The sequence below is a fragment of the Sciscionella marina DSM 45152 genome, assembly GCF_000379465.1.
In the GTDB taxonomy this organism is placed as follows: domain Bacteria; phylum Actinomycetota; class Actinomycetes; order Mycobacteriales; family Pseudonocardiaceae; genus Sciscionella; species Sciscionella marina.
Genome location: NZ_KB905383.1, coordinates 57145 through 168421 on the forward strand (window position 1 = coordinate 57145; position 111277 = coordinate 168421).

General features: G+C 66.9%; 117 protein-coding genes, 4 tRNA genes and 4 pseudogenes. 62 read left to right on the forward strand and 63 right to left on the reverse strand.

Annotated elements, in window-relative coordinates; translation table 11 throughout:
* Nucleotides 1-24: 24 nt before the first annotated feature.
* A complete protein-coding gene (locus A37U_RS0111400) occupies nucleotides 25-975 on the forward strand; it encodes a prephenate dehydrogenase (protein WP_020496774.1) in 951 nt (316 codons plus the stop codon).
* On the opposite strand, the gene dcd is transcribed toward A37U_RS0111400, so the two are convergent.
* From dcd to A37U_RS0111420, 4 genes are all read right to left on the reverse strand, one after another.
* Nucleotides 972-1553, reverse strand: a complete 582-nt coding sequence (gene dcd / locus A37U_RS0111405) for a dCTP deaminase (protein ID WP_020496775.1) — start codon at nucleotides 1551-1553, stop codon at nucleotides 972-974. The genes A37U_RS0111400 and dcd overlap by 4 nt on opposite strands.
* 65 nt (nucleotides 1554-1618) lie before the next feature.
* Nucleotides 1619-2545, reverse strand: a complete 927-nt coding sequence (locus A37U_RS0111410) for a glycine betaine ABC transporter substrate-binding protein (RefSeq protein WP_020496776.1) — start codon at nucleotides 2543-2545, stop codon at nucleotides 1619-1621.
* 45 nt (nucleotides 2546-2590) lie between these two features.
* Nucleotides 2591-3280, reverse strand: a complete 690-nt coding sequence (locus tag A37U_RS0111415) for an ABC transporter permease (protein ID WP_240437548.1) — start codon at nucleotides 3278-3280, stop codon at nucleotides 2591-2593.
* A 196-nt stretch (nucleotides 3281-3476) separates the two neighbouring features.
* Nucleotides 3477-4691: a quaternary amine ABC transporter ATP-binding protein gene (locus A37U_RS0111420; RefSeq protein WP_157182757.1), complete on the reverse strand. Its 1215-nt coding sequence runs from the start codon at nucleotides 4689-4691 to the stop codon at nucleotides 3477-3479.
* Between the two features lie 331 nt (nucleotides 4692-5022).
* On the opposite strand from A37U_RS0111420, the gene A37U_RS0111425 reads away from it, so the two are divergent.
* Nucleotides 5023-5096: transfer RNA gene (locus tag A37U_RS0111425), tRNA-Gly, on the forward strand.
* A gap of 403 nt (nucleotides 5097-5499) precedes the next feature.
* On the opposite strand, the gene A37U_RS52860 is transcribed toward A37U_RS0111425, so the two are convergent.
* Complete coding sequence (locus tag A37U_RS52860; RefSeq protein WP_020496780.1) at nucleotides 5500-5688, reverse strand: hypothetical protein; 189 nt, start codon at nucleotides 5686-5688, stop codon at nucleotides 5500-5502.
* A gap of 221 nt (nucleotides 5689-5909) precedes the next feature.
* Complete coding sequence (locus A37U_RS0111440) at nucleotides 5910-6479, reverse strand: DUF1707 SHOCT-like domain-containing protein (protein WP_020496781.1); 570 nt, start codon at nucleotides 6477-6479, stop codon at nucleotides 5910-5912.
* 68 nt (nucleotides 6480-6547) lie between these two features.
* Between A37U_RS0111440 and A37U_RS0111445 the strand changes: the two genes are divergently transcribed.
* Nucleotides 6548-7579 carry an MBL fold metallo-hydrolase gene (locus A37U_RS0111445; protein ID WP_020496782.1) on the forward strand — a complete coding sequence of 344 codons (1032 nt, stop codon included), beginning with the start codon at nucleotides 6548-6550 and terminating at the stop codon, nucleotides 7577-7579.
* Nucleotides 7580-7632: 53 nt separating this feature from the next.
* Nucleotides 7633-9279: a phosphoenolpyruvate--protein phosphotransferase gene (locus A37U_RS0111450; RefSeq protein WP_020496783.1), complete on the forward strand. Its 1647-nt coding sequence runs from the start codon at nucleotides 7633-7635 to the stop codon at nucleotides 9277-9279.
* Between the two features lie 3 nt (nucleotides 9280-9282).
* Here the strand turns inward: A37U_RS0111450 and A37U_RS0111455 are convergent, their stop codons facing one another.
* From A37U_RS0111455 to rpmH, 9 genes are all read right to left on the reverse strand, one after another.
* Complete coding sequence (locus A37U_RS0111455) at nucleotides 9283-9837, reverse strand: DUF1707 SHOCT-like domain-containing protein (RefSeq protein ID WP_020496784.1); 555 nt, start codon at nucleotides 9835-9837, stop codon at nucleotides 9283-9285.
* A gap of 146 nt (nucleotides 9838-9983) precedes the next feature.
* The gene (locus tag A37U_RS0111460; protein WP_020496785.1) at nucleotides 9984-10970 is read right to left on the reverse strand and encodes a ParB/RepB/Spo0J family partition protein; all 987 of its coding nucleotides are present in this window, start codon (nucleotides 10968-10970) and stop codon (nucleotides 9984-9986) included.
* On the reverse strand, nucleotides 10967-11890 hold the full coding sequence (locus A37U_RS0111465; protein ID WP_026197108.1) for a ParA family protein: 924 nt from the start codon (nucleotides 11888-11890) through the stop codon (nucleotides 10967-10969). Before A37U_RS0111465 ends, A37U_RS0111460 begins: the two co-directional genes overlap by 4 nt.
* 116 nt (nucleotides 11891-12006) lie before the next feature.
* On the reverse strand, nucleotides 12007-12702 hold the full coding sequence (gene rsmG, locus A37U_RS0111470) for a 16S rRNA (guanine(527)-N(7))-methyltransferase RsmG (RefSeq protein ID WP_020496787.1): 696 nt from the start codon (nucleotides 12700-12702) through the stop codon (nucleotides 12007-12009).
* Between the two features lie 147 nt (nucleotides 12703-12849).
* Entirely contained in the window at nucleotides 12850-13431 is a 582-nt protein-coding gene (locus A37U_RS0111475; protein WP_240437549.1) for a Jag family protein, read from the reverse strand.
* A gap of 31 nt (nucleotides 13432-13462) precedes the next feature.
* Entirely contained in the window at nucleotides 13463-14617 is a 1155-nt protein-coding gene (yidC, locus tag A37U_RS0111480; protein ID WP_026197110.1) for a membrane protein insertase YidC, read from the reverse strand.
* Nucleotides 14618-14621: 4 nt separating this feature from the next.
* A complete protein-coding gene (gene yidD / locus A37U_RS49510; RefSeq protein WP_420806231.1) occupies nucleotides 14622-14909 on the reverse strand; it encodes a membrane protein insertion efficiency factor YidD in 288 nt (95 codons plus the stop codon).
* 23 nt (nucleotides 14910-14932) lie between these two features.
* Nucleotides 14933-15298, reverse strand: a complete 366-nt coding sequence (gene rnpA, locus A37U_RS0111485; RefSeq protein WP_026197111.1) for a ribonuclease P protein component — start codon at nucleotides 15296-15298, stop codon at nucleotides 14933-14935.
* 15 nt (nucleotides 15299-15313) lie between these two features.
* A complete protein-coding gene (gene rpmH, locus A37U_RS49515; protein WP_082468910.1) occupies nucleotides 15314-15451 on the reverse strand; it encodes a 50S ribosomal protein L34 in 138 nt (45 codons plus the stop codon).
* Nucleotides 15452-15999: 548 nt separating this feature from the next.
* On the opposite strand from rpmH, the gene dnaA reads away from it, so the two are divergent.
* The 11 genes from dnaA to A37U_RS0111545 all read left to right on the forward strand — a co-directional run bounded on the left by dnaA (nucleotide 16000) and on the right by A37U_RS0111545 (nucleotide 29718).
* Nucleotides 16000-17589 carry a chromosomal replication initiator protein DnaA gene (gene dnaA, locus A37U_RS0111490; protein WP_026197112.1) on the forward strand — a complete coding sequence of 530 codons (1590 nt, stop codon included), beginning with the start codon at nucleotides 16000-16002 and terminating at the stop codon, nucleotides 17587-17589.
* A 757-nt stretch (nucleotides 17590-18346) separates the two neighbouring features.
* Complete coding sequence (gene dnaN / locus A37U_RS0111495) at nucleotides 18347-19474, forward strand: DNA polymerase III subunit beta (protein WP_020496792.1); 1128 nt, start codon at nucleotides 18347-18349, stop codon at nucleotides 19472-19474.
* Nucleotides 19475-19520: 46 nt separating this feature from the next.
* On the forward strand, nucleotides 19521-20414 hold the full coding sequence (gnd, locus tag A37U_RS0111500; RefSeq protein WP_020496793.1) for a phosphogluconate dehydrogenase (NAD(+)-dependent, decarboxylating): 894 nt from the start codon (nucleotides 19521-19523) through the stop codon (nucleotides 20412-20414).
* A gap of 3 nt (nucleotides 20415-20417) precedes the next feature.
* The gene (gene recF / locus A37U_RS0111505; RefSeq protein WP_020496794.1) at nucleotides 20418-21539 is read left to right on the forward strand and encodes a DNA replication/repair protein RecF; all 1122 of its coding nucleotides are present in this window, start codon (nucleotides 20418-20420) and stop codon (nucleotides 21537-21539) included.
* Nucleotides 21540-21642: 103 nt separating this feature from the next.
* A complete protein-coding gene (locus tag A37U_RS0111510) occupies nucleotides 21643-22188 on the forward strand; it encodes a DciA family protein (RefSeq protein WP_020496795.1) in 546 nt (181 codons plus the stop codon).
* A 290-nt stretch (nucleotides 22189-22478) separates the two neighbouring features.
* Nucleotides 22479-24446, forward strand: coding sequence for a DNA topoisomerase (ATP-hydrolyzing) subunit B (gene gyrB, locus A37U_RS0111515; protein ID WP_020496796.1), 1968 nt, complete (start codon nucleotides 22479-22481; stop codon nucleotides 24444-24446).
* Between the two features lie 58 nt (nucleotides 24447-24504).
* Nucleotides 24505-27024: a DNA gyrase subunit A gene (gene gyrA / locus A37U_RS0111520; RefSeq protein WP_020496797.1), complete on the forward strand. Its 2520-nt coding sequence runs from the start codon at nucleotides 24505-24507 to the stop codon at nucleotides 27022-27024.
* 53 nt (nucleotides 27025-27077) lie between these two features.
* Complete coding sequence (locus A37U_RS49070; protein ID WP_020496798.1) at nucleotides 27078-27785, forward strand: DUF3566 domain-containing protein; 708 nt, start codon at nucleotides 27078-27080, stop codon at nucleotides 27783-27785.
* A 31-nt stretch (nucleotides 27786-27816) separates the two neighbouring features.
* Nucleotides 27817-27890, forward strand: a tRNA-Ile gene (locus A37U_RS0111530).
* A 968-nt stretch (nucleotides 27891-28858) separates the two neighbouring features.
* Nucleotides 28859-29353, forward strand: a complete 495-nt coding sequence (locus A37U_RS0111540; RefSeq protein ID WP_020496800.1) for a hypothetical protein — start codon at nucleotides 28859-28861, stop codon at nucleotides 29351-29353.
* Between the two features lie 98 nt (nucleotides 29354-29451).
* Complete coding sequence (locus A37U_RS0111545) at nucleotides 29452-29718, forward strand: YdeI/OmpD-associated family protein (RefSeq protein WP_026197113.1); 267 nt, start codon at nucleotides 29452-29454, stop codon at nucleotides 29716-29718.
* Nucleotides 29719-29889: 171 nt separating this feature from the next.
* Here the strand turns inward: A37U_RS0111545 and A37U_RS51385 are convergent, their stop codons facing one another.
* A complete protein-coding gene (locus A37U_RS51385; protein ID WP_157182758.1) occupies nucleotides 29890-30126 on the reverse strand; it encodes a hypothetical protein in 237 nt (78 codons plus the stop codon).
* A gap of 701 nt (nucleotides 30127-30827) precedes the next feature.
* Here A37U_RS51385 and A37U_RS53540 point away from each other — a divergent pair.
* Together A37U_RS53540 and A37U_RS0111560 are read left to right on the forward strand one after the other, a co-directional pair.
* On the forward strand, nucleotides 30828-30950 hold the full coding sequence (locus tag A37U_RS53540; protein ID WP_020496803.1) for a DLW-39 family protein: 123 nt from the start codon (nucleotides 30828-30830) through the stop codon (nucleotides 30948-30950).
* Nucleotides 30951-30966: 16 nt separating this feature from the next.
* A tRNA-Ala gene (locus A37U_RS0111560) sits at nucleotides 30967-31039 on the forward strand.
* Between the two features lie 241 nt (nucleotides 31040-31280).
* On the opposite strand, the pseudogene A37U_RS54840 reads toward A37U_RS0111560, so the two are convergent.
* The 3 genes and pseudogenes from A37U_RS54840 to A37U_RS0111565 form a co-directional block, all read right to left on the reverse strand.
* Nucleotides 31281-31973, reverse strand: a pseudogene (locus A37U_RS54840) (FAD-dependent monooxygenase); the annotation flags it as partial.
* A gap of 37 nt (nucleotides 31974-32010) precedes the next feature.
* A pseudogene (locus tag A37U_RS54845) lies at nucleotides 32011-32199 on the reverse strand (FAD-dependent oxidoreductase); the annotation flags it as partial.
* A gap of 47 nt (nucleotides 32200-32246) precedes the next feature.
* On the reverse strand, nucleotides 32247-32993 hold the full coding sequence (locus tag A37U_RS0111565) for an SAM-dependent methyltransferase (protein WP_020496804.1): 747 nt from the start codon (nucleotides 32991-32993) through the stop codon (nucleotides 32247-32249).
* A gap of 273 nt (nucleotides 32994-33266) precedes the next feature.
* Between A37U_RS0111565 and A37U_RS0111570 the strand changes: the two genes are divergently transcribed.
* Nucleotides 33267-33797 carry a DUF2020 domain-containing protein gene (locus A37U_RS0111570; protein ID WP_026197114.1) on the forward strand — a complete coding sequence of 177 codons (531 nt, stop codon included), beginning with the start codon at nucleotides 33267-33269 and terminating at the stop codon, nucleotides 33795-33797.
* 31 nt (nucleotides 33798-33828) lie between these two features.
* Here the strand turns inward: A37U_RS0111570 and A37U_RS43215 are convergent, their stop codons facing one another.
* Complete coding sequence (locus A37U_RS43215; RefSeq protein ID WP_157182760.1) at nucleotides 33829-34617, reverse strand: hypothetical protein; 789 nt, start codon at nucleotides 34615-34617, stop codon at nucleotides 33829-33831.
* 170 nt (nucleotides 34618-34787) lie between these two features.
* Between A37U_RS43215 and A37U_RS0111580 the strand changes: the two genes are divergently transcribed.
* Nucleotides 34788-35342 carry a peptidylprolyl isomerase gene (locus A37U_RS0111580; RefSeq protein ID WP_020496807.1) on the forward strand — a complete coding sequence of 185 codons (555 nt, stop codon included), beginning with the start codon at nucleotides 34788-34790 and terminating at the stop codon, nucleotides 35340-35342.
* 178 nt (nucleotides 35343-35520) lie between these two features.
* Entirely contained in the window at nucleotides 35521-36258 is a 738-nt protein-coding gene (locus tag A37U_RS43220) for a rhomboid family intramembrane serine protease (RefSeq protein WP_020496808.1), read from the forward strand.
* 81 nt (nucleotides 36259-36339) lie between these two features.
* Here A37U_RS43220 and A37U_RS43225 read toward each other — a convergent pair whose 3' ends face one another.
* Together A37U_RS43225 and crgA are read right to left on the reverse strand one after the other, a co-directional pair.
* Nucleotides 36340-36699 (reverse strand): PH domain-containing protein, encoded by a 360-nt coding sequence (locus A37U_RS43225; RefSeq protein WP_020496809.1) that lies wholly within the window; start codon nucleotides 36697-36699, stop codon nucleotides 36340-36342.
* A gap of 133 nt (nucleotides 36700-36832) precedes the next feature.
* Nucleotides 36833-37099 (reverse strand): cell division protein CrgA, encoded by a 267-nt coding sequence (gene crgA / locus A37U_RS0111595; RefSeq protein ID WP_020496810.1) that lies wholly within the window; start codon nucleotides 37097-37099, stop codon nucleotides 36833-36835.
* A 161-nt stretch (nucleotides 37100-37260) separates the two neighbouring features.
* Between crgA and A37U_RS0111600 the strand changes: the two genes are divergently transcribed.
* The 3 genes from A37U_RS0111600 to A37U_RS0111610 are packed head-to-tail and all read left to right on the forward strand — an operon-like array spanning nucleotide 37261 to nucleotide 38946.
* Nucleotides 37261-38127 (forward strand): class E sortase, encoded by an 867-nt coding sequence (locus tag A37U_RS0111600; protein ID WP_240437551.1) that lies wholly within the window; start codon nucleotides 37261-37263, stop codon nucleotides 38125-38127.
* Nucleotides 38127-38282 carry a hypothetical protein gene (locus A37U_RS52565; RefSeq protein WP_020496812.1) on the forward strand — a complete coding sequence of 52 codons (156 nt, stop codon included), beginning with the start codon at nucleotides 38127-38129 and terminating at the stop codon, nucleotides 38280-38282. The genes A37U_RS0111600 and A37U_RS52565 overlap by 1 nt, the downstream gene beginning before the upstream one ends.
* Nucleotides 38283-38307: 25 nt before the next feature.
* Nucleotides 38308-38946, forward strand: a complete 639-nt coding sequence (locus A37U_RS0111610) for an aminodeoxychorismate/anthranilate synthase component II (protein WP_020496813.1) — start codon at nucleotides 38308-38310, stop codon at nucleotides 38944-38946.
* A 37-nt stretch (nucleotides 38947-38983) separates the two neighbouring features.
* Here the strand turns inward: A37U_RS0111610 and A37U_RS0111615 are convergent, their stop codons facing one another.
* The 9 genes from A37U_RS0111615 to A37U_RS0111655 form a co-directional block, all read right to left on the reverse strand.
* Nucleotides 38984-39637, reverse strand: a complete 654-nt coding sequence (locus A37U_RS0111615) for a TrmH family RNA methyltransferase (RefSeq protein ID WP_020496814.1) — start codon at nucleotides 39635-39637, stop codon at nucleotides 38984-38986.
* Nucleotides 39638-39647: 10 nt separating this feature from the next.
* Nucleotides 39648-40490 carry a LemA family protein gene (locus A37U_RS49075; RefSeq protein WP_020496815.1) on the reverse strand — a complete coding sequence of 281 codons (843 nt, stop codon included), beginning with the start codon at nucleotides 40488-40490 and terminating at the stop codon, nucleotides 39648-39650.
* Between the two features lie 53 nt (nucleotides 40491-40543).
* Nucleotides 40544-41113: an orotate phosphoribosyltransferase gene (gene pyrE / locus A37U_RS0111625; protein WP_020496816.1), complete on the reverse strand. Its 570-nt coding sequence runs from the start codon at nucleotides 41111-41113 to the stop codon at nucleotides 40544-40546.
* Nucleotides 41114-41165: 52 nt separating this feature from the next.
* On the reverse strand, nucleotides 41166-41843 hold the full coding sequence (locus tag A37U_RS48240; RefSeq protein ID WP_020496817.1) for a hypothetical protein: 678 nt from the start codon (nucleotides 41841-41843) through the stop codon (nucleotides 41166-41168).
* Nucleotides 41844-41861: 18 nt separating this feature from the next.
* Nucleotides 41862-42641: an SDR family NAD(P)-dependent oxidoreductase gene (locus A37U_RS0111635; RefSeq protein ID WP_020496818.1), complete on the reverse strand. Its 780-nt coding sequence runs from the start codon at nucleotides 42639-42641 to the stop codon at nucleotides 41862-41864.
* Nucleotides 42642-42691: 50 nt separating this feature from the next.
* Nucleotides 42692-43531, reverse strand: coding sequence for a type III secretion system chaperone family protein (locus A37U_RS43240; RefSeq protein WP_240437552.1), 840 nt, complete (start codon nucleotides 43529-43531; stop codon nucleotides 42692-42694).
* Nucleotides 43532-43690: 159 nt separating this feature from the next.
* Nucleotides 43691-44497, reverse strand: coding sequence for an ATP-binding cassette domain-containing protein (locus tag A37U_RS0111645; RefSeq protein ID WP_020496820.1), 807 nt, complete (start codon nucleotides 44495-44497; stop codon nucleotides 43691-43693).
* On the reverse strand, nucleotides 44494-45477 hold the full coding sequence (locus tag A37U_RS0111650; protein WP_020496821.1) for an ABC transporter permease: 984 nt from the start codon (nucleotides 45475-45477) through the stop codon (nucleotides 44494-44496). The genes A37U_RS0111645 and A37U_RS0111650 overlap by 4 nt, the downstream gene beginning before the upstream one ends.
* A gap of 88 nt (nucleotides 45478-45565) precedes the next feature.
* Complete coding sequence (locus A37U_RS0111655) at nucleotides 45566-46591, reverse strand: substrate-binding domain-containing protein (protein WP_020496822.1); 1026 nt, start codon at nucleotides 46589-46591, stop codon at nucleotides 45566-45568.
* Between the two features lie 113 nt (nucleotides 46592-46704).
* On the opposite strand from A37U_RS0111655, the gene A37U_RS0111660 reads away from it, so the two are divergent.
* Complete coding sequence (locus A37U_RS0111660) at nucleotides 46705-47703, forward strand: LacI family DNA-binding transcriptional regulator (protein WP_020496823.1); 999 nt, start codon at nucleotides 46705-46707, stop codon at nucleotides 47701-47703.
* Nucleotides 47704-47706: 3 nt separating this feature from the next.
* Here A37U_RS0111660 and A37U_RS0111665 read toward each other — a convergent pair whose 3' ends face one another.
* Nucleotides 47707-49302 carry a TM0106 family RecB-like putative nuclease gene (locus A37U_RS0111665; RefSeq protein ID WP_240437553.1) on the reverse strand — a complete coding sequence of 532 codons (1596 nt, stop codon included), beginning with the start codon at nucleotides 49300-49302 and terminating at the stop codon, nucleotides 47707-47709.
* A 54-nt stretch (nucleotides 49303-49356) separates the two neighbouring features.
* On the opposite strand from A37U_RS0111665, the gene A37U_RS0111670 reads away from it, so the two are divergent.
* Nucleotides 49357-49833, forward strand: a complete 477-nt coding sequence (locus A37U_RS0111670; protein WP_020496825.1) for a DUF6474 family protein — start codon at nucleotides 49357-49359, stop codon at nucleotides 49831-49833.
* A 117-nt stretch (nucleotides 49834-49950) separates the two neighbouring features.
* On the opposite strand, the gene A37U_RS0111675 is transcribed toward A37U_RS0111670, so the two are convergent.
* Genes A37U_RS0111675 through A37U_RS0111685 form a run of 3 tightly spaced genes read right to left on the reverse strand, consistent with a single transcriptional unit; the run spans nucleotide 49951 to nucleotide 52631 of the window.
* Entirely contained in the window at nucleotides 49951-50814 is an 864-nt protein-coding gene (locus A37U_RS0111675; RefSeq protein WP_020496826.1) for an HpcH/HpaI aldolase/citrate lyase family protein, read from the reverse strand.
* A complete protein-coding gene (locus A37U_RS0111680; RefSeq protein ID WP_020496827.1) occupies nucleotides 50807-51859 on the reverse strand; it encodes an HpcH/HpaI aldolase/citrate lyase family protein in 1053 nt (350 codons plus the stop codon). Before A37U_RS0111680 ends, A37U_RS0111675 begins: the two co-directional genes overlap by 8 nt.
* Before the next feature lie 40 nt (nucleotides 51860-51899).
* Nucleotides 51900-52631 (reverse strand): SDR family oxidoreductase, encoded by a 732-nt coding sequence (locus A37U_RS0111685; protein ID WP_020496828.1) that lies wholly within the window; start codon nucleotides 52629-52631, stop codon nucleotides 51900-51902.
* 231 nt (nucleotides 52632-52862) lie between these two features.
* Here A37U_RS0111685 and A37U_RS0111690 point away from each other — a divergent pair, with 231 nt between their 5' ends.
* The 3 genes from A37U_RS0111690 (at nucleotide 52863) to A37U_RS0111700 (ending at nucleotide 54861) form a co-directional block, all read left to right on the forward strand.
* A complete protein-coding gene (locus A37U_RS0111690) occupies nucleotides 52863-53483 on the forward strand; it encodes a hypothetical protein (RefSeq protein WP_020496829.1) in 621 nt (206 codons plus the stop codon).
* Nucleotides 53471-54136 (forward strand): NAD(P)H-binding protein, encoded by a 666-nt coding sequence (locus A37U_RS0111695; protein WP_026197117.1) that lies wholly within the window; start codon nucleotides 53471-53473, stop codon nucleotides 54134-54136. The genes A37U_RS0111690 and A37U_RS0111695 overlap by 13 nt, the downstream gene beginning before the upstream one ends.
* A 71-nt stretch (nucleotides 54137-54207) precedes the next feature.
* Nucleotides 54208-54861 carry an alpha-ketoglutarate-dependent dioxygenase AlkB family protein gene (locus A37U_RS0111700; protein WP_020496831.1) on the forward strand — a complete coding sequence of 218 codons (654 nt, stop codon included), beginning with the start codon at nucleotides 54208-54210 and terminating at the stop codon, nucleotides 54859-54861.
* Nucleotides 54862-55040: 179 nt separating this feature from the next.
* Here A37U_RS0111700 and A37U_RS0111705 read toward each other — a convergent pair whose 3' ends face one another.
* Nucleotides 55041-56348, reverse strand: coding sequence for a helix-turn-helix domain-containing protein (locus tag A37U_RS0111705; protein ID WP_040587408.1), 1308 nt, complete (start codon nucleotides 56346-56348; stop codon nucleotides 55041-55043).
* A gap of 449 nt (nucleotides 56349-56797) precedes the next feature.
* Between A37U_RS0111705 and A37U_RS0111710 the strand changes: the two genes are divergently transcribed.
* The 7 genes from A37U_RS0111710 to A37U_RS0111740 all read left to right on the forward strand — a co-directional run bounded on the left by A37U_RS0111710 (nucleotide 56798) and on the right by A37U_RS0111740 (nucleotide 63612).
* Complete coding sequence (locus A37U_RS0111710; protein WP_020496833.1) at nucleotides 56798-57181, forward strand: hypothetical protein; 384 nt, start codon at nucleotides 56798-56800, stop codon at nucleotides 57179-57181.
* A 284-nt stretch (nucleotides 57182-57465) separates the two neighbouring features.
* Nucleotides 57466-58122 (forward strand): ABC transporter permease, encoded by a 657-nt coding sequence (locus tag A37U_RS0111715; RefSeq protein WP_020496834.1) that lies wholly within the window; start codon nucleotides 57466-57468, stop codon nucleotides 58120-58122.
* Nucleotides 58119-59750, forward strand: coding sequence for a BCCT family transporter (locus A37U_RS43245; protein WP_040587365.1), 1632 nt, complete (start codon nucleotides 58119-58121; stop codon nucleotides 59748-59750). Before A37U_RS0111715 ends, A37U_RS43245 begins: the two co-directional genes overlap by 4 nt.
* Nucleotides 59747-60904, forward strand: a complete 1158-nt coding sequence (locus tag A37U_RS0111725; protein ID WP_020496836.1) for an ABC transporter ATP-binding protein — start codon at nucleotides 59747-59749, stop codon at nucleotides 60902-60904. The genes A37U_RS43245 and A37U_RS0111725 overlap by 4 nt, the downstream gene beginning before the upstream one ends.
* Entirely contained in the window at nucleotides 60901-61665 is a 765-nt protein-coding gene (locus A37U_RS0111730) for an ABC transporter permease (RefSeq protein ID WP_020496837.1), read from the forward strand. The genes A37U_RS0111725 and A37U_RS0111730 overlap by 4 nt, the downstream gene beginning before the upstream one ends.
* Nucleotides 61662-62645 (forward strand): glycine betaine ABC transporter substrate-binding protein, encoded by a 984-nt coding sequence (locus tag A37U_RS0111735; protein ID WP_020496838.1) that lies wholly within the window; start codon nucleotides 61662-61664, stop codon nucleotides 62643-62645. The genes A37U_RS0111730 and A37U_RS0111735 overlap by 4 nt, the downstream gene beginning before the upstream one ends.
* 7 nt (nucleotides 62646-62652) lie before the next feature.
* Nucleotides 62653-63612: a glycine betaine ABC transporter substrate-binding protein gene (locus tag A37U_RS0111740; protein ID WP_020496839.1), complete on the forward strand. Its 960-nt coding sequence runs from the start codon at nucleotides 62653-62655 to the stop codon at nucleotides 63610-63612.
* Nucleotides 63613-63618: 6 nt separating this feature from the next.
* Here A37U_RS0111740 and A37U_RS51395 read toward each other — a convergent pair whose 3' ends face one another.
* The 3 genes and pseudogenes from A37U_RS51395 to A37U_RS0111765 all read right to left on the reverse strand — a co-directional run bounded on the left by A37U_RS51395 (nucleotide 63619) and on the right by A37U_RS0111765 (nucleotide 66754).
* Nucleotides 63619-63795: a hypothetical protein gene (locus A37U_RS51395; RefSeq protein ID WP_020496840.1), complete on the reverse strand. Its 177-nt coding sequence runs from the start codon at nucleotides 63793-63795 to the stop codon at nucleotides 63619-63621.
* Nucleotides 63796-63983: 188 nt separating this feature from the next.
* Nucleotides 63984-65416 (reverse strand): annotated as a pseudogene (locus tag A37U_RS49525) (gamma-glutamyltransferase).
* Nucleotides 65417-65461: 45 nt separating this feature from the next.
* Nucleotides 65462-66754 carry a UDP-glucose dehydrogenase family protein gene (locus tag A37U_RS0111765; RefSeq protein ID WP_020496844.1) on the reverse strand — a complete coding sequence of 431 codons (1293 nt, stop codon included), beginning with the start codon at nucleotides 66752-66754 and terminating at the stop codon, nucleotides 65462-65464.
* A gap of 199 nt (nucleotides 66755-66953) precedes the next feature.
* Here A37U_RS0111765 and A37U_RS0111770 point away from each other — a divergent pair, with 199 nt between their 5' ends.
* Together A37U_RS0111770 and A37U_RS0111775 are read left to right on the forward strand one after the other, a co-directional pair.
* Entirely contained in the window at nucleotides 66954-67901 is a 948-nt protein-coding gene (locus A37U_RS0111770; protein ID WP_026197119.1) for an aldo/keto reductase, read from the forward strand.
* A 100-nt stretch (nucleotides 67902-68001) separates the two neighbouring features.
* Nucleotides 68002-68625, forward strand: a complete 624-nt coding sequence (locus A37U_RS0111775; protein ID WP_020496846.1) for a pyridoxamine 5'-phosphate oxidase family protein — start codon at nucleotides 68002-68004, stop codon at nucleotides 68623-68625.
* A 25-nt stretch (nucleotides 68626-68650) separates the two neighbouring features.
* Here A37U_RS0111775 and A37U_RS0111780 read toward each other — a convergent pair whose 3' ends face one another.
* From A37U_RS0111780 to A37U_RS48245, 4 genes are all read right to left on the reverse strand, one after another.
* Entirely contained in the window at nucleotides 68651-69904 is a 1254-nt protein-coding gene (locus A37U_RS0111780) for a GAF domain-containing sensor histidine kinase (RefSeq protein WP_020496847.1), read from the reverse strand.
* 28 nt (nucleotides 69905-69932) lie between these two features.
* The gene (locus tag A37U_RS0111785; RefSeq protein ID WP_020496848.1) at nucleotides 69933-70796 is read right to left on the reverse strand and encodes an Fpg/Nei family DNA glycosylase; all 864 of its coding nucleotides are present in this window, start codon (nucleotides 70794-70796) and stop codon (nucleotides 69933-69935) included.
* A 67-nt stretch (nucleotides 70797-70863) separates the two neighbouring features.
* Entirely contained in the window at nucleotides 70864-71304 is a 441-nt protein-coding gene (locus A37U_RS0111790) for a hypothetical protein (protein WP_020496849.1), read from the reverse strand.
* A gap of 139 nt (nucleotides 71305-71443) precedes the next feature.
* Nucleotides 71444-73108 carry a sigma-70 family RNA polymerase sigma factor gene (locus tag A37U_RS48245; protein ID WP_051111615.1) on the reverse strand — a complete coding sequence of 555 codons (1665 nt, stop codon included), beginning with the start codon at nucleotides 73106-73108 and terminating at the stop codon, nucleotides 71444-71446.
* Between the two features lie 208 nt (nucleotides 73109-73316).
* Between A37U_RS48245 and A37U_RS0111800 the strand changes: the two genes are divergently transcribed.
* The 3 genes from A37U_RS0111800 to A37U_RS0111810 all read left to right on the forward strand — a co-directional run bounded on the left by A37U_RS0111800 (nucleotide 73317) and on the right by A37U_RS0111810 (nucleotide 74366).
* Nucleotides 73317-73721, forward strand: a complete 405-nt coding sequence (locus A37U_RS0111800; RefSeq protein WP_020496850.1) for a DUF7674 family protein — start codon at nucleotides 73317-73319, stop codon at nucleotides 73719-73721.
* A 50-nt stretch (nucleotides 73722-73771) separates the two neighbouring features.
* Nucleotides 73772-73847 (forward strand) — tRNA-Gly (locus tag A37U_RS0111805).
* A gap of 180 nt (nucleotides 73848-74027) precedes the next feature.
* Nucleotides 74028-74366 carry an MmcQ/YjbR family DNA-binding protein gene (locus tag A37U_RS0111810; RefSeq protein WP_026197120.1) on the forward strand — a complete coding sequence of 113 codons (339 nt, stop codon included), beginning with the start codon at nucleotides 74028-74030 and terminating at the stop codon, nucleotides 74364-74366.
* Here the strand turns inward: A37U_RS0111810 and A37U_RS0111815 are convergent, their stop codons facing one another.
* Together A37U_RS0111815 and A37U_RS0111820 are read right to left on the reverse strand one after the other, a co-directional pair.
* Nucleotides 74367-76145: a S9 family peptidase gene (locus A37U_RS0111815; RefSeq protein ID WP_020496852.1), complete on the reverse strand. Its 1779-nt coding sequence runs from the start codon at nucleotides 76143-76145 to the stop codon at nucleotides 74367-74369.
* Nucleotides 76146-76985, reverse strand: coding sequence for an N-acetylmuramoyl-L-alanine amidase (locus A37U_RS0111820; protein ID WP_020496853.1), 840 nt, complete (start codon nucleotides 76983-76985; stop codon nucleotides 76146-76148).
* A gap of 84 nt (nucleotides 76986-77069) precedes the next feature.
* On the opposite strand from A37U_RS0111820, the gene A37U_RS0111825 reads away from it, so the two are divergent.
* The 8 genes from A37U_RS0111825 (at nucleotide 77070) to A37U_RS0111860 (ending at nucleotide 84471) form a co-directional block, all read left to right on the forward strand.
* The gene (locus A37U_RS0111825; RefSeq protein WP_020496854.1) at nucleotides 77070-77414 is read left to right on the forward strand and encodes a YbaB/EbfC family nucleoid-associated protein; all 345 of its coding nucleotides are present in this window, start codon (nucleotides 77070-77072) and stop codon (nucleotides 77412-77414) included.
* Between the two features lie 2 nt (nucleotides 77415-77416).
* On the forward strand, nucleotides 77417-78013 hold the full coding sequence (gene recR, locus A37U_RS0111830; RefSeq protein ID WP_020496855.1) for a recombination mediator RecR: 597 nt from the start codon (nucleotides 77417-77419) through the stop codon (nucleotides 78011-78013).
* Nucleotides 78010-78600 (forward strand): uridine kinase family protein, encoded by a 591-nt coding sequence (locus A37U_RS0111835; protein WP_020496856.1) that lies wholly within the window; start codon nucleotides 78010-78012, stop codon nucleotides 78598-78600. The genes recR and A37U_RS0111835 overlap by 4 nt, the downstream gene beginning before the upstream one ends.
* Before the next feature lie 213 nt (nucleotides 78601-78813).
* Nucleotides 78814-80484, forward strand: coding sequence for an ABC transporter substrate-binding protein (locus A37U_RS0111840; protein ID WP_040587418.1), 1671 nt, complete (start codon nucleotides 78814-78816; stop codon nucleotides 80482-80484).
* 3 nt (nucleotides 80485-80487) lie between these two features.
* Nucleotides 80488-81495, forward strand: a complete 1008-nt coding sequence (locus A37U_RS0111845) for an ABC transporter permease (RefSeq protein ID WP_026197122.1) — start codon at nucleotides 80488-80490, stop codon at nucleotides 81493-81495.
* A gap of 13 nt (nucleotides 81496-81508) precedes the next feature.
* Nucleotides 81509-82444 carry an ABC transporter permease gene (locus A37U_RS0111850; RefSeq protein ID WP_020496859.1) on the forward strand — a complete coding sequence of 312 codons (936 nt, stop codon included), beginning with the start codon at nucleotides 81509-81511 and terminating at the stop codon, nucleotides 82442-82444.
* A gap of 6 nt (nucleotides 82445-82450) precedes the next feature.
* Nucleotides 82451-83434: an ABC transporter ATP-binding protein gene (locus A37U_RS0111855; protein ID WP_020496860.1), complete on the forward strand. Its 984-nt coding sequence runs from the start codon at nucleotides 82451-82453 to the stop codon at nucleotides 83432-83434.
* A complete protein-coding gene (locus A37U_RS0111860; RefSeq protein ID WP_020496861.1) occupies nucleotides 83431-84471 on the forward strand; it encodes an ABC transporter ATP-binding protein in 1041 nt (346 codons plus the stop codon). Before A37U_RS0111855 ends, A37U_RS0111860 begins: the two co-directional genes overlap by 4 nt.
* Here the strand turns inward: A37U_RS0111860 and A37U_RS43255 are convergent.
* The 3 genes from A37U_RS43255 to A37U_RS0111875 form a co-directional block, all read right to left on the reverse strand.
* A complete protein-coding gene (locus A37U_RS43255; protein ID WP_020496862.1) occupies nucleotides 84458-84997 on the reverse strand; it encodes a hypothetical protein in 540 nt (179 codons plus the stop codon). The genes A37U_RS0111860 and A37U_RS43255 overlap by 14 nt on opposite strands.
* Before the next feature lie 298 nt (nucleotides 84998-85295).
* Nucleotides 85296-86348, reverse strand: coding sequence for an aspartate-semialdehyde dehydrogenase (locus tag A37U_RS0111870; RefSeq protein ID WP_020496863.1), 1053 nt, complete (start codon nucleotides 86346-86348; stop codon nucleotides 85296-85298).
* 3 nt (nucleotides 86349-86351) lie between these two features.
* On the reverse strand, nucleotides 86352-87617 hold the full coding sequence (locus A37U_RS0111875) for an aspartate kinase (RefSeq protein WP_020496864.1): 1266 nt from the start codon (nucleotides 87615-87617) through the stop codon (nucleotides 86352-86354).
* A 95-nt stretch (nucleotides 87618-87712) separates the two neighbouring features.
* Between A37U_RS0111875 and A37U_RS0111880 the strand changes: the two genes are divergently transcribed.
* From A37U_RS0111880 to A37U_RS0111890, 3 genes are all read left to right on the forward strand, one after another.
* Entirely contained in the window at nucleotides 87713-88117 is a 405-nt protein-coding gene (locus tag A37U_RS0111880; protein ID WP_026197123.1) for a VOC family protein, read from the forward strand.
* Between the two features lie 102 nt (nucleotides 88118-88219).
* On the forward strand, nucleotides 88220-89386 hold the full coding sequence (locus A37U_RS0111885) for a hypothetical protein (RefSeq protein ID WP_020496866.1): 1167 nt from the start codon (nucleotides 88220-88222) through the stop codon (nucleotides 89384-89386).
* A 106-nt stretch (nucleotides 89387-89492) separates the two neighbouring features.
* On the forward strand, nucleotides 89493-90038 hold the full coding sequence (locus tag A37U_RS0111890; RefSeq protein ID WP_020496867.1) for a nitroreductase family protein: 546 nt from the start codon (nucleotides 89493-89495) through the stop codon (nucleotides 90036-90038).
* On the opposite strand, the gene A37U_RS0111895 is transcribed toward A37U_RS0111890, so the two are convergent.
* Nucleotides 90035-90445 (reverse strand): hypothetical protein, encoded by a 411-nt coding sequence (locus tag A37U_RS0111895; RefSeq protein ID WP_020496868.1) that lies wholly within the window; start codon nucleotides 90443-90445, stop codon nucleotides 90035-90037. The two genes, A37U_RS0111890 and A37U_RS0111895, sit on opposite strands and share 4 nt — an antisense overlap.
* Nucleotides 90446-90697: 252 nt before the next feature.
* Between A37U_RS0111895 and leuA the strand changes: the two genes are divergently transcribed.
* Nucleotides 90698-92491, forward strand: coding sequence for a 2-isopropylmalate synthase (gene leuA, locus A37U_RS0111900; protein WP_020496869.1), 1794 nt, complete (start codon nucleotides 90698-90700; stop codon nucleotides 92489-92491).
* Nucleotides 92492-92613: 122 nt separating this feature from the next.
* Nucleotides 92614-93237: a DedA family protein gene (locus tag A37U_RS43260; protein WP_157182762.1), complete on the forward strand. Its 624-nt coding sequence runs from the start codon at nucleotides 92614-92616 to the stop codon at nucleotides 93235-93237.
* 10 nt (nucleotides 93238-93247) lie between these two features.
* Here the strand turns inward: A37U_RS43260 and A37U_RS0111910 are convergent, their stop codons facing one another.
* The 5 genes from A37U_RS0111910 to A37U_RS0111930 all read right to left on the reverse strand — a co-directional run bounded on the left by A37U_RS0111910 (nucleotide 93248) and on the right by A37U_RS0111930 (nucleotide 96977).
* Nucleotides 93248-93721, reverse strand: a complete 474-nt coding sequence (locus A37U_RS0111910; protein WP_020496871.1) for a hypothetical protein — start codon at nucleotides 93719-93721, stop codon at nucleotides 93248-93250.
* Nucleotides 93722-94378: a DedA family protein gene (locus tag A37U_RS0111915; protein WP_020496872.1), complete on the reverse strand. Its 657-nt coding sequence runs from the start codon at nucleotides 94376-94378 to the stop codon at nucleotides 93722-93724.
* Nucleotides 94379-94457: 79 nt separating this feature from the next.
* A complete protein-coding gene (locus A37U_RS0111920) occupies nucleotides 94458-95120 on the reverse strand; it encodes an O-methyltransferase (RefSeq protein WP_020496873.1) in 663 nt (220 codons plus the stop codon).
* 23 nt (nucleotides 95121-95143) lie between these two features.
* Nucleotides 95144-95713 (reverse strand): hypothetical protein, encoded by a 570-nt coding sequence (locus tag A37U_RS0111925; RefSeq protein WP_020496874.1) that lies wholly within the window; start codon nucleotides 95711-95713, stop codon nucleotides 95144-95146.
* Nucleotides 95714-95765: 52 nt separating this feature from the next.
* Entirely contained in the window at nucleotides 95766-96977 is a 1212-nt protein-coding gene (locus A37U_RS0111930; RefSeq protein ID WP_026197127.1) for an MFS transporter, read from the reverse strand.
* A gap of 100 nt (nucleotides 96978-97077) precedes the next feature.
* On the opposite strand from A37U_RS0111930, the gene A37U_RS0111935 reads away from it, so the two are divergent.
* From A37U_RS0111935 to A37U_RS0111955, 4 genes are all read left to right on the forward strand, one after another.
* Nucleotides 97078-97560 carry a Fur family transcriptional regulator gene (locus A37U_RS0111935; protein ID WP_020496876.1) on the forward strand — a complete coding sequence of 161 codons (483 nt, stop codon included), beginning with the start codon at nucleotides 97078-97080 and terminating at the stop codon, nucleotides 97558-97560.
* Nucleotides 97557-98996 (forward strand): catalase, encoded by a 1440-nt coding sequence (locus tag A37U_RS0111940; protein ID WP_020496877.1) that lies wholly within the window; start codon nucleotides 97557-97559, stop codon nucleotides 98994-98996. Before A37U_RS0111935 ends, A37U_RS0111940 begins: the two co-directional genes overlap by 4 nt.
* A 431-nt stretch (nucleotides 98997-99427) precedes the next feature.
* Nucleotides 99428-99913: a hypothetical protein gene (locus A37U_RS0111950; protein ID WP_157182763.1), complete on the forward strand. Its 486-nt coding sequence runs from the start codon at nucleotides 99428-99430 to the stop codon at nucleotides 99911-99913.
* A 132-nt stretch (nucleotides 99914-100045) separates the two neighbouring features.
* A complete protein-coding gene (locus tag A37U_RS0111955) occupies nucleotides 100046-100456 on the forward strand; it encodes a hypothetical protein (protein ID WP_020496880.1) in 411 nt (136 codons plus the stop codon).
* Between the two features lie 12 nt (nucleotides 100457-100468).
* Here the strand turns inward: A37U_RS0111955 and A37U_RS0111960 are convergent, their stop codons facing one another.
* Together A37U_RS0111960 and A37U_RS0111965 are read right to left on the reverse strand one after the other, a co-directional pair.
* Entirely contained in the window at nucleotides 100469-101362 is an 894-nt protein-coding gene (locus A37U_RS0111960) for a TIGR03619 family F420-dependent LLM class oxidoreductase (RefSeq protein WP_020496881.1), read from the reverse strand.
* 42 nt (nucleotides 101363-101404) lie between these two features.
* A complete protein-coding gene (locus tag A37U_RS0111965) occupies nucleotides 101405-102139 on the reverse strand; it encodes an SDR family NAD(P)-dependent oxidoreductase (RefSeq protein ID WP_020496882.1) in 735 nt (244 codons plus the stop codon).
* Nucleotides 102140-102223: 84 nt separating this feature from the next.
* On the opposite strand from A37U_RS0111965, the gene A37U_RS0111970 reads away from it, so the two are divergent.
* Nucleotides 102224-102835, forward strand: a complete 612-nt coding sequence (locus A37U_RS0111970) for a TetR/AcrR family transcriptional regulator (protein WP_020496883.1) — start codon at nucleotides 102224-102226, stop codon at nucleotides 102833-102835.
* On the opposite strand, the gene A37U_RS0111975 is transcribed toward A37U_RS0111970, so the two are convergent.
* Both A37U_RS0111975 and A37U_RS0111980 read right to left on the reverse strand, forming a co-directional pair.
* Nucleotides 102819-103217: a MarR family winged helix-turn-helix transcriptional regulator gene (locus A37U_RS0111975; RefSeq protein WP_020496884.1), complete on the reverse strand. Its 399-nt coding sequence runs from the start codon at nucleotides 103215-103217 to the stop codon at nucleotides 102819-102821. The genes A37U_RS0111970 and A37U_RS0111975 overlap by 17 nt on opposite strands.
* The gene (locus A37U_RS0111980; protein ID WP_020496885.1) at nucleotides 103214-104644 is read right to left on the reverse strand and encodes an MFS transporter; all 1431 of its coding nucleotides are present in this window, start codon (nucleotides 104642-104644) and stop codon (nucleotides 103214-103216) included. Before A37U_RS0111980 ends, A37U_RS0111975 begins: the two co-directional genes overlap by 4 nt.
* Nucleotides 104645-104861: 217 nt before the next feature.
* Here A37U_RS0111980 and A37U_RS0111985 point away from each other — a divergent pair, with 217 nt between their 5' ends.
* Complete coding sequence (locus A37U_RS0111985; RefSeq protein WP_020496886.1) at nucleotides 104862-105689, forward strand: ribokinase; 828 nt, start codon at nucleotides 104862-104864, stop codon at nucleotides 105687-105689.
* On the opposite strand, the gene trmB is transcribed toward A37U_RS0111985, so the two are convergent.
* From trmB to A37U_RS0112005, 4 genes are all read right to left on the reverse strand, one after another.
* A complete protein-coding gene (trmB, locus tag A37U_RS0111990; RefSeq protein WP_240437559.1) occupies nucleotides 105676-106296 on the reverse strand; it encodes a tRNA (guanosine(46)-N7)-methyltransferase TrmB in 621 nt (206 codons plus the stop codon). The genes A37U_RS0111985 and trmB overlap by 14 nt on opposite strands.
* Before the next feature lie 144 nt (nucleotides 106297-106440).
* Nucleotides 106441-107016, reverse strand: a complete 576-nt coding sequence (locus tag A37U_RS0111995; protein WP_240437554.1) for a hypothetical protein — start codon at nucleotides 107014-107016, stop codon at nucleotides 106441-106443.
* A gap of 290 nt (nucleotides 107017-107306) precedes the next feature.
* Nucleotides 107307-108050: an ABC transporter permease gene (locus tag A37U_RS0112000; RefSeq protein ID WP_026197128.1), complete on the reverse strand. Its 744-nt coding sequence runs from the start codon at nucleotides 108048-108050 to the stop codon at nucleotides 107307-107309.
* Nucleotides 108047-109000 carry an ABC transporter ATP-binding protein gene (locus tag A37U_RS0112005; RefSeq protein ID WP_020496890.1) on the reverse strand — a complete coding sequence of 318 codons (954 nt, stop codon included), beginning with the start codon at nucleotides 108998-109000 and terminating at the stop codon, nucleotides 108047-108049. Before A37U_RS0112005 ends, A37U_RS0112000 begins: the two co-directional genes overlap by 4 nt.
* A gap of 205 nt (nucleotides 109001-109205) precedes the next feature.
* Between A37U_RS0112005 and A37U_RS0112010 the strand changes: the two genes are divergently transcribed.
* Nucleotides 109206-109793: a TetR/AcrR family transcriptional regulator gene (locus A37U_RS0112010; protein WP_020496891.1), complete on the forward strand. Its 588-nt coding sequence runs from the start codon at nucleotides 109206-109208 to the stop codon at nucleotides 109791-109793.
* Entirely contained in the window at nucleotides 109793-110275 is a 483-nt protein-coding gene (locus A37U_RS0112015; RefSeq protein WP_020496892.1) for a pyridoxamine 5'-phosphate oxidase family protein, read from the forward strand. The genes A37U_RS0112010 and A37U_RS0112015 overlap by 1 nt, the downstream gene beginning before the upstream one ends.
* A gap of 4 nt (nucleotides 110276-110279) precedes the next feature.
* Here A37U_RS0112015 and A37U_RS0112020 read toward each other — a convergent pair whose 3' ends face one another.
* The gene (locus tag A37U_RS0112020) at nucleotides 110280-110936 is read right to left on the reverse strand and encodes a response regulator (protein ID WP_026197130.1); all 657 of its coding nucleotides are present in this window, start codon (nucleotides 110934-110936) and stop codon (nucleotides 110280-110282) included.
* Nucleotides 110937-111023: 87 nt separating this feature from the next.
* Here A37U_RS0112020 and A37U_RS49530 point away from each other — a divergent pair.
* A pseudogene (locus tag A37U_RS49530) lies at nucleotides 111024-111277 on the forward strand (IS982 family transposase); the annotation flags it as partial.

Genomic DNA, 111277 nt, shown 5'->3' on the forward strand with positions numbered 1-111277 from the left:
TTGAGGTGCGGGCAGGATGGGCCCATGCGGCCATTGTGTGTGCTCGGACTCGGACTGATCGGCGGCTCGGTGCTGCGCGCCGCGGCCTCTGCCGGGATCGACTGCTGGGGGGCGACCGCCTCCGAGGCCGATGCCGCGGCCGCGCGCGCCGAGGGGTTCACCGTGCTCGGCACCGCCGAGGCACTGCGCGCGGCGGCCGAACGAGAGGCGCTGGTCTGCCTCGCCGTTCCGCTTCCCGCGCTCGAGGATGTGCTGCCCGCCGTGCACGAGCACGCGCCCGGGGTGCGGCTCACCGATGTGGTCAGCGTGAAGGCCCCGGTGTACGCACTCGTCCGGCGTCTTGCTCCGCGGACCCGCTTTGTCGGCGGGCACCCGATGACCGGAACAGCCGAATCGGGCTGGTCCGCCGGTTCGGGCACGCTGCTGCGCGGGGCCCGCTGGGTGGTATGCCTCGAGGAGGACACCGATCTCGAACTGCTGCGCGAGGTGTGTGCCTTCGCGCTCGCCTGCGGGGCAAGGGTGGTGCCCTCCGGGATGGATGCGCACGACACGGCCGTCGCAGCGATCTCCCATCTCCCGCACGTCTTCGCCGAGGTGCTCGCCGCACTGGGGGAGCGGACCGGCCCGCTCGCGCTGCGGTTGGCCGCGGGTTCGTTCGGGGACGCCACCCGGGTCGCCGGAACCCGCCCGGAACTGGTGCGCGCCATGTGCGAGGGCAACAGCGAGGCGCTGTTTCCGTTGCTGGACACCGCCATCGAACGGTTGCGGACCGCCCGGGAAGCACTCGGGCAGCTCACCGAGACCGGCCACGCGGCCCGCGGCGCACTCGCGCGGATCCGCACGGCACCGACCACCGAGGTGCTCATCGACCTCACCGCGAACGAGGCGCGCGCCGGGCTGCGCACGATCGGCGAGTCCGGCGGAGAGATCACCGGCAGCGATGGACACATGCTGACCGCGGAGGTACCGCTCTAACGGTTCGTGTCCACCCGGTGGAAGTTCAGGTGGGCCCGGGACGGGGTCGGCCCGCGCTGCCCCTGGTACCGCGAACCCGCGCTCTCCGAACCGTAGGGGGCCTCCGCCGCGCTCGACAGGCGCAGGATGCACAGCTGGCCGATCTTCATCCCCGGCCACAGCGTGATCGGCAGATTGGCCACATTGGAGAACTCGAGGGTGATGTGCCCGGTGAACCCCGGGTCGATGAATCCCGCCGTGGAATGAGTCAGCAGCCCCAACCGCCCCAGCGAGGACTTTCCCTCCAGCCGGCCAGCCAGATCATCGGGCAGGGTGACCCGCTCGAACGTCGAGCCGAGCACGAACTCCCCGGGGTGCAGTACGAACGGTTCCTCGGACGGAGTCTCCACCAGCGAGGTCAGCTCGTCCTGACACTGTGCCGGGTCGATGTGGGTATAGCGGGAATTGTCGAACACCCGGAAATACCGGTCGAGCCGCACGTCGATACTCGACGGCTGCAGCATGGCCTCGTCGAACGGGTCGAGGATGAGCCGACCGCTCTCGTATTCGGCGCGCAGATCTCGATCGCTGAGCAACACGATGCCCAGCGTAAACGGGGCCGCATCCGATGTGCGGATGCGGCCCCGTTGTGCGAACCCAGCGGTTACAGGTTGCTCAGGTGCTGCTTCACGAAGTCCGGGTTCTTGTCCATCCACTGCTGCGCGGCCTTCAGCTGCGCATCGGCGTTCGAACCCGCACTGTGCACCATGTCCTCCAGGGTGCCCAGCTGCTTGTCATCGAGTTTGATGCCCTTCAGCGACTTCTCCAGGTTCGGGAAGTCCTTGCCGAAGTCCTTGCGCCCGACGGCGTGAATCTTCTCGTGCTGCGCCATCGCGCCCTTCGGGTCCTCGAGGTCGTGCAGCTTGTACCGGGTGTAGGCCCAGTGCGGCTTCCACAGGGTGGCCACCACCGGCTTCTTCTCGTTCACGGCCTTCTCCACCGCGGCGAGCATGGAGGCGGTCGAGGACGAGGAGAGCTTCATCGGACCGTCGAGGCCGTACTGCGGCATGGCCTTCTCTCGCACGACCTTCATCTCACCGGCACCGTTGTCGATACCGACGATCTGCCCGCCGAACTCACCGGCGTGCTCCTTGAGGTCCGCGATGGACTTCACGTCCTTGACATAGTCGGGGACCGCGAGCCCGAGGGTGGCGTTGTCATACCAGGTCCCGAGGTCCTCGAGCTGCTTGCCGTACTGGTCCCAGTAGCTCTTGTGCGTGATGGGCAGCCAGGCGTCGAGGAAGAGATCCGACTTACCGGTCGACAGGCTCTGGAAGATCGGCGCGGCATCCAGCTCCTGGAGCTTGATGTCGTCCTTCTTCCACCCCGCCTTCATCAGCGCCGCCTTGTACAGATTGGACAGAGCGATGTCCTCGTCCCAGGCGATGTAGGCGATGTTGATCTTCTTGTCTTGGCCGCCGGTGCCTTGGGAATTCGTCGACTGCTTACCGCAGGCCGTCGACACCATCACGACGGCGAGCAGCATCGCGGTCAGCCCGGCGAACCAGCCAACCCGTTTCTTTCTCGGCACTTCAGGTTCTCCTTCCAGATGAGCGGTCTTGATCCGGTTGCCCGGTCAGACCTTGCTCGCGACGCGCGCGGCGCGCGAGACTGCGGACCGGTCACCGAACGACGAGGTCAACCGGTCCAAGTAGATGGCGAGAATGACCACGGCAAGTCCGCCATTGAATCCGTTCGCCAGTTGCAATTGCTGCACCGCACCGAAAACCTGGCTGCCAAGCCCCGGTGCGCCGACCATGCCCGCGATGACGACCATGGAAAGCGACATCATGATGACCTGGTTGATACCGGCCATGATCGAAGGCATCGCGAGCGGAATCTGAATACCGCGCAGAATTTTTCCGCTCGGTGCGCCGAAAGCCTCACCGGCTTCGACCATTTCCTTGTCCACCTGGCGGATTCCCAGTTCGGTCAACCGAACACCGGGCGGCAGGGCGAACACGACCGTCGCGATCACACCGGGGACCGCACCGATCGAGAAGAAGAAGATCACCGGAATCAGGTACACGAACTGCGGCAATGTCTGCATGAAATCCATGACCGGTTTGATGATCCGGCTGGCCCGAGCGCTGCGTGCGGCGAGAATTCCCAGTGGTACCGCGATCACAACCGCCACTACGCCGGAAACGATCACCTGGGAGAGCGAGTCCATCGCATTGTCGAATGCACGGAGACTGTCGATGAGCGCGAATCCGATCAGCGCGCCGATCCCGAATTTCCAGCCCCGAACCAGCAGCGCGATCAACCCGAATACGACCACCATCGCCCAGCTGGGCAGCAGCGTGAGCACCCAGACGACGGCGTCCACACAGGACTGGACGATCAGATTGATGAAATCAAGCAGTGGTCCGACATTGTTCCGTATCCAGTCCACGATCGCGCTGAACCAGCCGCCGACGTTCAGCTGCGGCACATGCCAGCCGGCCTCTGCGAGGAGTAGCTCACGCATTGGCATCCTCCCTCACGTTCTCCACCGGCTTGGCGTTCTGCCCGAGCGCGGCCAGCAGCGTGGCCCTTGGCACGATGCCGAGCAGCTTCCGGTCCTCGTCCACGACCGCGAGCGGAAGCCTGCTCTCCGCGGACGGAATGAACAGTTCGTAGACGGCGGTTTCCGGGCCTACTTCGGGAATATCGTTCGAGATGATGCCCTCGACCGTTTCCGCGCCGTTGCGCGCCGCCTCCGCTGCCGCCTCGTCCTCGACGACACCGAGCAGCGTTCCCTGCCTGTCCACCACGAAAATGGCGGTGTGCTGCATTTCGCGCATCACCTTCAGCGCGGCACGCGGACCCGAATTCGCCCCGATCGTCGAGGTCGGCCGCTCCATCACCGAGGTCGCGCTGAGCACCTTCGCCCGGTCCACGTCCTGCACGAACTGGGCGACATAGTCGTTCGCCGGATCGTTGAGGATGTCCTCGGCCGTGCCGATCTGCACGATCCGGCCCTCCCGCATCACCGCGATGTGGTCGCCGAGACGCATCGCCTCGTTCAGATCGTGAGTGATGAAGATGATCGTCTTGCCCAGCTCCGCCTGCAGCGAAAGCAGCTGATCCTGCATGTCCCGGCGAATCAGCGGATCGAGCGCGCTGAACGCCTCGTCCATCAACAGGATGTCGGTGTCCGCGGCGAGCGCGCGGGCAAGCCCAACCCGCTGGCGCATACCACCGGAAAGCTGATCGGGAAGGTGGTTCTCCCAGCCATCCAGACCGACCAGGCCGAGCGCCTCCTTGGCCTTGGCCCGCCGCGCTTCCCTCTCGACTCCCTGTATCTCCAAGGCATACGCCGCGTTATCCAACACGGAGCGGTGCGGGAACAACGCGAAATGTTGGAACACCATGCTCATCCGGCGCTGACGCATTTCCCGGATCTGGCGCTGCGACATTTTCGTGATGTCCTCATCGTTGATGTAGACATCCCCCGAAGTCGCCGGAAGCAAGCCGTTCAGCATGCGGATCAACGTCGACTTCCCCGAGCCCGAAAGGCCCATCACCACGAAAATCTCGCCGTCGGCCACCTCGAACGACGCGTCGATGACCGCGGCAGTGGTGCCCGCGGCAGCCAGATCCGAGCGACTCGCGCCCGACTCCAGCTGGTGCACGGCATCACGCGCGCGGCGCCCGAACACCTTGTAGATCTTCTCTGCTCGAACAGTTGCCAAGGGTCTCCCTCTGTCCTCGTGCCCCGCACCGGACGCCACCTACGGCGTCACCTCAGTTCGAGCGCGGGACGCTCGTGCCACGCACTCGGGCCGACGCGTCCATCAGGTTCGGACCCGCAATATTCACATCGACCCGTACACCGGCGGTGACTGTTCCGAGCTGTACCTTACTCGGAGTGCTCGGAAGAACCACCCTATTTGGGGTTCGTCACTCAAAAACGGTATCGCCCCGTAATCAAATCACCAAAAAATTGACTCTAAGTAGTCGACTGCTTGCGGCGGGGCCGCCGTTCACCGGCTCGAGGCAGCGGTATATGATCGGGAGCGTCTTGCGGATGTAGTTCAATGGCAGAACATCAGCTTCCCAAGCTGAGAATGCGGGTTCGATTCCCGTCATCCGCTCCACAGAAAGCTCTTGCAGTGCAGTCGGGGTGTTTCCCGGTTTCGGGGAGCACCCCAACTGCTGTTTCGGGGCCAGTGCCACATCTCCGGTCAGCCGCTCTCGGCCTTCTTATCGACAGGATCACGCTGGGGACCGGATCACTCGCATTACGGCCTCGTCTCGGACCGCGACATGTTGCGCGCCAGGGTAGTGCGGATCAGCCAGAGTCCGTTCCCTAACCGGGAGCATCATCGGTGCACAGCAAGGAATGGATGGACGTCTGCCAACCGTCCGCGTGCAGGTGCGGCGCTCTGCTGGTCCCTCCGAGGGCGAACCCGTTCTTGGCAGCGACCCGGCAGGAGGCGAGGTTTCCGGTGGTGTGCATGAGCGTGCGGGTGAATCCGGGATCGGCGAACACCCATCGGGTCAGGGCACGCGCCGCGGGGAGCAGCCAGTAGGAGAGTTCCGCGGATGCTTGGGGCAGCGCATCCGGCGCAGACCGATCTGGCCGAGCACGCGATCCGTGCGCGCGATCGCCCAACGGGCGGCGATTTCCCGTTCCCAGGCGGTTTCCCAGTTCGCGATCCGGTCCCGCGACTCGTCCGCACTGTCCATCCTGCGCTGGTTCCACTGCTGAGTTTCGGGGCAGTCAAAGGCTTTCGCGCAACCGATACATCGGATTCCCGCCAGGGACGCAAAACCACGTCCCCGTCCACGGTCAGCTTCGGCTGATCCTGTTCTCGAAGCGAACCGGGTGGCAGGGCCGGTGTCAGTGGCTGTGGCACGACATCAGTCTGGTCCGACACCCAGTGAAAACAAAACGATATGTCGACAAATCACCGTTTGCGGGTGAACGGTCGCCATGGCCGGCCACGCACCTCGATGGAGCCCACGCGCATCGCTCCGGTGAGCCGGAAGTGTGGTTTTCCTTGCTGTGGCGGCCTTTTCCGGTGGTCTTCGGCACTGGCGAGGGTGAGCTCGACACCGTTGAAGTCGACGCTGGCCTCGTCCGGCACCCGCATTTGCAGCGATCCGCCGTTGACCTCGATCTCGATATCGACGACCGGGTGCGCGATGTTCGCTTCGGTGAAGTCGAGCTCGGTGGACCCCATGTTCTTCCGGATCATGATCCGGCGGGGGACATCCCAATCGCCTTTGCGCTTCACCGAGTTGAAGGTTCCGGTGAACTCGACGGTCCGGTTGTCCTCGGGGGTCGGAGCACCACCCGTGATCGGCAGATCGGCGACGACCTCGGCGAGTTCGCCCCTGGTCCGCGAAGCCATGACCCGCGCCGAACGCTCATCGAACTCGTTGATGTCCAGCATGCCGTTCGCCATGGCTTCCTTGAGGACCTCGAGCGTCGCTTCGCGTTCCTCGTCCGATGCCCGTACGTGGTCATCTCGCACTGTGGCCTCCTTCATACCACCTGGTAGGTACCGTATCTTGCGGGACGCGAGAAAGGCAGGGCGGCACAGTGGCCGAGAACGCCAGCAGGAACGCATGGGCACAACCCGGTTCGTACGAGGTCACCGAGGGAGTGTTCCGGATCCCGTTACCGATGCCGAACGACGGATTGCGTGCGGTGAACGTGTACGCGATCCGCGACGGCGACGGGTTCACGTTGATCGACTCGGGGTGGGGGGTCGCTGAGGCACGCGCCCAGCTCGACACGGTCCTCACCGAGCTCGGTTCGGATACCGCGCACATCCGCGAGTTCCTGATCACCCACGCGCACAAGGACCACTACAACCTCGGCACTCACGTGCGCGCCGAACACGGCACCCCGATCGCACTCGGTGCGGAGGAGCGCCCGACCATCGAGGCACTGCAGCGGGCCGACAAGAGCCCGATGATCACCCAGCAGCACCTGCTCCGCGGCACCGGAGCCACCGAGATCACCGCGAAGTTCATCGAGATGGTCGGCGACACCGCGGTCGATCCCGCGGAGTGGCCGTCCCCGGACCGGTGGCTCGCGGCGGGGGAGCGGGTCCCGGTCGGCGCGTACGACCTCGAAGTCGTGCACACGCCGGGACACACCAGCGGCCATATCGTGTTCCGCGATGCGGCGAACGGGCTGTTGTTCGCCGGGGATCACGTGCTCCCGCACATCACCCCCTCCATCGCGCTCGAACCGCGCACCCCGCGGCTGCCACTCGGGGACTTCCTCGAATCGCTGCGGCGGATCCGCGAACTCCCCGACACCTGGCTACTTCCCGCGCACGGACCGGTGACTAGCAGCGTGCACAAGCGGGCCGACGAGCTGCTGGAACACCACCGCGCCCGGCTCGAGGTCACCTACGACACCGTACGTGCGGGAGCCAGGACCAGTGCGGAATCGGCGGCCAAGCTCACCTGGACCCGCCGCGAGCGCGCCCTGAGCGATCTGGACGTCTTCAACGCCATGCTGGCCGTGCTCGAGACGAGATCGCACCTGGATCTGCTCGTCGCCCGTGGTGAGCTCACCGGCGAGGAGCACGAGGGAGTCCGCTACTACACGTGCTCGTGAGCGGAAGTGTTGGCTAGAACCAACACAACCGCTCACGAGTACCCTCAGCAGGCATGACGGTCGAGCAGCAGGCGGCGCACGGGGTCCCGGCGAGCCCTGGGCGGGCCGCGGGACCGGTGCTGCGCCTCCAGGAGCCAGCACGGGTCAGCATCGGACAGCCCGCGCGGTATCCGAAGCCGCTCGACTACCGCGAGGAGGCCGCGCGCATCCATCCGGCCGCGGACCTGGTCGCCGCCGCGCTGACCGACAAGGCGGCGCTGGCGACCGGAGAAGTGCGCGACATCCTCGACATGACCGCGGTGATGGCGACCGATCCCTCGCTGCTGGGCACCGCGGAGGAACTGGTCACCGAACAGGGACTGCCCGCGGCCCGCGCGGTATGGGACGCCGCAGAGCAGTTCATCGATGGGCTCGCCGAGGCCGGTGGTTACCTGGCCGAACGCACCGGTGACCTCCGGGATGTGCGCGACCGGATCATCGAGGAGCTCACCGGGGCGCAGTCCAGCGCTGTGCCGGAACTGGAGACCCCGCACGTGCTGCTGGCCCGCGAACTCGCCCCCGCGGATACGACGGCCCTGGACTCGGCGACGGTGCTCGCGATCGTCACCGAGGAGGGCGGGCCCACCTCGCACACCGCGATCATCGCCCGCGCACTCGGCATCCCCGCGGTCGTCGGCTGTACCGGGGCCCTCGACCTGACTGCGGACTATCTGCGCGTGGACGGGGAGACCGGTCTTGTCGAGGTGGTGACCGAGGCCGAAGCGGAAGCCGCGCCCAGTACGAGCACGCCGGAGTGGAACGGTGCCGGGGCCACCAGCGACGGCGTGCGCGTCCCACTGCTCGCCAACATCGGCTCGGCTGCGGACGCGATCAAGGCGGCGGATTCCCCGGCCGAGGGAGTGGGCCTTTTCCGGACCGAATTCTGTTACCTGGCAATGGAATCCGAGCCCACGGTCGAGGAGCAGGCAGAGATGTACCGCGCCATCATCGCGGTGTTTCACGGGAAACCATGCATCGTGCGGACCCTCGATGCCGGTGCGGACAAGCCGCTGACCTTCCTGCCCGCCGAGGCGGAACCGAACCCCGCGCTCGGCGTGCGCGGACTCCGCATGGCCCGTCAGCATCAACCGGAACTACTCGACCGGCAGCTCCACGCGATCCATGCCGCGGGCGGGGATTCGGTCATGGCTCCGATGATCGCAACGACCGAGGAGGCCTCGTGGTTCGCCGAACGCGCTCGCGCGGCGAGGATCCGGCGCGTCGGCGTGATGATCGAGATCCCTTCGGCCGCGCTGCAGGCCGGGGAACTGTTCGAGATCGTGGACTTCGTCTCCATCGGCACCAATGACCTCACCCAGTACACGATGGCGGCGGACCGTCAGCTCGGAACGCTGGCCGCGCTCGGTGATCCGTGGCAGCCCGCGCTGCTGCGCCTGGTCGAACTGACCGGTACCGCGGGGCGGGCGGCCGGTAAGCCGGTCGGTGTCTGCGGGGAAGCCGCCGCCGATCCGCTGCTCGCCTGCGTCCTCGTCGGGCTGGGCGCGACCAGCCTTTCCATGACCCCGATCGCCCTCAACGCCGTCGGCGCCGAGCTGGTGAAACACGCCCACAGTGCCTGTGTGACGGCCGCACGGGAGGCTTTACGGACCCGAACCCCGGCGGAGGCCCGCGCGGCCGCCAGGTCAGCGCTGGGCCGCTGAAAGCTACTTCTTCCGGTGCACGACCAGCGAGCACATCCGCAGCTGGCCGGTGATCACGAAATGTGGATCGCCCGGGGTTTCCGCGGTTTCCACCGGGCGCCCCCTGCCGACCACGTTCCCCATCGTGCACGTGAAACCTTCGAGGTTGATCGTCGCGTGTTCGGGGAGCCATAACCGGACGGTGCCGAACGAGACGTCGAAGTCGATCACCAACCGCGGATAGTTGATCAGGGCCTGACGGAAGTCGAGGATCGTGGTCGCCATCGTGTTCCGGACGTGCAGCTCCAGCGGGGGAGTCCAGGCACCGTCTCGTTTCAACAGCGTCATCGAAGACGACAGCGTCTGCTCGCGCGCACCGGCCGGCGCGGAGCTGTGCACCATCCCGGGCAGATCGACGAGGACGGCATTGAGCTCGCCCCGGGTCTTGGCGGCCGTCGCCGTGGCACTCCGCTCGGCGAACTCGTTCAGGTCGATCATCCCGCGACCGGTTGCCTTCTCGAGCAAGCCGACGACGTGGTTGCGTTCGTCATCGGAGACTCGCAGATCTCGTTCGCTCACGTCCCCGAGATTAGCTCTCCGGAACGCTGCAGGAATCAGGTGAAATCCCTGAACTCATCCTGTCACACTCCGAACATATCGACCACGGATCGTATTTGTCACCGTGACAAAATGAGCCGGTATGATCGGATATCCCGGTTGCGGGTCTATTTTGTCTCTTTTGGGCCGATCAGGTCGAGAAGCCGGTCAAGATCATCCGCCGAGCCGAATTCGATGGTGATCTTGCCCTTCTTCCGCCCGACATCCACCTTGACCCTGGTGTCGAAGCGGTCGGAGAGATCATCCGCTATCTCGCCCGCCCGGGGCACCTCGATCTTCTTCGGCGGGGCCTTCTGCGTCCGCTTCGGGCCCGACTTCGCGAGCATGACCGCTTCCTCGGTCGCTCGCACCGAAAGTCCCTCCGCCACGATCCGCGCGGCGAGGTCGTCCACGATGTCCGAATCCTCGAGGCTGAGCAGCGCCCGCGCATGACCGGCGGAGAGCACCCCAGCAGCGACCCGGCGCTGCACGGGGAGGGGGAGCTTCAACAGGCGGATGGTGTTCGAGATGACCGGCCTGCTGCGTCCGATTCGCGAAGCGAGCTGATCGTGAGTCACGTCGAACTCGTCGAGCAGCTGCTGATACGCCGCCGCCTCTTCGAGCGGGTTCAGCTGCACCCGGTGGATGTTCTCCAGCAGGGCATCGCGCAGCATCGCATCGTCGGCGGTACCGCGCACGATCGCGGGGAGCGTGTCCAGCCCCGCCTGCTTCGCCGCACGCCACCGGCGCTCACCCATGACGAGTTCGAGCTTCTCGTCCGGCAAGGTCCGCAGCACGATCGGCTGCAACAGGCCGAACTCGCGGATCGAGTGGGAGAGCTCGGTGAGCGCTTCCTCATCGAACACCTGACGAGGCTGCTTCGGGTTCGTCGTGATCGCATCGATCGGCACCTCGCGGTAGACCGCGCCCGCTACCTCGCCGCTCGGCTCCGCCGGAGAAGCGGGCTCGCCCTGCGATGCGGGCGCCTTCGCCGTGGAGGTCTTCGGTGCCGTACTGGACGGCTCCGCCGCGGGTGCCGCAGATCCGTCCTCCGGGGGAGCACTGGGAATCAGTGCCGCGAGTCCACGCCCGAGGCCACCCTTGCGCTCCGTCATTCCCCGGCCTCCTGATTGTCCGCGGATCCACCTTGTACGGCGATCTCCTTCGCGGCGTCCAGATAGCTCATCGCGCCACGTGAACCGGGATCGTAAGCGAGCACGGTCTGCCCGTAGCCCGGCGCTTCGGAGACCTTCACACTGCGCGGGATCACCGTGCTCAGCACGGTGTCCCCGAAGTAGTCGCGCACATCCTTGGTGACCTGATCGGCGAGCTTGGTGCGCCCGTCGTACATGGTGAGCACGATCGTCGACACCTCGAGGCTCGTATTGAGGTGCCCGCGCACCAGCTCGATGTTGTTGAGCAGCTGGCCGAGTCCCTCAAGCGCGTAGTACTCGCACTGGATCGGGATGAGTACCTCTTCGGCCGCCACGAGCGCGTTCACCGTGAGCAGTCCGAGCGAGGGAGGGCAGTCGATGAAGACGTAGTCGGGGGAGAGCTCGTCGAGCGCTTCCTCGGTGAGCGCGGTCTTCAATCGCGATTCGCGCGCCACCATGGTCACCAGTTCGACCTCGGCACCGGCGAGATCGATCGTGGCGGGCACACACCACAGGTTCGGCGACTGATCGCTGACCGCGGCCGCTTCCTTGACGGAGATCTCGCCGAGCAGCACATCGTAGATGGACGGCACCTCGCCGCGATGCTCCACCCCGAGCGCGGTGCTCGCGTTGCCCTGTGGGTCGAGGTCGATCACGAGCACCTTCAAGCCGTGCAGCGCCAGCGCCGCCGCGAGGTTCACCGTGCTCGTGGTCTTACCGACCCCGCCTTTCTGGTTGGCGACGGTGATGACCCGGCGATGCGCTGGCTTCGGCAAACTGAGTTCCTGGGGATGAAGTACTTGGGTGGCACGGGCAGCGGCATCGGCTATCGGTGTCCAATCGCTGAACGGCGTCCCGTCTCCGGAGTTCTGTTCGGTCATCGGCTTGAGCACCTCGCCAGCTCCGACAGACCCATCCACTGCGTTGTCATGATCCTCGGTCTCTTTGGTTTCACGTGAAACACGCTTCTTGGCAACCTTCAACTTCGACCGGACGCTCACCGACTCCTCCTCGTCCGTTGTTGCTGCCGGCCACCCGTTGCACGAGAACCCACCCGTTCGATGCGCACAACCCTCACCGACTGTTCCAGTTTCCCCTGTCCGCAAGTGAGTACCCGCGGGTTACCACCACCGAGCCGAGCGACCGCCTCCCGATCGCGCTCAATCTCGTCGTACGCCGAAGCTCCCTTCACGGCATACAACGCCGCCCCCTGTTTGATGAGCGGAAGACACCAGGACGACAGCTTGTCCAGACTCGCGACCGCCCGCGCCGTGACCACATTCGCGTTCGGCAGACTGTCGCGCACCGACCGATCCTCCGCCCGGCCGCGAACCACGTCAATCGGCAACTCCAACTCACCGACGATCAGCTCCAGCCAATCCACCCGGCGCTGCATCGGCTCGAGAAGCGTGACGCGTACATCCGGCCGAGCGATCGCGAGCGGGATCCCGGGAAGCCCGGCCCCTGAACCGACATCGATCACCTTCGCCCGCTCCGGGATCACCTCACCGAGCACCGCGGAGTTCAGAATGTGCCGCTCCCACAGCCGCTCCACTTCCCTCGGCCCGATCATGCCGCGGAGCACTCCCTCGCTCGCCAGTCGCTCGGCGAAGACGCGGGCGATCGGCAGTCGTGCGCCGAACACTTCCGCAGCGGAGTCCGGGGGAGTGGGCAATAGCGTCCCGTTGGACATTCGGTCTCTTTCGATCGACGTGACACAACCTGACCTCGGCGGGCCAAGTCTAGTCGCTACCTCGGACAGCCAGGGGACCGTCTACGCGAGCCCACAAAAAAGCGGCCCGGTTTCACGTGAAACCGGGCCGCTCCGTCTTCGCGTCGACTATTCGGGGAGGACCACCACGCGGCGGTTCGGTTCCTCACCCTCGCTCTCGCTCGTCACACCCGCCACATCGGCGACCGCGTCGTGCACGATCTTCCGTTCGAACGGGGTCATCGCCTGAAGCTTCGTCTTCTCTCCGCTCTCCACGACCTTCTCGGCGGTGGTCCGGCCGAGGTCGGTCAGCTCGCCACGACGGCTCGCGCGCCATCCGGCAATGTCGAGCATGAGCCTGCTCCGCGAGCTGGTCTCGGTCTGTACCGCGAGCCGGGTCAATTCCTGCAGCGCCTCGAGCACCTGACCGCGCTGGCCGACGAGCTTCTCCAAATCGCTACCGCCGTCGATGCTGACCATGGCACGTCCGGCTTCGACGTCTAGATCAATATCGCCGTCGTAGTCGAGGACGTCAAGCAGTCGCTCCAAATAGTCGCCCGCGACATCGCCCTCCTGGACGAGCAGTTCCTCTTCGTTCTTCTCGCCGTCGGCCTGCGCGTCCTGTTCCTCGCCGGTGACAGCCTCGGCCTGTTCGTCTTCACCGCGGTCCGGCGAGGCGCTCGCCCCGTCGACCTCCAATGTCCCTGCCACGCTTGTTCTCCTCTCCAGCACGAAGTTCGGGCTACTTCCGGTTGCGCTTCTTCTTCCGCCCTCGGTCGGATATCAAGCCGGGTACCGATTGCGAGGTGTTCAGCGCGCCGTTCGACTTCGACTGCGCGGAATCTCCCTTACCCCCGGAACCGTTCGAGGCCGTGGTTCCCGCGGGCGCTTCCTTCGGCTGCTGCTTCGGCGAACCACCATCGGATTTCGCCTCACCACCGGACTTCTCGGACTTCTTGGTCTCGTTCTTCTCGACCGGCTCGGGCGCCTTCTCCGCGTTCGGCTCGTCCTGCTCCTTCGGCTGGTTGGCCGGCTGCTTGCCCGGTTTCTGCCCCGGCTTGGGGGCGAGCGCCTGGCGTGCTTCCTGGGCTTCCTGCTTCTTGCGGGCCTCTTCCTTGTCCATCCGCCGGAACACGAAGTGCTGCTGGGCAAGCGTCCAGCTGTTGTTGCTCAGCCAGTAGAGGAGCAGACCGATCGGCAGGGCCGCACCGAAGATCAGCACACCGAGCGGGAACAGATACAGCTGAACCTTCTGCATCATCGCGCCGCCGGGCTGGTTGTTCGTGGTGCCCATGGCCTGCTGGCGCTGCACCGAAAGCCGTGCGGTGAAGTGGGTCGCGATCGAGGCGACGATCATCAGCGGGATGGCGACCGGAGCCACACCCCAGTGGAATCCGTGGGCACCGCCGCCGTAGGACCCGAGCAGTCCGGCGTTGAACACCATGTCGTTGAGGTGCACGCCGAACAGGTCCGCGCGCAGATACGAGGTGATGTCCGATTTCGGGAAGAAGTAGTTGCTGCCGTAGTTCGGGTTGAAGTTCCGGATGACGTGGTTGAGCCCGATGAACACCGGGATCTGGAAGATCATCGGCAGGCAGCCACCGAGCGGGTTGAACCCGTGCTCGCGCTGGAGCTTCTGCATCTCCTGCGCCTGTCGCTGCCGATCATTGGCGTACTTCTTCTGGAGCGCCTTGATCTGCGGCTGGAACTCTTGCATCTTCCGCATGGACTTGATCTGGTGCACCATCGGCTTGAGCAGCAGCGCACGCAGCGTGAAGACGAGGAAGACGATCGAGAGCGCCCAGGCGAAGGCGTTGCTGTCGCCGAGGATGAACCCGAAGACCTTGTGCCAACACCACATGACGAAGGACACGGGCCAGTAAATAAAATCGAGCACGCGGTTACTCCTTGGCAGGGTGTTCGGTCAAGTCTTCGAGTGCGCTCGTGCCAGCTCCGCGCCTCGGCGGAACCGGGTCAATACCCCCAGGATGCCAGGGACCGCAACGAAGCAGTCGGCGGACCGCGAGCAAGGTCCCTCGTGCGGCGCCGTGCACGCGTAGCGCCTCGAGCGCGTACTCACTACAGCTCGGATAGAACCGGCAGCTCGGCGGGAGCAGCGGGGAGATCCCCTTCCGGTATCCCTTGACCAGCAGCATCAGGCCCCTGGCGAACACGCCTGGGCGTGCCACCGCCACAGAGACCGGGCGAGCCATCACGACTCGCCGGTACGCGATCCGGGCAGCCGCAGTCGGTCGAGCGCGGTATCGAGATCCGCCGCGAGCGCCGAACTCCGCGAACCCGCGGCCGCGGGGAGGGCACGCACGACGAGCTGCGTCCCGGGCGGCAACCGATCGAGCCGGTCGTGCACCAGATGACGCAGTTGGCGGGTGACCCGATGGCGGACCACCGAGTTACCGACCGCCTTGCTCACGACAAATCCCGCCCGCGCGGAACCCTCGGTGATCGAATCGTCGCGCAGCGCATGCACAACAAGCCGGGAGCGTCCTGCCCGACGACCCCTGCGGGTCACCGAGCGGAACTCCCGGCTGTTCGTCAGTCGAGCGGTCGCGGGCAGCACGGCATCCGCCCGCGATCAGGCGGACAGCTTGGCGCGTCCCTTACGCCTGCGGTTCGCGAGGATGGCGCGACCGGCGCGGGTGCGCATCCGAAGCCGGAACCCGTGCTTGCGGGACCGACGACGATTGTTCGGTTGGAACGTACGCTTACTCACGGCTGGTTACTCCCGTACAGTGCCATTGGCCAAAATCCGATCGTCTCCCATTCGCTCATGTCCTACCCATGCGTGCGGGCATGCGAAACAACCCGCGCAGGCGGGAGACCTTCATAGGTTACGCAGTCCCTCGATCGGGCTGAAAACCGGGTACCGCCCAGCGACACGCCGGACGATAGGGTGCTTGATCTACCACCACGTCTTGTGGCATCGCGCCGGTGTTGTTAGCGTTCCCATCCTGCCGGCATTGCTGGATGCCGTGGAGCGAGAAGTACGGATATCGCGCAGAGGCGAGAACGTGGGAGTTGGTCCTCTGCATCGGACGCCGGTCCATTGGAGTGTCGAACTGTTGTGGAGTTTGATGCGTTAACACGCATGCTCGTGCACAGCTGTGGACAAGTTTGTGGATATCCTTGTTCTCGGGCGCCCACGGAAGGGTGATACCGGCCTTGCAAGCTATGGCGCTCGATGAGCGAATCGGGCGGTAACCGCGTAGTGTGAGCTAACGACCCAGGTCAGACCTGTACGGGAGGGGAGTGAGCGGGGGCGTGTCGGAAACCCGGGCCGACCTGGGTCTCATCTGGGACCAGGTGGTCACCGAACTTTCCAACGGGACCTTGTCCCCGTTGCAGCGCGCGTGGATGCAGGTGACTCGTCCACTCGGGCTACTCGACGGCACCGCTCTACTCGCCGCGCCGAGCGAGTTCGCCAAGGACGCGATCGAACGCGCCCTGCGGGATCCGATCACCGAAGCACTCTCCAGGTACATCGGGGCCCCGGTCTCCCTCGCCGTGAAGGTGGACACCGGGACCGCGGACGCGCGGCATCGCAAGGACAGCGAACCCGCCGAGGCCGCCCCGGCCGAGGAAGAGGAACCGACCAACGGTTCACCCACTCCGGAACCGGCCCTGGTCAGTGCCGCGCAGGTGGGCGGCCCCGAGGATCAGGCCCCGCTGCATCACCTCGAGGAGTCGCAGACCGAAGAGGTCGACGAGGAGGGGGACGCGCTCAAGGCGGCGAACGAGATCTGGCCGCGGTTCACCGGCCAGCAGTCCACGTCGAGTGAGCAACCGTTCACCGCGCCCGCGCAGCCGCAGACTTCCAAGACGAAGCTGAACGAGAAGTACACCTTCGACACCTTCGTCATCGGTGCTTCGAACCGGTTCGCGAACGCCGCGGCCGTCGCCGTGTCCGAAGCGCCGGCGCGCGCGTACAACCCGTTGTTCATCTGGGGCGAGTCCGGACTCGGCAAGACCCACCTGCTGCACGCGGTCGGGCACTACGCGCAACGACTGTTCCCCGGGATGCGGGTGCGCTACGTGTCGACCGAGGAATTCACCAATGACTTCATCAACTCCCTGCGCGATGACCGCAAGGTCGCGTTCCAGCGCAGGTACCGGGATGTGGATGTACTGCTCGTCGACGATGTGCAGTTCCTCGAAGGTAAGGAAGGAACCCAGGAGGAGTTCTTCCATACCTTCAACACCTTGCACAACGCGAACAAGCAGATCGTCGTGTCCTCGGATCGCCCGCCCAAGGGACTGGGCACCCTCGAGGACCGGCTGCGCACCCGCTTCGAATGGGGGCTGATCACCGACATCCAGCCGCCCGAGCTCGAGACGCGGATCGCGATCCTGCGGAAGAAGGCCGCGCAGGACCGGTTGAACGTGCCCATGGATGTACTGGAGTTCATCGCCGCGCGCGTCGAACGCAACATCCGGGAACTCGAGGGTGCACTCATCCGGGTCACCGCCTTCGCCTCGCTCAACCGGCAGGCGGTGGATGTCCAGCTCGCCGAGATCGTGCTGCGCGATCTGATCCCCGACTCACAGCAGCCGGAGATCTCGGCGACCACGATCATGTCGGTCACCGCGGAATTCTTCGGTGTCACCGTCGACGAGCTGTGCGGCCCCGGCAAGGTCAAGGCGCTCGCGCAGTCGCGCCAGATCGCCATGTATCTGTGCCGCGAACTCACCGATGCCTCGCTGCCCCGGATCGGTCAGGCCTTCGGCGGCCGCGACCACACCACGGTCATGCACGCAGACAAGAAGATCCGCAAGGAAATGGCCGAGCGCCGGCGTACCTACGACCAGGTTCAGGAGCTGACCGCGCGCATCAAGCAGCGCGCTCGCGGCTGAGTCGGCACATCCACATCCCCGTTCCGGTCGCCCCGGAGCCCCTTCAGCGCCCTTGTCCGGCGCTCGTTCGTGCTGCCCCCCGAACGGGCTCTCACCTGCGCCGATAGTCCCTCGTGCGTGGTTGTGTTGGTTCTAGGCAACACAACCACGCACGACCGATTCCGCCGCTGAACCGGCTCGGATGTGCCTCGACACCGTCAGGAATCAGTGATCTGCGTCACTCATAGGTGGGATTCGACGCCGAGCACGCGCGTTCGGCCATCCCCACAGGCTTGGGCACAACTCGGTGGATAGCTGGGGACGGAACTGTGGAAAACAGGACACGGATGTGGAGCAGCGGCCGCCGGGCCGATCCGGTCCACACATCCACAGGCTCCCTCCCGGACTCGCACACGGGCGGGTCCACATCCAACGCAAGCCGCTCACCTGCGAGAACCACCTCCGTCCACACAACCCACAACGCCTACTACTACGACGGTTTGTTCTCTTTTGAAGAGAAAAACAAACAACAACAGGCGAGCTTGTGAACTGGGGACAACCGAGACCCGGAACGCGGCCCGGGCGGCGGAGCCCGGTTCGCGCTACTGCCGGGCACGTTCTACGGTTGGCATTCACCGCCGGGATGCGCATCGAGCACCGGCACACACCGCCAACACCCACTGCGTCGAGCCGGTCACGCTTCGCTGTGCTCGGCGCTGGGGTGTCGGACCCCGGTGGTAAGACCGGTGCGGGAACCGTCGTCGGGAAAGGACGTCAGATGAAAATCCGTGTCGAGCGTGATGGACTCGCCGACGCCGTCGCGTGGGTCGCGAGAAGCCTCCCTGCCCGTCCACCGGTACCGGTGCTCGGCGGGATCCTCCTCGAAGCAGATTCCGAACAGGACGTACTCACGGTCTCGGGTTTCGACTACGAGACCTCGGCGACGGTCAACGTGCCCGCGACCCTGTCCGCATCCGGGCGCACGCTCGTCTCCGGACGACTGCTCGCGGACATCACCAAGGCGCTGCCGAACAAGCCGGTCGAGCTCGCCGTCGAAGGCTCCCGGGTGGAGATCGTCTGCGGGACCGCGAAGTTCTCCCTGCCCACGATGCCGGTCGAGGACTACCCGCAGCTGCCGAACATGCCGGACAAGGTCGGTGAACTGCCCGGTGAACTGCTCGGCACCGCCGTCGCCCAGGTCGCGGTCGCCGCGGGCAAGGACGACACGCTGCCGATGCTCACCGGGGTGCGAGTGGAGATCGCCGGCGACAAACTGACGCTCGTGGCGACCGACCGGTTCCGGCTCGCGATGCGGGAGATCACCTGGACCCCGGCACAGGAGGCCGAGGACACCGCGGTGCTCGTGCCCGCGCGTACCCTCGCCGAATCGGCGAAGACACTCGGCGCATCCGGGGCGACCGCCGAACTGGCACTCGCTTCCGGTGACGGGCTGGTCGGGCTCTCCGGTGCGGGGCGCCGCTCCACCGCGCGATTGCTCGATGCCGAATTCCCGAAATACCGCCAGCTGTTGCCCGACGATCAGACCACGACCGCGATCATCGAGGTGTCCAAGCTGGTCGACGCGATCAAACGTGTCTCGCTCGTCGCCGAGCGTGGGACCCAGGTCCGGCTCGAATTCTCCGAGGACGGGCTCAACCTCACCGCGGGTGGCGAGGAAGAGGGCAGCGCGGAGGAAGCGATCGCGGTCGAGTTCGAGGGCGAGCCCGTGACCATCGCGTTCAACCCGACCTATCTGCTCGATGGACTGAGTGCCGTGCGTACCGATCGGGCGCACATGGCGTTCACCACGGCCAACCGGCCTGCACTGCTCAAGCCGGTGGACGAGGATGGACAAGTAGCGGGCGACTATCTGTACCTGTTGATGCCGGTCCGGCTTCCGGGCTGAGCACATCCGCGAAACCACGATCAGGGAGCTAGAAGGGGAGCGCACCGTGCAACTCGGTCTCATCGGCCTCGGCAAAATGGGATTCAACATGCGCGAACGTCTGCGTCGCGCGGGACACGAGGTCGTCGGGTACGACCAGAACCCGGATGTCAGCGACAGCAGTTCGCTCGCCGATCTCGTCGGCAAACTCGGCGGGCCTCGCGTCGTGTGGGTCATGGTCCCGGCAGGGGAACCGACCCGGGCCACGGTCGCCGAACTCGCCGGACTGCTCGAGGACGGCGACCTCGTGATCGACGGCGGCAACTCCCGGTTCACCGAGGACAAGCACAACGCGGAGGTGCTCGCGGCCCGCGGGATCGGGTTCGTGGACTGCGGAGTTTCCGGCGGAGTCTGGGGACTCGAGGTCGGTTACGGGTTGATGTGCGGTGGCGCGGACACGGATGTCGAGCGAGCCATGCCCATCTTCGACGCGCTGCGCCCGGATGGCCCGCGCGATGAAGGGTTCGCCCACGCGGGCGCCGTCGGTGCCGGTCACTACGCGAAGATGGTGCACAACGGCATCGAGTACGGGTTGATGCAGGCCTATGCGGAGGGCTTCGAACTGCTCGAGGCCGCCGACGAGGTCACGAACACCGCGGGTGTGTTCAAGGCATGGCGGCGGGGGACCGTCGTGCGATCCTGGCTGCTCGACCTGCTCGTGCGTGCGCTCGAAGAAGACCCGGACCTGGCCGGGATCACCGGTTATGTCGAGGATTCCGGCGAGGGACGCTGGACGATCGAGGAAGCCATCGATCACGCGGTCCCGGTTCCGGTCATCTCAGCCGCCCTGTTCGCCCGGTTCTCCTCGCGGCAGACCGATTCGCCTGCGCTCAAGGCAATCGCCGCGTTGCGCAACCAGTTCGGCGGGCACGCGGTCCACAGCGCCGAGGAATCCAGCTGATCGGTGTACGTCCGGCATCTCCAGGTTACCGATTTCCGTTCCTGGGAACTCGCTGACCTGCCCTTACACCCGGGACCGACGGTATTGCTCGGGCGCAACGGCCAGGGCAAGACCAACCTGGTCGAAGCGCTCGGCTATGCCGCGACACTGTCCTCGCACCGAGTCGCCTCGGATGCTCCGCTGATTCGCCGGGGCGCCCAGCGTGCGGTGGTACGCACCGCGATCGTGCAGGACGGCCGGGAAGTGACCGTCGAACTCGAGATCACCTCGGGCAAGGCGAACCGGGCCCTGCTCAACCGCGGCGCGGTGCCCCGGACCAGGGATGTCGCCGGAATCCTGCGCACCGTGCTGTTCGCTCCGGAGGACCTGGCCCTGGTTCGTGGGGATCCTGGGGAACGGCGCTCGTTCCTCGACGGTCTGCTCGCCCTGCGCGCACCACGGTTCGCCGGGATCCGCTCCGACTACGAGCGCGTGCTCAAACAGCGAAGTGCCCTGTTGAAGACCGCGAGGGCGGCGAAATCCAATCTGAGCACCCTCGAGGTCTGGGACGGGCACCTCGCTGCGCAGGGTGCGGCGCTGCTCGCGGGGCGGATCGAGCTCAGCGCGGCACTCGCCCCGCATGTGGCCGCCGCCTACGCGGGGGTCGCCCCGGAATCGGTGCCCATCGACATCCGCTATCGCTCGAGTCTCGGCGAGCAGGTACCGGAGAGCACGGATGTCACGGAGCTCGAACAGGCGCTGCTCGAGGGCATCGCCCGTGTGCGTGACCAGGAACTCGAACGTGGTGTCAGCCTGATCGGACCGCATCGCGACGATCTGGAACTACTACTCGGTGAAGGACCCGCCAAGGGATACGCCAGTCACGGCGAATCCTGGTCCTTCGCACTGGCGCTGCGACTCGGCGCGTACGAGCTGTTACGTGGCGAAGGCAGTGAGCCGGTACTGATCCTCGACGACGTGTTCGCCGAGCTCGATCGAAGACGAAGAGGCAAGCTCGCCGAGGTCGCGACGGCTGCTGAGCAGGTGATCGTGACCGCGGCGGTCGGTGAAGACGTTCCCGCCGAACTCGACGGGGATCGGTTTCACGTCTCGAACGGGATGGTTACCGCGGACGCATCAGCGTGAACAGGAGATGGCTGTGAGCGCAGACACACCTGGGGACAACTCTGTGGATAATGTGGACAAGACACTCTCAGGGTCGGCCTCGACACCTGACATCTCCGAAAATATGTCCGATTCAGTCCCCGAAAGTGGTACATACGGTGGAGGGGAACCGCGTGGAGCCGATCTGGCGCGCCAAGCACTCGAGGCCGCGCGCGCCAAATCCGCGGCCCGCGATCGGCAACAGGCCAAGCACGCCGTGTACGGCAAACGCAAGCGCGCCCGGCGCAGGGGCTGGTCGGGAGCGCGCCCGGACGACCGGGATCCACAACCGCTCGGCAGGCTCACCGCGCGGATCATCGCCGAACGCGGCTGGAAAGAGCACCTCACCGGTGGTTCGGTGATCGCACGCTGGCCCGAACTCGTCGGTGAGGAGGTCGCCGCGCACTCGGTCCCCGAACAGCTCAAAGGCACCGAACTGCATGTGCGTGCGGAATCCACCGCATGGGCGACCCAGCTACGGCTGCTCCAGCGCCAGCTGATCAAACGGTTTGCCGAAAAGCTCGGGGACGGGATCGTCACCTCCATCAAGGTGGCGGGCCCGGCCGCACCGAGCTGGCGCTATGGCCCGCGCCACGTTCCCGGCCGTGGACCCCGGGACACCTACGGCTGACCAGCACAAACACGTGCTCGTGCGTGGTTGTGTCGCCGAGAACCAACACAACCACGCACAAGCCCCGAGCCGACTCGGTGGGGAGTACGCACAGTGGCACGCAGAAGCCGGTGGACCCCGGTGGCGCGTGGGGCCGCTCGTCGAGGAAGAAAAAATCGCGTCAGTGGACACGCTAGAGGTGTCCTACTGCCACTTCTGCGCGAAGGGGCAAGTAGAATTGACGGGTACCGTGCGCCACGCTCACGAGCCGGGTGTCGCGCACTCGATCCGCGCAAGGAGAACCTCCGCCCGTGGCAGCGAACACGAACGACTACAACGCATCGTCCATCACTGTCCTCGAAGGCCTCGAGGCGGTCCGGAAACGACCGGGGATGTACATCGGGTCGACCGGGGAACGCGGTCTGCACCATCTCGTGCAGGAAGTTGTGGACAACTCCGTCGATGAGGCGATGGCCGGATACGCCACCACGGTGGATGTCAGCCTGCTCGCGGACGGCGGTGTCCGGGTGCAGGACGACGGCCGCGGTATTCCGGTCGAGCTGCACCCCAAGGAACAGAAACCCACCATCGAAGTGGTGCACACGATTCTGCACGCGGGCGGGAAGTTCAATTCGGACTCCTATGCGGTCTCCGGCGGTCTGCACGGTGTCGGTGTCTCCGTGGTGAACGCCCTTTCCACGGCCCTGGATGTGGAAACCCGGCGGAACGGCAAGGTCTGGCGCCAGCACTACGACCGTTCGGAGCCGGAGCCACTGGTCGAGGGGGAGGAGACGACCGAGACCGGTACCACGACGACGTTCTGGGCCGACCCGGACATCTTCGAGACCACGACCTACAACTTCGAGACGATCTCGCGGCGGCTGCAGGAGATGGCCTTCCTGAACAAGGGACTGACCATCAAGCTGCACGACGAGCGGCCGAACGGGGACGAGGACACCGAGGACGCCGAGGGGCAGACGGCCAAGACCAAGGATGTGATCTACCACTACCCGGGCGGTCTCGAGGACTTCGTCAAGCACATCAACGGTGCCAGGGACCCGATCCACGAGAAGGTCGTCGCCTTCGACGCGGACGGCGAGGGGCTCTCGGTCGAGGTCGCGATGCAGTGGAACAGCGGCTACACCGCGAGCGTGTACACCTTCGCGAACACGATCAACACGCACGAGGGCGGTACCCACGAGGAAGGGTTCCGTTCCGCGCTGACCTACACGGTGAACAAGTACGCGAAGGACAAGAAGCTCCTCAAGGAAAAGGACGACAACCTCACCGGGGACGACATCCGGGAGGGGCTCGCCGCGATCATCTCGATCAAGCTCCGCGAGCCGCAGTTCGAGGGACAGACCAAGACCAAGCTGGGCAACACCGAGGCCCGTTCCTTCGTGCAGAAGACGTGCAACGAGTGGCTGGCCGACTGGTTCGAGCGCAATCCCAACGAGGCCAAGGCGATCATCAACAAGGCGGTGTCCTCGGCACAGGCCCGGATGGCCGCGCGGCACGCCCGCGATCTGGTGCGCCGCAAGGGAGCGCTGGACATCGGCGGGCTGCCGGGCAAGCTCAAGGACTGCCGCTCCAAGGATCCGCACGAGTGCGAGCTCTACATCGTCGAGGGTGACTCGGCAGGTGGCTCGGCCAAGGAAGGCCGGGACTCGATGTACCAGGCGATCCTGCCGATCCGCGGCAAGATCATCAACGTGGAGAAGGCGCGCATCGACCGCGTCCTCAAGAACGCCGAGGTGCAGTCGCTGATCACCGCGCTCGGTACCGGGATCCACGACGATTTCGACCTGGAGAAGCTGCGGTATCACAAGATCGTGATCATGGCCGATGCCGATGTGGACGGCCAGCACATCTGCACCCTGCTGCTGACCCTGTTCTTCCGCTTCTTCCGGCCGCTGATCGAGAACGGCCACGTGTTCATCGCCCGTCCGCCGCTCTACAAGATCAAGTGGCCGCGCGCTGAACCCGAGTACGCCTACAACGACCGGGAGCGCGACGGTCTACTCAAGGCCGGTGCCGAGGCGGGCAGGAAGCTGCCGAAGGACGACGCGATCCAGCGGTACAAGGGTCTCGGCGAGATGAACGCCGAGGAACTCTGGGAGACCACCATGGATCCGGCGACCAGGCTGATGGGCCAGGTCACCCTGGACGACGCGGCGACAGCGGACGAGCTGTTCGCGGTGCTCATGGGCGAGGATGTCGAAGCGCGCCGCTCCTTCATCGTCCGCAATGCCAAAGATGCCGGGTTCTTGGATATCTGATCGTCCGCGCTGCAGCGGGTAACAGCCCACGCCAGTCGACTGCGAATAGGGATTTCTCGTGACCGAAGCCATGCCCCCCGAGATCGATCGGGTCGAACCGGTTGATGTCCAGCAGGAGATGCAGCGCTCGTACATCGCCTATGCGATGAGCGTGATCGTCTCCCGTGCGCTCCCGGATGTGCGCGATGGGCTCAAACCGGTACAGCGGCGCGTGCTGTACTCGATGTTCGACAACAACTTCCGGCCGGATCGCGGGTACAACAAGTGTTCCCGCGTGGTCGGCGATGTGCTCGGTAACTACCACCCGCACGGCGACTCCTCGGTGTACGACGCGCTCGTGCGGCTTGCCCAGCGGTGGACGATGCGCTACCCGCTCATCGACGGGCAGGGCAACTTCGGTTCCGCGGGCAACGATCCTGCGGCCGCCATGCGGTACACCGAGTGCCGCCTTGACCCGCTCGCCATGGAAATGCTGCGGGACATCGAGGAAGAAACCGTTGACTTCTCGGACAACTACGACGGGCGCACTCAGGAACCGGATGTGCTCCCGGCGCGGATCCCGAACCTGTTGGTCAACGGCGGATCCGGGATCGCGGTCGGGATGGCGACGAACATCCCGCCGCACAACCTGCGCGAGGTCGCCGACGGGGTCATCTGGGCGCTGGACAACTGGGAGGCCTCCGAGGAGGAGACCCTCGCCGCGATGCTGCAGCGGATCAAGGGGCCGGACTTCCCGACCCGCGGGCTGATCCTGGGCACATCCGGGATCGAGGAGGCCTATCGCACCGGTCGCGGATCGGTGCGGATGCGCGCCGTGGTGGAGATCGACGAGGACAACAAGGGCCGCACCATCCTCGTCGTCTCCGAACTGCCGTACCAAGTGAACCCGGACAACCTGGTGGAGAACATCGCGAGCCTGGTCAAGGACGGCAAGATCACCGGGATCGCGGACATCGCCGATGAGTCGAACAGCCGCTCCGGGATGCGCATCGTGGTCACGCTCAAGCGGGACGCGGTCGCCAAGGTGGTGCTGAACAACCTCTACAAGCACACCCAGCTGCAGTACAACTTCGGCGTCAACATGATCGCGCTGGTCGACGGGGTGCCGCGCACCCTGCGGCTGGACCAGATCATCCGGCACTACGTGCGCCACCAGGTCGAGGTCATCGTGCGGCGCACCAAGTACCGGTTGCGCAAGGCCGAGGAACAGGCTCATATCTACCGCGGACTGGTCAAGGCACTCGACGCGCTGGACGAGGTCATCGCGCTGATCCGGCGCTCGCCGACGGTGGACGAGGCGCGCACCGGACTGATCGAGCTGCTGGACATCGACGAGGTGCAGGCCCAGGCGATCCTGGACATGCAGCTGCGCCGGCTCGCCGCCCTGGAACGGCAGAAGATCGTCGACAAACTGCGTGAGCTCGAGGAGGTCATCGCCGACCTGCAGGACATCCTCGCTTCCCCGGAACGCCAGCGCTCGATCGTGCGCGAGGAGCTCACCGAGATCGTGGACCGGCACGGCGACGATCGGCGCACCAAGATCATTCCGTACGACGGCGAGGTTTCCGTCGAGGACCTCATCGCCGAGGAAGACGTGGTCATCACGATCACGCGCACCGGGTACGCCAAGCGCACCAAGACCGAGCTGTACCGCGCGCAGAAACGCGGTGGCAAGGGCGTGCAGGGCGCGGGCCTCAAACAGGACGACATCGTGCAGCACTTCTTCGTGTGCTCCACGCACGACTGGATTTTGTTCTTCACCAACAAGGGAAGGGTGTACCGAACCAAGGCCTACGAGCTGCCCGAGCAGAACCGCAGCGCCCGCGGTCAGCACGTGGCGAATCTGCTCGCGTTCGGCCCGGACGAGGAGATCGCCCAGGTCATCCAGATCCGGGACTACCAGGTCGCGCCGTACCTCGTGCTCGCCACCAAGTCCGGACTGGTCAAGAAGTCCAAGCTCGGTGACTTCGACTCGAACCGCTCCGGCGGGCTGATCGGCATCAACCTGCGGGACGGCGACGAACTCGTCGGCGCGGTGCTCTGTTCCGCCGAGGACGACCTGCTGCTCGTGTCGGCGGGCGGTCAGTCCATCCGCTTCCACGCGAGCGATGAGGCGCTGCGCCCGATGGGCCGGGCCACCTCCGGGGTGCTCGGCATGCGGTTCAACGAGGGCGACGAACTGCTCACCATCGGACTGGTGCACGACGACTACTACGTACTCGTCGCCACCGACGGCGGCTACGCCAAGCGGACCCCGCTCGCCGACTATTCGCCACAGGGCCGCGGCGGCAAGGGCGTCACCACCATCCAGCACGACAGCAAACGCGGACGCCTCGTCGGCGCGCTCATCGTGGACGAGGAAGACCAGGTCTTCGCCATCACATCCGGCGGCGGCGTCATCCGCACCGAGGCCAAACAGGTGCGCGTCGCGGGCAGGCAGACCAAGGGCGTGCGGCTGATGAACCTCGACGAAGGCGTCACACTTGTGGCCATCGCGCGCAACGCCGATGAGGGGATGGACGTCCCAACCAACGGCGAGGAAGACACCGGCGAAGACACGATCGAGCCGACCGAGTGAGTCTGTGGCACGGTGGAGAATGGGTACACGGTGAATGAGCGGAAGGAGAGGCCGTGAGCGACGAGCAGCGCAACGGCACCCAACCCGAGTCGGGCGATAAAGCGTCCGGTGAGCGCGGTACGCCACCGTGGCAACGGGCCAGCAGCCAGACCCGCACCGAAACCGGCGAGCATCCGATGCCCGCCGCCTCCGGTCAACTGACCGAAGACGGAACCGAGTACCAGGAACAACCGACGATGATTCAGCAGCCAGTCGGCGCCGAGGACCACGAGCCGCTGTTCGCCCCGGAACCGAATGCCCGTGCCGGAGGGCGCACATCCGTCAGCCTTCCCGGGACTGGCGGACGCGGTGACGAGCGCACCGGAACCCCGAGCGCACTGCGCAGGCCGGGGCGCGGACCGCGGCGGGCGAGCCTCCAGGTGAAACGCGTCGACCCGTGGTCGGTGCTCAAGCTCGCCTTCGTGCTCTCCATCGCCTTCTTCCTGGTGCTCATGGTCGCCGTCGGCGTGCTCTACGCCGTGCTCGGTGGAATGGGTGTGTGGGACAAGATCAACGGCACCTACACCGACCTCGTCGCCCCCTCCAGCGGAGCCAGCCCCGAACCGCTGATCACCATCGGCCGCGTCTTCGGGATCACCGCGATCATCGGCGTCGTCAACATCATCCTGTTCACCGCGGTGGCCACCGTGTCCGCGTTCGTCTACAACGTCTCCGCCGATCTCGCCGGCGGACTCGAAGTCACCCTGGCCGAACGCGAGTAAGAGCCGTACGCTAAGCTGTTGGCTGTCTCCAGGGCCTATAGCTCAGGCGGTTAGAGCGCTTCGCTGATAACGAAGAGGTCCCAGGTTCAAGTCCTGGTAGGCCCACCCCAACAAGAACCCCGCTGACCAGCACGGTCACGGGGTTCTTGGCTTTCCGGGGGTTCTTCGATTGTTGGTCACCGGGCTGTTTGGTCACGGATTTGGTCACAAGGCCCGCATTACGGCAGGTCAACCGGGAGTTCGCCCGTCTCATCGTCCTCATCCGGATCAAGAAGCAAATCGGACACCGTTTCGGCCGCAGCGTGGTGCAGCTCGGGCACGTCCTCGGTGTACATGTCAAGGGCGGCGCTGCGCGCCGCCGAGGCCCGGCCCGCCTCCCGCTGGCGCTCACGGCGGCCGGGCCATGTCCTACTCGCTTGCACGCTCCGATGAGTCACTCCGACCTTGCCGTCGAAACAGCTCGGTTGCAACGGCGCCTAGCGTCAGGGTCGCCAACGTCGCGACTACTCCGAGCGAGGTCCACCACCACTCGCCTGCGCGAAATAGGAAAAATGCGAGTACGATCATGCCGACAGCCATGATCACGGCTAGCATTCCAGGCCCCACTTGGCGTTCCCCAGACGTTTCCCGACTGCGCAGCTCGTCAACCTGCCACGTTACGTGATCCAGCAGCCTATTACGCGCTTCTGTACCTTCTGGCAAGGCGACAGCGGCTTCTATGTCGTGTTTGAGTCGTCTTCGCCGTCGGCCTTGCCCACTGGCAGCGGCCCCTACGACACCCAGACCTGCAGGTATTACGGCGGCAACTACCGGCCCTAACCAATCAAATGCCATGTGCCGATATCGTCGTTGACTCAGCGAGCGTTGCAGACAGGGAGTGCGCCTGCTGATCGGCGGCCACCAGCTCACACCAAACGGGACGATCGCGAGGCAACTCGCGGGCAGGCGTGGTCGGGGCGATCGACGCCCGACGACGCAAGCGCCGGCGGCCAACGGAGTACGGCAGCGCGTCGGGTATCAGCCCGAGTCGACTGAGGTCGATAGCATCCGTACCCGGTAACCGGGTGCCCGAAATGGTCTATGCGGAGGAGTTGGTCATACCAAGCAAGGATGCACGTGACCTGCAGTTGAATGCTGAAGGGCAGTGGGAGAGTACAAAGGTTCTTGCTTCCGACGATGATGGTGGCCTCAGCGATCTGCTGCGTGCTGAAGGGTGGCGCGAGTTCACGACCCTCGGTGATCCTGAGTCAACGCTGTTTCTGGAGACATGGCAACGAGCGCGAGACAACGAACCAACCGAGTATCTGCTCATTGTCAACACCGAAAGTCGCGTATCGCCGCTCATGCGCGTGGGTTCATTTCCCGAGATGATGGAGCTGATGGCTCGCTGGGCTCCGGCCTTTCAAGCGACCGCGATAACTGATGTGGTCGCCGGGTTAACCGACCTGCAACTGGACCCGTTCAGCCTTGTCGAGAACGTGGCGGCCAAAGCTGCCTACGGAGCGCAGGACGGGCTATCCATGAAACGAACTGACGAGGAACGCGAACGGCGAGCGCGGCGTCGCTAGTTCCGGTACCCTTCAAGTCCTGGTAGGCCCACCCTGCAAAACTCCCGTTGACCGACACGGCAGCGGGAGTTTTCGCGTTTCTCCCGTACTCTGGTGCGGTGAGCAGCACACGAGTGGCCGGTGGAGTGGTACACGAGCTGCCCGCGGACTTGTGTCAGGCGCTCCTCGCGGATGCCGTGGCACTCGATGCCTGGGCCGACATCACGCCGCTCGCCCGCAACGAGTTCATCTGCTGGGTCGAGGACGCCAAGCAGGAGGCGACCCGGGAACGCCGCATTCGCCGGACCCGGGAGGAGCTCGCGGAAGGTAAGCGCCGTCCGTGTTGCTGGCCGGGGTGCAAGCATCGGGAGCGCACGGGCAGCTGATGGAGCCGGGTCTTCTCTGGTTCAACGTGAAACAAGCAGCGAATTTCGTATTAGAACTATTTTCGGCGGAAAACTAACAGAAACTAAACACCACCCGCGTGTGAAATCGCACGGGTGGTGGAAACATATGGTTCGAGATGAATTCACCTCGAAAGTAATGGAGTTCGTGAATCAGCGAGAGTGTTTACCGCCGCCTGCCTTGCGGGGCTGGCTGATCGGCTGCACGTCACCGCCGGTGCTGAGCGCGCGGGCTTTTTCCGCGACTGTGTAAGTAAGACAGGGCCAGGAGGCTTGGGTGCCGAGTTCGTCCCGGCAGGCGGCGCAGCGTCCAGAAGAATCGGGAAGATGTTCATTGAGCATTCGATCGCACAAATCGGGCATTTCCGCAAGGACACTGGCCATCGCCACAGAAAACCTCCTCGATCAATACATGCACACAGCCGCAGCGGCCGGTAATGAGGCCATCACCGTACTCCGTTGCCGTTGTGACGCATGAGGCGGTTGGAGGAATTAACTGGCGGAGTTCACGCTTGCCGTGTCGTTCATCGCCATATCGAGGCACATCGGGCATGGCGGTGCGCCGGCCGGCTCTGGGCTGCGGGCCGTGTCCTGCGTGAACTGCTCACCGCACAACGTTGTCACCGGTGCCTGTTCCGGTATGAGCAACGGATTGATCGCTCCGTAGGTGAGGTGCACGACGTCCGGTTCCCGTTCCGGCCGGTCCGATTGCACGAAGCCGAGTAGCGGCGGGGCAACCGAGCGGAACAGCGTGCTCGAGCCAGATCCATGCTGCACTCGGGTCCGTGTTGCGCTGGAGTGACGTGGCCTGAAAGTGCTCATCGTGGCACACACGCCTTCGCGGTATGTCCGGTTCCGCATCTCACGGGATCGGCCCCTCCCTACTGATGAGTTTGAAAGGTCTTACAACGAATCCTGACGAGCGAGGATGGGCGTGTCAAGGTAGGGGATGGGAAACCAGGCAAAGCCACACTTCCGGGCGAACCGCAATGGAGTATCGGCTCACCTCGGCATCACCTCATGCCCGTGAACCTGACCGAGGCATCGGCCGGTACACTTGATGGCGCTGGGGCTGCAGAGAGGTGAGGACCATGAAGAAGCTGCTCGTACTGGGCGCCATCGTGGGTGGCGTGCTGTTCGTTATCCGCAAGAACAAGGCCGCCAAGGCAGAGGCGGATCTGTGGCGCGAGGCGACCGCTCCGACCTCGACGTAGGACGGTCTCGCCGCCAGGGGCCATAGCTCAATTGGCAGAGCACTGCCTTTGCAAGGCAGGGGTTAGGGGTTCGATTCCCCTTGGCTCCACATAGCGGAAGCTCGTGCTCGCGGAGAGCACGAGCTTTTTGCGTTCCGCATGTCCTCCCGGCCCCATCTCGGTCGCTGGGTTGGTTCGTGCCGAGGTGTTGAGCCAGTTCAGGTAGTGCGCGAAGCGTTCGACGTAGGACGCCGGTGTCGGGGCCACGGCCATGGCGTCCGCGTGCGCGCGCACCTGCTGGTATCGCCGCATCCTGTTTTCCTGGTATGCGGCCAAAGTCGGCGCGATGTCGGCACGGTTGAGGCAATCACCGAGTACCCGCGCGTCCTCGATCCCCAGCGAGGCTCCGGACCCGATGTGCGGGGACATGGCGTGTGCCGGGTCGCCGGCGAGTACGACCCGGCTACCGGCCCATCGCGGGATTTCCGGCACCACGGCGACCTGGTTGCGCATGACCGAGTCTTCCGGGGTGGCCAGGATGGCCTCGCGCAACGCGAACCGCGATCTCCCGTCGTGCAGGTTCGGCGCCTTGGCGAGGGCTTCTTCCTGAGGATTCGCGGTGTTTTCGGTGGTGTGGCCGAACTGAGCGATCACCCAGCAACATGAACCCTGGGCGAAGCGCATGAGCGTGCCTCGGGTGCGGTTGTGCCCGATCACCGGGCAACCGTCGCCGATCTCGCCGTCGAACGGCAGCGTCGCCCGCCAGACGCGATGCCCTTGTGCGTAGTAGTGGCTTTCGGTTCCCGGGACGAGAGTCGTGCGCACCCGCGAGTTCAGCCCGTCGGCGCCGACGAGCAGATCCGCTCGTTCCCGGTCGCCAGCGGTGTAGTGTACGGTGACCCCGGCACTGTCCTCGGTGTAGTCGACGACTTCCTTGCTGGTTCGCAGATCCGATGCACCGCCCGCGGAGGCGAGCAGCGCACCGAGCCTGGGCCGGGTACACCGTGCGGCCCGGCGGCATTGCGGACGTCGCCAGTTCGGCACCGGAGGGATCGCGATAGCGGACGAAACTCCGTTCGGCCTCGATCTCGGCCAGCTGTGCGCCGAGCCCGAGTCGTTCGAGTTCTCGGATCGTGTGCTCCCAGACCCCGAGAGCGGCGCCGGTTTCCCGGATCTGCGACGCCTTTTCCCGTATCGCAACTTCGAAACCCGCCCGGCGCAAGGACAATGCGGTGCTCAGCCCGACGATTCCCGCACCGGCTATGAGCACCCGGCCCGTGGGGCGGTGTCCACAGCTGAACTAGCCATGTGGCTAGTCTACTGCTTTTCGGGCGTGGGGTCTTGGCCGACGTTTTCCGGGACCAGTACGAGGTAGGCGAACCCGAGCACACCGCGGTAGACCTCGCGATAGCTCCGCTTCCGTTCGGTGATCCATTCGCGGACTTCCGTGTGGTCACCGGGATTGCTGGCGCACCACTGTTCCGGTCCGCGCATCGAGGCGGCTTCGAACTCGTCCCACTCGTGCTGGTCGGCCGTGCTGCTGTGGAGGATCCGCCACCCGGCCGAGCGGCAGCGGGCGAGCAGTTCCTCGAGGGTGCCGAGTTCCTCGCCGAAAATTTCCCGAGCTTGCGGAGTGGGTGGGCGCAGCCAGTAGCCCTCGCCGATGAGTACCCGGCCGTCCGCGGGGAGGATGCGGGCGCAGGCTTGGAGTGTGCTGGCAAAGCCGCCATAAGCGTGGGTCGAGCCGATGCACAGCGCCCGGTCCGCCGTGCCGCTCCATTTGTTCGCATCACCGGTGTGGAATTCGAGCTGCGCGCCGAGATCGCGGCTCTCGGCGAGTTCGCGGGCGCGGTCCAGATGCGCGGGTTCCGTTTCGATGCCGACACCGTGCGTCCGCGGGCCCGCCAGCTCGAGCGCGCGCAGGAGCAGTTCGCCCCACCCACACCCCAGGTCGACGATGCGCTGTCCATCGTGGGGATCGAGTTCGCCGAGTAAGACGGAAGCATGCTGCTCGGACAGCGGTGTATTCCACAGCATCGGGCGATACCGGTCGCGGATGTCCATGGCCGGCGAGCCTGCCCGAACGCCACACGCGATCGCCATCGGTTTTCGCCCTCAGGACGAACCGAAATCCCGAACACTCAGCCCTGACAAGGAAAACCCACCCCGACATCCCCCACCCTCACCGGGGCGCGACCCCGCATCCAGTATATCGGTGCACGGCAGCGAATGGCGGGGTGCGAAAAATCTGGGGACAACCGCCGCCGCTGTGGACAACCACGCAGACAGTCGGGGGAGGAGTTCGCACGGTGGGTGGCGTCCTTATCATCGCGGGTCATGAGGATCGGGATGGCCGTGATGATCGTGCTCGTGGGCGGGGTGGTCGCGGGATGTGGTCAGCCGGGCGGCACGGGGCAGGCGCCGCCGAGCACGCGGACTGTGACGGCGCCCGCGGCGCAGCCACCGCCACCGGTACATCCGGAGCGCACGGCAGCTTGTCCTTATCTGCGCAAGGAATCCGCCCAGGAGGTGAACGGTCAGCATGTGGGGCAGGTGCGGATCTCGGCGGACAAGTCGGCGCCGACCTGCTTCTTCTACCGTCCGAGCGGCGGGCTGCAGCTGACGGTGCGGCCGTATAAGGGAGACAGCGGAACGGCGCATGCCTTGGTGGATCAGGCGGCGCCGGTGCGGACTTCGGCGAAGGCGACGGAGCCGGCCGGGTGGAGCGGAGGCTCGCAGCCGACGGATTCCGGGGCGGTTTACGCGGTCGCGAAAGGTGATGCCGCGGTCGTGGTGACCACGAATCAGCGGCAGACGATCAAGGCGAAAGAGGCCGCGGAGCAGACGATCACGGCCCTGGGCTGGTAGGTGGCGCGCTCGCGCCACCTACCAGGAGGGGTCAGTTTTCTTTCTTGGGCGCGGTGGCGTTGCCGTTGCGCAGCGCGTGCTGCCCGCTCGGCTCGTCCTGACCGGTGGCCGACTTGGTCTCGTCCGACTTCGATTCAGACTTGCCCTCGGTCTTCGGGGCCGACTTCGCTTGTTCGGCGGAGTCCTGGCTCGGCTTGGCCGGGGCGGGCTTGCTCGCGTTCGGCTGCGGGGACGGAACCGGGGTCGGTTTGCTCGCCGGCAGGTCCTGGTCGAGCGCGACCTGCTGCGCGGACCGGGCCCGCACGGCGTAGGTGACGCCGGCGCCGACCACGGCGAGCCCGACGACCAACGGCCAACGGCGACGCTTGCCTTCCTTCTTGGCCGATTTAGCCGACTTCTTCTCCGCCTTGGCCGCCTTCTTGTCGAGCTTCGCGTTCAGCTTCTTCTCGACCTTCGTGGCGACCTCACCGGCGACCTGTTCGACCTGCTTGCCCTTCTTCGCGAGCTTCGTCGCGGTCTTGTCGGCCTTCCGCTTCGCCTTCTTCTCGGCCTTTGTCAACGTGGCTTCGGCCTTTTTGCCCACGTGGTTCGCCTCCTTGGTGGCCTGTTTGCGTGTCCGCTCGCCCGCGCGGGCGAGCAAGTCCTGTGTCCTGCGGGTGGTCGCGACGAGTTCCTCGCGTGCGAATTCCGCACCCGCCGTGACCGTATCGGATAATTGCGCCGGGTCGAGCCCATGCTCGGCGAGTTTCCGCTCGGCGCGCTTCGCATTTTTCCGCACCGCGCCAATACCGGATTCGAGCGTCTTGCTCGCTTCTCCCACCGCGTTCACCTCATCCGAACTCGGGCGAAGCCGGTGTCCGCACCGCCTCCGCTGCTTACTTCATACACCTGAGCGGCTCATTCTGCCGTAAGAAAGGCCGGATACGCGCGCTGACCAGCGGCTATCCCCCGCGCGGGTCGGATTCGTCGGGGAATGGCAGGATATGCGGCGTGGCAGACAGCAATGAATCGCTTGTCGGAGTGAACGTGACCGCGACGCTGCACACCTCGCTTGGGTCCATTCGGGTGAATCTCTACCCCGATCAGGCACCGAAGACGGTGGCGAACTTCGTCGGTCTCGCCGAGGGCACACGCGAATACACCCAACCGAACGCCAAGGGCGGCAGCTCCGGACCGTTCTTCGACGGTTCGATCTTCCACCGGGTCATCGAAGGCTTCATGATCCAGGGAGGAGATCCGACCGGCACCGGCCGAGGCGGGCCCGGCTACCAGTTCGACGACGAGTTCCACCCGGAACTGCAGTTCGACCGGCCGTACCTGCTCGCCATGGCGAACGCGGGACCGGGCACGAACGGCTCGCAGTTCTTCATCACGGTCTCGCCGACCGGGCACCTGAACTTCAAGCACACCATCTTCGGTGAGGTGGCCGACCAGGAGTCGCGCAACGTCGTGGACGCGATCGGGACCACCACGACCGGACCAGGCGACCGCCCGGTGAACGATGTGGTGATCGAGCGCGTCGAGATCGAGCGCGGCGAGGGCTGACTTGAGCTATCCCCAGGGTGAGCCAGACGCGCGCGGCCAGCCTGTGTGCGTACGGCACCCTGGGCGGCCGACGCAGCTGTCCTGCACTCGCTGCGGTCGGCCGGCCTGTCCGGAGTGCCTTCGCGAGGCCGCGGTCGGCTACCAGTGCGTCGACTGCGTACACCAGGCGGCCGGGATCGTGCGCACCCCGACCACCGTCGCCGGGGCACCGATCCGAAGAGGACCGCCGGTCGTCACGTTCGTGCTGATCGCGGTGAACGTACTGATGTACGTGATCACCGCATATCAGTCACAGAGCGTCATGCAGAATACGCGGACGCCGCTGTTCGTTCAGCTCGACCTGTTCCCCGCCTACGTCGCAGCCCATGGCGAATGGTGGCGGCTGCTCACGTCCGGATTCCTGCACTTCGGACTGCTGCACATCGTGCTGAACATGGTGTCGCTGTACATCATCGGGCGCGAGGTCGAGGTCGTGCTCGGCCGGATCCGGTTCACCGCTCTGTATTTCACCGCGCTACTCGGCGGCGGGGTCGCGGCCTTCCTGCTCTCCCCGGTGGACACGCAGGTCGCCGGGGCGTCCGGGGCCGTGTTCGGGCTCATGGGCGCGCTGCTCGTCGCGGTCGTGCGGCTCAAACTCGACCCGAAGTCGGTCCTGTTCGTCATCGTGCTGAACCTGGTCATCTCGTTCCAGGTCACCGGCATCTCCTGGCAGGGCCACGTCGGCGGGCTGATCATCGGCGCGCTCACCATGGCCGCGATGGTCTACGCGCCCGCAAAGCGCCGGACCGTCGTTCAGATCGGCACCATCATCGTCATTCTCGCGGTACTCGTGCTCATCTGCGTCCTGCGCACATCTGCCCTCTCCGAGGTCACGATCTGCAACCAGGCGCAGTGGCTCTGCACCACGGGCAGCTAGCGAATCCAGGCGGGCAACCCTCGTGTGTGGTTGTGTTGGCCAGAACCAACACAACCACACACGAGCGCATGTTTGGCCTGGTCAGGATGCACGCAGTGCGGCGAGCTGCCGGTGCACCTCGTCCGGCTCGGTGCCCAGGTCGAAGCGGCCGAGCAGGAGGAGCCGTTCTTCACCGTGCGTGTCGATTCCGTCGAGCTCGAGCAGCTGACCGGTCCGCCCGAGCCGATGCGTGGACCGCAGCCCGACCCGCACCTGGCCGTGGTCGAGGCGATAGGTGTGCAGGGTTCCCCGGACGGTGATGCCGGACGGGTCCGCGCGCAGCCGCGGACGCGCGCGCAGCCAGTGCACCGTGTAGGCGGCGAACACGATCGCGGCGAGGCTCCAGAAGACCACTCCGGCGCGTGCCGAGCTGAGCACCGCGCCCGACACGGACAACGCCATGGCCAGGACCGAGACGACGACCGCGCCGACCGGAGTTGTCCACGAGGTTCTGGTGCCATGTGGATGAATCGGAGAGTTATCCACAGACGATGTCCACACTGGGGATTGGCTTACAGATATGTGTTTCCGCTGGTCAACGCCATTTCATCGTCATCAGCAGACCGGCGATCATGAGCGCGAAGCCGATCAGCAAGTTCCACGAGCCGAGGTCGCCGATGAACGTGATCCGGTCGCTGGCCAGGTAGTAGACGATCATCCAGGCGAGGCCGATGAGGATGAGTCCGAGCATCACGGCGACGTACGCGGGATGCGATGGTCCTACCGCTTTCGCCTTCTTCGGCGTGTTCTGGGTGGCGGGCGGGGTGTAGACCGCCTTCTTGCGGACCTTTGATTTCGGCATCGGAATCCTCGAGCTTCCCTACGACGTCAACGGCGGGTCACGGCTACTGCGCGACCTCCTGCCTGCCAATACGTTAACGTAACCGAACACCGCTGCGCAGGTCCCCGGTGCGGAGCGCCGCGTGTGGACGCCATTCAACCGATCGCCACGACGAGGTGTCCGTGACACATCGAACCGCTGAACAAGACGGGCGGACGTTCGAGGGGCCACCACGAACTCCGACCCCGCCTGCGCACGGGAGCGGTCGTGGGGGCGGTGGCGCGCGGATCCTGCGTGTTCTCGGTGAACTGCTCATCACCCTTGGTGTGATCGTATTGCTGTTCGTGTTCTACGAGGTCTACGTGACCGACTGGTTCTCGGCGCAAAAGCAACGCCAGGTCACCGAACGACTCGAGCAGCAGTGGCAGAACAACCGGGGCAACGGCCTCGGTCCACTCGACGGGCAAGCGTTTGCGCGCCTCTACATCCCGGCACTCGGGCCCGACTATCACTTCTCGGTCGTGCAAGGAACCAATGCGAAAGACCTCGAAGCCGGTCCCGGTCACTATCGGGATACGGCGATGCCGGGGCAGCGCGGCAACTTCGCCGTTGCCGGACACCGGGTCGGGCGCGGTGCTCCGTTCAACGACCTCGACCTCGTGCAGTCCTGCGATGCGATCGTGGTGGAGACCGCTGATCACTGGTACGTCTACCGCATGCTGCCCGAGACCGGTGAGGTCGGCGGCTGGGCGCAGGGGCGTGGTGCGCAACCACGGTGCGCGAACTCGCACGTGCAACCGCTCGGCGGTGCCTATCGAGATGTGCACGGCAAGGACATCGTGCAACCGGATCAGGGGCAGGTGATCGACCCGATCCCCGGACAACCCTCGGACGCCGTGGTCCCGCAAGCACAGGCCTCGCTGATCACGCTGACCACCTGCCACCCGAAGTTCTCCGCGCGGGAACGACTCATTCTGCACGGTGTGCTGGTCAAGTCGTACGAGAAGAGCGGTGACTCGATGCCGCCGGAGCTCGGAGAGACCAACTGATGTACGCGTGGATCTGGCGCCACCTTCCCGGACCGCTCGCCGTCCGGGTGTCGTGCGCCCTCGTGCTCGTGCTCGGGATCATCGCTCTGCTGCTGTTCGTGATCTTCCCCGCGGTGGATCCGCTGCTCCCGTTCAACGACGTCACGATCGACTGAGGGACCGACCCGCTACGGTTGGGCCATGCGAGTACTCGTCGTCGACAACTACGACAGCTTCGTCTACAACCTCGTGCAGTACCTCGCCCAGCTGCGAGTACGGCCCGAGGTCTGGCGCAACGACGCGATCGGCGCCGAGGCGGCTGGGCAGTTCGACGCGGTGCTGCTCTCCCCGGGCCCTGGCACCCCGGAACGGGCCGGGGTCTGCATCGACATGGTGCACGCCTGCGCCGAATCCGGGACCCCGCTGCTCGGCGTGTGCCTCGGGCACCAAGCGCTCGGCGTCGCGTACGGGGCCACCGTGGATCGGGCCGACGAGCTCATGCACGGCAAGACCAGCCAGGTGCACCACGCCGGCCACGGGGTGCTCGCCGGGTTGCCGGATCCGTTCACCGCGACCAGGTATCACTCGCTGACCGTGCTCCCGCAGACCATGCCCGCCGAGTTCGAGGTCACCGCGCTCACCGAAGGCGGCGTCGTCATGGGGATGCGCCACCGCGAGGCGCCGCTCGAAGGGGTGCAGTTCCACCCCGAATCCGTGCTGACCGACGGCGGGCACCGGATGCTGGCGAACTGGTTGCGGCAGGCCGGCTTCGAGGTGCCCGCCCCACTCGTCGACGAGCTCGAGCAGGACATGCGCTCGCTCGCGCAACAAGCGGGCTGAACAGGTCGAACAGGGCACAAGCACGTCGTGCTCGGAGTCACCAGGCTTCGGACAGATCCGCGTGCTGGCGGATCCAGGTGTGCATGACGATGCCCGCGGCGACCCCGGCGTTGATGGAGCGGGTGGAACCGAACTGGGCGATGGACACGCACATCTGCGCGTGTTCGCGTGCGGCCGCGGAGAGTCCGGGCCCTTCCTGGCCGAACAGGAGGATCGCGGCTCGGGGGAGTTCGGTCTGTTCGATCCGGGTGGAACCGGGGGTGTTGTCCACGCCGACGATGCTGAGTCCGTGTTCGCGGGCGTATTCGCCGAGCGCCCCGGCGTCCGGTTGGTGGAACACGTGCTGGTAACGATCGGTGACCATGGCGCCGCGCCGATTCCAGCGTTTCCGGCCGACGATGTGCACCGCTTCGGCGAGGAAAGCGTTTGCGGTACGGACCACGGTGCCGATGTTCGCGTCGTGCTGGAAGTTCTCGATCGCCACGTGAAAGGGGTTCCGCCGGGTGTCGAGATCGGCGACGATCGCTTCCCGGGACCAGTACCGGTAGCGATCGACGACGTTGCGCCGATCGCCCTCGGCGAGCAGTTGCGGATCGTAGTGTTCGCCTTCGGGGAGGCGACCGGTCCAGGGGCCGACCCCGACTTGTTCGGCGGCCCACTCGGTCGGCCCTGGGGTGGGAACCTCGCTCACCTGATCGCGATCAACCACGCCACTGCTGGCCGTACCCGGGCTGGCCTTGTTGTGGGTACTGACCCTGCTGCGGATATTGCTGCTGCGGATACGGCTGTCCGGGACCGGGGCCATAGGGCTGCGGCGGGGCCTGCGGCGGAGGCTGTTGCTGGGGCGCTGGCTGTCGCGGCCCACCCGGAAGCTGCTGGGGCATCGGCTGCTGCGGCATCCCCTGCGGCGCGCCGTACTGCTGCTGTGGTCCGCCGAACTGCGGCTGCGGCGGACCGTTCAGGTCGTCGAACATTCCGCGCATATTGGGCGCCTGGCGCACCACCGGGTCGTCGACCTGGAAGTAGTCGGCCTTCTGGTAGCCGCCGGACATGAGGCTGGTCGGGAAGGTGCCGAACCGCTCGTTGTAGGTCTTCACGTTGCCGTTGTAGAAGCGCCTGCCCGCGGCGATCCGGTCCTCGCATTCGACCATCTGGTCCTGCAGCTGGCGGAAATCGGCGTTGGCCTTGAGGTCCGGGTAGTTCTCGCTGATCTGGAAGAAGTGGTTGAGCGCGCCGTTGAGCTGCTGCTCGGCCTGGCTCTGCATGGTCGGGCCCTGGCCGCGAGTGGCGATCGCGGCCGAACGAGCCTGCACGACCTGGGTGAGCGTCTGCTGCTCGAAGCGGGCGGAGGCCTTGACCGTCTCGACGAGGTTGCCGATCAGGGTGTGCCTACGTTCGAGTTCGACGTCGATCTGGCGCCATGACTCACGGACGGTCTCGTTCAGCCGTACGAACTTGTTCTTCATGCTGATCAGCCAGATGGCGATGATCAGCAACAACACGACGACCGCGGCGATAATGCCGATTACTGCACCAGTGCTCACGATTGGGCAGGCTACCGGTAAGGACCGCTGTGCGGGTGCCGAGTGCGCGTTTTTTACAGTCCGAGTTCGGTCTTGCCGAGCAGGTAGCGGTACGGCAGCCCCTGCGCCTCGACCGCCTCGCGCGCGCCGGTGTCCCGGTCCACGACGGTGGCCACGCCGACGACATCGGCTCCCGCCTCGCGCAGTGCCTCGACGGCGCTGAGTACCGAACCACCCGTGGTGGAGGTGTCCTCGACGGCGAGCACCGGCTGGCCGGCGACCTCGATGCCCTCGACGCGCCGCTGCATGCCGTGTTCCTTGGTGGCCTTGCGCACCACGAAGGCATCGAGCACGGTTCCTTCGGCAGCCGCGGCGTGCAGCATCGCGCAGGCGATCGGGTCGGCGCCGAGGGTCAGCCCGCCCGCGGCGACGTAGTGCCAGTCGGCGGTCAGCCCGCGCATCAGCCTGCCGATCAATGGAGCGGCGGCGTGATGCAGCGTCGCCCGCCGCATGTCCACGTAGTAGTCCGCCGTCTTCCCTGAGGCGAGGGTGACCTCGCCGTGCACGACCGAGAGTTCGCGCACCAGCCTGCTCAGTTCCGAACGGTCCTTCTCGTATGCCCCGCCATTCACCACGCTCACCACGGTGGCGATCTTCGCACAGCGGACTCCGGACGGGCTCCGGTACCCGCGCGGCTCAGGATTTCCAGACGAACTGCGGAACGCTGTCCCCGATATCGCAGAGGTAGTTGAGGTACCCGTCGATGTGCTGCGGCTCGATCTTGCCCTTGCGCCAGGTGAGTAGATCGGAGCGTTCGAAGCGGAACGGCTGCTGGCTGAACCGCTGATCGTCGAGCATCCACTGCATGGTGCGCGGATGCAGCACGTCATAGGCGAACTTGTCGTTGTCGGTCTTGATCCGGAACCGCTCGTTGAACTGTTCGCTCTCGAGCTGCAGATCCCGGCCGATACCGATATTGCCGAACATCCGCGTGGCGAAGTTCTCCGTGCTGACCTGCAGCATCGGTCGTGGTGCGGGCAGGGTGACCGCGACGACCATGTAGTAGTGGGTGACCTCGCGGCGGTCCTTCCCGCTTCCCTCGGTGGTCTTGAAGGTGTACTCGAACGCGGTGAAGTACCGGTTCCGGTGCGCCCCGGTGACCACGAGGTTCCCGGTGCGCCGGTGTCCCTTGCCGAAGGGTTCGCCGCGGAATCGGTTGCCCAGTTCGCCGTTGACCCGCGCGAAGTTCCACCCGTGCCGCGAAGCGTAGGCCGATACCGCGCGCACCCGCTTTTCGCGGAGTTTGTACTGGATGAATGCCCAGCCGAGACCGACGATCCCGATGAGGACGTAGATCCACCAGTTGTTGTGCATGTCTTCGTGGTTCTCCGGTCAGGTCCGCTCGCGACCCTTGGTGGCCTGCTTGGTGATGATGCGCAACAACGGCCGGGGCACGTACTGGCCGAATCCGGTGAGCACCTTGTACGGCAGGGTCGGGACCGAGACGGGCCGGCCGCGGCGCAGATCGGCGAGGCAGTCGGCGACCACCCGGTCCGCGTCGAGCCACAGCTGTTTGGGGACCTCGGACATGTCGTCCCCGGCGGCCTCGTGGAACTCGGTCTTGGTGAATCCGGGGCACAGCGCCATCATCCGCACGTTCGTGCCCGCGAGATTCGCGGCGAGTCCTTCGGAAAGGGCGGTCACATAGGCCTTGGTCGCCGAGTAGGTGGCGCCGGTTCCGGGGAAGAACCCGGCGACGCTGGAGACGTTGACCACCGCGCCCGCGTCCCTGCGGAGCATCGGGCCGAGGGCGGCGTGGCTGAGCCGGAGCACGCTGACTACGTTCACGTCGAGCTGTTCCTGCAACCGTTCCCGGTCTGTATCGACAAATCGCCCACGGGTGCCGAAGCCCGCGTTGTTCACCAACAGATCGATGGGACGGTGCTCGTCGGCGAGGCGCTGTTCGACGCGGCCGCGCTGCTCCGGATCGGCGAGATCCGCGGGCAGCACTTCGACCTCGATGCCGTGCTCGGCGTGCAGCTGCTCGGCCTGTTCCCGCAGACGTGCTTCGGTGCGGGCGATCGTGACCAGGTCATACCGCTCGGCGGCGAGCTTACGGGCGAATGCGCCACCGATACCCGCGGTCGCCCCGGTGATCAAAGCTGTCGGCATGCGTCAACCGTAACGCGTCCGGGTGCGCGTGTTCGCGGGTTCGGGAGATTTCAGCTGTTGCCGCCCAGCTGCGCCGCCGGGCCCGGGTTCGACTGCTCGTTGCCCTCGTCGTCCGAGGTGCGCGGTTGCGGGGCGGCACCCTGATCGAGCTCGGCGGGCTGCTGGATGGCGGTCGGCTGCTGCTGGGGATCCTGCTGCTGTGGCTGGAATTCCTGTTCCTGGGCGGGTTCCGCGTGCCTGCCGGGGTTCGGTGCCTGGTCGACCGGGTCGACGAGGTCGGCGAGCTCCCCGAGGTCGCGCAGCAGGCGCTCGAGGCGAGCGGGCGGTGCATCCGGCGAGATCGCGGCGAGCACCCAGTCGGTCTCGAGCCAGACCACGGTGACGTCCTCGCCGAGACCGTCGGCGATGTCCACGAGGTCCCTGGTGATCATCGCGCGAGCGGTGTTCACATCCGAGACGAAGGCATAGCGCTGGCCGACCGGACCGAGCAGGTCCGGCATCTGGTCGCGCTGGAAGGGCACGTTCGGCAGCCACAGCTCGATGAGCGCGGGTGACTGGCGACGGCACCGGACCGCGGCCACGGTCGTGTCGATCTGCCCCTCGGTCTCCTGGTCGAACACGAAAACCGGGCGCCTGCCGTCACTGGTGAACGTCGAGCCCGCGATCACATCCACGGCCGACTGGCCGCCGAAGTACGCGATCGCGCCCCCGTTCCACTGGTCGAGTAGCCGACTGTCCTCGTCCACGTACTGCCAGCCGCGAAGCGAGGCCCACTTGCGGCGTTCCTTGTCGACCGAATGTTGCACCGTGCGGCCGCGCAGCAGCAGATATGCGCCCGCGCCGGCAGCGAGTACGGCGATCACGAACCACAACCACGCTGGAAGTCCCACCGTGCGCAGAGTAGTCGCCACCAAGATCATTTTCGTGATCCGGGTGCGGCGTTTCGCCCATCTGGCCCAGTCAATCCCCCGCGCAGGTCACTTCGGGTTTGTGAGTGCTTGTGTTGGTTCTAACCAACACAAGCACTCACAAGCGGGTGTTTGCGCTGGTCAGTCGGGGTCGAGTCCGGTGTGCACCGCCCCGGAGACCTCGCTGAGGGTGCCCTCCTCGTTCATCCGCAGTGCTCCGGTGAGCAGGCCGACGACCTCGTTCATGCTGTGCCGCCCGGGGTCGGCGATGGCCACGCGTTTGCCGAGCCGGTGCACGTGCACGCGATCGGCGATCTCGAACACGTGCGGCATGTTGTGGCTGATCAGCACGACCGGGATGCCGCGGTCGCGGATTCGCCCGATCAGCTCGAGCACCTTCGCGGATTCGGCGACCCCGAGCGCGGCGGTGGGCTCGTCCATGATCACGACCTTGGTGCCGAACGCGGCGGCGCGGGCGACCGCGACGGCCTGACGCTGTCCACCGGAGAGGGTCTCCACGGTCTGGCTGATCGATTTGATGCCGATGCCGAGCTCGTCGAGCACCTGCTGAGCGTGTTCCCGCATGCCCTTGCGGTCGAGGTGGCGCAACAGCTTGCCGCGCCAGCCAGCCAGCCTGCGTTCACGCCCGAGGTAGAGGTTGCTGGCGATGTCCTGCGCGGGCGCGACGGCGAGGTCCTGGTAGATGGTCTCGATGCCGTGGCGGCGTGCCTCGAGCGGGCCGCGGAAGCGCACCGGTTTCCCGTCCAGCTCGATGCCGCCCTCGTCCGGGATGACCGCCCCGGACAGTGTCTTGATGAGGGTGGATTTGCCCGCGCCGTTGTCCCCGACCACGGCGAGCACCTCACCGTCGGCGAGATCGAAGTCGGTCCTGTCCATGGCGACCACGTGCCCGTAGCGTTTGGACAGGCCGCGTGCGGTGATACTCATGGCTGCCTCCGTCGTGCGAACCGGTCCACCGCGACCGCGGCGATCACGAGGACACCGATGGCGACCTCCTGGTATAGGTCGTCGACCCCGAGTTGGGTGAGCCCGGACTGCAGCACCGCGACGATGAGCGCGCCCACCAGGGTTCCGGTGACCCCGCCGCGGCCGCCGAACAGGCTGGTGCCACCGATGACCACCGCGGTGATCGACTCCAGGTTGCCGGTCTCGAAGGCGTTCGGGTCGGCGTTGGGCACCCGGCCGAGCGCCTGCCAGGCGGCGATGCCGTAGATCAGTCCGGCCACGATGTACACCGAGAGCACGGTGCGACCGACGTTGATCCCGGTAAGCCGCGCGGCCTCCGGGGCATTGCCGACCGCGTACACGTGTTTGCCCCAGGAGGTGCGCACCAGCGCGTACCAGACGACGATGAACATGATCAGCGCCAAGGTCATGCCGTAGGTGACCGGAATACCGCCGAACAGGTAGCTCTCGGTGCCGAGCCAGGCCAGCACTCCGCCCTTGACCGGGACGGACTGCCCGCTCGCGAACAGCCTGCCGAGCGCGGTGAGGATCGTGAACAGGCCCAGGGTGACGATGAACGGCGGTAGCTTCGCCCTGGTCACGAGCGTGCCGATGAGGAACCCGATGACCACCGAGGTCACGATCCCGGTGACAAGGCCGAGCCAGCCCGAGGTCGCCCCCGAGGCCACCAGCATCGCCATGATCAGGGTCGCGAGCACCGCGTTCGAGGCGTTCGACAGGTCGATGCCGTTGGTCAGGATCACCAGCGTCTGCCCGAGCGCGAGGGTGCCGATGACCAGCGACTGCTCCACGACCAGCGAGAGATTGTCCAGATTGAGGAACGTGTCCGTGGACACCGAGAACACCACGATGGCGACCACGAGCGCGAGCAGCGGACCCACCACGGGCGACCGCCGGAAGATCTCGCCAGGGTCGAACCGTTTCGCCTGATCCTGCGTCACCGCTGTCACCGCGCACCCCCGATTCCCGGTCGTGCGTGGTTGTGTTGGTTAGAACCAACACAACCACGCACGACACCTTTTGACCTGGTCATTTGTCGCTCCAGCAGTGTTGTTTGCCCCATGCGGGGTCCTTGGTGGGTACGCCGGGAACGGGTTGCTCGGCGATGGGTTCGGAGCCCGTGTCGTGGAAGCCGGACGGTTTCTTGCCGCTGTGGGCGAACTCGGCCCCCGCGTCGACGCCGAGCCGGGCCATCTTGGCGGGGAACTGCATGACGTCGACGTTGTAGCCGCCCGCCGCGACCTGGGCGACCCCGCTGCAGCCGCCGTCGATGGTGCCGAAGCTGACCTTCTTGAGCAGTCCGCGGGAGGTGAGCGCGGCCGCGGAGCCACGGGCATTGGCCTCGTTCATGTTGTAGACGACGGTGGCCGAGTCGTCGCGCTGCAGCAGGTTCTCGGTCGCCTGCTGGGCCTTGTTCTGATCGCCGTTCGTGGATTGGTGGCCGAGGATCGCCGGGGAGTTCTCGGCGATCCCGAACCCGTTGAGGAACCCGGTGCGCCGCTGGGTGTTGACCGAGGACCCGTCGGTGCCGTCGATCATCAGCACCTTCTGCTGCCCGTCACCGGCCGTCGCCCGCAGGTACTGGCCCTGTTTCTGGCCCGCCTTGTAGTTGTCGGTGGCGAAGGTGGCATCCACCGCGGTCTTGGGTTCGGTCTCGGAGTCGAGGGCGAGCACCATGATGCCGCGTTTGCGTGCCTCGCGGATCGCGCCGACGGCCCCGGTCGCGGTGCTCGGGGTGATCAGGATGGTGTTCACCCCGCGCTGCATGAGGTTCTCGATCGCGGTGACCTGGCCTTCGTTGTCCCCGTCGAACTTGCCCGCGAGCGCGTAGAGCCTCGCGCCCAGCTTGTTCGCCTCGGCCTCGGCCGCTTTACGCATGGCCACGAAGTAGGGATTGCTCTCGGTCTTGGTGACGAGTCCGATCGTGGCCTGGCCACCGCTGGAGGTGTTGCCGCCCCAGTAGCGTTTGCTCGTGCAGCCGGATGCGGTGGCCAGGATGAGGAATGCGCAGCCGGCCGCGAGTACGCGGACCGACCGTTTTCTTGGAACGCGCACGACGAGCTCCTTCGCTCGGGCTTTGCGTGGTCGGTGCGCACCGTAATAACGGCCCTGTACGCTAGGCAAGCGTTTGCGCAAACGAATGCGGACTGTGTACGGAGGGCGTTGTCATGGTGACGATGAAACAGGTCGCCGAACTCGCCGGGGTCTCCATCACGACCGTCTCGCACGTGCTGAACGAGACGCGCAAGGTCGCGCCGGACACCCGCGAACGGGTGCTCGCGGCGATCGAGTCGACCGGCTACACCGGGGACGCCATCGCACGCTCGCTGGTCACCGGTGGCACCCGTTCGCTGGGGGTGGCGATCTCGGTGGTCACCAATCCGTACTTCGCCGAACTGCTCGCGGCGATCGAATCGCAGGCCACCGCGGCCGGGTACACGCTGCTGCTGATGGACACCCACGATGACACCGAGATCGAGCGGACCGCGGTGCGCGCGCTGCGCTCGCGCCGGGTGGACGGCCTGCTGCTCACCCCGTCCTCAGCCGCGCGCAGCTCGGTGCTTCCCGAACTGATCCGGCTCGGCATGCCGACCGTGCTGGTGGACCGGTTGCCCGCGGGCCGCGCACTCGACCAGGTCGGACCGGAGAACGTGCAGTCGACCTCGAAGCTCGTGGAGCATCTCGCCGGGCACGGGCACACCAGGATCGGCATGGTCAGCGGTGCCGAGGAACTGACCACGAGCCAGGAGCGGGTGCTCGGTTACCGGCTCGGGCTCGGCCGTGCCGGGCTCGCCTGGGATCCCGCGCTGGTGATCAGCGGGAACTCGTCCAACCTCGGCGCCCGCGACGCGCTGCGCCAGCTGCGTATCCTCGACCCGCCGCCGACCGCGCTGATCACCGGCAACAACGTGATGACCGCCGGGGTGCTGCACGCCGCGCGGGCCGAGGGGGTGCGCATCGGCGAGGACCTGGCCATCGCCGCCTACGACGACATGGACTGGGCGGAACTGGTCGATCCGCCGCTGACCACCATGGCCCAGCCGGTCGATCAGATCGGGCGCGCCGCGGTGGACATGCTGGTGCGCAGGCTCGCCGACCCGCAGCGCGAACCGGAGACGGTGCGGTTTCCCGCGGAGTTCCGTGGCCGCAAGTCCTGCGGGTGCTGAGGCTCAGAGTTCGTCGAGATGAGGCAGTCCGTTCGCCTCCTTCGACATCCACTCACGCAAGGCCTGGGTGGCCCGCACATCGTCCTCGTTGTAGCGCAGGATCCGGTCCCGCTGGTCCGGATGCGTGTCCCCGCCGCCGTATCCGACCGCCTCGCGATACCAGCGCATCGAGTTCTCCCCGCCCGCCTCCGGATCGCGCCAGCTGAACCCGGCGACCGGGGCGACGACCTTGAGGCCCTTGCCGCGCGCGCAGAGGAACTGTTCGGAGACGCAGGCGTAGAGATCGACCCACTGATCGGATTCGATGAACCGGCGCACCTGCGCCTGGCTCGGCATCCCCGCGACATCGGGGAAGCGTTCGGGGGAGGAGAGCAGCCAGCGGTTCTCCGCGCGCTCGTTGTAGCAGTAGGCGCGGAAGCTGAGCCCGAGTTCCGTGCAGCGTGTGCGCACCTCGGAGAACCAGGCCCAGAATTCGACGAAGGAACGTCCCTCGTCCCCGCTCGGCAACGGGTCCCAGGTCACGAACGGGTGGTAGCCGGGTTCCATGCCGATCGGTTCCCCGGTGAGCAGGCAGCCCCACAGGTACGCGCCCGCGTCCCCGAAGCTCTCCATGTCCACGTCGACCTCGACATCCGCGCGGGGCACCAGGACCTCGCCGACCTTGCGGATCACCGTCGCGTCCGCGAGCCAGGCCCTGGCCAGGGCGATGGCCTCGCGCAGCTGGCCGGTGAACCCCTCGATCCGCGCGGTGTACTCGGTAGCGGCGAGCTCGTCGATGGTGCTCACCCCGGCCGCGCGAAGCTGATCGGCATCGTTTCCACTGGTCACCAGGCTCACATCGCGCTGCTCGGTCAACCGCTCGCTGCACTGCGACCACCACGGGCAGCGGCGGCAGGCCATGATCCGGGAGGGCGCGGTGTCCCTGGACCCGGTCGCGATCGCGAGCCGGTCGGCGAACCTGGTGTCGTACTCGGCGAGCGCGGTGTGCCCGCCTGGCCAGGTCGCTGCCTCGAGGTCGTGCCAGAGCACCACATCCGCGTCGAGCCCGATCACCCCGCCGCGGGCCCGGCCCGGTGCGGCGTACCCGGTCGGCTCGAGCAGCCGCCAGGCGTGCGCGAGGCGCAGCTGATCCCCGGAGTGCGCGCGGGCCTTGCGGTTCGGATCGGTGCCCGCGCAGCGGTACCAGGGGCTGGTCAGCGGTGCGGTGCGGGCGCCCTCTCCGGGATCGGTGATCCGGTGGTGCGCGATGAGCACGGGAAGGTAGCCCTCGCCGGTCCGGATCAGCAGCGGCACCGAACCGCGGCGGCCCGCGTCCCGGTCCGCGGGCAGGACCGCACCGGAGATCAGGGAGGCTCCTTCGCGCAGGGCATCGAGTGTGCCGTCCGGCCCACCCTCGGCCAGCTGCGTGCCGAACCGCTCGCTGAGCACCCCGAGAACCGTGGCCAGATGGGCCGCGCGATCGGCGCGCCGTTGCTCGGCTGCGGGATCGGCCGGTACTTCCGGGCGCACCGCCTCGGGGTCGTGCTCGAGGCGCACACGATGCCGGCACCGGTTGATCACTCCGGCGTCCAGCAGCGGCGTGCTTGGGGACGAACTCACCCGGCCAGAGTATGGGCACCCACTGACAATCGCCGAGCGCGGTACGTTAGCCGCATGGCACGCAAGGACAAGACCGGTGAGGCCGAGCAGAAGCCGAGGATCACCCCGGGCAGGGCGAAGAACGCGGTCAAGGTCGTCAGGGTGCTCGCCCCGAGCGTGCTGCCCGTGGTCGCGCCGTATGCCGCGCAGGCCGTCGCCTATGCCCGCGACGGCTACGAACGATTGCGCGCGCGGCGGCTGGGGATCGCCGTCGACCAGCTCGGCGAGTACACCGGCCGGGGTGCGGCCATGCACGCCCGGATCAACGGGCTGCGCTCGGCCGTGGGGGAGCTCGCCGAGTCCGCCGAGCGCACCGAGGACGATCTGCGGTTCGCCACGCGGTCCGCGTCCACCCTGGATAAGCTCGCCACCGCCGTCCGCGCCGCCGAACGCATGCCGACGGCTCGTCGCCGTGCCGCGCACCGGGCCGTCGCCGAAGAACTCGACATCGTCGAGGCCGGCCTGCTCGCCCGACTCGGTGTCGTTCAGTAGTCACTCGAACACGGCACGCTGGTGAGCCGAGCTCGCGAGGCGAACCGAAGACACAGCCGTGCGTGGTTGTGTTGGTTCTAACCAACACAACCACGCACGAGCACCTGTTTCACCAGGTCAGGATGCTATTGCCGCGTGCATGGCGAGGATCCGCTGCGCGGCTTCCACGTGCAGGTTCTCGATCATCCTGCCGTCCACGGTGACCACGCCCTTGCCTTCGGCCTTGGCCTGATCGAAGGCGTCGATGATCCGGCGGGAGCGCTCGACCTCGGCCTCGCCGGGCGCGAACACCCGGTTGCACGGTTCGAGCTGTTTGGGGTGGATGAGGGTCTTGCCGTCGAAGCCGAACTCGCGGCCCTGAACGCATTCGGCCTCGAAACCCGCGAGGTCGGCGACGTCGTTGAACACCCCGTCGAGGATGACCTTCCCTGCGGCGCGCGCACCGAGCAGCGCGAGGGACAAACCGGTCAGCAGGGGAGCGCGACCGGGGACGTGTTCCGCGTGCAGTTCGTTGGCCAGGTCATTGGTCCCCATGACCAGTACGGTCAACCGGTCACTGGCCGCGGCGATCCGTTCGGCGTCCAGCATGGCCTTCGGAGTCTCGACCATGGCCCAGATCGCGGTGTGCCCCGGCGCGTCGGCCGATTCGAGTGCGCGCTCGATCGCGTGCACCTCCTCGGCGGAACCGACCTTGGGGACCAGCACGGCATCCGGACCGGCGGCCGCCGCCGCGCGCAGGTCCTCGGCATGCCACTCGGTGTCGGCGCCGTTGACCCGGATGGCGATCTCGCGGCGCCCGTATTCGCTGGAGGCCGCGGCCGCGCACACCTGGGTGCGTGCCTGTTCCTTGGCCTCCGGGCTCACCGCGTCCTCGAGGTCGAGGATCAGCGCGTCCGCGTCGAGGCCCTTGGCCTTCTCCAGGGCGCGCTCGTTCGCCCCGGGCATGTACAGCACCGAACGGCGCGGACGGTACTCACTCATTGCCGTACTCCTTGGCCAGTTCGGGATCGCGCGCGGCGAGCTGGTCCGCGAGTTCGGCGACCACGCGGCACTGCTTGACCGAGGCGTCGTCCTGCATCTTCCCGTCGATCATCACCGCGCCGGTGCCGTCGCCCATCTCCGCGATGACCCGCTTGGCCCAGCGCACATCCTCGGGAGCGGGGGAGAACACCTTGCGCGCGATCTCGATCTGCACCGGGTGCAGGCTCCACGCGCCGACGCAGCCGAGCAGGAAGGCGTTGCGGAACTGGTCCTCGCAGGCGACGGTGTCCTGGATGTCGCCGAACGGTCCGTAGTAGGGCAGGATCCCGTGCATCACGCAGGCGTCCACCATGCGCGCCACGGTGTAGTGCCACAGGTCCTGCTGGTAGGTGGTGCGCCCCTCGGACAGGTCCTCGCCGACCGGATCGGTGCGCACGAGGTATCCGGGGTGCCCGCCGCCGACCCGGGTGGTCTTCATCCGGCGAGACGCGGCCAGGTCGGCCGGTCCGAGCGAGATGCCCTGCATGCGCGGTGAGGCACCGGCGATCTCCTCGACGTTGGCCATGCCGGACGCGGTCTCCAGGATGGCGTGCACCAGGATCGGACGGCTCAGCCCGGCACGTGCCTCGAGCTGGGCGAGCAACCGGTCCACGTAGTGGATGTCCTGCGCACCCTCGACCTTGGGCACCATGATCACGTCGAGCTTGTCGCCGATCTCGGTGACCAGCGTGGTGAGGTCGTCCAACACCCACGGCGAGTCCAGTGAATTCACCCGCGTCCACAATTGCGTGGCGCCGAATTCGCTTTCCTTGCCCACCCGGACGAGGCCGGCCCGCGCCGCCTCTTTGTTGTCCGCGCGCACGGCGTCCTCGAGGTTGCCGAGCAGTACGTCGACCTTCTTCGCGATGTCCGGGGCCTTGGCCACCATTTTTTCATTCGACGGATCGAAGAAGTGAATCATTCGCGAAGGCGTGAAGGGGATTTCGCGCACGGGCGGCGGCGCGCCGACGGCGAGCGGGGCGAAAAAGTCCTTTGCTGAGCGCATCCGATGAGCCTCCGTTGTGCCTGGTGTACCGAACGGTAACCTAACGCGTCTGCTCGGTTGGCCGAATCATGATTTCGTTCACGGCGGCGTGCCGCCCTCGGGTGACCATGTACTCGACCGCATCGGCGATGTCTTCGGCGCGCAGCCACTCGTGTTCCTCGGCGCCAGGCGGCCAGCTGTTCGCGGTCATCTCGGTGGCCACGAGCCCGGGCTCGACGATTCCGACGCGCACATAGTTCGCGGTGACCTGCTGGCGCAGTCCTTCGGCGAACGCGTTCACGGCGAACTTCGTCGCGGAGTACACGGGGTTGTGCGGGCGGGCCACGCGCCCGGCCACCGAGCTGATCAGCACGAGATCGGCGACCTCGCGCGGCCCGTCCGCCGCGGCGTGCAGATAGGGCAGCGCGGGATGCACGCAGTTCAGCGTTCCGGTGACGTTCACCGAGACCATGTCCTGCCAGGCGCGCAGATCCTGCTCGGGGCTCACGGATCCGGCCGCGGTGACGAGCACGTCGATGCGCCCGTGTTCGGCCCCGATCCGTTCGATCGCGGTGCTGACGGACTCCGGATCGGTGACGTCCACCGTGATCGGGAACCCGGTGGCGCCGCGGTTGCCGATCTCCTCCGCGAGCTCGGTCAGTTTCTCCGCGCGCCTGCCGAGCAGGGCGATCCGTGCCTCGGATGCGGCGAAGCGGAGCGCGGTCGCCGCACCGATGCCGCTCGACGCACCGCTGATCACGACGACGGCCTCGCTGAGTCGGTCCTGTGCCACGGATCCGAGTGTCCCACCATCGAGAAGAGATCGAGGTCACGGCGTGATCCGCTGGGCGGCAGTATCCCCCAAACGGCCGAATAGCCGGGCAGAACCCGCTCGACCGCTCATCGACCGGTTATCGCTCACCTTGGTCCGTCAGCCGCATGCGGGCGTCCGGGGCGGTGGCAGCCGCCTCGAGTGCTGGTACTTCATTAGGGGCAACGGGTTCTATGGGCAGGAGGAACAGCAGTGACGAGCGGCACCGAGGGGCATGCGGTCATCCATCGTGAGGCCGAGCTGTCCTCCGCAAGGACGCTTGCTCCGGTCGAACTGCCCGCACCCGCGGAGTATCTGGCCGAAGGCGCGGCGCGCAGGCTCGGCTGGCACGGCAAGCCGGTCGGCCAGATGAGCATCTTCGGGCGCAAGGTCATCGTCTTCGCTCAGCTGCGGACCGAGGCGCACGCCGAGCGGATCTGCATCGGCGCCCCGCCGGTCACCGATCGCACCGAGGTCGCCACCTGGGTCTGGCCCGAGATCGCGCCGAAGGCACCGCCGGTCGCCGTGGACATCGTCGGAGTGCTCGCGGTCGCGCGGCACTGGCGCACCGCCCTCGCCTGCGCGGGCCCGTTCGCGAAGTACTGCGATACCGGGATCGTGCTGCCCTGGTCGGCCGCGATGACCGGGGACTACCTGTACCGCTGCCTTCCGCGCGCGAACTCCCATGGCGTCGCGGTGCTCACCGGCGACCCGGACGGCAAGGTCAGCCTCGACCAGGCCGGTTCGCAGGCCCCGCTCGTGCACGAGTGGGACACCGTCGAGCGCTGGCTGAACGAGAAGGTCTACGAGCGCATCCTCGCATGCGAGTTGTGATCGCGGGCGGTCACGGAAAGATCGCCAAACTCCTGCTTTCCCGGCTCGCCGAACACGGCGTGGAGTGCCTCGGCCTCGTCCGGAATCCCGAACACACCGCGGAACTGCGTGCGCTCGGCGCGGAATCGGCCGTGCTGGACCTGGAGACGGCCCCACTCGCCACGGTGGCCGAGATCGCCGAAGGGGCGGACGCGCTCGTGTTCGCCGCCGGTGCGGGGCCGGGAAGCGGTGCGGCGCGCAAGGACACCGTCGACCGCGCCGCGGCCGTGCTGTTCGCCGAGGCCGCGCAGACCGCGGGAGTCCTGAGGTTCGTGCAGCTTTCCGCGATGGGACTGGACCGGGCCTATCAACCGGGTGTGGACGACGTGTTCTCCGCCTACCTGCGCGCGAAAGAGGCCGCCGAGCGGGATCTGCGGGAGCGGGACGGTCTCGAGTGGACGATCCTGCGGCCGGGGCGGCTCACCGACGAACCCGCGACGGGTTCGGTGGAGCTCGCCGAACCGGGGGTCCTGGAGACCGGCTCGGGTTCGGTTTCCCGCGCGGATGTCGCCCTCGTGCTCGCCGCGCTGCTGGAATCCGGCTCGGCGGCCGGTAAAACCGTCGAATTGCTCGCCGGGAACACCCCGGTGGACGAAGCGGTCGCCGCACTCTGATCCGGACCGTCCACAGTGGATTCCGGGAATTCTTGCGCGCACCGCGATGGAAGACGAAATATCCTCGCGTTATGACGGGTTCGTTGTTCGAAATGGGTCCGCGGGAAATCGCCGAAGGCGCGGTCCATGTGCCCGGTTGGCTTTCCACGGAACATCAGCGCGAAATCGTGATCGCCTGCCGGGAATGGGCGCGCGGTCCGGTTCCGATGCGCGCCGCCCGGTTGCCGAGCGGACACCGGATGTCGGTGCGCACCGTCTGCCTCGGCTGGCACTGGCGCCCGTACGCGTACAGCAGGACCGCCGAGGATGTGGGCGGGGCGCGGGTGGCGGAGTTCCCGGACTGGCTCGGCGCGCTGGGCAGATCCGCGCTCGCCGATGCCTACGGCACCCCGGCCGGGGACTACCGTCCGGACACCGCACTGATCAACTTCTACGACGAGCACGCCAAGATGGGCATGCACCAGGATCGCGATGAGGTCTCCCACGAACCGGTCGTCTCGTTGAGCATCGGGGACACCTGCTTGTTCCGATTCGGTAACACCGAGAACCGCGGCAAGCCCTACACCGATATCGAGCTCGCCTCCGGGGACCTGTTCGTGTTCGGCGGCCCCTCGCGGCTGGCGTTCCACGGGGTGCCGAGTGTCCGGCCCGGAACCGCCGACCCGGCGACCGGTCTCACCCACGGTCGCATCAACATCACCCTCCGTGTCACGGGCTTCTCGTGAGGCCAGTGCTGATGGCACTCGCTCCCACTCGCTCGTCGTGCGCGCGTGTGTCGGTTAGAACCAACACAAGTGCGCACAAGCACCCGTTTGCGCAGTTCACAGTGCCTGCACTGAAAGCGTGACGGCGCGCTGCGGTGAGCGGTCGGATCCGCGCGGCGTGCTGCGGTGAATGACCCGGTTCAGGCCGCGAAGAACTTGGCGATGCGCTCGTAGAGATCGCGCGCGTCCTCGGAGACCGCGGAGCACTTCTGCGCCTCGTTCTGCAGCGGTCGCAGGCGGTCCTTGACCCGGCCGGACTTGATCGGGCTCGCGGCCTCGATGGCGCTGCGCCCGATCTTGGTGCCGTACTCGATGTTGCCGTCGATGAGGTGATCGGTGGCCAGCATGGACAGCATGAAGGTGCGGGAGCGGGCCATCGACTCGTCGTACTCGGTCAGGCAGCGCTCGAGCGCGGGGATGGCGTACTTGGTGTGCTCGCGGTGGTACTGGGCGAGGACCGAGTGCACGGTCCCGGTCATCGCGTACACATCGGTCTGGTTGAAGAACTTCACCCAGGACTCGGGGTCGCTCTTGTCGGCTCGTTCGTACTCGTCCCTGGTCCGGCCGAGCGAGCGGATCGCCTGCTGGGGCATGTCGAGCTGGGCGTATGCCCATGCCTCGTTGGCGCACAGCACCGCGACGGCGAGCTCGGAACCGGATTCCTGTGCGGCGAGCTGGCCGAGCTGGAAGAGCTTGAGCGCGTCGTTCGAGGCGTCCTCGTGCAGGTAGACCCGGCCCATCCGGTAGAGGATGTTCGCCACCAGCGGGTGCGCCTTCGCTTCACGGGCCAGTTCGAGTGCCCGGCCGAAGTGGCTGCGCGCGCTGGAGCGCTTCCCGGTGTCGAACGAGGTCCATCCGGCGAGGTTGTGCAGGTCGGCGAGGGCGACGAACAACCGGTCCCGCACCACCTCGGCGGCGCTGGAGCTGAGCATCTGCTGGCCCCAGGACAGCTGGGCGACCACGGCGTCCCGGCAGAACCCGCCGCCGTACTGATAGTCGAGCGCGCGCAGTGCCCTCGTCGCCGCTTCGAGCTGGCGGACGTCGGTCATGCCGATCGCGTTGGGCGCCGGGGTGCGTTCGGTGCGGGCGACGAGGTCGGGATCGGAGCTGATGGTCGCCGCGCCCATGGTCACGGCCGCCGCGTGGGCCAGGAAGCGGCGCCGCTTGACGTTCTCGTCCTCTTCCGGCTGCGGATCCTTCTCCGCGGTGGCGACGGCGACCTCGGTCTGCTCGTCGTAGGCGAGTCCCATGGAACCGCGCGGGATTCCGAGCCCGTCGGCGATTCTGGCGAGTACGTCGTAGGCCATGACCTGGCGGCCCTTGAGGATCTCGGACACCTCGGACTGGGACTGCCCGGTCTGCGCCGCGATCTGGCGCTGCGAGATGCCCTCGCGGCGCAGCAGGCGGTAGACATTGCTGACGTCCCTGGCAGCGAGCGCTTCACGCATCTCCTGCCCATCCCACAGCGTCGCGGGGATGTCGGATCCCCGCGAGGTACCCCCTGGCAAACCGTGCATTTCGATCCGCCTCACCGTTCGACTCAGCGCTTGTCAAGCAGTGTAAGCAAAGTACGCCGTTCGGGAAACGCTTGACACGACCGCTGATCTGCCCGGCCGAACTCCCGCCTACCGCTCACCGGTCCTGGCGGGCCGATGGGCGCTACTGCTTTCCACTTTCTATCTGCAACTCGCATTCTAGTTCTCACAGCGGCAAGCCGGACAGAGCGCGGGCCGAAAGAGGCGGAAAGGGTGACAAAACATGGCGTTTTGGTCTCGACTCGGTCGTGATCGCGTCACCCCAGCGCAACGGTCCTGCTCCGAATGGCATGCTACTGACCGGTACGTAAGTAGCGGGTCCGGAAACGGCCGCCGGTTGGAAAGGTCACGGTGAACGGTTCGTGGACGAGATCCTCGAGCAGGTCCTGCGCAATGCCGTGTGGGAACGGCTGGACATGCTCACCGAACTTGCAGATGCCGAGGAGCAGGACCTGGTCACGGTCGCCCGCTCCGAACTGCCAAAGCTGACCGAGGACTGGCGTGAGCTGCTCGCCATGCACGAGCCGGACACCCAGGGCAATTGCCCCGAGTGCTCGAGCAGGTGGCGGCAGCAGCGCTCACCGTGCCCGATCTGGCGTGCCGCGTACGACCACCTCGTCGGTGGGGCGCTCTCGGCGCGGCCACCTAAACCGTCGATGTCCCGCAGGCGCGCGGAGTCGACGGAGATCGCCGCCGAACGACAGGCGGCAGTCGGTATGCGCGCGACGGCTGGAGCCGCGTACTGACCCCACGAACCCCGCGGGCCGGTGCCGCTGCGCACCCCTCCCCCGACCGGTATCGGTCCGCGGCCCCAACATGGTGGCGCCGGCTCGCACCAGCCGGCGCCACCATTTCTATGCGCTACGAGTCTCCAAGTCTGTTTGTCGACATGATCATCGGCGCAGGGTGACCGGCTCATGCGATTGTCGTAGCGAGTGGCGGCATTGGGCGGGATAGCGGCGATCGGTTGGGTATGGTGCGTTGCTCGAACAACTTTTACAGTTGGTAGAAGGGAAGCGAAGGCAACGACGTGAACCAATTCTTCGAGTTCGTCGGACAGCGCTGGGGCTCCCTGCTTTTCGACCTCTACCAGCACGGCAGCCTTGTCCTGCAGTGCACCGTGCTCGCGGTCGTCATCGGTGTCGGTATCGGTATCGCGGTCTATTCGAGTCCCGGGGGCTCAGCGATCGCGACCGCGTTGACGAGCGCGATCCTGACGATTCCGTCCTTCGCGCTGTTCGGCCTGTTCATTCCGGTGCTCGGCCTCGGGGTGCAGCCTGCGGTGATCACGCTCACCCTCTATGCGCTGCTGCCCATCGTGCGCAACACGATCGTCGGGCTGGCGAACATCGATCCGGCCGTCACCGGGGCGGCGCGCGGGATCGGCATGCATCGGCTCGGTGTGCTCACCAGGATCGAGCTCCGCCTGGCCTGGCCGTCGATCCTGGCGGGCACCAGGGTTTCGGTGCAGATGCTGATGGGGATCGCGGCCATCGCGGCGTTCGCCAAGGGGCCGGGGCTCGGCGGTTCGATCTTCTCCGGGCTCGCCGCGATCGGCAGCAAGACCGCGGTGGACCGGGCGTTGGCGGGCACGATCGGCATCGTGGTGCTCGCGCTCGTCGTGGACGGGCTGCTCGTGCTGCTCGGCAGGTTCACCACCTCGCCGGGGGTGCGCGCCCGGGCATGATGGGGACAAAGCGAAGGACACGCGGACGGACCGATTTCGTCGTGTTCGGCGTCGCGGGTGCGCTCGCCGTCGCGTTCGTGCTCTGGGGTGGGCTCGGCACGAACTCGCTGTCCACGGTGACCACGAAGATGCTCGGCTGGCTGGAGTCGAACTTCGGCTGGGCGTACGTGCTCGCCGCGAGCGGATTCGTGCTTTTCGTGCTGTGGCTGGCTTTCTCGCGCTACGGCAAGATCGTGCTCGGCAGGGACGAGGACACACCGGAATTCAAGACGCTGCCGTGGATCGCGATGATGTTCGCGGCGGGCATGGGCATCGGCCTGATGTTCTACGGTGTCTCGGAGCCGCTGACCCATTACACCGACCCGCCTCCGGGGACCGGTGCCACACTGGACACCTCGATGGCCACGACGATGTTCCACTGGGCGCTGCACCCCTGGGCCTTCTACGCGGTGGTCGGGCTCGCGATCGCCTACAGCACGTTTCGCCGGGGGCGCCCGCAGCTGGTCTCCTCGGCCTTCATTCCGCTGATCGGGGACCACGCGAAGGGCTGGATCGGCAGGCTGATCGACATCCTGGCGATCTTCGCGACATTGTTCGGTTCGGCGGCCTCGCTCGGCCTTTCCGCGCTGCAGATCGGTTCCGGGCTCAAGGCGGCCGGTTTCATGTCCTCGGTGAGCACGATCGTGCTCGTGGTCGTGATCGTGGTGCTGACCGCGGCGTTCATCTTCTCCGCGGTCTCCGGTATCGAGCGCGGGGTGCAGTGGCTCGCCGCCACGAACGGGATTCTCGGCGTCGCGGTCGCCCTTTTCGTGTTCATCGCCGGCCCGACGGTCTTCATTCTGAACCTGCTGCCGACCACGCTCGGCGACTATCTCAAGGATCTGCCCGGAATGGCCGCGCGCACCGAGGCTTCCGGTGGCCTGGACATGGCCAGGTGGCTGTCCAAGAACACGATGTTCTATTGGGCGTGGTGGATCTCCTGGACTCCGTTCGTCGGGATGTTCATCGCGCGTATTTCGCGTGGGCGCACCATTCGCCAGTTCGTCGGCGGGGTCATCCTCGTGCCGAGCGTGATCTCCCTGGTGTGGTTCGCGATCTTCGGCGGAGCGGCGATCACCACGCAGCGCGGTGGCCTCGACCTCGCCGCGCGCTCCCAGGAGGGCCAGCTTTTCGGGTTGTTGCAACAGTATCCGGCGGTCACGTTCACCTCGCTCGTGGTGATGATCCTGGTCGGGGTCTTCTTCGTCTCCGGGGCGGACGCCGCCTCGATCGTGATGGGTTCGCTCTCCCAGCGCGGATCCACCGAGCCGAACAAAGCGGTGATCGCCTTCTGGGGGGCACTGACCGGTGCGGTCGCCGCGATCATGCTCATCATCGGCGGGGGCGGGGAATCGGCGCTGACCGGCTTGCAGAACCTGACGATCATCGTGGCCTCTCCGTTCGTGATCGTCATGGTGCTGCTGTGTATCGCACTGGTACGGGATTTACGAAGAGATCGGGTCGTGCTGCGGGACGACAAGGGAGCCGAGGTCATCGAGGCAGCGGTGGACCATGGAACCGAACGGTACGGCGAGGACTTCTACCTGACCGTCGATTCGCCGTCGAGGAAGAAGAGTAAACGATCATGACGAACACCGAGAACGCGCCGAGTGGCGCGGAAATCCGCCTCGAAGAGGTGACGAAGCGCTATTCCGGAACCGCGAGTCCGGCGGTCGCCTCGGTCACGATGACGATTCCCCCGGGAAAAACGGTGATCTTCGTCGGACCGTCGGGCTGCGGCAAGACGACCACGATGAAGATGATCAACCGGCTCATCGAACCCACCTCGGGCCGGATCAGCATCGATGACCGCGATGTGCTCGACATCGATCCGGACAAGCTGCGCCGCACCATCGGCTACGCCATCCAGCAGGCGGGGCTTTTCCCGCACATGACGGTGGCGCAGAACATCGGCATGGTTCCCTCGCTGTTGCGCTGGAACAAGAAGAAGCTCGCCGAGCGGGTAGAGGAGATGCTCGATCTGGTCGGGCTGGATTCCGCGGTGTTCCACGACCGGTATCCGCGCCAGCTTTCCGGCGGCCAGCAGCAGCGGGTCGGTGTGGCGCGAGCGCTCGCCGCGGACCCGCCGGTATTGCTGATGGATGAACCGTTCGGCGCGGTCGATCCGATCACCAGGGGGAATCTGCAGGATGAGCTGATGCGGCTGCAGTCCGAGCTGCACAAGACGATCGTGTTCGTCACGCACGATTTCGACGAGGCGGTCAAGCTGGGCGACCGGATCGCGGTGCTCGGCGAGCAGTCGAAGATCCTGCAGTACGACACCCCGGAGGCGATCCTGCAGAATCCGGCCGATGACACGGTCGCCGGATTCGTCGGCGCCGGTGCCTCGCTCAAACAGCTCACCCTGCTGCGGGTCCGGGATGTGGAGCTGAAGCAGGAGGCGATCACCGCGCGCCCGGACGAGACCGTCGAGGCGGTGCGCCGCCAGCTCGAGGAGCGGAACCGGCCGTTCGCCTTGGTGCTCGACGAGCGGGACCGGCCGGCCCGCTGGGTCCACAAGCGACAGTTGGCGCAGGCGAGTTCCTTGCGCACCGCGGGAAAACCGATCGGGGACTTCGTCTCCACCCAGTCCACGCTGCAGGACGCGCTCGAGGCCTGCCTCGCCGAGGGCGGAGCGGCGGTGGTCACCAAGGAACGCGGCCGTTATGCCGGAACCATCGATATCGACACGGTGATGGCGACCGTGCAGCGGCTGCGCGATGAGGCCGGGGTGTCCGAATGAGTACCGCCACCGCCCAGCTCGGCGAGCGCCGCTCGGAACGGTTGCGCATCTGGGGCCAGCCGATCGCGGTCGTGCTGATCGTGGCGGCCGTGCTCATCTGGGCGTTCGCCAGCGAACTCGACGACATCGAGAAGCGCAATCTCAATGCCGCGGTGATTCTTTCCCTTACCTGGGAACACATCGTGCTCTCCATCGCGGTCGCGGCGATCGTGGTGTTCGTCGCCGTTCCGCTCGGGGTGCTGCTCACCCGCCGGTGGGCACGGTTCGCCGCCCCGTTCTTCCTGGCGATCGCGAACATCGGGCAGGCGGCGCCCTCGATCGGGGTGCTCGTGCTGTTCTTCCTCGCGCTCGGCGGGGTGGTCAACTTCTGGGTCGCCGTGGGGCCGATCGCGTTCTATGCGCTGCTTCCCGTACTGCGCAACACGATTCTCGGGGTGCGCAGCGTCGACTCGTCCTATGTCGAGGCGGGCACCGGTATCGGCATGTCGCGCTCCAAGGTGCTGTTCACCATCGAGCTTCCCCTTGCCGTGCCCTACATCCTCGCCGGTCTGCGCACCTCGCTGGTGCTCGCGGTCGGCACGGCGACCCTGGCCACGTTCGTCGGTGACGGTGGACTCGGGGAGCTGATCGTCACCGGCTACAAGCTCGCCCGTTACCCGGTGCTCGTGGTCGGGGCGGCGCTCGCGATGGCGCTGGCGCTGCTGGTCGACTGGCTCGGTGGCCTCGCGGAGCGCTGGATCGGTCCGAAGGGGTTGCGATGAAACGGTTTGTCTCGGTCCTGCTCGCCGCGCTGCTCGCGGGTTCGCTTTCCGCGTGCGGACTCTCCTCCGGCAACAGCGTGCCGTTCTCGGTCGGTCCCGGCTCGATCCGGATGGATCCCAGTCTCAAGGATGTTCCGGTGACGGTGGGGTCGAAGGATTTCACCGAGCAGATCCTGTTGGCCTACATCACCGAGTACGCCCTGCAGGCCGCGGGTATGGATGTGAAGGACCTGTCGAACATCTCCGGTTCCAATTCCGGAAGGCAGGCCCTGCTGGACGGACAGATCGACGTGATGTGGGAATACACGGGCACCGCGTGGATTTCCTACCTCAGTAAGACCGATCCCATTTCCGATCCGGACAAGATGTTCGCCGCGGTGCGCGATGTGGATGCGGGGAACGGGGTTTCCTGGGTGGACCGGGCACCGCTGAACAATGTGTACACGATGGCGCAGAGCCAGCAGGTGCGGAAGAAATACGGAGTGCGGACGCTGTCGGACCTGGCCGCGTTGTTCCGCAAGGATCCGTCCGCGGTGACGATCTGCATCGAGAGCGAGTTCGCCAGCCGTAATGACGGGTGGCCCTCGGTGGAGAAGAAATACGGTTTCAAACTCCCGGATTCGAACATCCGCAAACTGGATACCGGCGCCATCTACCAGGCTACGGCGAACGCCCAGTCGTGCAATTTCGGTGAGATCTTCCAGACCGATGCCCGGCAGCGCTCGCTGAACCTGAGCACCCTCAAGGACGACAAGCACGCTTTCCCCGCCTACAACGGCGCGGTGACGTTACGGACCGAATTCCTCAAGCAGCATCCCGCGATCGAACGTGTGCTCGCGCCCGTCGCCGCGAAACTGACGAGCAATACGATGATCGAGCTTTCCACCCAGGTCGATGTGCGGGGCAGGGATTCGGCCGAGGTCGCGCGCGAATGGATGATCGCGCAGGGTTTTGTCTCGGATCCCGCGAAGTCCCGCTGATCGCGGCATGCGCCGGTTCGCCGTCCTGAGCGCAGTGCTGTTGTTCCTCGTGTCCGGATGTGGGCTCTCGTCCGGCAGCACCGTGCCGTTCGCCGCGGCGCCCGGTTCGATCCGGCCGGTGCCCGCGCTGCGCGGGGTCCCGGTGACGGTGGGGTCGAAGGATTTCACCGAGCAGATCCTGTTGGCCTACATCACCGAGTACGCCCTGCAGGCTGCGGGGATGCAGGTGCAGGACCTGTCGAACATCTCCGGTTCGAACGCCGGGCGGCAGGCCCTGCTGGACGGCCAGATCGACCTGATGTGGGAGTACACCGGGACCGCGTGGATGTCGTATCTGGGCAAGACCGACGCGATCTCGGACCCGGACCGGATGTTCGCCGCGGTGCGCGATGTGGATGCGGGGAACGGGGTTTCCTGGGTGGACCGGGCGCCGCTGAACAATGTGTACACGATGGCGCAGAGCCAGGACGTGCGCCGGAAGTACGGGGTTCGGTCGCTCTCGGATCTGGCCGCGCTGTTCCACAGGGATCCGTCCGCGGTGACGATCTGCATCGAGACCGAGTTCGCCAGCCGCAACGACGGCTGGGCGGCCGTGGAGAAGAAATACGGGTTCAAGCTCCCCGATTCGAACATCCGGAAGCTGGACACGGGCGCTATCTACCCGGCGACGGCGAGCGGGCGCTCCTGTCACTTCGGCGAGATCACCGAGACCGATGCCCGCCAGCGTGCCCTGAAGCTCGACACCCTGACCGACGACGGCCATGCCTTTGCGGCATACAACGCGGCGGTGACTATGCGTACCCGGTTTGCACGGGCCTATCCGGGCATCGCGCGGGTGCTCCGGCCGGTGGCCGCGAAACTGACCAGTCAGACGATGCTCGACCTGTCCGCGGAGGTCGACGTGCGCGGCAGGGACTGGGCCGAGGTCGCGCGTGACTGGATGATCAAGCAGGGATTCGTGCGCTAGCTCCGCTCACTCTTCCTGCTCTTTTGATGACTCACGGTGATCATTTTTCTTGCTTTCCGACTTGGCGGTGTCCGCGTAGAGCTTCGCGCGCGCCTCGCCGTGCACCGATTCGATCGCCTGGTGAGCGGCTTCCGCCTGCTCAGCGAGCCATGTCTCGAAGTCGTCCTTTGTTTCGGTCATCATGCTCTCCCCGACACCCTCCCGGTACCCGACTCAGTTACATCAACTGACGGTAACAGTGAACCCCCGGTCGACGCATCGGCAACCGAAATGTCCAGTTAATGGGACGCTGCGAGCGGGGGAGCGGTGCTCGTGCGTGGTTGTGTTGGTTAGAACCAACACAACCACGCACGAGCACCCGTTTGTCCTGGTCAGTGGCCTGCGGCGTAGCCCTGATCGGTTCGCGGGTTGGCGCCCGCGCGAAGCAGGCCGGTTTCCGGGTCCCGGGCCACAGCACACATTCGGCCGAGTGACCAGGGTCCGGAGTCGTGAACCTTGTGCCCGATCTCACGCAGCCGCGCGAGGGTGTCCGCGCCGAGCCGGGATTCCGCGACGAGGGCACCCGGATCCAGGTGCGCGGGCTGAACGAGCTCGGGAAAGACAGGGAGTGCTAGGAGGGTGCGTCGATCGCGCTCTGCAGGTCGAGGCCGCCGTGGATGTGGGCAAGCCAGCCGAAGGCGAGGCGAGGTTCGCCCGCGCGCAGGGCGAGGCTCGGGGTGAGCGTGGTGCGCGGCCGTTTTGCCGGGTGAGGGAGTTGGGCTGCCCTGGCTCGAGCCAGAACATCCGGGCACGGGTGCCGAGGCAGAAGCCGAGCGATTCGAGGGCGGGCGAGGACTGCAGCCAGCCACGGGAGGGGTCGCCGAGACGATGTTGCCGCGCGTGTCCACGACGTCTACGTGCACGGTGTCGCCCCGGGTGTTGCCGGTGCGCCCGATGGTGGGTTCGCCCGACCGACCCGAACGCGTCGAGCAGTTCGGGCACGGCGAGACCCGGTCCTCGCGGACGAACGCGGGCAGCCGTGGTTCGGCGCCACCGGGCGATCCCGGTCGCAGTTCGGCGTTCGCGGTGTCCGTGATGAGTGCCCGGCACGCGGCCAGGCATCCCGGATCGAGCAGTTCCTCGGCGCTGACCCGCGCGGAGTCGGCGAAGGTGAGCTTGGCGCACTCCGTGGCCACGTGCACCGTTCGTACGCTGGGGATTCCCTCGGTGTAGTCGAGTTCATCGCGGAATCCCTCGAGTAGGGCAAGCGTTTGCGCGAGGACCGGTCCTTGGCTCCACAGTCCGCATTTGGCCAGCATCCACTCGCTGAGGCGCACGGTGACCGGGTCTTCGGTGCTCGCCGCTCAGCGCGCCAGATCATTCCCGGTCAGCAGGTCGGCGTGCGCGACCCCGGACTCGTGTACCTCGGCCTCGTCGAGCAGGCGTTCCCAGGTGTCGGCGAGTACCGGATCGCGATGCATACCGTCGGCCGGTGTGCCGCGCGGGCACCAGAGGGCCGACGGCCGGGTAGTCGTTGCGGGCGTAACCGATGGCATAGCCGGGCACCTCGCGAAGCGTCTCGGTGCCGTAGTCGCGCAGCAGCCGCAGCCAGCCGTCCCACGCCCCGGGCACGGTCGCCGGAAGCAGTCCGCTGCCGGGCATGATGTCGAAGCCGAGCCCGCGCATTGCTCGATGCTTGCGGCCTGCGGGTCGACGACCTGGAGCACGAACCCGGCAGCGACCGGCGGCATCGAAGGCGTTGCCCCTGGGTCTCCAGCACTGCCATCCCGGCAGCCGTTCCCAGCCAGTGAGTGGAGGAGACCATTCCATGGGTACCGCGCAACTCGGGCCGGGTTGTCCACACGTGGCCCTATTTTGGCTTGGCGGGCCTTCCGACACCATGCCAGGTGAGCCCGGCCTCGTTGAGGGTGGCCGGATCCAGGTGGTTGCGAGTGTCGAGCACGAGCGAACCGCTCATCAGCTCGGCGACCACATCCCAGCGCAGTGTCCGGAACATCGGCCATTCGGTCAGCAGCAGTACCGCGTCGGTGGCCTTCACCGCCTGATAGGCATCGTCCACGATGGTGATGCCCTCGACCTCGCCGCCGATCGCCGGATCGAACGCGGTGATCTCGGCACCCTCGGCGAGCAGTAGTTCGGTGACCGCGAGCGCGGGCGAACCGCGCAGGTCGTTGGTGCCGGATTTGAAGGCGAGTCCGAGCACCCCGATCCGCGCCTGCCGCAGCGGCCTGTCCAGCTGGGCGCGCAGCCGTTCCACCACACGCTCCCGTTGCCGGTTGTTGTCCTCGATCGCTGCGCGGAGCACGTCGAATCGTCCGCCGGTGGCGTCCACCGAGCGCAGCAGCGCCGAGGTGTCCTTCGGCAGGCAGGATCCGCCCCAACCGGGTCCCGGGCGCAGAAATGAACTGCCGATGCGCGGATCGTGTCCCATTCCCGCGGTGACCGCGTCGATATCGGCACCTACCGATTCGCACAATTCGGCCATCGCATTGACATAGGACAATTTGACCGCGAGAAAGCAATTCGAGGCGTACTTGATCATTTCCGCGCTCGCGGCGTCGGTGCATACCGTCGGCGTGCGCAGTGGGCCGTAGAGGCAGGCGACCTGATGGGCGGCGTTCTCGTCATCGCTGCCGACCACGATGCGGTCCGGATTGAGGAAGTCGTGCACCGCGCTGCCCTCGGCGAGGAACTCCGGATTGCTGACCACGGCGAGGTCCTGGCGGCCGAGCAGCTGGCTCACCCATTCGGCGGTACCGACCGGGACCGTGGACTTGGTGACCACGATGGTCCCCGGTGCCAGGAGTTCGCGCAGCTCGGTGACCACGGAACGGATCGCGGACAGGTCGGCGTTCCCGTCCTGGCCCATCGGGGTCGGCACGCAGAGAAACACGATTTCCGCGTCCGCCGCGGCCGAGGCACCCACCACGAACTCCAGGTCACCGGCGGCGATGCCGTTCTCCACCAGTTCGGCGAGGCCCGGTTCGAGAATGTCCACCCTGCCCTCGCGCAGCCGCGCGACCTTGGTCTCGTCGATATCCGCGCAGGTGACGTGGTAACCAAAGGAAGCGAGGCACGCACCGATTGTCAGTCCCACATATCCGGTACCAACCACCGCGACCCGACGGATCGACACGTCCATCACACTCCCGGTATCCATCTACGGTAACGACCGTGGCAGGTTCAGTTGGCGCACGAGCGAACGGCGGTGAGATGTCGTGCATATTCGACCGTACTGATTGTCAATCGGGGTAGCACCATATCGCACCGATATAAAGGGCTCGTTGTCGACAAGATCACGTGATGTATGGGGCTGCCGCACTAGTGACTACAGTACGGGCGTGCGGCAGCGACGGCTGGGAACGTCCGGTTTGGTGGTCTCCACCGTCGGACTCGGGTGCGACAACCTCGGCCGGCCCGGAACGGGTACGAGCTCCGAGGAAGGGGCCACCGCGGTCGTCCGTGCCGCGGTCGAATCCGGGATCACCTACTTCGATGTTGCGGATGTCTACGGTTCCCCGCGTGGGCGGGCCGAGGAGCTGCTCGGCAATGCGGTCGGCCCGGTCCGGGATTCGGTGCTGCTCGGCACCAAGTTCGGCATGGCGGGCCGGGGGGATTTCGGCGCGCACGGATCGCGGCGCTATATCCGGCTGGCGGTCGAGGGATCACTGCGCCGGCTCGGTACCGACTGGATCGACCTCTACCAGCTGCATCGCCCGGACCCCTCGACCCCGCTCGCGGAGACCATGGGCGCGCTCGACGACCTGGTCCGCGCGGGCAAGATCCGGTATTTCGGCATCGGGAACTTCGCCGGATGGCAGCTTGCGGACGCGGTGTGGACCGCGGCCCGGGCGCACGGCGTGACCCCGGTGACCGCGGTGAACCATTACTCCCTGCTCGACCGGTCCGCCGAACGGGAACTGCTGCCCGCGGCGCGCCGCTTCGACCTCGGACTGCTGCCGTACTTCCCGCTCGCGAATGGTCTGCTCACCGGTAAATACGCCGAAGGGGTCACGCCGCGTCCCGGGTGGCGCCTCGCCGGGCGGCCGGACCTGCTCGCCAACGCCCCGTGGCGGCGGATCGAGGCGCTGCGTGAGTTCGCCGCGATCCGTGGCCTCGACCTGACCACGGTCGCGATCGGCTGGCTCGCCGCACAGCGCCCGGTCGGCTCGGTCATCGCCGGTGCGACCACCGTGGACCAGGTCTGGCGCAACACCGCCGCCGCGGACTGGGTACCCACCCCGGAGGACTGTGCGGCCATCGACGCGATTTGCCAACCAGGCGTCTGACCAGGTCAAACGGGTGCTTGTGCGTGGTTGTGTTGGTTAGAACCAACACAACCACGCACGACCGGGTTTGCCAGGTTAGGCTTGCCTTATTGGAGGGCGTATGAGTATCGAGCCGGTGCGGTCGGAGGCGGAACTGCGGGAGATCGTCGCGGAACCGGCGAAAGCGATCGCGAACAAGGCGGCCTCGCGGATCGACGCGGAATCCCGGCGGTTCATCGAGGCCTCACCGTTTTGTCTGCTCGCCACGACCGGCGAGGACGGCACCGTGGATGTGTCGCCGCGCGGTGATCCGCCGGGCAGTGTGCTGGTCTTCGAGGACGGGCGCTCGATCGCGCTCCCGGATCGCAAGGGGAACCGGCGGCTGGACAGTATGTGCAACATCCTGGGCAATGACCGGGTCGGAATGCTTTTCCTGGTGCCGGGGGTCGGCGAGACGCTGCGGCTCAACGGGCGCGCGCGGCTCGTCCGCGAGGCCCCGTTCTTCGAGCGGATGGCCGTACAGGGCAAGCCGCCCGCGCTGGCGATCCTGATCGAGGTCGAGGAGCTGTTCCTGCACTGCGGTAAGGCGTTCCTGCGTTCCTCGCTGTGGGATCCGGAAACCTGGCCGACGAAGGAGTCGCTGCCGAGCGCGGCGCGGATCGCGAAGAGCCAGACGAATTCCCGGGTCCCGGAGGCGGTGTTCAAGGCCGCGCTGAACCTCGACTACAAGCACAACCAGTACTAGAGCACGCCTTCCTGCGGGCTCTGAGTCACTGCTTGTGATACGCCCCGGAGGCCTGCTCGCTGTAGTCGGGGAAGGCGGGGCGCATGGTGCGGGAGGTCTTGGGCACCCGGAGCATGATCTTCATGCCTTCCCCGGGCGCGGTCTCGAGTTCGAGCGCGTACTCGTCCCCGTAGGCGCTGCGCATGCGCTGGTTGATGTTGCCGATACCGACGTGGGCGCCGGTCTTGTGCGCGTCGGCGAGGTCTGCGGTGAGCCGGTCGGGATCCATGCCGACCCCGTCGTCCTCGACGGTGATGAGCACGTCGTTGCCGTGGTCCTGGGCGAGCACGGTGACGGTGCCCCCGCCCGGTTTCTTGGCCAGGCCGTGCCGCACCGCGTTCTCCACGAGCGGTTGCAGCACGAGGAAGGGCACCGCGACGCCGAAGACCTCGGGCGCGATGTTGATCCGGGTACCCAGCCGAGGGCCGTAGCGGGCGCGTTCGAGGGTGAGGTAGCGGTCGATGTTGCGCAGTTCGTCGGCGAGCGTGGTGTACATGCTCGACATCCGGAACGAGTACCGGGTGAACTCGGCGAAGTCCTCGAGCAGTTCGCGCGCTTGTTCGGGGTCGCGGCGGATCAGTGAGGCGATCGTGTTGAGCGCGTTGTACATGAAGTGCGGGGAGATCTGCGCGCGCAGTGCCTTGATCTCGGCGTAGGCGAGCTGTTCGCGGGATTCCTCCAGCCGTGCCAGTTCGAGCTGGGTGCAGATGAAGTGCGCGATCTCGTCGGCCATCCGGATCAGCCGCTTGCTGCTGGTCACCCCGCCGACGACGACGAGCGCGCCCGCGTTCTCCTGTTCCACCACGAGGGGGACGATCACCGCGGAGCGCATCGGGCAGCTGCCGCGGTGCGGGCATTCGAGCCGGTCGTGGTCGACGTGCTCGCGGCGGTGCCCGTGGATGGCCCGGTTGATCGGCCCTTCGACATCCGCGTAGTGGTAGTTGGCCTCGCCGTCCCAGGACAGCAATGTGCCCTGGGAGTCGGCGACCCCGACGGCGACGCATTTGAGCAGTTCACGCAATTGCGGGGTGGCCACATCGGCGGATTCCCCGGACAGTCCTCTGCGCAGGTCGGCTGCCGCGCGGGTGATCCGTTGCAGTGCCTCCATCACGGCCTCGTCCACGCTGGACTTCATGGTCCTGCGCCGGGAGACCAGCAGATAGGCGACGACGAGCAGCGCGACAACGGCGACGATCGCGACGAGGATGAACGCCGTGCCGTTCTGCAGCAGTTGCTCCACGGGCACATGGTAGTGCGCCGGGTTGTGGCTACTTCAGCAGTCGTGACATCCGGCGATCCGCGAGCGGTTTCCCGCCGGTCTGGCAGGTGGCGCAGTACTGAAAGGCCTTGTCCGCGTAGGAGACCTCGCGGACGGTGTCCCCGCAGACCGGGCAGGGCATCCCGGTGCGCGCGTGCACTCGCAGCCCGGAGCGCTTCTCGCTTTTCAGGGTGGCGGCCTTCTGCCCGACCGAGCGTTCGACGGCGTCGGTCAGGGTGGCCTGCAGCGCCTCGTGCAGTCGGTCGATGGCGTCCGCGCCGAGTTTGTTCGCGGTCGCGAACGGGGAGAGCTTCGCGGCGTGCAGTATCTCGTCGGAGTAAGCGTTGCCGATTCCGGCGATGACGCCCTGTTCGGTGAGCACGCGTTTGAGCCGCCCGCCCTGGCCGGTGAGGATCTCGGCGAGCTGGGCGCGGCTGAGTTCGAGCGCGTCCGGGCCGAGCCGGGAGATCGGTTCCACCTCGGCGGGGTCGGCCACGATCCAGACGGCGAGACCCTTCCTGGTGCCGGCCTCGGTCAGGTCGAATCCCGGGCCCTGTCCGGGTTTGCCCAGGTGACAACGCAGCGCGAGTGGTCCGGTCCCGGGTTTCGGTGGCGCGGCGGAAAGTTTCTCCGACCAGCGCAGCCAGCCCGCCCGGGCCAGGTGCACGATCAGGTGCAGCCCGGAGCAGTCGAGGTCGAGGAACTTCCCGTGCCTGCGCGCATCGCTGACTGTCCGGCCGTGCAACTCGGTCCACGGTGGGCTGGCCGTCTTGAGCGCGGAAAGGGAGGCGATGTCGACCCGTTCCACCGTGCGGCCCTGTGCGTGTTCACGCAGATAGACCGCGAGCGCTTCGACCTCCGGTAGCTCGGGCATCAGTCCGGGCCCACGAACTCATCGACCGGTTCCATGCTGGTCAGCTTAGTGCGCCGGGCTGGTTTCGTCAGTCGACCATCTGCAGTGGTCCGTCGAGGTCCGGGCCGCTGCGGTCGGCGATGTGCCTGGCGATCTTGACCGCCTCCGAGCGGGCGTGCCGCGGTCCGGTGACCGTGCCGACCCAGCGCTCGCCGGGGCGCTCGTAGAAGTCGTCGTCGGGCACCTCGGCGACGAGGGTCCACGGCCGCTGCCACAGCCAGCGCGCGGGGATGGCGAGCACGCCGACGATGAACAGCGCGATCAGCCAGTTGGGCACGACGACCTGATCCGGGGTCCACGCGATGAGCACGGTGAGCAGTAGCGCCACGATCAGCCCGAGGATGAAGGCGGGCACGTATCCGGGAGCGACATCGTGCTCGAAATCGTCGCCCAATGCGGGCGCGACCCAGTTGACCTCACTGCGCACGGTCCAGGTGCGGCCATCGGGAGCCTGCACCTGCCGCATCATCGCCGCCTCCAAGCCACGGGCCGGGAGTCTACCGGTGCTCCGGGTTCCCGAGCCAGCCCGCGAACGGGCGACTCCACTTCGTGCGCGGAAGTGTTGGTTCTCACCAACACAACCACGCACGAGCATCGGTCAGGTCTTGCTAGGGGAGGGAGATGACGACCACGACTACGTGGTTGAGCAGGCCTTTTCGGTGGGGGCTCGGTGTGGAGTCGGATCCTTTACCGAACAGGCCGTCGCCGAGTGACCGGGTGGGTTCGGGTTCGGTGGAATCCTCCGAGTAGGACGGTGAACGGGAGGAATGAGACGAAGAGGACTCGGAGGAGGAGTCCGTGGAAGAGCTCGAATAGGAGTACTCCGAGGACCGCGTGGAGTACTCCGAAGACCCTGTCGAGGAGTGGGTGGGCTCGTCCCGGGACGTGGAGGTGAAGGTCGAGTTGTCCGGGTCCGGCGTCCCGGAATGCTGCTGCCCGGGCAGCGTGGAATCGGGGACGTGACTGCTCTGCAGGTGGGGGCCGCCCTTGTCGGACTCGACCGTCGCGGAATGCGGCGGTTTCCCTTGCTGCTGGTGCTCCGCGGACTGCTCGCGGTTCGCCTGGGTGTTCCGGGTGTCGGCGCGATCGGTGTCCGACCGGTTGTGCCCGGTATGCCCCACGGTGTGCGGAGTGTTCTGTTCCGTGGAGCGCTGGTGCGGGATGTGTGGAACGGGCGCCTGGACGTTGTTCGGTGGCGCGTGCTTTGTCGGCGTGGGACTGGGCACCGGGCCGTTGGTGCCCGGAATGCAGGTGGTGCACACCGGAAGCACCTGGTCACCGCGGCCGCCGGTGTAGTCGGGCGCGGATTCCACGACCGGCCCGTGCAGCATCCCGCTCGCGACCAGTCCGAAGGCGCCGACCCCGACGACCGCGCTTGCGGTGAACGCGGCCTTCATCCGCCCGGTGAGCAGGGTGAGTTTGCCGCCGAGACCGAGCCAGGATCCGGCGGTGGTATTCCCGGCGACCGCGGTGCCGAGCCCGACGAGTGGTCCGACGTAGCTGGCGTGCGCCCGCAGTCCGGCGCACACATCGGCGAGTTCGGCGTGCAGCGCGGCGCAGGAATCGCATTCCTCGAGGTGGTGGACGATCCTGCGGCGCTCGGATCCGCGCACCGAACCGGTGGTGAAGGCGCCGAGCTTGTCCACGACCGAGCGGCAGTCGACCGGCCCGCGCGCATCGGCGAGGTGTGCCTGCAGGTAGGCGGCGCGCAGGCCGTCCCTGGCGCGCCTGGCCAGTGCCGCGGTCGCGTTCGCGGAGAGCCCAAGGCGCCCGCCGACCGCGGAGGGGCGTTCCCCCTCGACCTCCACGCGCCAGAGCACATTGCGCCAGCGTTCGGGCAGGTTGGCGAACGCGCGCGCGATGAGGTGGCGTTCCACCGAGGAGGTGCTGCGATCGCTGGCCGCCTCGACCCTGCTGGAGAGCTCCTCATCGGTGACCGGCACATCCCGGTGGCGCGCGCTCCACTCCATGGCGACCCTGCGGGTCACCGTGAGCAGGTAGGCGCGGGGGTGTTCGATCCGCGCGGAACCCCTGCGCACCGCCTGCAGCACGCGGAAGAAGGCCTCGGCCGCGAGATCGTCCGGGTCCAGGGAATTGGTATAGGTGCGCAGCGCATAGGAACGGACCGCGTCGACGTGCCGCTGGAACAACTGCGCGAAGGCGAGTTCGTCCCCATCCCCCATATGGGCGAGCAACTCGCCGTCGTCGAGCTCGGTGTAATCGACAACGGATTCGGGTGCTCTCGCGACTGCCTCCTGTGGTGAGCGCAGCACGATCGACCACCTCCTCGCATCCCCGACGGCCTTGTGAGCCACCTGCGATCATCCGATCGCGTCAAACATGCCACACGAATCGGCGATCTGGGCAGTGGAGAAAAATAAACAGTCAAACCTTTACCAGTCGTATCAGCCTGGTCACAGCTGGGCGTCGATCGGCAAGCCGGGCGCGTCGGGCCCGCCGGGGCTCGTTACAGTCCCTGCCGTGAACGCCAATACGACGACGCAGGACGAGCCGCAGTGTGGCGTCGACTGGCGTGTCGAGGCCCGTGCGGCGTTCCCGGAGCTCGAGTCCCTCTGCGGAGCCGAATGGTCGGTGCACGTGTTCCTCACCGAACTGCTCGACATCGTGCGCAAGGCGCACCGGGACGCAGACGCCGAGACCCTCGACCGCGCCTACGGTTTCGCCAAGTGGTGCCTGGACCAGCCGCGGCGATTCCTCGCCGACGCCGCGATCGTCAGTTTCTACGAACATCTCTTCGACGACTGGGAACTGCGCCACGAGATCGCCGAACGGCTCCCGGACCGGATAGCCGAGCGCGTGCGCCCGCTCTGGGAATGGCGACTTCCCGTGGAGCGGCTCGCCGAGGTGGACCAACTGCTCGGATGACGCCCCGCCCGCGGCGAGGGTTGTCGGCCCCGCTATGCTGACGGGGCAATGCGGACGTAGCGCAGCTGGTAGCGCATCACCTTGCCAAGGTGAGGGTCGCGGGTTCGAGTCCCGTCGTCCGCTCCAGAGTTCGGATAGTCATGCCCCGGGGATGCCTGGGGCTTTACTCTTTCGCCATGATTTGTGGGGGCCGAGCCCCCACACCCCCGCGGTGCGGGTGGTGCCGGAACCAACGTGGAGTTTGGGCTTTGCCCCGCGGTGCGGTGTGTTGTGGAATCAGTGTGGTGGGGTTCGGCGGAGGTTTTCGTGGTCTCTTTGGAGGGGGTTCGGGGGGTTGCGCTCGGGTTGCCGGAGGCTACCGAGCGGGCGGCCTATGGGATGCCGTGTTTCCGGGTGCGGGACAAGATCTTCGCCGTGTACCGGGAGGAGTGGCATGGCCTCGCCTGCCTGGTCAGCCCGGAGGACAAGCTCGCCCTGCCCCAGGAGGATCCGGAGACCTTCTCGGTCCCGGAGCACTATCGCAACTCCTCGATGGTGGTCGTGGATCTTGCCAGGATCGACAAGGAACACCTCACCGAACTGCTCACCGAGGCCTGGCGGCTGCGCGCGCCGAACCGTCTGCGCGAGCGGTTCGACGCGGGCTGATCAACGGCCGAGGTGCGCGGTGAGGAACTCGAGCGCCCGCGGATAGGCGTCCAGCCGGTTCACCCGTTTCGCCAGTCCGTGCCCCTCATCGGCATACACGCACAGCTCGCAGGCGATCCCGCGGTGTTCGAGCTCGGCGTGCAGCTGCTCGGCCTCGGAGAGCGGGACCCGCGGATCGTTCGCGCCGTGGATGACGAACAGCGGTGCCCGGATGTCGGCGATCCGGGACAGCGGTGAGATGGATTCGAGGAATTCCCGGTCCTCGGCCAGCGTTCCGTACTCGCGCTCCCGTTGCGCGCGCCGGTACACCGAGGTGTTCTCCAGGAAAGTGACCAGCGAGGACATCCCGACGATGTCCACCCCGGCCGACCACAGTTCCGGTTGGAACGCCAGACCGGCGAGCACCATGTACCCGCCGTAGGAACCGCCCCACAACGCGGCCCGGTCGAGTCCCAGGCTCGGCAGCCAGGCGTGTAACGCGGCCAGATCATCGACGGAGTTCATCCTGGCGCGCACATCATCGGCGGAGTACCAGGCCTTCCCGTAACCGACCGAACCGCGCACGTTCGGCACCAGCACCGTGAATCCGGCCGCGGCGAGACCCTGGACGATCGGGTTGAAGTTGATCGCCGACTGCCCCTCCGGTCCGCCGTGGATGAGCAGCACGGCCGCGCCGGACAGTGGTTCCGCGGTCGCGGACGGCCGGTACACGTAACACGGGATCTCCCCGCCCGCGCCCGGAACCCAGTGGGTGTCCGGCACCGAGAGCTCGGCGAGCCCGCGCAGCGCGGCGGCGGAATCGGTGACCGCGCGCGTGGCCCCGCTCTCCGCGTCCACCACGAGCACATCCCCGGGAATCTCCGGACCGGAAAGGGTGATCGCCACCGAACGCGAATCCGCCGCCCACACCGGTTCGGGGAGCGGGAAGAGCAGCCAGCCATCGGGAATCGGGACCTCGCGCAGCGGGTTGCCGTCCGCATCGTGCACGGCGAGCCGGGACACCCCGCCCACATTGGTGTGCACCAGAAGCAGCCTGCCGTCCGGGGACGGCCAGCCGGTCACATCGTGCGTGTCATCGGTGGCCAGCCACTGCCAGGCTCCGGTTTCCGGGGTGTAGCGTGCGATCCCGGTGAACTCGCGGTCCCGATTCGTGGTGAGTACGAGGGAATCGCCGACCCAGTGCACGGTGTGGTACTGCGCCCGCTCGAGTTCCCCGGTCAGTTCGGTGACCTCGCCGCCGGCGGCCAGCAGCAGCTGATCGGACATCGCGTACTTGCCCGGCCTGGTGAGTGCGACCCTGCGGCCATCGGTGTGCACGGCGGGATCCGCGGCCCAGCCGCCACCGTCGTAGACCACCGATTCGGTGCCCGTGGCCAGTTCGTGCACCACGATGTCGAAGTCCACCCCGTTGCGCCGGTTGGTGCGGTACACCATGCGTGCCCCGGTGACCTCGCCGATGCCGTGAATATAGGACGGATCGCGTACTACGGCCTCCAGGTCGTCCATTGTGGACGGAAGTGGGTTCGAACCCAGGTGCAGCCGGGAAATCTGCGCCCGTTCATTGCCTCCGGTGTCGTGGCTGACCAGCACCGTGTCCGTGCCGGGGATGTACCGCCCGCTGCACGCCCCGTCGAGCGCGGTCAGCTTGCGCACCGTGCCGTCGGTGCCGATCTCGACCAGCTGCGTGGTCCCCGATTCGTCGTGCCCGGCGAGTACCTGCCCGTCCGCGTGCACGTCGAAGGCGCGCCAGGTGGTCAGTTCGAGTAGTTCGGGGAGCATTCAGTCGTCCTTGTCGAGGTAGGTGAGGATGCCTGCGGTGATCGCATCGGCGTAGTGCTGCCGCCCCGCCCCGGATGTGAAGGTGGCGGAATCACTGGTGTTGCGCATGTTCCCGCACTCGACGAGCACGGAGGGGCGGGTGGACAGGTTCAGTCCGCCGAGATCCTTGCGCGGGTAGATCCCGTTCTCGCCGAGATAGGTGGAGGTGGCGAGGCCGTCCCCGCGCATGGCATCGCGCACCGAACCGGCCAGGCGCGCGGACGGTTCGCCCTGTTCGGCGTTCAGCGGCGGGGAGGGGTAGGAGACGTGGAACCCGTGCGCCTTCGCCGAGTTCGCGCCATCCGCGTGCAGGGAGACCACCGCATCGGCATGGGCCTTGTTGCCGACCGCCGCGCGTTCGTTCACGCACGGCCCGATCCCGGAATCCGAATCGCGGGTGAGCACCACGCGCACCCCCTTCGCGGCCAGGCTCGCGCGGATCTTGGCGGCGAGGTCCCAGGTGAAGGCGTGCTCCGGATAACCGCCATTGGTCGAGGTTCCCGTGGTGTTGCAGGGCTTGGTTACGCCGCGGCCCGCGGGCACCTTGCGGTTGATCTGTTCCGGGTGCTCGGCATTGCCCCCGTTGTGCCCCGGATCGAGTACCACGACCCGCTGCGGCTGTCGCGCCGCGCTCGGCGGTGCACTGCTGCTCGGGGCGGGCGAACTCATGCTCGACGGCGCGGGACTCGGGGTGGGCGCCGGACTGCTCGGGGCGGCCTTGTCCCCGGTCGTGCCGCACGCGCTGAGCAGCAGTGCGGTCCCCAGGGCGGCGAGCAGCGCAGGTCGGATCGGTTTCGACACGCCGTACACGTTGCCACGGCCGAGGACGACTACCCTGGAAGACGCGCGCAAGACAGGCGCGCTCCGCCGACGAAAGGAGCCGGCATGGACGGTCAGATGCCCGGCAACATGCAGGGCTTGCTCGCGCAGGCACAGCAGATGCAGCAGCAGATGCTCGCCGCGCAGGAAGAACTCGCCAACAGCGAGGTCACCGGGACCGCTGGTGGCGGAATGGTCAGCGCGACCGTCAGCGGTTCTGGCGAACTGAAATCGTTGTCCATCGATCCGAAGGTCGTCGACCCGGAAGACACCGAGACGCTCGCCGATCTCGTGGTCGCCGCGGTGCGGGACGCGAACGCGAGCGCGCAGAAGCTCACCGAGGAGAAGCTCGGACCCGTCGCCGGTGGGCTCGGCGAACTCGGTGGCGGGCTCGGCCTCCCGGGCATGTAGCGGTGTACGAAGGACCGGTCCAGGACCTGATCGATGAGCTCGGCGCCCTTCCCGGGGTCGGGCCGAAGAGCGCCCAGCGCATCGCCTTCCACCTGCTCGCCACCGATGCCGCGGACATCAACCGGCTGATCACGGCGCTGCAGCAGGTCGCGAAGGGCGTGCGGTTCTGCGAGATCTGCGGCAACGTCGCGGCCGACACGACCTGCCGGATCTGCGGCGATGCGCGCCGTGATCCGCTGCTGGTCTGTGTCGTGGAGGAACCCAAGGATGTGCTCGCGATCGAGCGCACCAGGGAGTTCAAGGGGCGCTATCACGTGCTCGGCGGCGCGCTCGATCCGCTCTCCGGGGTCGGGCCCGATCAGCTGCGGATCAAGGAACTGCTCGGCAGGATCGGCAGGGACGAGATCACCGAGGTGATCATCGCGACCGATCCGAACACCGAGGGCGAGGCCACGGCCACCTACCTGGTGCGCATGTTGCGCGATTTCCCCGGGCTGAGCGTCACCCGGCTCGCTTCCGGTCTCCCGATGGGCGGGGACCTCGAGTTCGCCGATGAGCTCACCCTCGGCCGCGCCTTCACCGGCCGCCGTGCGGTGTGACTGAGCTCGAACAGGCCGCGGCCGCGGTGCGGGCCGCCCCTGCCCGGCTCGGTGGTACCCGGCTCGTGGTCATCGACGGGCCATCGGGCTCGGGCAAGACCGTGTTCGCCACCCGGCTGCGGGAACTGCTCGGCTGCGTGCTCGTGTCCACCGACGACTTCGCCACCTGGGACGAGCCCTTCGCCTGGTGGCCGCGGCTGCGCGAAGGCGTGCTCGAACCGCTGCGCCAGGGCGTTCCCGGTGGGTACCAGTGCGTGGAATGGAACGAGGGCGCGCCCTTTCCCGGGCGGTGGCGCACCGTCGAGGTACCGGAGACCCTGATTCTCGAGGGCGTCTCCGCGGCCCGGCGCGCCGTCGCCGACCGGGTCAGCCTCACCGTGTGGATCAGTTACGGCACCCCGGAGCAGCGCCTCGACCGTTCAGTGGGCCGCGACGGGGAGGACCAGCGCGCCAACCTTGCCGCCTGGCAGCGCACCGAGACCGGATGGTTCGCCGTGGACCGCCCCGAATCCCGCGCCGATCTGGTTGTGCGTGCTTGTGTTGGTGAGAACCAACATTTCCGCACACAAGGACCAAACAAACACTGAGGGTAACTGTATGGGGTCTCATGAATTCCGCATTCACAGTTGACCGAGGGTGACCTCATCGCGTGATACCCCGTGTGCGCTGCGCAGATATTCGGGGCCGTGTATCCGGATCGTAACCGGCGACCCGATCCCGGAAACGGCTTCAGGCATTACAGTGCGCCATCAAGGTACGAACACGTACTGCGATCCAGCCTTGTGTTCAAAGGGGTACACATGCAGATGGACAGGAAGCGCCGCTGGGTTGCCGCGGCCGGGACGGCGGGCGCGGTACTGCTCGTGGTCTCCGGCTGTGCGCAGTCCGAACGGGGAAGCGGCGGGGACAACGGCGCGACCCTGAATTTCGGTCAGGCGAGCGCGCCGAAACTGTTCGACCCGTTCTACGCGACCGACGGCGAGACGTTCCGGATCACTGAGCAGATGTTCGACAATCTGGTCGAGTTCAAGACGGGCACCAGCCAGGTCGAGCCGGGACTGGCCACCGACTGGCAGCCCAGCGACGGCGGTAAGACCTGGTCGTTCAATCTGCGCAAGAACGTGAAGTTCACCGACGGCACCGCGATGGACGCGACCGCGGTCTGCAAGAACTTCGAGCGGATGTACAACCAGAAGGGCGCGGGCACCTCGAACGCGGTATCCCAGTACTGGAACGACAACTTCGGCGGATTCGCGGACAAGAAGCAGCCTTCGCTGTACGCGGGGTGCGAGGTCAAGAGCCCGACCCGGATGGCGCTGAAACTGACCAAGGCGTCTTCGAAGATGCCCGATATTCTCGGCCTAGCGTCCTGGGCGATCCAGAGCCCGACCGCGATGGACAAATACCACGCCAACGACGTGAAAGCCGAGGGCGACAGCTTCGTCTATCCGGACTACGCGACCAAACATCCCACCGGAACGGGCCCGTTCAAGTTCGGTAAGTACGACCAGGCCAACGGCACGGTCGAGCTGGTGCGCAACGACAACTACTGGGGCGAGAAACCGAAACTCGCCAAGATCGTGTTCAAGATCTACAAGGACACCGCGGGCACCCGGCAGGCGCTGCAGGCAGGCGAGATCGACGGCTACGATCTGCCGCAGCCGCAGGATTATCAGTCCCTGCGCGATCAGGGGAACAAGCTGCTCGAGCGGGAACCGTTCAACATCATGTATCTGGGCATCGACCAGAAGAACAACCCGAAGCTGCGCGATCTCAAGGTCCGCCAGGCCATCGCCTATGCAATCAACCGTCCGCAGCTGGTGAAATCGCAGTATCCGGACAAGGCTGTGGTGGCGAAGGAAATGCTGCCGCCGAGCATCGCGGGATTCAATCCGAACGTCCCCGAATACAACTACGATCCGAACAAGGCCAAGCAGCTGCTCAAGGAAGCGGGCGCGGAAGGCCTGACGGTGAATTTCTACTGGCCGAGCGAGGTGACCCGGCCGTATCTGCCGAGCCCGCGCGATCAGTTCACCGCGATGAAGGGTGATCTGGAAAAGGTCGGCATCAAGGTAGTCGAGAAGAGTGAGCCGTGGAACGGCGGCTATCTCGACGATGTCGAGGGCCACAAGCCTGACCTCTTCCTGATGGGCTGGAACGGCGATTTCAACAACGCGGACAATTTCTTCTCGCAGTTCTTCAACACCCCGACCAACCGGTTCTATGCGGCGGCTTCCCCTTGGGGTGCCTCGCTTTCCGAACGGGTCAAGCAGCTCGATGCGACCGCGGACAAGGCGGCGCGGGAGCAGGGGTACCAGGAGCTGAACGGACAGATCCAGAAGGATTACCTGCCCGCGGTCCCGATCGTGTCCGCGCCCTCGTACATCGCGGTCAAGGACAATATCAAGGGACTGGTTCCGAGCCCGCTCTCCAATGAGAAATTCGAGCTGGTGGAGAAGAGCGGAAGCTGATTCGTGCTTCGTTATACCGTTCGACGACTTGGACAAATGGTCGTCGTGTTGTTCGTGCTCTCGATACTGCTGTTCGCCTGGTTGCGTTCGCTGCCGGGCGGCCCGGTCTCCGCACTGCTCGGGGACCGGGCCACCCCGGCCGCACGTGCCGAGCTGACCAGGACACTCGGTCTCGATCGGCCGGTTTTCCTGCAGTACTTCGATTTTCTCGGCCGGGCGGTACGCGGTGACTTCGGTCAGTCGACCGCCGTGCAGCCGGGAAGCAGCGCGATGCAGATTCTCGTGCAGCGCTTTCCGGCGACGCTGGAGCTCAGCGTGGTCGCGATCATCCTGGCGATCCTGTTCGGCATTCCGCTCGGCTACATCGCCGCACGGCGCCGTGGCGGTATCTGGGACAACCTCTCGATCGGCGGTTCGCTGCTCGGGGTCGCGGTCCCGGTGTTCTTCCTGGCGTTCCTGCTGAAGTACCTGTTCGCGGTGAAGGCCGGGATCCTGCCCTCGGCGGGGCGCCAGGACGCGATCGATGCCACGCGGATCACCGGATTCTTCATCCTGGACGGGATCCTGACCCAGGAGTGGGATGCCGCATGGAACGCGCTGGAGCACCTGATCCTGCCCGCGGTGGCGCTGGCCACGATCCCGTTCGCGGTGATCTTCCGGATCACCAGGGCTGCGGTGCTCGACGTGCAGCAGGAGGATTTCGTGCGCACGGCCGAATCGAAGGGTCTGCGGATCCCGATCATCCGGCGGCGCCATATCCTGCGCAACGCGATGCTGCCCGTGGTGACGACGATCGGTATCCAAATAGGACAGTTACTGGCCGGCGCGGTGCTCACCGAGCGGGTGTTCGCCTATCCCGGAGTCGGCGACGCGCTCGCGACGGCGTTCCAGCGCAAGGACTATCCGCTGCTGCAACTGCTGATCATCGCGGCCGCGCTGGTGTACGTGGTGGTGAATCTGATCGTCGATCTTTCCTATGCCTACATCGATCCACGAATCAGGAACAGGTGAGGGGAGGGCGAAGATGGTACTGACACGGAAGAAAGACCGGGTCGACGCGCTCGCCTCGACCAGCACCGAGGGGATGAGCCTCGCCGCCTCGGCGTTCCGGCGGCTGCGGCGCAGTCCGGTCTTCCTCACCGGCGCGGTGATCACGGCACTGTTCGTACTGATCGCGCTGTTTTCTCCGCTGCTTGCCCCGCACGATCCGGCCACGCAGATCCCGGAGCTGATCAAGCAGACGGTGCGCGCGCGGAACCAGTTCGCCCCGCCACAGGGCAGTTATCTGCTCGGCGGCGATCAGCTCGGCCGGGATCTGTTCTCCCGCCTGCTCGTCGGCTCGCAGCAGACGCTGCTGGTCGGGGTGCTCGCCACGCTGATCGGGCTGACCGGCGGACTGATCCTCGGCACGCTCGCCGGTGCGACCGCGGGATGGGTGGACACGACCGTGATGCGGTTCGTGGACGTGCTGCTGTCCATCCCGAACCTGCTGCTCGCGGTGACGATCAGCGCGCTTTTCCTGCAGGCCAACCAGTTCACCGTGATCGTGGCGGTGGCGATCGTGCAGATCCCGGTGTTCGCCAGGTTGTTGCGTGGCACCATGCTGGCGCAGCGGGCCAGCGATCACGTGCTCGCGGCGCGCGCGCTCGGGGTGAAACGCAGCGGGATCGTGTTCCGGCACATGCTGCCGAACTCGCTCGGCCCGGTGTTCGTACAGGCGACCATCGTGCTCGCCACCTCGATCATCGACGCGGCCGGGCTTTCCTTCCTCGGCCTCGGTAATCCGAACGACGACAGCCCGGAATGGGGGCAGATGCTCTCCAATGCCCAGCAGTACATCACCAGCGGGCACGCGGATCTCGCGTTCTGGCCCGCCTGCGCGATCGTGGTCGTCGCGCTCGGGTTCACGTTGATGGGCGAGTCCGCGCGGGACGCGCTCGATCCCAAGAACAGGAGGTGATTCCCGGTGTCGCTGCTCGAAGTCGAGGATCTCACCGTCACCTTCGCCCAGAAAGGCGAGCGGCCGTTCACCGCGGTGGACAAGGTCTCGTTCACCGTGGAACCGGGCCAGACCGTCGGCCTCGTCGGGGAATCCGGCTGCGGGAAATCGGTCACCTCGCTGGCGATCATGGGTCTGCTGCCCAAGCGCGGAAACAGGGTCAGTGGTTCGGTGCGGTTCGCGGGCACCGAGCTGCTTTCGCTCAGTGACAGGCAGCTGCGCGATCGGCGGGGAAGCGATCTGGCCATGGTGTTCCAGGATCCGCTCACCTCGCTCAATCCGGTGGTGACCATCGGAGTGCAGGTCGCCGAGGTGCTGGAGCGCCACGAAGGGCTCAAGCGCAAGGCGGCGTTGGCCAAGGCCGCCGAACTGCTGGACCAGGTCGGCATCCCGGATCCGCACCGGCGCGTCGGTGAGTACCCGCACCAGCTCTCCGGCGGGATGCGCCAGCGTGCCCTGATCGCGATCGCCCTGGCGTGCCAACCGAAACTGCTGATCGCCGACGAACCGACGACGGCGCTGGACGTGACCATCCAGGCACAGATTCTCGCGCTGCTGCGGCAACTCGTCGCCGGAACCGATACCGCGCTGATCATGATCACCCACGATCTCGGGGTGGTCGCCGGGCTCTGCGATGAGGTCAACGTGCTCTACGCGGGCCGGGTGGTAGAGCGCGGGGAGCGGCACGAACTGTTCGCCGCGCCACGGCATCCCTATACGAACGGACTGCTCGCCTCCATCCCGCGGCTCGATGCCCCGCGCGGTGAGCGGCTGCATCCGATCACCGGTTCGGTCGGCGACAACATCCCGTGGTCCGGCGGTTGTGCTTTCGCGCCCCGGTGCTCGAACGAGATCGGGGTGTGCACCGAGACCGCGCCGGAGCTGATCGACACCGAGGGGCGGCTGCTGCGCTGCCACAACCCGGTCGCACTGGTGAAGGGGGAGGCATGAGTTTGGTCGAGGTCGATGACCTGAAAGTCCATTTTCCCATCAGACAAGGGGTTTTCTTCGACCGGACGATCGGTCACGTGTACGCGGTGGACGGGGTGAGCCTGTCCATCGAGCGCGGCGAGACCTACGGTCTTGTCGGGGAATCCGGTTGCGGGAAATCCACCCTCGGGCGGGCGATGCTGCGCCTTGTCGAGCCGACCGCGGGCACGACCACGGTGGATGGCACGGATCTGGGCAGCCTGGCCGCCGAACCGCTGCGCCGGTTCCGCCGCAGGCTGCAGATGATCTTCCAGGATCCGCTGTCCTCTTTGGACCCACGGCAGTCGGTGGAGGCGCTGCTCACTGAGGGCATGCGCGCGCACGACCTCGCCACGGACAAGGCGGCGACGGCGCGGCGACTGCGCGAACTGCTGGACGCGGTCGGGCTCGGGGCGAACGCCCTGCGCAAATACCCGCACGAGTTCTCCGGCGGGCAGCGCCAGCGCATCGGCATCGCCCGCGCGCTCGCGCTCGATCCGGACGTGATCATCGCGGACGAACCCGTTTCCGCGCTCGATGTCTCGGTGCAGGCGCAGGTGATCAACCTGCTCGACGATCTGCAGCGGGAGTTCGGACTGACCTATCTGGTGATCGCGCACGATCTGGCCGTGGTGCGGCATATCTCGGACCGGATCGGGGTGATGTATCTCGGCGGGGTCGTCGAGGAGACCACCTCGGAGCAGCTGTACCGGGAACCCCTGCACCCGTACACGAAGGCGCTGTTGTCCGCGATTCCGGTGCCCGATCCGGTCACCGAGGACAGTCGCGAGCAGATCCTGCTCACCGGTGACCTGCCCTCACCTTCGGCTCCGCCGCCCGGTTGCCGCTTCCACACCCGGTGCCCGTGGCGCCAAGAGACCCGGTGCGCCGAGGAACGTCCCGAACTGGTCGAGTTCGCCCCGGGACACCGGGTCGCCTGCCACTATGCGAAGGAGATCGCCGCGGGCGAGATCGTTCCGCACGTGGTTCCCGTGCAGGACTCGGTCAGCTCTGCATAGCGCCGATGATCTCGCGCGCCTTGTCCTCGTTCTGGTCGTAGCGGTCCGGGTAGGCCGAACGCTGCACGCTCTGCGCGACCTGACCCGCGGACCAGCCGGGGTTGTTCGCTGCGTTCGTGATGGCCTGGTCGAGATAGGCATTGGTGGCGTAGACCGGATCCTGGACCTGCTCCGGGGTGCCCCAGCCCGCGCTCGGCCGCTGCTGGAACACGCCGAGCGAATCGGCGTCCCCACAGGGCAGATTGTTCACGTGCGACTCGACCCAGGCGGTCTCGAAGGTGGAAAGCATGACGCGGTCGTCCACGTCCCGGCCGACCGCGGTGTCGTACACCGTCTCGGCCACCGATCTGTCGTAATCGGGCGGGATCGAATCGCAACTCGTCAGCTTCAGCATCGTCGCCGGGACATGCGTCCCCGGTTCGAGCGGGTTCGACGGAGTCGTGGCCGCGAAACCGAACTGTCCGGACAACGCGATCGCCGCCGCTGCTCCGAGGCCGACGGCCCCGGTTCGGATGCTTGCCCTCATCAGCACTCCCTTGTGTCAGTCCCGACAGTCCCCGCGACTGTCCGATGTGGACGCTAAACGGCGGAACCAGGTGAGTACAGGGGTGTTCAGGATTAGGCAGCCGAATTCCGCCCAGTCCCCCGCTGGTGGGAGAACGATCGGAGGGGTCCGGTAAGCGGTCGAATCCGAAGAGTGTCCGTTGTGTTCCGAGGGCGAATGAACCGTGACGCGGCGGACCCCGGTGGTGAGGTTACCACCGAGCAGGACGGAGTTCTGCCAGTCGAGCCGGGCGGCCAGCGGATCCGGCCGCCGAAGTTCCTCAGACGGTCGGGGCGAGGGCCTCGGCGATCTCGTAGGTGTTCAGCGCGGCACCCTTGCGCAGATTGTCCCCGCACACGAAGAAGTCGAGTGTGTTGGGGAAGTCCAGCGCCTGGCGGACCCGGCCGACGTAGGTCGGGTCCTCGCCGACCACATCCGCGGGGGTGGGGAACCGCTGCTGTTCGGGATCGTCGACGAGCACGATCGAGGGCTGGGCCTCGAACACCTTGTGCGCCTGCTCGACGGTGACCGCACTCGCGAAGCTGGCGTGCACGGCGAGGGAATGCGTGGTGACCACGGGAACCCGGACGCAGGTCGCGGAGACCTTGAGGTCGGGGATGCCGAGGATCTTGCGGGCCTCGTTGCGGACCTTGAGTTCCTCGGAATACCAGCCGTCGCCCTTGTAGGAACCGGCCGAGGGCACCACGTTGAGCGCGAGCGGGGCGGGGAACGGCGAGTCGGCACCGAGCCCGGCGACCGCTTCGCGCACATCCCCGGCGCGCACGCCGAGCCCCTTGCCGGCCACGGCTTCGAGTTCGGCGTAGAGCCGGTCCACACCTTCCTTGCCCGCGCCGGAAACCGCCTGGTACGAGGCAACGACCAGTTCGGTGAGCCCGAACTCCCGGTGCAGTGCGCCGAGCGCGGCCATCATGGACAGGGTGGTGCAGTTCGGGTTGGCGATGATGCCGCGCGGGCGTTCGCCGATCTTGTCCACGTTGACCTCGGGCACCACGAGCGGGACATCGGCGTCCATCCGGAAGGCTCCGGAGTTGTCCACCGCGATGGCGCCGCGCTCGGCGGCGACCGGCGCCCACTGCGCGGAGATCTCGTCGGGCACGTCGAACATCGCGATGTCGACGCCGTCGAAGGCCTCCGGGGCGAGCTCCACGACGGTCTGCTCGGTGCCCCGGACGGTCAGCTTCTTGCCCGCCGAGCGCGCCGAGGCGATGAGCCGGATCTCGCCCCAGGGAACGGATTCCCGCTCGTTGATGATGTCGATCATGACCGAACCGACGGCACCGGTCGCGCCGACGAGTGCCAGTACTGGCGCCATGACTTACCGCCCGCTTCCCGCGTAGACGACGGCCTCTTCCTCGCCGCCGAGTTCGAATGCCTCGTGGATCGCACGCACCGCGTCGTCGAGCTGCGAGTCGCGGATGAGTACGGAGATCCGGATCTCCGAGGTGTTGATGATCTCGATGTTCACCCCGGCCTTCGCGAGCGCCTCGCAGAAGGTGGCGGTGACGCCCGGGTGCGAGCGCATGCCCGCGCCGACCAGGGAGACCTTCCCGACGTGGTCGTCGTAGAGCACCTGGCCGAAGCCGAGTTCATCGCGCGCCTTCTCCAGCGCCGTGACCGCCTTCGGGCCGTTGGCCTTGGACAGGGTGAAGGTGATGTCGGTGCGACCGCTCGAGGTGCTGGACACGTTCTGCAGCACCATGTCGATGTCGATCTCGTTGTCCGCGACGATGCGGAAGATGCTCGCCGCGATGCCCGCGTGGTCGGGCACCCCGGTCACGGTGACCTTGGCCTCCGAGTTGTCGTGCGCGACTCCGGTGATCAGTGCCTGTTCCACGGGGATCTCCTCGACGGATCCGGTGACGATGGTTCCGGGTTTGGTGCTGTACGACGAGCGGACGTGCAGCGGGATGCCGTACCTGCGGGCGTACTCGACCGAGCGCAGGTGCAGGATTTTCGAACCGGACGCGGCCAGTTCGAGCATCTCCTCATAGGGCACGGTCTCCAGCCGGCGCGCGTTCGGCACGATGCGCGGATCCGCGGTGTAGACGCCGTCCACATCGGAGTAGATCTCGCACACATCCGCATCGAGTGCCGCGGCGATCGCGACCGCGGTGGTGTCCGAGCCGCCCCGGCCGAGCGTGGTGACGTTCTTGGTGTCCTGGGAGACGCCCTGGAATCCGGCCACGAGCGCGATGTAGCCGTTGTCCAGTGCCTCGGTCACCCGGCCGGGAGTCACCTCGACGATCCGCGCGTTGCCGTGCACCGATGTGGTGATCACGCCCGCCTGGGATCCGGTGAACGACCACGCCTCGGCACCCTTCGCGCTGATCGCCATGGCCACGAGCGCGTTCGAGATGCGCTCACCCGCGGTGAGCAACATGTCCATCTCGCGCTCCGGCGGGACCGGGTTGACCTCCTGGGCGAGGTCGAGCAGCTCATCGGTGGTGTCACCCATCGCCGAGCAGACCGCGACCACGGAGTTGCCCTGCTTCTTCGTGGCGACGATCCGATCGGCGACCCGTTTGATGCGATCCGCGCTTTCCAGCGATGAACCGCCGTACTTCTGCACGACGAGCGCCACGACGGCGATACCTCCACGAAGTCGGTTACGTCCTCGGCGGAGAGCCTACCTGCTCCATTGACCTCGACCAAGCTTGAGGTTCTAGCCTCGGTTTTATGGGTACTGAACAATGGCCGGTGGCTCAGGTCCGGATCGCGCGGCCCACCGACAAGCTCGCTGACGTGGTGGAATTCTATTCCGGAACGCTCGGTCTCCCGGTGCTGTTCCGGAATGCGGACGTCGGTTACGAAGTGGTCGGTATCGGTTTGCCGGGTGTCGACTATCACCTCGAGTTCACCTCCCACGTGGCGGGCAGCCCAGGGGAGGCGCCGAGCGGGGAGCACCTGCTCGTGCTCTATTTCCCCGACGCGCCGAGCCGGGACGAGGTGTCCGGCAGACTCGAGCACGCGGGGCACCGGCCGGTGGAACTGGACAATCCGTGGTGGGCCGAGCACAGTGCGCTGGCGTTCGAGGACCCGGACGGCTGGCGGGTGGTGCTCGTGCCCAGCGCGTTCGCCTGAGAGGTGTGGCCCGCGGTGTCACAATCGAGCGTGGGGAGGCGGGCTTTCGTGACTGCGCGTTAGCCTGACGGGCCGAAGGCGTAATCAGCGGAGGGAAGGCGAGTGGACGCAGCGGCCGATACGGAAGCGAACGCCCCGGCGAGCGACACCCTGCGGCGCGTCTGTCACCTCGCCGCTCCCGCGCTGCTCTACCTGCTGTTCCGCGCGGCCGGGGTGCTGCTGCTCGGGCTGTTCGCCCCCGGCTCGGTGCCGAACGCGCTCACCAAATGGGACGGCCAGTGGTACCTGGGCATCGCGGCGGGCGGGTACGCCGGGGTTCCCGGGTACCTCACCGACGCGCACGGGATGCGCAGCCCGGAGACCCCGATCGCGTTCTTCCCCGGCTACCCCTCGCTGGTGCACCTGCTGAACTACCTGCCCGGGGTCGGGCTGCTGGGCGCGGGCCTGCTCGTTTCGCTGGCCTCCGGGGTCGGGCTCGCCTACGGACTGCTACGGCTCGGTGAAGCGCTGCCCAAGCACGGTTCGCGCACCATCGGCATGCTGCTTGTCGCCCTGGTCGGCGCGATGCCCATGTCCATCGTGTTCTCCATGGCCTACGCCGAGGCGATGTTCTGCGCCCTCGCGGTGTGGTCCCTTGTCTTCCTGCTGCGCAGGCAGTGGATACTCGCCGGGCTGCTCTGCTCGTTCGCCGGACTGGTCCGGCCCTCCGGGCTCGCCCTCGCCGCCGCGGTGATGCTCGCGGCCCTTGCCGGGGTGACCCGTTCGCCGCGGAACTGGCGTATCTGGCTCGGCGGCCTGCTCGCCCCGATCGGCGTGGTCGGGTACGCGGCCTATGTCGGTGCGCGGATGGGTTCGGTGTTCGGGTACCCGATGCTGCAGCGGATGGGCTGGGACACCTACTTCGACTGGGGTGTCTCCGGGGTGCGGTTCGCCATCACCGCGCTGACCACCCCGCGCAATGCCTTCGAGGTGATCACCGTCGGGCTCGCCCTGGCCGCGCTGGTGCTGTTCGCGGTCGCGATCCATCGGCGGCTGCCCTGGCCACTGCTCGTGTACGCGGCCGGGATCCTGGTGATGGACCTGGGTATGAACGGGCTCATGGGCGCGCGGGCCCGGCTGCTGCTGCCCGCGTTCGTGCTGCTCATCCCGGTCGCGGTGGGCCTGGCCAAGCGCAGCAGGCCCACCGTGATCTGCACCGTGCTCGGGCTGCTGCTGGCCTCCGGATGGCTCGGCGCCTATGCCCTCAACGTCTGGCCCTACGCGATCTGAGGAGTGTCGTGAGCCGAGCTTGCGAGGCGAACCAAAGACACAGCCATGTGGTTGTGTTGGTGAGAACCGACATAACCACGCACGAGGAGGATTCTTGCACGAACTGATGACGGCGCGATGGAGTCCGCGGGCGCTCGACCCGGAGGCGGTGGTCGGCACGGAATCGCTGCATGCCCTGCTCGAGGCGGCGCGCTGGGCCCCGTCCTACGGCAACACGCAGCCTGCCCGGTTCGTGCTCGGCAGGCGTGCGGACCCGGCGTACAAGGCGATCCTCGACGCGCTCGTTCCGGGTAATCAGCGCTGGGCACACCGGGCCGCGCTGCTGCTCGTGGGTATCGCGGTGCGGCGCAACGAGAAGGGCGAGGTGCCCTACGCGGAGTACGGTCTCGGCCTCGCCGTGGAGAACCTGGTGTTGCAGGCGGTCGATGAGGGACTGGTCGCGCACCAGATGGCCGGGTTCGATCCGGAAGCGGTGCGTACCGCCTTCGCGGTCCCGGAGTGGGCGAGCCCGCTGGTGGCGATCGCGGTCGGCCGGCCCGGCCCGGTGGAACTGCTCCCCGAGGACAAGCGGGATCGCGAACGAGCCCCCCGCAAGCGGCTCGAACTGGGCGAACTCGCGTTCGGGCGGAGCTGGGGCGAACCCGCTCTCTAAGCGAACCGCTTCAGGATGCGGGCCACGAGCGCGCTGACGATGAGCCAGAAGATCGCCGCGATGCCATAGTTGACCAGTACCGCCAGCTTGGCGTCGTCCGGGGTGAACAGGTCCTTGAATCCGATCGCGACCGTGTCCGCGAAGCTGTGGACGAACCCGGTGATGCCGTTGTTCGGGTTGGCCTCGCCGATGACCAGGATGATGTGCACGACGAGCACGACGGCGAAGATCACGCCGACCCAGCGCACGAGGCCCGCGACCAGGTTGATGATCGGAGCGCGGAGCTCGAGCGCACGCTGACCGGCCGACTTGCCGACGGGCTTGGCGACGGTGGTCTTCGGCTCCTCCGTTGCCGCCTCTCTCGCGGCCGCGGCCTCGTTGTCGGGCTTCTGTTCGTGCGCTGCCATGCGCGCAGTCTTACACGCTGAGCGGCGGATGGCTACTCGGCCGTAACAACAAATTGATGACCGTCCCCGGCAGGGTGATTCCGCCCCCGTTTCACGAGGACGAGTTCGGACGGGTACGGTCGAAGACGTGGCACGTGCCCTCCTGCTTCGCTGCCGCGACGAGGTCTGACCAGACCGGCGCCTCGCCGCGGAGTTTTGTGACGCCGGTCGTCAGCCCGGTTGGAACAGACGACCAAGCAGGAGTTCTCCGTTATGACTTCCCTGATCAACAGCCAGGAATCCAGCGCGCGCAAGGGCGGAACACCGTCCCGGCCACCCGCTCCCGGACAGCGCCCGTGGAACAACCAGCGCGGATCCTCGATGCCGTTTCACCGGTACCGGCCGTTCGCCGAACTGGTCGAGCCGGTATCCGTGCCCGATCGGACCTGGCCGGACAAGGTCATCGACACCGCGCCGCTGTGGTGCGCCGTCGATCTGCGGGACGGCAACCAGGCGCTGGTCGACCCGATGTCCCCGGCCCGCAAGCGCAAGATGTTCGACCTGCTCGTGCGCATGGGTTACAAGCAGATCGAGGTCGGGTTCCCCGCGGCGAGCCAGACCGACTACGACTTCGTGCGCGAGCTGATCGAAGAGGGCGCGATCCCGCAGGACGTGCACATCCAGGTGCTCACCCAGTGCCGCGGTGAACTGATCGAGCGCACCTTCGAGGCGCTGCGCGGGGCGCCGAACGCCATCGTGCACATCTACAACTCCACCTCGATCCTGCAGCGCAAGGTCGTGTTCCGGGAGGAAAAGGAAGGCATCAAGAAGATCGCGACCGAGGCCGCGACCCTGGTGCGCGAGCTCGCCGGGAAGCAGCCGGACACCGATTTCATCTTCCAGTACTCCCCGGAGTCCTACACCGGAACGGAACTGTCCTTCGCGGTCGAGATCTGCGATGCGGTGACCGAGATCTGGCAGCCGACCCCGGAAAAGCCGGTGATCGTGAACCTGCCGTCCACCGTGGAGATGGCCACGCCGAACGTGTACGCGGACTCGATCGAGTGGATGAGCCGGAACCTGGCCCGCCGCGACTCGATCATCCTGTCCCTGCACCCGCACAACGACCGCGGTACCGGGATCGCCGCCGCCGAGCTCGGGTACCAGGCGGGGGCCGACCGGATCGAGGGCTGCCTGTTCGGCAACGGCGAGCGCACCGGGAACGTCGATCTGGTCGCGCTCGGTATGAACCTGTTCAGCCAGGGCGTGGACCCGCAGATCGACCTCGCCGACATCGACGAGATCCGGCGCACCGTCGAGTACTGCAACCAGCTGCCGGTGCACGAGCGGCATCCCTGGGGCGGTGACCTGGTGTACACCGCGTTCTCCGGTTCGCACCAGGACGCCATCAACAAGGGGCTGGACGCGCTGGGCCGCGAGGCCGAAGCGGCCGGGGTGCCGATCGACGAGTACCCCTGGGAAGTGCCGTACCTGCCGATCGATCCCAAGGACGTGGGCCGCACCTACGAGGCCGTGATCCGGGTGAACTCCCAGTCCGGCAAGGGCGGCGTCGCCTACCTGATGAAGACCGAGCATCAGCTCGAACTGCCGCGCAAGCTGCAGGTCGAGTTCTCCAAGGTCGTGCAGCGCTACACCGATGACGAGGGCGGCGAGGTCGAGGCGGAGCGGTTGTGGGACGTCTTCTCCACCGAGTACCTCCAGCAGCGCACCCCGCTCGAACTGGTACGCCAGCACGTCACCGATGAAGGGCACGGCGAGTACTCGCTGAGCGCGACCGTGCGGGTGGACGGGGACACGCAGGAGATCAGCGGCCACGGCAACGGCCCGATCGCCGCCTTCTTCGACGGGCTCGCAAGCATCGGCTACGGCGTCCGGCTGCTCGACTACTCCGAACACACCATGACTCCGGGTGACGACGCTCGCGCCGCTTCCTACATCGAGTGCGCCGTGGACGGAACCGTGCTCTGGGGTGTGGGTATCGACCCCTCGATCGTCACCGCCTCCCTGCGCGCCGTCACATCGGCGATCAACCGCGCCAACCGCTGACCTGGGCAAACGAGTGCTCGTGCGCGGTTGTGTTGGTTAGAACCAACACAACCACGCACGACCCGTTCCGTCACCCGTTCGGTGGCGGCTACGTCAGGGTCGTTACCCTGGTCGGCAGGATCGTGATATCGAATCGCGATCAAAACGCGGGGAGCGAGCTCATTCCGGGAACGACGTTTGCCATCCTGACGACCCTGTTCGTGGTCGCCGCGGTGCCGTTCGCCCCGACCGAGGCGGTACTGATCTCGGCGAGCGCGCTGGCCGCGGGTGGCACGCTCTCGTTCCCCCTGGTGCTCGTGGTCGGTGCGCTCGGCTGCGCGACCTCGGACCTGGTGAACTACGGGATCGGGCGGTCCATCGGCCCGTTCGCGGTCACCAGGGCGCGGCGCCGCAAGGCAACGGCCGCGGTGCTCGACTGGGTGTCCGATCGTATCCACACCAGGCCGGTGCTGATCCTGGTCGCGGCGCGGTTCCTGCCGATGGGCGGGATCCTGGCGGCGGCGCTGTGCGGGACGACCCGGTTCCCGATGCGCAAGTTCCTGCCGATCTCGCTGCTCGGGGCGGGAATGTGGACGGTGTACGCCGCGTTGCTCGGCTATCTCGGCACCTCGATCACCGGCCGCCCGCTGCTGGGCATCGGTGTCGGCCTCGGCTTGGCCATGCTGCTCGCCGCGGTCTCGGGACTGATCGGCAAGCGCCTGCCGCGCCGCAATGTCGCGCGCACCTTGGAGACCTCGGCTTCCTGACCGGTCCCGGCTAACCGTGTTCGGTGCCGAAGTGGGCGCGCGTCTCGTGCCGGTTGTGCCCGATGTGTACGCGTAGCCGGTCGGCCTTGCCGGAGACGAGGTCACCGAGTGTCTGCTTGATCCGGGACTGTTCGGCTCGCGCGGCGCCGGTGAGCTGGTCCGCGTACCTGGACAGTTTCCCTTGGGCGGTCCAGGTCTGCGCCTTCCCGAGCGCGGCGGTGACGGCTTCGACCGTGCCTGTCTCGAGCCGTTGGCCGGTGAGCCTGCCGAGCTGCTCGGCGGTGAAGGTCACCACGGTGCGGTAGCCGTTCTCGTATTCGATGGTGAAGGCGGACCCGCCCGCGGGCGGCTGCGTGATGCTGGTCGCGGCCGTGCTCGAGGGTGCCGCTCGGTGGTCGGCGGGATGCCCGGATGACGCACCGCCGCATCCCGCGAGGGCGAGTGCGCCGATGATCAGCAGCGCGGGCAGTGCCGTTCGGTTCATCTAGTTTGCCAGCTGGTCCTGCTCGGCGCGGCGCTTCTCCGCGTACGCCTTGACGAGGCTGTTCATCTTGCGCTTGAGCAGCAGGCCGATGATGATCCCGGCGAGCACCGCGACCCCGAGCCCGATATAGGAGAAGCGCTTGAGGAACACCTCGGCTGCCTGGCCGAGATAGTAGATCGCCGCCGTGGTGCCCGCGGCCCAGGTGACCCCGCCGAGCACGTTCGCGAACAGGAACCGTGGGTAGGGCATGCGCAGCGCACCGGCCAGCGGCCCGGCGAAGATGCGCAGGATCGCGATCCACCGGCCGAAGTACACCGCGAGCGCGCCCCATTTGCTGAAGATGTGCTCGGCGTAGGCGACGTGGTCCTCGCCGAAGTGCCGGGGGAATTTTTTGCCCAGCCAGTCGAACAACTTGTGCCCGAACTTGCGGCCCAGCGCGTAGCCGATCGAATCACCGACGACGGCACCGATCACTCCGGAGAGCGCGATCCATTCCCAGGCGACGTTGAGCTCGGCCCGCGCGGACAGCAGTGCCGCGCTGACCAGAACGATCTCACCGGGAATGGGGATGCCGAGGCTTTCGATCCCGACGACCACGCCGACGAGTAGGTACACGACGAGATGCGGGATGTGGACAAGCCACGCGTCGATGTTCATGTGCCCCCTTCGGGTTGTGGACAACCGTGGGTCAGTCTGCCCGATACCGGCGAAAAGCTGATCGGGGACATCCCGGATTTCACCGGCGGACCACCGCGTAGATGAAGCCGTCGTAGTTTTTTCCGCTCACCGTCTGCAGCGCGGTGGCCTCGATCCGCGGGTGGGCGGCGAGCAGCTCGTAGCTGCCGCGGACACCCTGGATGTCCGGGTCCTCGGTCTCCTCGTCGAGTATCGCGCCCGCCCGGACAACGTTGTCCACGATGATCACGGTTCCCACCCGGGACAGGCGCAGCGCCCAGCCGAGGTATTCGGGGTTGTTCCGCCGGTCCGCGTCGATGAACACGAGGTCGAACGGGCCGATCGATTCGGCTTCCAGTTTGGGCAGGGCGTCCAGCGCGGGCCCGACCTCGAGCCGTACCCGGTCGGCGACCCCCGCGGCCTGCAGGTTCGACCAGGCGAGTTCGGCGTGCCTCGGATCCGCCTCCAAGGTCACCACGCGCCCCTGCTCGCCGATGCCCTCGGCGAACCAGATCGTCGAGTACCCGGCAAGCGTGCCGATCTCCAGCACCGAGCGGGCTCCGATGGAACCGGCGATCAGGGAGAGGAACTTGCCCATTCCGGCGGTGACGGCGATCGGCGGCAATCCCGCGTTCTCCGCGGCCGCCCTGGCCGGCGCCGCCGGGTCGGAATCGATCAGCGCGCCGTCGATGAACTGGTCCACCTGGCTCCACAGTTCTCGCATGGAACCATTGGACCACGATCGGCCTACCGTGCATCGACCGTCGCCTCGAAGCGGATTCCCGCGGGCACGACGGACGGGGTGCCGATGCGGGCCTCGCGCGGCAGGAAGGGCAGCCGCACGGTCAGCGGGCCGATATCGCTGAGTGTCTGGTCCTCGGGGTGGGCGCTGACCTGAACGGCCTCGCCGTCCCGCGCCACCATGGCCCGGTAGTGCCGGTCCCCGAGGGCGAAGGCCGGGGAGTTGGTGCTCGCCGTCGGTTGCGCGCCGGCCGCGAAGTGCCGCACGGTGATGGCGTAGCTCAGCTTGCGCGCGTGCTGCCCGCGAAGGTCCACGGTGGAGGCGATGGCGTGGATGTCCGCGGTGTCGTCCACGGTCTCGCCGAGAAAGTCGATCTGCTCGGACTCGTGCGTGGCTTCCTGAAGAATCCTGGGGAATCCGTGCAGTTCCACCTCGGTCAGCCGGGCACCGTACAGTGCCCGTTCGCCGAACCGCTGCGCCTCGGCACGCAAGGCGCCGGTGCCGAAGATCTCCGCCATGGCAAGGCCCGCGCCGAGCAGTATGATCAGGCCGAGGGCGAGATAGACGCCTTTCATCGGTGGTCCCTTCCGGTAATCGGTGCGCGGACCACTCTCCTGGGTGCGCTAGTCAGCCCGCATCGATCTGCGGTCGCACCTCGGGTGCCCCTCTGGTCTGATCCCGACCCCGAGACATCTGCAGGATTCCCCCGGCCCCGGCGAGCAGTAGCCCGCCTGTCCCGGACGCGACGAATCCCCATACCGGGCCTGCCGCGTCGAGCACGGCACCGATCAGCGGCTGGCCGATGGCGAGCCCGAGGGTGTTCGCCGAGGCCGCAAGGCCCATCGCCTCACCGCGCGCCTGCACCGGGGCCAGTGCCATGACCCGTTCGTTGTAGGTGGCGATCGTCGGGGCACAGGCGAGATTGCTGGGGAACCAGACGATGGCGAGCACCCACCAGTCGTGCCCGGCGAGCCCCACGGGAACGGTGAGCCCGGCGAGCACGAGCAGCAGGATCACCGGGGAGATCCCGCTCGGCCGCGCCCCGTAGATGATCCCGCCGGTCGCGGATGCCACGCACATCAGCGCGACGACCAGGCCCGTCCAGCCGACCTCGCCGCCCTCGCGCAGCATCGCGACCGCGGCGAGCTCCGCCCCGGTGAGGGTGAACATCGCGCCGATCCCGATGGCGAACATCCCGATGATCGGCCCGCGCAGCCAGGTGCGCCGTGGCGGGCGTTCCTCCTCGACCTGTTCGTCGCCGCGCCGGATGCTCGGATTGAGCACACCGAGCGCGATCGCGGCGAGCACCATCGCGGCACCGACCGCGATCATCGCGATGTTCGTGGAAAGCGTGGTACACAACCAGACCCCGAGTGCGGGCCCGATCATGTAGGTCAGTTCGACCGAGATGGAGTCGAGTGAAAGGGCCGAGCGGCGCTGCGCGATCGGCACCAGCGCGGCGACCGCCTGCCTGCCGACCGACATCACCGGGAGGGCGAGCACCCCGCTGACGAACGCGGCGGGCAACAGCGCGCCATAGGGCAGCATCCAGGCGAAGCCCCAAAAGGCCGCCTCGGCCGCTGCGGTCACCACGAGAAGCTTGTACAGGCCCGCCGAATCGAGCACCCTGCCCAGCAGCGGCGAGCCGACCGCGACCCCGATCGTCACCGAGGCGGCGGCGAACCCCGCCGCGGCGTAGCCGTGTTTGAGGCCGAGCACCACGTGCAGGGTCATCACCATGCCCGTCGCCACGAGCGGGATGCGGGCGAACATCAGCGTGGCGAACAGCGTCACCGCTCCCTTGGCGGCGAACACTTCCCGGTACGACCTCAGCGACACACCCTCCATTCTGGTACGCAGGTGCAAGCGAGTTCCGGTCCGCACCCCCGGGTCGGGTTAACTTGACTAATTCCAGAAAACGTGATGTGGTTGGGGCATCATGGTTCCCTCGATCCACTACGCAGACAACGCGGATGTCGAACGACTCCGCGCGGCCGGTCTGCGGGTCACCGCGCCCCGGCTCGCGGTGCTGCGCTGGCTCGCCGATCACCCGCACACCACGGCGGATCAGGTCGCCGGCGGGGTGCGCGATGAGCTCGGCACGGTGTCCACGCAGGCGATCTATGACGTGCTGCACGCGTGCAATCGTGCGCGGCTGGTGCGCCGGATCGAACCGGCCGGGCATCCCGCGAGGTACGAGACGCGAACCGGGGACAACCACCATCACCTGGTGTGCCGGGGCTGCGGCCGTACCGAGGATGTGGACTGCACCGTCGGCCCGGCGCCCTGTCTCGAACCGGCCGACACCGCGGGCTTCAGTCTCGACGAGGCCGAGGTGATCTTCTGGGGTCATTGCCCGGACTGTCGCCGTGCACGGGAAATCGACGGAACACCCACCACGATGAAGGAGGCATCGGCGTGACTGCCGCCAAGCCAACCACCACGAACGCCGGTATTCCGGTAGGCAGCGACGACCATTCGCTCACCGCGGGCACGAACGGCCCGATCCTGCTGCAGGACCACTACCTGATCGAAAAGCTGGCCCAGTTCAACCGGGAGCGTGTGCCGGAGCGTGTCGTGCACGCCAAGGGCGGTGGCGCGTTCGGTTTCCTCGAGGTCACCGAGGACGTCAGCCAGTTCACCAAGGCCGCGCTGTTCCAGAAGGGCGCCAAGACCGACTCCCTGGTGCGGTTCTCCACCGTCGCGGGCGAGAACGGCTCCCCGGACACCTGGCGGGATCCGCGCGGTTTCGCGATGAAGTTCTACACCGAAGAGGGCAACTACGACCTCGTCGGCAACAACACCCCGGTGTTCTTCATCCGGGACACCATCAAGTTCCCCGACTTCATCCACTCGCAGAAGCGCCGCGCGGACACCCACCTGCGGGACAACAACATGCAGTGGGACTTCTGGTCGCTCACCCCGGAGTCGGCGCACCAGGTGACCTGGCTGATGGGGGACCGCGGGCTGCCGGATTCCTGGCGGAACATGAACGGCTACGGCTCGCACACCTACCTGTGGGAGAACGCGGGCGGCGAGAAGTTCTGGGTCAAGTACCACTTCAAGACCGACCAGGGCATCGGCTACCTCACCCAGTCCCAGGCGGATGAGCTCGCCGGAACCGATGCGGACTACCACATCCGGGACCTCTACGACGCGATCAAGCGCGGGGACCACCCGAGCTGGACCGTGTACGTGCAGGTCATGCCGTACGAGGACGCGGCGGACTACCGGTTCAACCCGTTCGACCTGACCAAGGTGTGGCCGCACGGCGACTACCCGCTGATCAAGGTCGGCCGCTGGGTGCTCGACCGCAACCCGGAGAACTACCACACCGACATCGAGCTCGCCTCGTTCGAGCCGTCCAACCTGGTGCCTGGAATCGGCACCTCCCCGGACAAGATGTTGCAGGGTCGGCTGTTCGGTTACGCGGACGCGCACCGCTACCGCATCGGCACGAACTACATGGACCTGCCGGTCAACCGCCCGCAGTCCCCGGTGCACTCGTACGCCAAGGACGGCGCGATGCGATTCCAGAACACCGGCGACCCGGTGTACTCGCCGAACTCCTTCGGCGGGGCGCGCGCTGCCGAGAATGACGACGTGGCGACCTACGGCATCGAGGCTGAGATCGTCCGCTCCGCCTACCGCCTGCATTCTGAGGACGACGACTTCGGCCAGCCGAACACCCTCGTGAACAAGGTCATGAACGAACAGGAGCGCGAGCGCCTCATCGGCAACGTGACCGGGCACCTCTCCGGTGGCGTGGAAGGCGAGGTCCTCGACCGTGCGCTGCAGTACTGGCGCAATGTCGACAAGACCATCGGCGACCGGATCGCGAGCAGCTTCGGCAAGTGATCCTCCGCGTTTCGCGGTAGCCACGACGGCCCGGTGACCTCCATGGTCACCGGGCCGTTCGGTTGTCCGGGCGAGTTTCCCATGCGGGGCGCGCGATTTTAGCGGTTACCAATCCGTATTGTTATTCCTACTCGAAAGGAAAGTGCGATCGAGGTACGCACGATCGGGGTTCGTGGGCGAATAATTCGTTCGGGGAAATTGATTCCCTGCCGCGGTGACGGTTTCCACCCGTGTGGGTTCAGCACGCGCACAATCGCGATCACGTGTCACACGCCAGGGGAGTACCCGAACCGATAGTGAGTGAGTATCGCGGTAGCGCACGGTATTCGAAAAAGGCGTGCGGCCCTTTTTCGGGGGTGGTGCCGAGGCCGTGGACGGCCGCAAGATATGTGCCGTCCACGACGTTTTTCCGAACCCCCGGGAGGGCATCGGTGTCCACGAAACCTTTGATGAAGGCGCTGGTCGCGACCACGACCGCCGCTGTCATCGCCGTATCGGGCGTCAGCGTAGCCAGCGCGGCGCCGCAGGCCGGAAGCGGGGTGGCCACGAGTTCGACCCACGTTCTCGACAAGAGCACGGCAAAGCAGCTGTGGCACGAATTGACTTCGGCGGCCGAGCAGCGGGATGCCCCTGCGGTGAAACAGACCGCGAGCCACATCCTCGACGGTCTTCCACAGACTCGTTCGCCCGCGCAGGCGAACGAATTCAACAAGGCGCGTTCGCTGACCGCGAAGTTGCCCGATCGTACGCTGAAAGCAGGTGGTACCAATCCATTGTGCGGGCTGATCGCCTCGGTTGCCGGTGTGGTCGGCAATCTGCTGAACAGCCTGCTCGGCGCCGGGCTTCCGCTGCCCGATGTCGGCAAGCTCTGTGCTTCGGTGCCGAGTACGCCGCCGGTGCCGGTTCCGGGAACCTGAAAACCGAACTCACTCCCATACCGCGAGGGGCGCCCGTCGATTCGGGCGCCCCTCCTTCGGGTGGTTTCGGCTTGCTGGATCAATTTCGTGCGATAGGTTCCGGCCCAGTCGCAATCAATAGGGAGTATCGATATGTGGAAACGGACCATCGCGACCGCGGCCCTCACCGCCCTGACCTTCGGCACTTTCGGTGCGGTGGGCGCGGCGACGGCGAGTGCGCAGGAGCAGCCGGCGAACCCGGTCGCCGTGGTGCAGCCCGCCGCCGATCAGGCGCACAGCCTGCAGGACAAGGCCCGTGCACTGCTCGGCAAGCTCGAAGCGGTCAAGCTCCCGGCGAACTCCCCGAAGCAGGCGCAGCTCGACGCGGCGCGCTCGATGCTGAACTCGGTGATCGAACAGCCGAAGGTCGCCGCGGGCAACCCGCTCTGCGATGTGGTGAACACGGTGCTGAACACCGCCTACGAGCTGATGCTCAAGATCGGCATCCCGAACGGCCCGGACATCGGGCTGCCGGACTTCCCGAACCCCTGCCGCGGAATGTGAGCAGGCAGCGGTTCAGCGCAGCGCCGCGAGCAACTTCTCGGCGTGCCCGAGGGTTTGTTCCGGTTCCCCGGTCACACTCTGCAGGTTGACCAACACGTGCTCGATTCCGGTTCCGTCGAGGAGCCCGCCGGTGAGCGCGATGACCGTATCGAGGTCCGCGCTTGCCGGCGGGTTGATCCGCAGCACCGTCTCGATCCGCGCGGGATCCCGGCCCGCTGCACGTGCCTGCTCGTCGATCCGCTCCCGCCGCTCGCGCAGTAGCCGGATGGTGTCCGGTTCGGCATCGGTCACCATGGGCAGCCAGCCGTCCGCGCGGTTGGCCACCCGGTCGAGCGCCGCATCGCCGAACGCCGAGAGGTAGACCGGCGGGTGCGGCCGCTGCGCGGGACGCAGTTCCTCGCGGGTCGCCGGGACGGTCCACAACTGCCCCGCGTACTCCGCGGTGCTCTGCGTCCACAGGGTTTCGAGCGCATCCAGGCTCTCGTCGAGCCGGTTACCGCGCTGTTCGAACGGCACTCCCATGGCCGCGTACTCCTCGGGGGACCAGCCGATGCCGAAGCCCGCGAGCAATCGTCCCGCGCTGACCAGGTCGATCGTGGTCAGGATGCGGGCCAGGAAAGCGGGCGGGTACAGCGGGGAGACCAGCACATTGCTGCCGAGCCGGACCCGTCCGGTATGCGCCGCGGCCACGCTGAGCAGTGCGAACGGGTCGAGCCGTTGCCGGTACTGTTTCGGGATCCCGGAGGTTCCCGGATAGGGCACGGACGGCTGCGCCGGGGCGATCAGCCGCTCGGCGACCCACAGGCTGTGCACCCCCGACTGCTCTGCCCGTTCGGCGAACCAGCCGACCCGGTCCGCGTACTGTGCGTGTGCGCCGAACTGCGGCAGTGAGATCCCAAGTTCCATGTGACCACGAACACGGCGCACCCGCTCCGGCATTCCCGGCCGCTACGCGTTGACCCCGCCGTCGACGGTGATCGCGGTACCGGTGATGACCTTCCCGCCATCGCCCGCCAGGTGGGCGACCGTGGCGGCGATATCGTCCGCGGTGCCGTAGTGCCCGACCGGGATGCTCGCCAGTTTGCTCCGGTCGGCCCCGCTCGCCGGGTTCATCTCGGTGTCGGTGTTCCCGGGGTGCACCAGGTTGGCGGTGATGCCGCGTGGGGCGAGGTCGCGCGCGATGGCCTTGGTGAACCCGCTCAGCGCGGACTTGCTCGTCGCATAACTGGTCAGCCCTTCGGTGCCGACGTATTCGGCGAGGCAGCTGCCGATGCTGATGATGCGCCCGCCATCGCCGAGGTGTTCCACGGCCGCGCGCACGGCGACGAATACCGAACGCAGGTGCACATCGATGGCCTCGTCGAACTGGTCGAGCCCGATCCCGTCGATGCGCCCGGTCGGGAAGATTCCCGCGCTGTTCACCAGGATGTCGAGCCTGCCGAACTCGTCCACGGTGCGGGCGACCGCATCGCGTACCGCGGCCATATCGCGCGCGGGCGCGGCGATCGCGCGACTTTTCCGGCCCAGTGCACCGATCTTGCCCGCCACCTCCAGGGCCCGCTCGGCCGAGCTGTTGTAGGTGAGCGCGACATCCGCCCCCTGTTCGGCCAACCGTGTCGCGATGGCGGCACCGATTCCCCTGCTGCCGCCGGTGACGAGTGCAACCTTGCCTGCAATACCCATCTGAGCTCCTCGTAATTCTGCAACGATCATTGCACAATAGATAGCATCGACTAGGCTCGGAGGTCAACCACGGAGAGGAGGGCCATGCCAGCACCCGGCCGGCCACGCGGATTCGACCGTGACGCGGCACTGCGTTCTGCGCTGCGCTTGTTCTGGGAGCGCGGCTACGAGGCGGTCTCGATCAGCGAACTCACCGAGGCGATGGGGATCGGCGCGCGCAGCCTGTACACGGCTTTCGGCTGCAAGGAGGAGCTGTTCCGGGAAGCGGTGGAGCTCTACGGGTGCACCCCGGGGCTCGGCACCGCGACCGAGCGGGCCCTCGAAACGGCACCGACCGCGCGCGCCGCGATCGAGGCGATGCTGCGCGATAACGCCGAGATCTACGCCGATCCGGGCAGCCCGCGCGGCTGCATGGTGGTGCTCGCGGCCACGAATGTCAGCGAGGACAATGTATCGGTGCGGCTGTTCCTCGAGCAGCGGCGCCGCGCGGTCCGCGAATCGGTGCGCGCGCGGCTCGCCGCGGCCGAGGGGGAGATTCCGGGCGGCGCCGATCTCGACGCACTCGCCGATTACGCGATGACCGTGCTCTTCGGTTTGTCCGTGCAGGCCAAGGATGGTGCCTCGGTGACCGGGCTGCACAAGGTGATCGATGCGGCGATGTTCGGCTGGGACGGCATGGTCAGAGCTTGCGCATGATCCGGTCGAGGGTGGCGAGATCCTCCGGGTCGAGCGCGCTCAGTTCCGCCGGTGGCGCGAACAGGATCGCTTCCGCCTTCCCGACGACTCGCCTTCCGGCATCGGTGATGGTGACGAGCTTGCGCCTGCGGTCCTCGGGATGCGCCTCGCGGGTGACGAGCCCGCGTTCCTCGAGGGCGTTCACGATCAGCGTGGTGTACGGGCGGTCGTTGACGAGCCGCTGAGACAGTTCACCGAGGGTGACCGGTTCGCGGGCGATCCAGCGCAGCGCCTTGACCCGGACGAACGGCAGATCGGTCGCCTCGCTGACCTCGCGCCTGCGCTCATGGCGGTCCATCGCGAAACCGCGCATGAGCAGCCATACCTCGGTGGGTGTCGTCATGCGGACCGGACCTCGCTTGGTTCCTGGGGAACGACGGCTGCCGCGCTCGCGACGGCCCTGCGGCCGGTGGACAGGAGCGCGAGCATCACGATAGCCACGCCGATCGCGGCCATGATCCACCACGTCAGCCTGCTCGCATCGACGAAGCCGGCGCCGAACGGGCCGACGATGTTCGCGGTCACCACCGAACCGAGCACCGCGACCCCGAGCGAGGCGCCGACCTGCCTGCTCGTGGAGGCGACCGCGGCCGCGGTGCCCGCCTGCGCGCGCGGCATTCCGGAGACGGCCGCGTTCGTGATCGGCGCGTTGACCATGCCGAACCCGATGCCGAACAGCAGATAGGCCACGCCGAGGTAGAGCAGCGAGGTCTGGGTGCCGATCCCGGTGAGCATGAGTCCGCCGCCGAGGATGCTCGCGCCCGCGATGAGCAGCGGAATCCGCGGCCCGACGCTGCCGACGATCCGGCCGGAAAGCGGTGCGAAGAGCGCGTTCGCCGCGGCCATCGGGATGGTGAGCAGCCCCGCGTGCAGCGCCGAGAATCCGCGCACCGACTGCAGGTACATCATGTTGAGGAACAGGAACCCGGACAGGGCGGCGAACGCGCAGATGGCGATCAGCGTGGCCCCGGAGAACGGGATGCTGCGGAAGAACCGTGGATTGAGCAGCGGCTCGGTGATCCGGCGCTCGTAGCCGATCAGGAACACGAGCGCGGCGACGGCCACCGCGAAACAGCCGAGGATCAGCGGGCTCGTCCAGCCGGTGTGCGGACCCTCGATGATGCCGAAGGTCAGGCCGAGCAGCACGAGCATCACCGCGACCTGGCCGACCGGGTCGAGCCTGCGGGCGTACTGGGCGCGCGACTCGGGCACGAACAGGGCGACGAGCACCACCGCGAGCGCGGCGATCGGGACGTTGATCCAGAACACCGAACGCCAGCTCACCGCGTCCACGAGCACCCCGCCGAGCACCGGACCGAGCGCCATGCTCAGCCCGATGACCCCGCCCCAGACGCCGATCGCGTTCGCCCGCTCCCGCGGATCCGTGAAGGTGTTCGTGATGATCGACATGGCCACCGGGTTCAGCATCGAGCCACCGATGGCCTGCAGCGCACGGAACGCGATGAGCAGGCCGGTGTTCGGTGCGATTCCGCACAGCAGCGAGCCGATGCCGAACAGCACCAGGCCGATCTGGAAGGTGCGCTTGCGGCCCACCCGGTCGGCGACCGAACCGGAGAGCATCAGCAGGCTGGCGAGCACGATCGTGTAGGCGTCGATGGTCCACTGCAGGCTGGACAGCGAGGAACCGAGTTCGCGCTTGATGGACGGCAGCGCGAGGTTCACGATCGTGTTGTCCAGCCCGACGATGAACAGGCTCATGCAGCAGATCGCGAGGATGAGTAGCCGCCGACGGCGCGAGAGCTCGCTCAACCCGGCTCCAATCGTTGTAGTTCTACAATCATTAACATGCTACAACTAACTGACCGTGTCGGCACTGTGTCCTGAGTAACCACGCTGGCCTGGGTGAACTTCGCTAGCGCTCAGCCCCGTGCGCGGCACGACTGTGTCCTCAGTTCGCCTCGCAAGCTCGGCTCACGGGCCCACCTATGATCGTGAGGGCAATCCCGACGTGGCTGGAGACGATGAGATGACCGGACGCGTGGCCGTACTCGGCTCGCTGAATATCGACCGCACGATGACCGTTGCGGAGCTACCCGGACCGGGGGAGACCGTGCTCAGCTCGCGGCTGATCACGCAACCGGGGGCGAAGGGGGCGAACCAGGCGGTCGCGGCGGCGCGGCTGGCCGATTCGGTGACGATGATCGGCAGGGTCGGCGGGGACGAGCCGGGCCGCCAGTCGCTGGAGGGGCTGCGCGCGAACGGGGTGGACGCGAGCGCGGTGCTGGTCACCGAGGGGGCGCAGACGGGCCAGGCGTTCATCACGGTGGACGCGAACGGGGAGAACAGCATCGTGGTGGTCCCCGGCGCGAACGAGCTGGTGCGCCCGGAGGATCTGCCGACCGAGACGATCGCGCGCGCGGATGTGCTGGTCGCGCAGCTGGAGACGCCGCTGGAGACGGTGTTCACCGCGGTCCGGCTCGCCGCGGCGAACGGGGTGCGGGTGGTGCTCAACCCCTCGCCGGTCGCGGATGTGCCCGTGGATGTGCTCGCCGCCGCGGATCCGGTGATCGTCAACGAACACGAGTTCGACGCGCTGCCCGAAGGCCTGTCCTCGGTGTGCCTGACCCTCGGTGCGCGCGGCGCCCAGTGGGGCAGCGCCAGTGCCACCCCGCCGCCGGTCGAGGTGGTGGACACGACCGGGGCCGGGGACTGCTTCGCGGGCACCCTCGCCGCGGCGCTCGCGAACGGGATGGATCAGGCGGGCGCGCTCGCGGCCGCGGTGCGGGCCAGCGCGGAGGCGACCACCTGGCACGGTGCCCAGCCGCCGATCGCGAACCCGCCTACCGCCGGATGAACATCAGGTCCCTGCTCGGCCTGCCCTCTTCCTCGGCGCGCCGCTCGAACTTGGTGCGCGGGCGCCATGCGGGCCGCGGGGCGTAGCCGGCGTGCTCGTTGCGCAGCAGCGGCTCGGCCGAGCACACCTCGAGCATCTGCTCGGCGTACTCGGCCCAGTCGGTCGCCAGGTGCAACCGTGCCCCGGGGGCCATCCGCGCGGCGAGCAGGGCGATGAACTCCGGCGCGACCAGCCGCCGCTTGTGGTGGCGTTTCTTCGGCCACGGATCCGGGTAGAAGATCCGCACCCCGGCGAGGAAATCCGCGGGCAGATGGTCGCGGACGAGCACCACGGCGTCGCCCCGGACCAGGCGGAGGTTCGTCACACCGAGGTTTTCCGCCCGTAACATCAGCTGGGCGAGCCCCGGTGGGTAGACCTCGGCGACGAGGTAATTGCGCTCCGGCTCGGCGGCCGCGAGCGCGGAAGTCGCCTCGCCCATTCCGGAGCCGATCTCGAGCAACACGGGCGCACTGCGGCCGAACCACCCCTCGAGTGCGGGCAGCTCGGCGAGGTCGCTGCCGATCCGCGGCCAGTCCCGGTCCCACGCCCGCTGCTGGCCGACGGTCATCCGGCCGCCGCGGTTGACGAAGCTGACGACGCCGCGGTGATACTCAAGCTCGCTCACGGGGCTACCTCGCTGGCGCTCGGTATCGCCGTTCGCAGGGCTGCTGTGTCTATCGGTTCGCTCGCAAGCTCGCTCACGCTTCAGAAACTACAGCTTCTCGATCCAGCCCAGATCGGCACGCAGTGCGAGTGTGCCGTGCACCGCGATCGGTTCCGGCGGTTGGGCACTGTCCTCGTGCGCGGGAAGCACATCGATCCAGTGCTCATGCCGGTTGGTGCACTGCAGGGTGGTCGGATTGGGTGCCCATTTCTCCGAGGGAAGGTATTCCCAATAGCCGTTCTCGCCCCACGGGGTATACACCCAGCCGGATCGGGCGAACAGCAGCTTCGCGATCCGGTCCTCGACCGCGAAGGCGTCCTCCCGGCTCGGGAACGCGCCGGTGGCCAGCGGTTCGAGCCACCAGGGCGCCTCGGTCTGCGGGTCCGCGGCCTTGCTCGCCAGGTAAAGGGCGAGCACCTGGTCCTCCTCCGCGGTGTGTACCCATGCCTTGCGTGCCTCGGCCGGATTCCGCGCGCGGGTGATCCTGCCGTTCACCGCGATCGCGCTCGACCACTCCAGTGCGGCGAGCGGTTCCACTCGAAGCGGTCCGGATTGCCGGGGCCCCGGCTGTCTCGGGACTTCGCTTCCAGTGGCCGGTTCCGGTTGTTCCAGCGCCGAACTCACGATCAACTGTCACCTCCAGCAGCGTGATTGCGGCCAACGGGTCCTGGCCCCATCATCCACTGGAATCGGTGAAAAGTGCCGGGTGTTACCAGCGGTTTAACGCAATTTTCACGTCTCGCGGCCAGACGCCTTGTTCCATATTGCATGATGCGGGAGGTGTCCGCAGCCACCGATCGGGGCATGGGTGAGAACGAAAAAGAGGGTTGGACCATCCCCCGACGAATGGTCCAACCCTCGGGCTGTTCGCCTGGCACACCGACCCCGAATCGGTGCAGTGGCGAACTTTTCGGTCAGGCGTCCCGCTTTTTCGCGACCCCGAGCGCGATGGCAAGCAGAACAACCGCGAAAGCAGCGAAGTAGGCGAGCGAAGCCCACGGGCTCAGTGTGATGTCGTCGGTGGGGAAGAAACCGACTCCGGGCCCGTCCGTGCTGAGGAATTTCTGTCCGACGTGGAACGGCATCCAGGGGTGGATGTCCATGCCGACGTTCGGGATGACCTGGATGAGATTCTCCGCCATCAGCGTGTAGACCAGCAGCAGTGCGAGTGCGCCCGCGGTGTGCCGGATCAGGATGCCGACCGCGACCGCGAGGATCGCGCCGGCCGCGTAGATCAGCCCGGCGCCCGCGACCTGGCGCCAGTCGCCCGCGGTGCTCAGCGGGGCGGCACCGTCCCGCGCGAGCAGCTGCCCCGCGCCGAAGGAGGCGAAGGAGTAGACCTCACCGATGACGCCCGCGATGATCGCCACGGTCGCCGCCTTCGCACCGAGCACCTTGACCCTGCTCGGCGCCGCCTGGAAGGTGGTGCGGATCGTTCCGGTGCGGTATTCGGTCGTGACCGAGAGCGTCGCGAGCACCATCACCACGATGAGCCCGAACGGGATCCCGAGCTGGCTGCCCGAGATGGCGACCTCGTGATCCGCCTGCATCGCGTACACCGCCGCGAGTCCCACGGTGAGCCCGAGGGCGAGGATCGCGCACAGCCATGGCGCCCGCGTGGTGACCAGCTTGATGCGTTCGACTGCCATGAGTGTCATCGGTTCGCCCCCTGGGCCGTCAGCTCCGGTGCCTGCTCGGCCGCGGAGTCGAGATGGGTGTGGAATTCGACGGCGTCGCCGGTCAGCTGCATGAAGGCCTGCTCGAGCGAGCCGCGCTGCGTGGTCAGCTCGTGCAGCGGGATCCCGTTGGCCGCGGCCAGATCGCCGATATGTTCGGTGGTCGCCGCGCGTACCAGCAGCGTGCCGTCCACGTAGTCGACCGGGTGCCCCTTGCCGAGAAGCAGCTGGCGCAGCGCGTCCAGCCGCGGGGAACGCACCCGCACCGTGGATTCGCTCGCTTGGTCGATGAACGCGCTCGTGGAGGTCTGCGCGATCAGCTTGCCCTTGCCGACCACCACGAGTTCCTCGGCGGTCTGCGCCATTTCGGAGAGCAGGTGGCTGGAGACGAGCACGGTGCGGCCTTCGGCGGCGAGCCGCTGCATGAACTGACGGATCCACAGGATGCCCTCCGGGTCGAGCCCGTTCACCGGCTCGTCGAACAGCAGGATTCCCGGATCACCGAGCAGTGCGCCCGCGATACCGAGCCGCTGCGACATACCGAGCGAGAACCCGCCCGCCCGCTTGTTCTGCACCGAGGTGAGCCCGACCTGTTCGAGCACCTCGTCCACTCGCCTGGTGGGGATCCGGTTGGATTTCGCCATCCAGAGCAGATGATTGCGCGCGGAACGGTTCGGGTGCACCCAGCTCGCCTCGAGCAGCGCGCCGACCGAACGGAGCGGCTCACGCAGCTCGGCGTAGCGCTTCCCGTCGATGAGTACCTGCCCGCGCGTCGGATTGTCCAGGCCGAGGATCATGCGCATCGTCGTGGATTTGCCCGCCCCGTTCGGCCCGAGGAATCCGGTGACGTGACCGGGGCGGACCGTGAAGGAAAGGTCGTCGACGGCGAGCACGCTGCCGTACCGTTTGGTGAGGCCGACTGCCTCGATCATGGTTTCTCCCTCGTATAGCCGTGCTCTTGCTGACCGATACCTTGCCCGGCGCCTGCGCCTTCGCGCGTCATCCCAGGGTGCCCTTCTCGGGTCAGCCTCTGGTCGTAGTCTCGCGGGTGTTCGCGGTGACCACCATCGGGTATTCCCCTGATCCTGACCCTGAGGTGTCCTTGCCCCCGTTAATGAACAGTGCTTCAATAACTGGGTGGCACGGCCGAGGAAGATCACCGATGAGGCATTGCAGGAAGCGACATCGCGGGCCATCGAAGAACTCGGTCCCGGGTTCACCATCGCGGATGTGGCCGAACGCGCCGGGGTTTCGGTCGGCACCGTCGCGGGACGGTTCGGCTCGAAGGCGGGACTGTTGCGCGCCCTGATGCTTGCCGCGCAGGACAAGGCGGCCAGCGGAATACGGGACCGGGCGCGCGAGGCAGGTGGTGGTCACGCCGGGCTGCGGGCCGCGCTGCTCGGCTGGTTTCCCGCCATGTCACCGGATGTGGCCGCGAACAACGTCGCCGCGCTCGGTGCCGACCTCACCGACCGGGAACTGCGCGCACTGCTCGGGAAACTGTTCTCCGCCGTGGAGAAGGAAATCCGCACCCTGGTGCGCGCCGCCGAACTGCCGTCGGCGCCCAGCCCGGCCCGCGCGGCGCGGGTACTCACCGGACTGGTCAACGGCAGCGTGCTCGCCTGGTCGGTGCAACCGAAAGGAGCGCTCACCACCAGGGTGGCCGGAGATCTCGATGCCGTGCTCGAGGCATGGCGCCAACCCGTCACCGAGAAAGGGGACTGATGTCCTGGTCGATTCTGCGCGCGCAGGCACCCGAACACGCCGAGCGGATCGAGAACGCGCTCACCGCGCAGCAACACACGATTCTGGCCACCGTTCGCGCGGACGGTTCTCCGCGAGTCAGTGGAATGGAGCTCGATTTCTTCGAGGGGGAACTGTATTTCGGCAGCATGCCGGGTGCGTGGAAAGGGCGCGATCTCGACCGGGATCCGCGATTCGCGCTGCACAATTGCAGCACTCTGGAGGGGGAAATGACCATCGGGGACGCGAAGATCGCCGGGACCGCGCGGCGGATCACCGATTCCGCGGTGCTCGACCGGTTCGCCGCCTGGCTGCGCGAGGAACAGGAGTTCGATCCCTCGACCGGGTTCGACCTGTTCGGTACCGAACTCACCGAGGCCGTACTCATCCGGGTGGTCGGGGACGAGCTGGTCTTCGACATCTGGAAACCCGGCGAGGGCGTGCGCCAGACACAGCGGCGGTGACCGGTCAGGCTTCGCCGGGGGAGACCAGCCCGGTCTCGTAGGCGAGCACCACCGCCTGCACTCGGTCGCGCACCTCCAGCTTCGCGAGGATGCGGCCGACGTGGGTCTTCACCGTCGCCTCGGAGAGGAACAGCTTCCCGGCGATCTCGGTGTTCGAGAGCCCCTTCGCGATCAGCACCAGAACCTCGCGCTCGCGTTCGGTGAGCTCCTCCAGGATCGTGGCGTCCCGCAGTTCACCGGGTGCCCCGGAGAGGAACCGGCCGAGCAGCCGCTTGGTGACCTTCGGCGACACGACCGCGTCCCCGCTGGCCACCGCGCGCAGCCCGGAGAGCAGATCACCCGGCTGCGAGTCCTTGAGCAGGAACCCGCTCGCCCCGGCCCGCAGCGCGGAGAGCGCGTACTCGTCCAGGTCGAACGTGGTCATCACGAGCACCTTCGCGGTGCCGGCCGCCACGATCTGCTCGGTGGCCTCCACGCCGTTGAGCACCGGCATGCGCACATCCATGAGCACCACATCGGGCCGGAGTTCGGCGGCCTTCTCGATCGCGGCCTGCCCGTCCTCGGCCTCACCGACGACGTCCATGTCCTCCTGGGCGCCGAGCACCATCCGGAAGCCCATCCGCATGAGTTCCTGGTCGTCCACCAAAAGCACCCTGATCACGCGCATACCCTAGATGGTTGATTCCGTGAAGGTTGTGTGAGGCAGGTTGGTGTTACTGGGAGGGAGGAGGGTGTTCATGATCAATGTGTGACGAAAGAACTGAACACCCTCCTGACAGCACTGTACGTGCTGGTTGATGACCATGTGGTTCCTGCTCGTAGGGGGCGTGGTCGACGACCGTTGCTCTCGGATGCTGAGCTGATCACGCTGGCGGTGGCGCAGGTGTTGCAGGGGTATCACTGCGAACGTCGCTGGCTGCGGCACTTGCACAACAGCGCGCAGTGGCGGCGCATGTTTCCCTACCTACCGGGCCAGTCTGGTTATCACAAGCGACTCAAGAT

Coding starts and splice junctions, on each gene's coding strand:
- A37U_RS0111910 (WP_020496871.1), bottom strand. CDS start 93,721: ATGAACCGAACGGCACTGCCCGCGCTGCTGATCATCGGCGCACTCGCC.
- A37U_RS0111850 (WP_020496859.1), top strand. CDS start 81,509: ATGGTACTGACACGGAAGAAAGACCGGGTCGACGCGCTCGCCTCGACC.
- A37U_RS0111705 (WP_040587408.1), bottom strand. CDS start 56,348: ATGCGTGAAGCGCTCGCTGCCAGGGACGTCAGCAATGTCTACCGCCTG.
- A37U_RS0111450 (WP_020496783.1), top strand. CDS start 7,633: ATGACGGTCGAGCAGCAGGCGGCGCACGGGGTCCCGGCGAGCCCTGGG.
- A37U_RS0111815 (WP_020496852.1), bottom strand. CDS start 76,145: ATGCTCCCCGAACTACTCGAACTGACCACCTGGCGCGCCTTCGACGTG.
- A37U_RS0111960 (WP_020496881.1), bottom strand. CDS start 101,362: ATGGAACTTGGGATCTCACTGCCGCAGTTCGGCGCACACGCACAGTAC.
- A37U_RS0111645 (WP_020496820.1), bottom strand. CDS start 44,497: ATGAGTATCACCGCACGCGGCCTGTCCAAACGCTACGGGCACGTGGTC.
- A37U_RS0111735 (WP_020496838.1), top strand. CDS start 61,662: ATGAAACGGTTTGTCTCGGTCCTGCTCGCCGCGCTGCTCGCGGGTTCG.
- A37U_RS53540 (WP_020496803.1), top strand. CDS start 30,828: ATGAAGAAGCTGCTCGTACTGGGCGCCATCGTGGGTGGCGTGCTGTTC.
- rsmG (WP_020496787.1), bottom strand. CDS start 12,702: ATGTCCAACGGGACGCTATTGCCCACTCCCCCGGACTCCGCTGCGGAA.
- A37U_RS43225 (WP_020496809.1), bottom strand. CDS start 36,699: ATGGCGTTGTCCGTGTCGGGCGCGGTGCTCAGCTCGGCACGCGCCGGA.
- dnaN (WP_020496792.1), top strand. CDS start 18,347: ATGAAAATCCGTGTCGAGCGTGATGGACTCGCCGACGCCGTCGCGTGG.
- A37U_RS0111565 (WP_020496804.1), bottom strand. CDS start 32,993: ATGGACATCCGCGACCGGTATCGCCCGATGCTGTGGAATACACCGCTG.
- A37U_RS0111460 (WP_020496785.1), bottom strand. CDS start 10,970: ATGACGGAGCGCAAGGGTGGCCTCGGGCGTGGACTCGCGGCACTGATT.
- A37U_RS0111610 (WP_020496813.1), top strand. CDS start 38,308: ATGCGAGTACTCGTCGTCGACAACTACGACAGCTTCGTCTACAACCTC.
- A37U_RS0111965 (WP_020496882.1), bottom strand. CDS start 102,139: ATGGGTATTGCAGGCAAGGTTGCACTCGTCACCGGCGGCAGCAGGGGA.
- A37U_RS52565 (WP_020496812.1), top strand. CDS start 38,127: ATGTACGCGTGGATCTGGCGCCACCTTCCCGGACCGCTCGCCGTCCGG.
- A37U_RS0111400 (WP_020496774.1), top strand. CDS start 25: ATGCGGCCATTGTGTGTGCTCGGACTCGGACTGATCGGCGGCTCGGTG.
- A37U_RS0111975 (WP_020496884.1), bottom strand. CDS start 103,217: ATGACGACACCCACCGAGGTATGGCTGCTCATGCGCGGTTTCGCGATG.
- A37U_RS0111775 (WP_020496846.1), top strand. CDS start 68,002: ATGAGTATCGAGCCGGTGCGGTCGGAGGCGGAACTGCGGGAGATCGTC.
- A37U_RS0111695 (WP_026197117.1), top strand. CDS start 53,471: ATGCGAGTTGTGATCGCGGGCGGTCACGGAAAGATCGCCAAACTCCTG.
- A37U_RS0111925 (WP_020496874.1), bottom strand. CDS start 95,713: ATGAAAGGCGTCTATCTCGCCCTCGGCCTGATCATACTGCTCGGCGCG.
- A37U_RS0111895 (WP_020496868.1), bottom strand. CDS start 90,445: ATGGCAGCGCACGAACAGAAGCCCGACAACGAGGCCGCGGCCGCGAGA.
- A37U_RS0111635 (WP_020496818.1), bottom strand. CDS start 42,641: ATGCCGACAGCTTTGATCACCGGGGCGACCGCGGGTATCGGTGGCGCA.
- A37U_RS0111920 (WP_020496873.1), bottom strand. CDS start 95,120: ATGCGAGAACTGTGGAGCCAGGTGGACCAGTTCATCGACGGCGCGCTG.
- trmB (WP_240437559.1), bottom strand. CDS start 106,296: ATGACCGTCGGCCAGCAGCGGGCGTGGGACCGGGACTGGCCGCGGATC.
- A37U_RS0111890 (WP_020496867.1), top strand. CDS start 89,493: ATGACGGCGCGATGGAGTCCGCGGGCGCTCGACCCGGAGGCGGTGGTC.
- A37U_RS0111790 (WP_020496849.1), bottom strand. CDS start 71,304: ATGATGCGGCAGGTGCAGGCTCCCGATGGCCGCACCTGGACCGTGCGC.
- A37U_RS0111935 (WP_020496876.1), top strand. CDS start 97,078: ATGGTTCCCTCGATCCACTACGCAGACAACGCGGATGTCGAACGACTC.
- A37U_RS43255 (WP_020496862.1), bottom strand. CDS start 84,997: ATGAGGGCAAGCATCCGAACCGGGGCCGTCGGCCTCGGAGCAGCGGCG.
- A37U_RS0112015 (WP_020496892.1), top strand. CDS start 109,793: ATGTCCTGGTCGATTCTGCGCGCGCAGGCACCCGAACACGCCGAGCGG.
- A37U_RS43245 (WP_040587365.1), top strand. CDS start 58,119: ATGATGGGGACAAAGCGAAGGACACGCGGACGGACCGATTTCGTCGTG.
- A37U_RS0111765 (WP_020496844.1), bottom strand. CDS start 66,754: ATGGACGTGTCGATCCGTCGGGTCGCGGTGGTTGGTACCGGATATGTG.
- A37U_RS0112005 (WP_020496890.1), bottom strand. CDS start 109,000: ATGATCGAGGCAGTCGGCCTCACCAAACGGTACGGCAGCGTGCTCGCC.
- A37U_RS0111540 (WP_020496800.1), top strand. CDS start 28,859: ATGGTCTATGCGGAGGAGTTGGTCATACCAAGCAAGGATGCACGTGAC.
- A37U_RS0111700 (WP_020496831.1), top strand. CDS start 54,208: ATGACGGGTTCGTTGTTCGAAATGGGTCCGCGGGAAATCGCCGAAGGC.
- A37U_RS0111955 (WP_020496880.1), top strand. CDS start 100,046: ATGTGGAAACGGACCATCGCGACCGCGGCCCTCACCGCCCTGACCTTC.
- A37U_RS52860 (WP_020496780.1), bottom strand. CDS start 5,688: ATGGACAGTGCGGACGAGTCGCGGGACCGGATCGCGAACTGGGAAACC.
- A37U_RS0111675 (WP_020496826.1), bottom strand. CDS start 50,814: ATGAGTGAGTACCGTCCGCGCCGTTCGGTGCTGTACATGCCCGGGGCG.
- A37U_RS0111840 (WP_040587418.1), top strand. CDS start 78,814: ATGCAGATGGACAGGAAGCGCCGCTGGGTTGCCGCGGCCGGGACGGCG.
- A37U_RS0111465 (WP_026197108.1), bottom strand. CDS start 11,890: ATGACCGAACAGAACTCCGGAGACGGGACGCCGTTCAGCGATTGGACA.
- A37U_RS0111570 (WP_026197114.1), top strand. CDS start 33,267: ATGAGGATCGGGATGGCCGTGATGATCGTGCTCGTGGGCGGGGTGGTC.
- A37U_RS0111915 (WP_020496872.1), bottom strand. CDS start 94,378: ATGAACATCGACGCGTGGCTTGTCCACATCCCGCATCTCGTCGTGTAC.
- A37U_RS0111670 (WP_020496825.1), top strand. CDS start 49,357: ATGGCACGCAAGGACAAGACCGGTGAGGCCGAGCAGAAGCCGAGGATC.
- A37U_RS0111870 (WP_020496863.1), bottom strand. CDS start 86,348: ATGGCGCCAGTACTGGCACTCGTCGGCGCGACCGGTGCCGTCGGTTCG.
- A37U_RS0111985 (WP_020496886.1), top strand. CDS start 104,862: ATGACCGGACGCGTGGCCGTACTCGGCTCGCTGAATATCGACCGCACG.
- crgA (WP_020496810.1), bottom strand. CDS start 37,099: ATGCCGAAATCAAAGGTCCGCAAGAAGGCGGTCTACACCCCGCCCGCC.
- A37U_RS0111725 (WP_020496836.1), top strand. CDS start 59,747: ATGACGAACACCGAGAACGCGCCGAGTGGCGCGGAAATCCGCCTCGAA.
- A37U_RS0112000 (WP_026197128.1), bottom strand. CDS start 108,050: ATGACACTCATGGCAGTCGAACGCATCAAGCTGGTCACCACGCGGGCG.
- A37U_RS0111785 (WP_020496848.1), bottom strand. CDS start 70,796: ATGCCCGAGCTACCGGAGGTCGAAGCGCTCGCGGTCTATCTGCGTGAA.
- A37U_RS51395 (WP_020496840.1), bottom strand. CDS start 63,795: ATGATGACCGAAACAAAGGACGACTTCGAGACATGGCTCGCTGAGCAG.
- A37U_RS0111660 (WP_020496823.1), top strand. CDS start 46,705: ATGGTGACGATGAAACAGGTCGCCGAACTCGCCGGGGTCTCCATCACG.
- A37U_RS0111740 (WP_020496839.1), top strand. CDS start 62,653: ATGCGCCGGTTCGCCGTCCTGAGCGCAGTGCTGTTGTTCCTCGTGTCC.
- A37U_RS48240 (WP_020496817.1), bottom strand. CDS start 41,843: ATGCACAACAACTGGTGGATCTACGTCCTCATCGGGATCGTCGGTCTC.
- A37U_RS0111825 (WP_020496854.1), top strand. CDS start 77,070: ATGGACGGTCAGATGCCCGGCAACATGCAGGGCTTGCTCGCGCAGGCA.
- A37U_RS0111680 (WP_020496827.1), bottom strand. CDS start 51,859: ATGCGCTCAGCAAAGGACTTTTTCGCCCCGCTCGCCGTCGGCGCGCCG.
- A37U_RS0111860 (WP_020496861.1), top strand. CDS start 83,431: ATGAGTTTGGTCGAGGTCGATGACCTGAAAGTCCATTTTCCCATCAGA.
- A37U_RS0111880 (WP_026197123.1), top strand. CDS start 87,713: ATGGGTACTGAACAATGGCCGGTGGCTCAGGTCCGGATCGCGCGGCCC.
- A37U_RS0111730 (WP_020496837.1), top strand. CDS start 60,901: ATGAGTACCGCCACCGCCCAGCTCGGCGAGCGCCGCTCGGAACGGTTG.
- A37U_RS0111970 (WP_020496883.1), top strand. CDS start 102,224: ATGCCAGCACCCGGCCGGCCACGCGGATTCGACCGTGACGCGGCACTG.
- A37U_RS0111510 (WP_020496795.1), top strand. CDS start 21,643: ATGTCCGATTCAGTCCCCGAAAGTGGTACATACGGTGGAGGGGAACCG.
- leuA (WP_020496869.1), top strand. CDS start 90,698: ATGACTTCCCTGATCAACAGCCAGGAATCCAGCGCGCGCAAGGGCGGA.